83 protein-coding genes and 2 tRNA genes are annotated in these 93,312 nt (G+C 44.2%); 59 read left to right on the top strand and 26 right to left on the bottom strand.

Going from position 1 to position 93,312, the window contains the following annotated elements; genetic code table 11:
- Nucleotides 1-296 precede the first annotated feature (296 nt).
- Nucleotides 297-629: a DUF1904 domain-containing protein gene (locus tag CAG60_RS03925; protein ID WP_154170301.1), complete on the top strand. Its 333-nt coding sequence runs from the start codon at nucleotides 297-299 to the stop codon at nucleotides 627-629.
- Between the two features lie 9 nt (nucleotides 630-638).
- Nucleotides 639-1,361 carry an oxygen-insensitive NADPH nitroreductase gene (gene nfsA, locus CAG60_RS03920; protein WP_161438343.1) on the top strand — a complete coding sequence of 241 codons (723 nt, stop codon included), beginning with the start codon at nucleotides 639-641 and terminating at the stop codon, nucleotides 1,359-1,361.
- Between the two features lie 90 nt (nucleotides 1,362-1,451).
- Here the strand turns inward: nfsA and CAG60_RS03915 are convergent, their stop codons facing one another.
- The 4 genes from CAG60_RS03915 to CAG60_RS03900 are packed head-to-tail and all read right to left on the bottom strand — an operon-like array spanning nucleotide 1,452 to nucleotide 5,189.
- Nucleotides 1,452-2,852 (bottom strand): AmpG family muropeptide MFS transporter, encoded by a 1,401-nt coding sequence (locus CAG60_RS03915; protein WP_154170303.1) that lies wholly within the window; start codon nucleotides 2,850-2,852, stop codon nucleotides 1,452-1,454.
- A 50-nt stretch (nucleotides 2,853-2,902) separates the two neighbouring features.
- On the bottom strand, nucleotides 2,903-3,454 hold the full coding sequence (locus CAG60_RS03910; RefSeq protein WP_161438342.1) for a peptidylprolyl isomerase: 552 nt from the start codon (nucleotides 3,452-3,454) through the stop codon (nucleotides 2,903-2,905).
- Complete coding sequence (locus tag CAG60_RS03905; RefSeq protein WP_161426620.1) at nucleotides 3,447-4,022, bottom strand: YajG family lipoprotein; 576 nt, start codon at nucleotides 4,020-4,022, stop codon at nucleotides 3,447-3,449. Before CAG60_RS03905 ends, CAG60_RS03910 begins: the two co-directional genes overlap by 8 nt.
- A 33-nt stretch (nucleotides 4,023-4,055) precedes the next feature.
- Nucleotides 4,056-5,189, bottom strand: a complete 1,134-nt coding sequence (locus tag CAG60_RS03900; RefSeq protein WP_161438341.1) for a methyltransferase — start codon at nucleotides 5,187-5,189, stop codon at nucleotides 4,056-4,058.
- 147 nt (nucleotides 5,190-5,336) lie between these two features.
- Between CAG60_RS03900 and bolA the strand changes: the two genes are divergently transcribed.
- The 12 genes from bolA to CAG60_RS03840 all read left to right on the top strand — a co-directional run bounded on the left by bolA (nucleotide 5,337) and on the right by CAG60_RS03840 (nucleotide 17,108).
- Complete coding sequence (bolA, locus tag CAG60_RS03895) at nucleotides 5,337-5,657, top strand: transcriptional regulator BolA (protein ID WP_154170311.1); 321 nt, start codon at nucleotides 5,337-5,339, stop codon at nucleotides 5,655-5,657.
- Between the two features lie 450 nt (nucleotides 5,658-6,107).
- On the top strand, nucleotides 6,108-7,448 hold the full coding sequence (locus tag CAG60_RS03890) for a Na(+)-translocating NADH-quinone reductase subunit A (RefSeq protein WP_154170313.1): 1,341 nt from the start codon (nucleotides 6,108-6,110) through the stop codon (nucleotides 7,446-7,448).
- A 5-nt stretch (nucleotides 7,449-7,453) separates the two neighbouring features.
- Nucleotides 7,454-8,704: an NADH:ubiquinone reductase (Na(+)-transporting) subunit B gene (locus CAG60_RS03885; protein WP_004394623.1), complete on the top strand. Its 1,251-nt coding sequence runs from the start codon at nucleotides 7,454-7,456 to the stop codon at nucleotides 8,702-8,704.
- Nucleotides 8,694-9,467, top strand: coding sequence for a Na(+)-translocating NADH-quinone reductase subunit C (locus CAG60_RS03880; protein WP_161438340.1), 774 nt, complete (start codon nucleotides 8,694-8,696; stop codon nucleotides 9,465-9,467). The genes CAG60_RS03885 and CAG60_RS03880 overlap by 11 nt, the downstream gene beginning before the upstream one ends.
- Nucleotides 9,467-10,099 (top strand): NADH:ubiquinone reductase (Na(+)-transporting) subunit D, encoded by a 633-nt coding sequence (locus tag CAG60_RS03875; protein ID WP_004394626.1) that lies wholly within the window; start codon nucleotides 9,467-9,469, stop codon nucleotides 10,097-10,099. Before CAG60_RS03880 ends, CAG60_RS03875 begins: the two co-directional genes overlap by 1 nt.
- Nucleotides 10,100-10,106: 7 nt before the next feature.
- A complete protein-coding gene (gene nqrE / locus CAG60_RS03870; RefSeq protein ID WP_004394628.1) occupies nucleotides 10,107-10,703 on the top strand; it encodes an NADH:ubiquinone reductase (Na(+)-transporting) subunit E in 597 nt (198 codons plus the stop codon).
- Nucleotides 10,704-10,736: 33 nt separating this feature from the next.
- Nucleotides 10,737-11,963, top strand: a complete 1,227-nt coding sequence (nqrF, locus tag CAG60_RS03865) for an NADH:ubiquinone reductase (Na(+)-transporting) subunit F (protein ID WP_004394630.1) — start codon at nucleotides 10,737-10,739, stop codon at nucleotides 11,961-11,963.
- Nucleotides 11,964-12,222: 259 nt separating this feature from the next.
- Entirely contained in the window at nucleotides 12,223-13,233 is a 1,011-nt protein-coding gene (locus CAG60_RS03860; RefSeq protein ID WP_154170315.1) for an FAD:protein FMN transferase, read from the top strand.
- A gap of 17 nt (nucleotides 13,234-13,250) precedes the next feature.
- Entirely contained in the window at nucleotides 13,251-13,484 is a 234-nt protein-coding gene (nqrM, locus tag CAG60_RS03855; protein WP_040904064.1) for a (Na+)-NQR maturation NqrM, read from the top strand.
- A gap of 271 nt (nucleotides 13,485-13,755) precedes the next feature.
- On the top strand, nucleotides 13,756-14,820 hold the full coding sequence (dinB, locus tag CAG60_RS03850; protein WP_154170317.1) for a DNA polymerase IV: 1,065 nt from the start codon (nucleotides 13,756-13,758) through the stop codon (nucleotides 14,818-14,820).
- Between the two features lie 117 nt (nucleotides 14,821-14,937).
- Complete coding sequence (locus CAG60_RS03845; protein WP_161438339.1) at nucleotides 14,938-15,681, top strand: DUF2884 family protein; 744 nt, start codon at nucleotides 14,938-14,940, stop codon at nucleotides 15,679-15,681.
- 71 nt (nucleotides 15,682-15,752) lie between these two features.
- A complete protein-coding gene (locus CAG60_RS03840; protein WP_161438338.1) occupies nucleotides 15,753-17,108 on the top strand; it encodes a sodium-dependent transporter in 1,356 nt (451 codons plus the stop codon).
- A 62-nt stretch (nucleotides 17,109-17,170) separates the two neighbouring features.
- Here CAG60_RS03840 and CAG60_RS03835 read toward each other — a convergent pair whose 3' ends face one another.
- The 4 genes from CAG60_RS03835 to CAG60_RS03820 all read right to left on the bottom strand — a co-directional run bounded on the left by CAG60_RS03835 (nucleotide 17,171) and on the right by CAG60_RS03820 (nucleotide 21,446).
- Nucleotides 17,171-18,268 (bottom strand): succinylglutamate desuccinylase/aspartoacylase family protein, encoded by a 1,098-nt coding sequence (locus CAG60_RS03835; RefSeq protein WP_004394636.1) that lies wholly within the window; start codon nucleotides 18,266-18,268, stop codon nucleotides 17,171-17,173.
- Nucleotides 18,228-19,133 carry a 30S ribosomal protein S6--L-glutamate ligase gene (gene rimK / locus CAG60_RS03830; RefSeq protein ID WP_004394638.1) on the bottom strand — a complete coding sequence of 302 codons (906 nt, stop codon included), beginning with the start codon at nucleotides 19,131-19,133 and terminating at the stop codon, nucleotides 18,228-18,230. Before rimK ends, CAG60_RS03835 begins: the two co-directional genes overlap by 41 nt.
- On the bottom strand, nucleotides 19,133-19,573 hold the full coding sequence (locus tag CAG60_RS03825; RefSeq protein WP_040904070.1) for an ATP-dependent zinc protease family protein: 441 nt from the start codon (nucleotides 19,571-19,573) through the stop codon (nucleotides 19,133-19,135). The genes rimK and CAG60_RS03825 overlap by 1 nt, the downstream gene beginning before the upstream one ends.
- A gap of 394 nt (nucleotides 19,574-19,967) precedes the next feature.
- The gene (locus tag CAG60_RS03820) at nucleotides 19,968-21,446 is read right to left on the bottom strand and encodes a beta-Ala-His dipeptidase (protein WP_161438337.1); all 1,479 of its coding nucleotides are present in this window, start codon (nucleotides 21,444-21,446) and stop codon (nucleotides 19,968-19,970) included.
- A gap of 1,024 nt (nucleotides 21,447-22,470) precedes the next feature.
- Here CAG60_RS03820 and CAG60_RS03815 point away from each other — a divergent pair.
- The 14 genes from CAG60_RS03815 (at nucleotide 22,471) to pgpA (ending at nucleotide 35,010) form a co-directional block, all read left to right on the top strand.
- Entirely contained in the window at nucleotides 22,471-23,763 is a 1,293-nt protein-coding gene (locus CAG60_RS03815) for an NCS2 family permease (RefSeq protein WP_161438336.1), read from the top strand.
- Between the two features lie 36 nt (nucleotides 23,764-23,799).
- Nucleotides 23,800-24,264, top strand: a complete 465-nt coding sequence (gpt, locus tag CAG60_RS03810) for a xanthine phosphoribosyltransferase (protein WP_004394641.1) — start codon at nucleotides 23,800-23,802, stop codon at nucleotides 24,262-24,264.
- A gap of 112 nt (nucleotides 24,265-24,376) precedes the next feature.
- The gene (frsA, locus tag CAG60_RS03805; RefSeq protein WP_154170323.1) at nucleotides 24,377-25,624 is read left to right on the top strand and encodes an esterase FrsA; all 1,248 of its coding nucleotides are present in this window, start codon (nucleotides 24,377-24,379) and stop codon (nucleotides 25,622-25,624) included.
- A gap of 92 nt (nucleotides 25,625-25,716) precedes the next feature.
- A complete protein-coding gene (gene crl, locus CAG60_RS03800; protein ID WP_161438335.1) occupies nucleotides 25,717-26,106 on the top strand; it encodes a sigma factor-binding protein Crl in 390 nt (129 codons plus the stop codon).
- Between the two features lie 229 nt (nucleotides 26,107-26,335).
- Nucleotides 26,336-27,469, top strand: a complete 1,134-nt coding sequence (proB, locus tag CAG60_RS03795) for a glutamate 5-kinase (protein ID WP_154170327.1) — start codon at nucleotides 26,336-26,338, stop codon at nucleotides 27,467-27,469.
- An 11-nt stretch (nucleotides 27,470-27,480) separates the two neighbouring features.
- Complete coding sequence (locus tag CAG60_RS03790) at nucleotides 27,481-28,731, top strand: glutamate-5-semialdehyde dehydrogenase (protein ID WP_161438334.1); 1,251 nt, start codon at nucleotides 27,481-27,483, stop codon at nucleotides 28,729-28,731.
- Nucleotides 28,732-28,887: 156 nt separating this feature from the next.
- Nucleotides 28,888-29,337, top strand: coding sequence for a transcriptional regulator NrdR (gene nrdR / locus CAG60_RS03785; RefSeq protein ID WP_115152664.1), 450 nt, complete (start codon nucleotides 28,888-28,890; stop codon nucleotides 29,335-29,337).
- 14 nt (nucleotides 29,338-29,351) lie between these two features.
- Entirely contained in the window at nucleotides 29,352-30,458 is a 1,107-nt protein-coding gene (gene ribD, locus CAG60_RS03780) for a bifunctional diaminohydroxyphosphoribosylaminopyrimidine deaminase/5-amino-6-(5-phosphoribosylamino)uracil reductase RibD (RefSeq protein ID WP_161438344.1), read from the top strand.
- A gap of 11 nt (nucleotides 30,459-30,469) precedes the next feature.
- Complete coding sequence (locus CAG60_RS03775) at nucleotides 30,470-31,126, top strand: riboflavin synthase (RefSeq protein WP_161438333.1); 657 nt, start codon at nucleotides 30,470-30,472, stop codon at nucleotides 31,124-31,126.
- 40 nt (nucleotides 31,127-31,166) lie between these two features.
- The gene (gene ribBA / locus CAG60_RS03770) at nucleotides 31,167-32,276 is read left to right on the top strand and encodes a bifunctional 3,4-dihydroxy-2-butanone-4-phosphate synthase/GTP cyclohydrolase II (RefSeq protein WP_004394648.1); all 1,110 of its coding nucleotides are present in this window, start codon (nucleotides 31,167-31,169) and stop codon (nucleotides 32,274-32,276) included.
- Between the two features lie 139 nt (nucleotides 32,277-32,415).
- A complete protein-coding gene (gene ribH / locus CAG60_RS03765) occupies nucleotides 32,416-32,886 on the top strand; it encodes a 6,7-dimethyl-8-ribityllumazine synthase (RefSeq protein WP_004394649.1) in 471 nt (156 codons plus the stop codon).
- Complete coding sequence (gene nusB / locus CAG60_RS03760; RefSeq protein WP_004394650.1) at nucleotides 32,886-33,356, top strand: transcription antitermination factor NusB; 471 nt, start codon at nucleotides 32,886-32,888, stop codon at nucleotides 33,354-33,356. Before ribH ends, nusB begins: the two co-directional genes overlap by 1 nt.
- Before the next feature lie 176 nt (nucleotides 33,357-33,532).
- A complete protein-coding gene (gene thiL, locus CAG60_RS03755) occupies nucleotides 33,533-34,507 on the top strand; it encodes a thiamine-phosphate kinase (RefSeq protein WP_161438332.1) in 975 nt (324 codons plus the stop codon).
- Complete coding sequence (gene pgpA / locus CAG60_RS03750; protein WP_040904079.1) at nucleotides 34,504-35,010, top strand: phosphatidylglycerophosphatase A; 507 nt, start codon at nucleotides 34,504-34,506, stop codon at nucleotides 35,008-35,010. The genes thiL and pgpA overlap by 4 nt, the downstream gene beginning before the upstream one ends.
- Before the next feature lie 66 nt (nucleotides 35,011-35,076).
- Here the strand turns inward: pgpA and CAG60_RS03745 are convergent, their stop codons facing one another.
- The 3 genes from CAG60_RS03745 to map all read right to left on the bottom strand — a co-directional run bounded on the left by CAG60_RS03745 (nucleotide 35,077) and on the right by map (nucleotide 39,086).
- Nucleotides 35,077-35,469 carry a DUF3461 family protein gene (locus tag CAG60_RS03745; protein ID WP_161438331.1) on the bottom strand — a complete coding sequence of 131 codons (393 nt, stop codon included), beginning with the start codon at nucleotides 35,467-35,469 and terminating at the stop codon, nucleotides 35,077-35,079.
- Nucleotides 35,470-35,496: 27 nt separating this feature from the next.
- Complete coding sequence (glnD, locus tag CAG60_RS03740) at nucleotides 35,497-38,142, bottom strand: bifunctional uridylyltransferase/uridylyl-removing protein GlnD (RefSeq protein WP_161438330.1); 2,646 nt, start codon at nucleotides 38,140-38,142, stop codon at nucleotides 35,497-35,499.
- Between the two features lie 101 nt (nucleotides 38,143-38,243).
- Nucleotides 38,244-39,086 (bottom strand): type I methionyl aminopeptidase, encoded by an 843-nt coding sequence (gene map / locus CAG60_RS03735; protein WP_004394655.1) that lies wholly within the window; start codon nucleotides 39,084-39,086, stop codon nucleotides 38,244-38,246.
- Between the two features lie 423 nt (nucleotides 39,087-39,509).
- Between map and rpsB the strand changes: the two genes are divergently transcribed.
- From rpsB to CAG60_RS03635, 20 genes are all read left to right on the top strand, one after another.
- A complete protein-coding gene (gene rpsB, locus CAG60_RS03730) occupies nucleotides 39,510-40,238 on the top strand; it encodes a 30S ribosomal protein S2 (RefSeq protein ID WP_004394656.1) in 729 nt (242 codons plus the stop codon).
- Nucleotides 40,239-40,360: 122 nt separating this feature from the next.
- Nucleotides 40,361-41,203, top strand: a complete 843-nt coding sequence (gene tsf / locus CAG60_RS03725; RefSeq protein WP_004394657.1) for a translation elongation factor Ts — start codon at nucleotides 40,361-40,363, stop codon at nucleotides 41,201-41,203.
- 182 nt (nucleotides 41,204-41,385) lie between these two features.
- A complete protein-coding gene (pyrH, locus tag CAG60_RS03720; RefSeq protein ID WP_004394658.1) occupies nucleotides 41,386-42,117 on the top strand; it encodes a UMP kinase in 732 nt (243 codons plus the stop codon).
- 36 nt (nucleotides 42,118-42,153) lie between these two features.
- Complete coding sequence (gene frr / locus CAG60_RS03715; protein ID WP_004394659.1) at nucleotides 42,154-42,711, top strand: ribosome recycling factor; 558 nt, start codon at nucleotides 42,154-42,156, stop codon at nucleotides 42,709-42,711.
- A 92-nt stretch (nucleotides 42,712-42,803) separates the two neighbouring features.
- Nucleotides 42,804-43,556, top strand: coding sequence for a polyprenyl diphosphate synthase (uppS, locus tag CAG60_RS03710; RefSeq protein WP_040904722.1), 753 nt, complete (start codon nucleotides 42,804-42,806; stop codon nucleotides 43,554-43,556).
- Between the two features lie 16 nt (nucleotides 43,557-43,572).
- Nucleotides 43,573-44,415, top strand: coding sequence for a phosphatidate cytidylyltransferase (locus CAG60_RS03705; RefSeq protein ID WP_154170335.1), 843 nt, complete (start codon nucleotides 43,573-43,575; stop codon nucleotides 44,413-44,415).
- Nucleotides 44,416-44,463: 48 nt separating this feature from the next.
- Nucleotides 44,464-45,672: a 1-deoxy-D-xylulose-5-phosphate reductoisomerase gene (ispC, locus tag CAG60_RS03700; protein WP_161438329.1), complete on the top strand. Its 1,209-nt coding sequence runs from the start codon at nucleotides 44,464-44,466 to the stop codon at nucleotides 45,670-45,672.
- Nucleotides 45,669-47,024: a sigma E protease regulator RseP gene (rseP, locus tag CAG60_RS03695; RefSeq protein ID WP_004394663.1), complete on the top strand. Its 1,356-nt coding sequence runs from the start codon at nucleotides 45,669-45,671 to the stop codon at nucleotides 47,022-47,024. Before ispC ends, rseP begins: the two co-directional genes overlap by 4 nt.
- A 48-nt stretch (nucleotides 47,025-47,072) precedes the next feature.
- Nucleotides 47,073-49,478, top strand: coding sequence for an outer membrane protein assembly factor BamA (bamA, locus tag CAG60_RS03690; protein WP_154170341.1), 2,406 nt, complete (start codon nucleotides 47,073-47,075; stop codon nucleotides 49,476-49,478).
- A 12-nt stretch (nucleotides 49,479-49,490) separates the two neighbouring features.
- A complete protein-coding gene (locus CAG60_RS03685; protein WP_004394665.1) occupies nucleotides 49,491-50,003 on the top strand; it encodes an OmpH family outer membrane protein in 513 nt (170 codons plus the stop codon).
- 12 nt (nucleotides 50,004-50,015) lie between these two features.
- Entirely contained in the window at nucleotides 50,016-51,050 is a 1,035-nt protein-coding gene (gene lpxD / locus CAG60_RS03680) for a UDP-3-O-(3-hydroxymyristoyl)glucosamine N-acyltransferase (protein ID WP_161438328.1), read from the top strand.
- Between the two features lie 315 nt (nucleotides 51,051-51,365).
- Nucleotides 51,366-51,797, top strand: a complete 432-nt coding sequence (gene fabZ, locus CAG60_RS03675; RefSeq protein WP_170905122.1) for a 3-hydroxyacyl-ACP dehydratase FabZ — start codon at nucleotides 51,366-51,368, stop codon at nucleotides 51,795-51,797.
- Nucleotide 51,798: 1 nt separating this feature from the next.
- A complete protein-coding gene (gene lpxA / locus CAG60_RS03670; RefSeq protein WP_154170345.1) occupies nucleotides 51,799-52,587 on the top strand; it encodes an acyl-ACP--UDP-N-acetylglucosamine O-acyltransferase in 789 nt (262 codons plus the stop codon).
- Nucleotides 52,588-52,674: 87 nt separating this feature from the next.
- Entirely contained in the window at nucleotides 52,675-53,817 is a 1,143-nt protein-coding gene (gene lpxB, locus CAG60_RS03665; RefSeq protein WP_161438327.1) for a lipid-A-disaccharide synthase, read from the top strand.
- A 4-nt stretch (nucleotides 53,818-53,821) separates the two neighbouring features.
- Nucleotides 53,822-54,439 (top strand): ribonuclease HII, encoded by a 618-nt coding sequence (gene rnhB, locus CAG60_RS03660; protein WP_154170349.1) that lies wholly within the window; start codon nucleotides 53,822-53,824, stop codon nucleotides 54,437-54,439.
- 98 nt (nucleotides 54,440-54,537) lie between these two features.
- Complete coding sequence (dnaE, locus tag CAG60_RS03655; RefSeq protein WP_161438326.1) at nucleotides 54,538-58,017, top strand: DNA polymerase III subunit alpha; 3,480 nt, start codon at nucleotides 54,538-54,540, stop codon at nucleotides 58,015-58,017.
- A gap of 44 nt (nucleotides 58,018-58,061) precedes the next feature.
- Nucleotides 58,062-59,021, top strand: a complete 960-nt coding sequence (gene accA / locus CAG60_RS03650; protein WP_161438325.1) for an acetyl-CoA carboxylase carboxyl transferase subunit alpha — start codon at nucleotides 58,062-58,064, stop codon at nucleotides 59,019-59,021.
- A gap of 138 nt (nucleotides 59,022-59,159) precedes the next feature.
- Nucleotides 59,160-60,506, top strand: a complete 1,347-nt coding sequence (tilS, locus tag CAG60_RS03645; RefSeq protein WP_161438324.1) for a tRNA lysidine(34) synthetase TilS — start codon at nucleotides 59,160-59,162, stop codon at nucleotides 60,504-60,506.
- Between the two features lie 121 nt (nucleotides 60,507-60,627).
- Nucleotides 60,628-60,966, top strand: coding sequence for a nitrogen regulatory protein P-II (glnB, locus tag CAG60_RS03640; RefSeq protein ID WP_004394677.1), 339 nt, complete (start codon nucleotides 60,628-60,630; stop codon nucleotides 60,964-60,966).
- Between the two features lie 93 nt (nucleotides 60,967-61,059).
- Nucleotides 61,060-61,902 (top strand): endonuclease/exonuclease/phosphatase family protein, encoded by an 843-nt coding sequence (locus CAG60_RS03635; protein WP_161438323.1) that lies wholly within the window; start codon nucleotides 61,060-61,062, stop codon nucleotides 61,900-61,902.
- 89 nt (nucleotides 61,903-61,991) lie between these two features.
- Here CAG60_RS03635 and luxN read toward each other — a convergent pair whose 3' ends face one another.
- Nucleotides 61,992-64,547, bottom strand: coding sequence for a quorum-sensing autoinducer 1 sensor kinase/phosphatase LuxN (luxN, locus tag CAG60_RS03630; RefSeq protein WP_161438322.1), 2,556 nt, complete (start codon nucleotides 64,545-64,547; stop codon nucleotides 61,992-61,994).
- Nucleotides 64,540-65,733, bottom strand: a complete 1,194-nt coding sequence (locus tag CAG60_RS03625; RefSeq protein ID WP_161438321.1) for an acyl-homoserine-lactone synthase — start codon at nucleotides 65,731-65,733, stop codon at nucleotides 64,540-64,542. Before CAG60_RS03625 ends, luxN begins: the two co-directional genes overlap by 8 nt.
- A gap of 321 nt (nucleotides 65,734-66,054) precedes the next feature.
- On the opposite strand from CAG60_RS03625, the gene CAG60_RS03620 reads away from it, so the two are divergent.
- On the top strand, nucleotides 66,055-66,480 hold the full coding sequence (locus CAG60_RS03620; RefSeq protein ID WP_154170361.1) for a phosphate-starvation-inducible protein PsiE: 426 nt from the start codon (nucleotides 66,055-66,057) through the stop codon (nucleotides 66,478-66,480).
- Between the two features lie 156 nt (nucleotides 66,481-66,636).
- On the opposite strand, the gene CAG60_RS03615 is transcribed toward CAG60_RS03620, so the two are convergent.
- Together CAG60_RS03615 and gloB are read right to left on the bottom strand one after the other, a co-directional pair.
- Nucleotides 66,637-68,217 carry a LysM peptidoglycan-binding domain-containing protein gene (locus tag CAG60_RS03615; RefSeq protein WP_161438320.1) on the bottom strand — a complete coding sequence of 527 codons (1,581 nt, stop codon included), beginning with the start codon at nucleotides 68,215-68,217 and terminating at the stop codon, nucleotides 66,637-66,639.
- 72 nt (nucleotides 68,218-68,289) lie between these two features.
- On the bottom strand, nucleotides 68,290-69,048 hold the full coding sequence (gene gloB / locus CAG60_RS03610; RefSeq protein ID WP_154170365.1) for a hydroxyacylglutathione hydrolase: 759 nt from the start codon (nucleotides 69,046-69,048) through the stop codon (nucleotides 68,290-68,292).
- 36 nt (nucleotides 69,049-69,084) lie between these two features.
- Between gloB and CAG60_RS03605 the strand changes: the two genes are divergently transcribed.
- The gene (locus CAG60_RS03605; RefSeq protein ID WP_110166515.1) at nucleotides 69,085-69,819 is read left to right on the top strand and encodes a class I SAM-dependent methyltransferase; all 735 of its coding nucleotides are present in this window, start codon (nucleotides 69,085-69,087) and stop codon (nucleotides 69,817-69,819) included.
- An 81-nt stretch (nucleotides 69,820-69,900) separates the two neighbouring features.
- Here the strand turns inward: CAG60_RS03605 and rnhA are convergent, their stop codons facing one another.
- Nucleotides 69,901-70,362, bottom strand: coding sequence for a ribonuclease HI (gene rnhA / locus CAG60_RS03600; RefSeq protein ID WP_154170369.1), 462 nt, complete (start codon nucleotides 70,360-70,362; stop codon nucleotides 69,901-69,903).
- 56 nt (nucleotides 70,363-70,418) lie between these two features.
- Here rnhA and dnaQ point away from each other — a divergent pair, with 56 nt between their 5' ends.
- Together dnaQ and CAG60_RS03590 are read left to right on the top strand one after the other, a co-directional pair.
- Nucleotides 70,419-71,159, top strand: a complete 741-nt coding sequence (gene dnaQ / locus CAG60_RS03595; RefSeq protein ID WP_004394686.1) for a DNA polymerase III subunit epsilon — start codon at nucleotides 70,419-70,421, stop codon at nucleotides 71,157-71,159.
- An 8-nt stretch (nucleotides 71,160-71,167) separates the two neighbouring features.
- Nucleotides 71,168-72,421 (top strand): TIGR03503 family protein, encoded by a 1,254-nt coding sequence (locus CAG60_RS03590; RefSeq protein ID WP_161438319.1) that lies wholly within the window; start codon nucleotides 71,168-71,170, stop codon nucleotides 72,419-72,421.
- 126 nt (nucleotides 72,422-72,547) lie between these two features.
- Here the strand turns inward: CAG60_RS03590 and fadE are convergent, their stop codons facing one another.
- On the bottom strand, nucleotides 72,548-74,992 hold the full coding sequence (gene fadE, locus CAG60_RS03585; RefSeq protein WP_161438318.1) for an acyl-CoA dehydrogenase FadE: 2,445 nt from the start codon (nucleotides 74,990-74,992) through the stop codon (nucleotides 72,548-72,550).
- A gap of 299 nt (nucleotides 74,993-75,291) precedes the next feature.
- Between fadE and lpcA the strand changes: the two genes are divergently transcribed.
- Together lpcA and CAG60_RS03575 are read left to right on the top strand one after the other, a co-directional pair.
- Nucleotides 75,292-75,867 carry a D-sedoheptulose 7-phosphate isomerase gene (gene lpcA / locus CAG60_RS03580; RefSeq protein ID WP_004394689.1) on the top strand — a complete coding sequence of 192 codons (576 nt, stop codon included), beginning with the start codon at nucleotides 75,292-75,294 and terminating at the stop codon, nucleotides 75,865-75,867.
- 65 nt (nucleotides 75,868-75,932) lie between these two features.
- The gene (locus tag CAG60_RS03575; protein WP_004394690.1) at nucleotides 75,933-76,778 is read left to right on the top strand and encodes a class II glutamine amidotransferase; all 846 of its coding nucleotides are present in this window, start codon (nucleotides 75,933-75,935) and stop codon (nucleotides 76,776-76,778) included.
- 58 nt (nucleotides 76,779-76,836) lie between these two features.
- On the opposite strand, the gene purN is transcribed toward CAG60_RS03575, so the two are convergent.
- Together purN and purM are read right to left on the bottom strand one after the other, a co-directional pair.
- A complete protein-coding gene (gene purN / locus CAG60_RS03570; protein WP_154170371.1) occupies nucleotides 76,837-77,475 on the bottom strand; it encodes a phosphoribosylglycinamide formyltransferase in 639 nt (212 codons plus the stop codon).
- Between the two features lie 3 nt (nucleotides 77,476-77,478).
- The gene (purM, locus tag CAG60_RS03565) at nucleotides 77,479-78,519 is read right to left on the bottom strand and encodes a phosphoribosylformylglycinamidine cyclo-ligase (protein WP_004394692.1); all 1,041 of its coding nucleotides are present in this window, start codon (nucleotides 78,517-78,519) and stop codon (nucleotides 77,479-77,481) included.
- Nucleotides 78,520-78,686: 167 nt separating this feature from the next.
- Between purM and upp the strand changes: the two genes are divergently transcribed.
- Nucleotides 78,687-79,313, top strand: a complete 627-nt coding sequence (gene upp, locus CAG60_RS03560) for a uracil phosphoribosyltransferase (protein ID WP_004394693.1) — start codon at nucleotides 78,687-78,689, stop codon at nucleotides 79,311-79,313.
- A 73-nt stretch (nucleotides 79,314-79,386) separates the two neighbouring features.
- Here upp and rluF read toward each other — a convergent pair whose 3' ends face one another.
- Together rluF and smrA are read right to left on the bottom strand one after the other, a co-directional pair.
- Nucleotides 79,387-80,385, bottom strand: coding sequence for a 23S rRNA pseudouridine(2604) synthase RluF (gene rluF / locus CAG60_RS03555; protein WP_161438317.1), 999 nt, complete (start codon nucleotides 80,383-80,385; stop codon nucleotides 79,387-79,389).
- A gap of 82 nt (nucleotides 80,386-80,467) precedes the next feature.
- Nucleotides 80,468-81,046, bottom strand: a complete 579-nt coding sequence (gene smrA / locus CAG60_RS03550) for a DNA endonuclease SmrA (protein WP_004394695.1) — start codon at nucleotides 81,044-81,046, stop codon at nucleotides 80,468-80,470.
- A gap of 602 nt (nucleotides 81,047-81,648) precedes the next feature.
- Here smrA and CAG60_RS03545 point away from each other — a divergent pair.
- A tRNA-Pro gene (locus tag CAG60_RS03545) sits at nucleotides 81,649-81,725 on the top strand.
- 37 nt (nucleotides 81,726-81,762) lie between these two features.
- Here the strand turns inward: CAG60_RS03545 and CAG60_RS03540 are convergent.
- Nucleotides 81,763-82,638, bottom strand: coding sequence for a TraB/GumN family protein (locus CAG60_RS03540; protein WP_158138796.1), 876 nt, complete (start codon nucleotides 82,636-82,638; stop codon nucleotides 81,763-81,765).
- 443 nt (nucleotides 82,639-83,081) lie between these two features.
- Between CAG60_RS03540 and CAG60_RS03535 the strand changes: the two genes are divergently transcribed.
- Nucleotides 83,082-85,736, top strand: a complete 2,655-nt coding sequence (locus CAG60_RS03535) for a beta-N-acetylhexosaminidase (protein ID WP_161438316.1) — start codon at nucleotides 83,082-83,084, stop codon at nucleotides 85,734-85,736.
- A gap of 56 nt (nucleotides 85,737-85,792) precedes the next feature.
- Here CAG60_RS03535 and CAG60_RS03530 read toward each other — a convergent pair whose 3' ends face one another.
- Entirely contained in the window at nucleotides 85,793-88,309 is a 2,517-nt protein-coding gene (locus CAG60_RS03530) for a heavy metal translocating P-type ATPase (RefSeq protein WP_161438315.1), read from the bottom strand.
- 177 nt (nucleotides 88,310-88,486) lie between these two features.
- Here CAG60_RS03530 and gltX point away from each other — a divergent pair, with 177 nt between their 5' ends.
- Together gltX and CAG60_RS03520 are read left to right on the top strand one after the other, a co-directional pair.
- Nucleotides 88,487-89,911: a glutamate--tRNA ligase gene (gltX, locus tag CAG60_RS03525; RefSeq protein WP_161425079.1), complete on the top strand. Its 1,425-nt coding sequence runs from the start codon at nucleotides 88,487-88,489 to the stop codon at nucleotides 89,909-89,911.
- Nucleotides 89,912-90,290: 379 nt separating this feature from the next.
- Complete coding sequence (locus CAG60_RS03520) at nucleotides 90,291-91,274, top strand: OmpA family protein (protein WP_154170385.1); 984 nt, start codon at nucleotides 90,291-90,293, stop codon at nucleotides 91,272-91,274.
- A gap of 48 nt (nucleotides 91,275-91,322) precedes the next feature.
- Here CAG60_RS03520 and CAG60_RS03515 read toward each other — a convergent pair whose 3' ends face one another.
- From CAG60_RS03515 to CAG60_RS03505, 3 genes are all read right to left on the bottom strand, one after another.
- A complete protein-coding gene (locus tag CAG60_RS03515; RefSeq protein WP_004394700.1) occupies nucleotides 91,323-91,829 on the bottom strand; it encodes a hypothetical protein in 507 nt (168 codons plus the stop codon).
- A gap of 148 nt (nucleotides 91,830-91,977) precedes the next feature.
- A tRNA-Arg gene (locus tag CAG60_RS03510) sits at nucleotides 91,978-92,054 on the bottom strand.
- Nucleotides 92,055-92,152: 98 nt separating this feature from the next.
- Complete coding sequence (locus CAG60_RS03505) at nucleotides 92,153-93,298, bottom strand: flagellar assembly protein FlgT (RefSeq protein WP_004394701.1); 1,146 nt, start codon at nucleotides 93,296-93,298, stop codon at nucleotides 92,153-92,155.
- Nucleotides 93,299-93,312 lie beyond the last annotated feature (14 nt).

Raw genomic sequence — 93,312 nt, 5'->3', positions numbered from 1 at the left:
AGACCTTTTTTGATCTAGGTACAATATTTTTAAGTTCGGCAGCCTCCAAAGCAGCGGATCCCGCTAATCGCCAAAAGATGCGTGTGTTGGGTGTTAATAGCAAATCGTAAGCCTTAACAGCAATGTTAAGGCTTTTTTATTTTCGGTTATTTACTTATTTGATGACAAAGGCGGATACATGAAAGTCGAAAGTAATCCATATCCTTTCTTTTTATTTAACAGTGGTAAATGATTGGTAGTCTATCGAAGTTCAATTTATAAGCTGTTATGATAAATGACAACAAAAGGAGTAAAGTATGCCACATATTCGATTTCGAGCATTAGAACCGCAAACAGTCCAAGCTTTGTCAGCGACATTAATTAACGAGTTACAGCCTCTAATCAATGCTCCTCGCGAGGACTTCACCTTTGAATATATCTACAGTACTTTCTTCTTTGATGGGGCTGTCAGTCAGGCTTATCCTTTCGTTGAAGTGCTCTGGTTTGATAGAGGACAAAATGTTCAAGACCAAGTCGCATCGGTAATTACCGATCAAGTGCGTCAAGTCTTGAGTAGTCAAGTTGACGTTGCAGTGATATTTACCGCATTAAAACCGAATCACTATTATGATAATGCTCAGCATTATTAAGAGACGTTCATGAATCAAGTTATTGATACCATTACCTCACATCGTTCTATCCGTGCTTTTAAAGATCAACCAATCAGTAAAATACAGTTGGATGCCATTATTGCATCGGGTATCGCTGCCTCTTCTTCGAGTTTATTGCAAGCGGTATCCATTATACGCATTACTGAGCAAGAGAAGCGCCTTAAATTGGCTGAACTTGCGGGTAACCAACCTTATGTCGCTAGCGCCGCCGAATTTTTAGTATTTTGTATTGATTATCAACGTCATTACACGCTTGATAATAACGTGCATCCAGAATTTATGGAGCTGACCCTGATCGGGGCTATTGATGCGGGCATTATGGCACAAAATTGTTTGCTAGCAGCAGAATCGTTGCAATTAGGTGGTGTTTACATCGGGGGATTAAGAAATTCGCCTTATGAGGTTGATCAATTATTAGAATTACCCCCTTATTGTGCAGTGCTTTTTGGCTTGTGTTTAGGTCATCCGGATCAACACCCGCAATTAAAGCCAAGATTAAGTCCAGAAGTGATCGTACATGAAAATACTTATCAGCCTTTAGAGGTTGGGCGTGTTAAACAGTACGATCAAATTATGCTTGATTACTATCAAACTCGTTCAAGCAATAGTAAGCAACAAGGTTGGTCTGAGCAAACTTGTAATAAATTAGCTCAGGAATCGAGGCCTTATATGCAGGACTATTTTCATTGCAAGGGGTTGGCTAAAAAGTGATCGCTATAATGTCACTCATTACTGCGCTATTGTAAAACACATCGCTAATTGCTCCCTCTAGAAGCTTATATTCTAAGGGAGCCAATTTTATCACTTGCTTTGTTTCTCTGAGCGATCAAGTGAATCAAGTTCTGATAATTGATGCTTTCTTGCCGTGTTGAGCATGTTGTTAAAATAATGACGTAATGAGTACAGCATGAGTAGACTGGGTACGACCATAACTGCAGTTAATACGAAAAATAGTGACCAATTATCAAGATAATCAGCAACTTGACCGCTAAATGAAGCAAGCGTTGTACGGCCAAAGTTGCCTAGTGATGCTAGTAAAGCATATTGAGTAGCGGAAAAAGCTTGCCCTGTCATTACCGTTAAGAAAGAAACGAAAGCTACAGTAGAAAAAGCGGTAGTAAAGTTATCAACAACAATTGTAGCGAGCAGAAGATGTTCATTCGGGCCGACTTCAGCAATCCAAGAGAACATAAGATTACTTGCCGACATCGCTATTCCGCCGATCATTAATCCTTTAATAATGCCAAATCTTACGTTGAACATGCTACCGACAAACGTAAATAGCATAGTTAATCCCCAACCAATCAACTTAGAGTAGTATCCGATTTGTTCATTGGTGAATCCGATATCTTTATAAAAAGCAATCGACATCCTGCCCAGAAATGCTTCTCCAATTTTGAACAGAAAGACAAACAGTAATAGAGTGATCGCCACTCGAGTTCCATTTTGGCGGAAAAAATCAATGAAGGGTTCAAATAATGTCACGGTGAGCCATGTCGCGGCTTTAGATTGAATGACTTCACCGTGTCGTAACTCAGCTTGTTGTTGTAATCGATCTCGATGAGACGTTGGTTCGCCGACAAATAAGGTGAACAGCATTAACAATAATACGATTGCCGCCATTCCGTAATAGACTTGGTTCCAACCCACACTATCGGCATTAATAAAAGCAAAGTATCCGGGTAGAGAATATCCAGTCCACCATCCAATCACCGCCATTGCTGAAGCTTGAGGCAACTTTGATTGTTCTGATTTAGGAAAGGTGTCAATGCGAAAAGCATCAATGGCAATATCTTGTGTCGCTGATGCGGTAGCGATCGCCAGAGCAAACATTGATGTTAAAATAAGATTGGTCGCCGGATTAACCCCTGCGATCAGCAACGTAAAAATAAAAACCAGAAGTTGGCAAAACAATATCCAGCTTCGTCTTTGTCCTAGTCTTTTATATAAGAATGGGATTTTTACTCGATCGACTAAAGGTGCCCAAAGAAAATTAATGGCATAGACGGAAAACACGCTACCGAAGTATCCGATAGCGGCTAGAGATAAGCCTGCATCTTTAAGCCATCCAGACATGTTTGAACCGATCAATACCCAAGGGAAGCCACTTGAGCAACCAAGTAGAAATACCCATAAAAGACGACGATCAAGATAACTTTTAATGGTTTGTGACCAAGTAAGATATTGAGTTCCGCTCGGCATGAGCCTTATCCTTACAGAGTTCCCCCTAACTTTAAGTTAGGGGGAAGAAATTAATCAACAATGACTGTCACATTGGTAATGACGATTGGGGTTACAGGGACATCATTCAGATGGCCTATCGTTCGAGTTGGTTGCTTGGCCATCATTTGGATAGTTTCAAAGCCACTGATCACTTTACCAAAAACGGCATAGCCTTCTTGACGTTGGGTGGGATTTAAAAATTGATTATCAGCAAGGTTAATAAAAAATTGTCGTGTGGCAGAATTTGGGTTAGCGGTTCTTGCCATGGCAATTGTTGCCGTATCATTGCGTAGCCCATTACGAGCTTCATTGATAATCGGTGGGTGGGTTTTTAATGGTTCTAATTTGGCGTCAAAGCCTCCACCCTGAGCCATGAACCCAGGGATTACTCGATGGAATTGACTACCGATATAACTACCATCTTGCACATAATGTAAAAAATTTTCACTGGTAATTGGTGCTAATTGTGAATCAAGCTCTACGATGAAATCACCGATAGAGGTCTCAAATTTAACCTGTGGTTCTGCCCATACAGTAATGCTGAACATCGTTAGAATTGTGGCGGCTATTTTTTTAACCATTGAAACGATCCTTCATATAGCTTTGCAACTCGCTATCGTTGGCAATTTCTTTCAGTACTAAATTAACAACATCATTGAATACTCTTTCAATATCTTGATTTGATGCACTTAAAGCAGCGCTTCGCTTCGCTGTACCATGATAACTTTTTACTAGCTTACCTTTAGGCGTTTCGGCGGTTAACTCAAGAGTGACACTGGCGTTCATTTCATGCGAGGTAATTGAGTGTTTGACAGTAACTAACGCCTCTTGAATCTCTAACGCCAGATTGTTTTCACTATTCACCGTTAAACGGAAACCTTGCGAAGCAAACTGTTCAGCTAAAGTATTTTCTAAGGTAATACGTAGATTTTGTTTTGCATGCACTGGCTCAATATGATTGCGTCCACTGTCGACTAATGCCACATACTGCGCAGAACGAACATCTTTGCTGACTAAGGTAAAGCTGACATTGTTAACAATATTGCTGCTACTTAATACTGCTTGAGGCATAAAGTTAATTTGCTCTTGCTTTGGTGCGGCACAAGCGGTTAAGAGTGCAATTGAGGCGGCGATAACCAATTTCTTCATGATCAAATCCTTTGCTGTAGTGAACGGTAATACTTATGACTTAATAGCCTGTAAGATAACAAATTTTGCGTTACTAGCGATAGTTTTCACCTGCGTATTACCAAATAGTCGCTTTAACTTGATATCGTAACCGAGGTGACGGTTACCAATCACTAACAACTTACCCTGTTTAGAAAGAACACGCTTAGCATCACAAAACATCTGCCATGCAATATGATCAGTGATGGCTTGTTGCTGATGGAACGGTGGATTGCAAACGATAAACATTGTGCTGTGATCGGGAAAGCCATCTAAACAATTATTTGTCAAACATTCAAAACGATGCTGTGATGATAAATTTTTCTCAAGATTTCGTTTCGCTGACTCCACCGCCATAAAGCTTTCATCAACAGAGATTATTTTGGCTTTTGGGTTCAGTTGCCCGAGTTTGACCGATAAAACGCCGTTGCCGCATCCTAAATCAATAATACTCTCTAAGGTGTCATCTTGAGGTAAATAATCTAAGAGTAAACGCGCGCCTTGATCCAAACGTTCAGCAGAGTAGACATTAGGCAGATTAGTTAATTCAATCGTTTTATCATCAATGCTCCAGCAAATACTTTCTTCTATCGAGGGAAGGGGCTGAACATCGGGCTGAGAAAAGACGAGGCGATGTTTTTTCCACGCCAAAGAAGTCTGTGTTTGGCCTAAATATTGTTCAAAAAGTTGTAATGTAGAGGTATGGATTTCTTTTGCTTTATTGACGGCTATTACAGGACAATGAGCGGGTAAAGAGGCTCTTAATTGGCTCAATTGCCAAATTAAATGACGGTTATTACGAGGGATTTGCATCAATACAAGGTCGATGTTATTCGGGAGCGATGCCATCGTATTATCGAGATGAATAGCGGGACAACCATTGGCTTGTAAATTCGCTATCGTAGCTTGTTGGGCAATAAATGAATCACTCAACATAGTGATTTGATGTTCGAAAGATAAATAGCAGCTTAGTGCACCGAAATGATCATTCAGAACAAGAATATGCCGATTAGGTTGTAGATTGAGCGTCTTAAGATGAGAGATCAAATACTCATCACCCGCATCCCAAGCTTGTAGCGTTTCATTACTGCGAATGGGAAATCGATGAAGCGTTAAAGTTCGGTTATCCAAGGTTAATTCTGTTTTCATCTTGTTCGTTAATTATCGATTAAAGAAAGGCGACAACATTGTCTCAAATGGAGAGGGAACAAGAAACCAAAACCTTTTCCTTCTCATTAAGCAAGAGTAGAATCGCAGCATCATATAAATGAGACATTGTGTCGTTGAGGACTCATCATGCTTCAAGAAACCATCGAAATGAAATTACAGCAGGCTTTTCAACCAGAGCATTTACAAGTGCTGAATGAAAGCTATATGCATAATGTCCCTGCCGGTTCAGAAAGCCACTTTAAAGTCATTATTGTTAGCGATACTTTTGTCGAACAGCGCTTAATTACTCGTCATCGACAAGTTAATCAAGTGTTAAAAGATGAGCTTGCTCACTCTATCCATGCATTAGCTATTCATACTTACACGCCACAAGAATGGAACCAATTGCAAGGTGGGGCTCCTGATAGTCCTATGTGTATGGGCGGTTCTAAAAATGAACTTAAATAAGTGAGTGATCGCCGTTATCAGCCTTTGCGTATTGTATTGTTAAGCAGACCATGGTGGTGCATTTTATCTACCAATAATCAAATAATTCTGCTCGTAAGTTAACTGACTAAGGTTAACTGTGCGATAGGTCATATTTATGATTATTTATCATTCCTTGCTAGCTATTTCTTGATAAATAAAGCGAATGAAGCGGGGATTGGTCATGGCATCCAGTTCCTAAAAGATGCTAAACTATTGCACCTGACAAATCTCATTACAGACTGGTAATCGGATTTTAAGAAGGATGTTGCGGTTTTGGCATTAACAATAGCCAAAAACGGACACTATCAATGTCGTGTCTAGAGAGCGTTAGATCGTGTTGACTGGCATGTAAGTCAATTAGCCCGTCTCGTTCTCGATTTTACGCAATGAAAGAATCTTTTTCCCAATAAAAAAGTAGTGCAAGTGCGTATGATTACAATAAAAAAGGGTTTGGACCTTCCCATTGCTGGAGCTCCTTCCCAGGTGATTCATGATGGCAAAGCCATCACCAAAGTCGCCTTGCTTGGCGAAGAGTACGTGGGTATGCGTCCAACGATGCATGTTCGCGTGGGTGATGAAGTGAAAAAAGCACAAGTTCTTTTTGAAGATAAGAAGAACCCAGGTGTCGTTTTTACTTCTCCTGTTTGTGGCAAAGTTATTGAAGTTAATCGTGGTGCTAAGCGAGTCCTTCAGTCCGTTGTGATTGAAAAGATGGGCGATGAGCAAATCACCTTCAATAAATTTGACGCGAGCCAGTTAGCGAGTTTAGACCGCGCAGCGGTGACCTCTCAACTTGTCGACTCTGGATTGTGGACAGCCCTACGAACTCGTCCGTTCAGCAAGGTACCAGCCATTAATTCTCACACTAAAGCGATCTTCGTTACGGCCATGGATACCAATCCATTAGCCGCAGAGCCAAGTGTCATCATTAATGAGCAGCCAGAGGCGTTCACTGCAGGTCTAGACGTGCTTTCAGTACTCACTGAAGATAAAGTCTATGTTTGTAAATCGAACGTAAGCTTGCCTCGTTCAGCTCAACAGAATGTGCATGAGCATGTTTTTGATGGCCCACATCCAGCTGGCTTAGTCGGGACGCACATGCATTTCTTGTATCCTGTTAATGCGCAAAATGTGGCATGGAACATCGATTATCAAGACGTAATTGCTATTGGTAAGCTGTTTTTAACCGGTGAACTGTACAATGAACGAGTGATTTCATTGGCGGGTCCAGTGGTGAATAATCCACGTTTGCTACGTACCGTAATGGGCGCAAGTTTGGATGAGCTAACTCATAGTGAATTAATGCAAGGCGATGTACGAGTAATATCAGGCTCCGTATTGTCTGGTACAAAGGCTTCTGGTCCCCATGCTTACCTTGGTCGTTATCATAAGCAAGTCTCTGTATTGCGTGAAGGCCGAGAAAAAGAACTGTTTGGTTGGGCGATGCCGGGTAAAAACCGCTTCTCTGTGACACGAGCATTCTTAGGTCATTTCTTTAAAGGTCAGTTGTTTAATATGACTACCACCACCAATGGTAGTGATAGAGCAATGGTTCCTATTGGCAACTATGAAAAAGTCATGCCGCTCGATATGGAACCAACATTGCTACTGCGCGATTTGTGTGCGGGTGATACCGATAACGCTCAGCGTTTAGGAGCTCTTGAGTTAGACGAAGAAGATCTCGCGCTGTGCACCTTTGTATGTCCAGGCAAGTATGAATATGGCGCCTTGCTGCGCGAGTGCCTCGACAAGATTGAGAAGGAAGGGTAATTTTCATGGGCCTTAAAAAGTTTCTTGAAGACATCGAGCCTCATTTTGAGCCAGGTGGAAAACATGAGAAGTGGTTTGCTTTATATGAAGCTGCTGCAACGTTGTTTTATACACCGGGCCTAGTGACGAAAAAAAGCTCACACGTGCGTGATAGCGTTGATTTAAAACGCATCATGATCATGGTTTGGTTTGCGGTATTCCCTGCTACTTTCTGGGGAATGTACAACGCAGGCGGCCAAGCCATTTCTGCCTTATTGCACATGTCTGCATCTGGTCAGCTGGATTTAGCAGCAGCAATCGCAGGCAACTGGCACTACTGGTTGACCGAAATGCTGGGTGGTACCATTTCTGCTGAGGCAGGCTGGGGCTCCAAAATGTTGCTCGGGGCAACTTACTTCCTACCAATTTATGCAACCGTCTTTATTGTTGGTGGTTTCTGGGAAGTATTGTTCTGTATGGTACGCAAACATGAAGTGAATGAGGGTTTCTTTGTTACTTCAATTCTGTTTGCTTTGATTGTTCCACCCACGTTACCACTTTGGCAAGCGGCATTAGGTATTACCTTTGGTGTTGTGGTTGCGAAAGAAATTTTCGGTGGTACTGGACGTAACTTCCTAAACCCTGCGTTGGCTGGTCGTGCTTTCCTGTTTTTTGCTTATCCAGCACAAATTTCAGGGGATACAGTATGGACGGCTGCTGATGGTTACTCAGGTGCAACTGCACTTAGCCAGTGGGCGCAAGGTGGTTCAGGCAGTCTTGTACATACGGTAACCGGTGAGACGATCACTTGGATGGATGCCTTTATTGGTAATATTCCAGGCTCGATTGGTGAAGTATCTACACTGGCGCTGATATTAGGCGGTATATTTATCGTCTATATGGGTATCGCCTCATGGCGTATTATTGCCGGCGTTATGATTGGTATGGTGGCGTTAGCAACCTTATTTAATGTGATCGGCTCTGATACTAACCCTCTATTTAGTATGCCTTGGCACTGGCATTTAGTGTTGGGCGGATTTGCATTCGGTATGATTTTCATGGCGACTGATCCTGTCTCCGCCGCGTTTACCAATAACGGTAAGTGGGCATATGGTATCTTAATTGGTGCTATGTGTGTCCTCATTCGTGTGGTTAACCCAGCGTATCCTGAAGGGATGATGTTGGCTATCCTGTTTGCAAACTTGTTTGCACCTCTGTTCGACAATTTGGTTGTAGAGAGAAATATCAAACGGAGAGAAGCCCGCTATGGCAAGTAATAACGATAGCATTAAAAAAACGCTGTTGGTTGTTATCGCATTGAGCCTAGTGTGCTCGATTGTGGTTTCTGCTTCAGCGATCATTTTAAAAGACCGCCAAACCAATAATGCTTTGCTTGATATGCAAAGTAATATTGTCTCGGTGGCGGGCTTAGAAGCTCGTAATCCGCAAGAAATTCAAGCACAGTTCCGCTCCAATATCGTGCCTCGTTTGGTCGATTTTAGTACCGGTAATTTTGTTGAGGGAGATGCGGCAAACTTTGACCAGCGAGCAGCGTCGCGTAATCCTAGTGAGTCTATTCGTCTACCAGCCGATCAAGACCCAGCTAAAATCCTACGTCGCTCCAATCTTGGTGTTGTCTATTTAGTTAAAGGCGATGAAGGGTACACCAAAGTTATTTTACCGATGCACGGTAACGGCTTATGGTCGATGATGTACGCTTTTGTTGCTGTAGAAATGGATGGTAATACTGTTGCGGGCATTACTTACTACGAGCAGGGTGAAACTCCTGGGCTTGGTGGTGAAGTAGAAAACCCAAGATGGCGTCAACAATTTGTAGGTAAGCAATTGTTTGATGAAAATCATCGTCCAGCGCTTCGCGTCTACAAAGGTGGTGCGCCTGAAGGGTCTATTCACGGTGTTGATGGACTGTCTGGAGCGACACTGACGGCTAATGGTGTACAACATACGTTTGACTTCTGGTTGGGTGACATGGGCTTTGGTCCATTCCTTGCAAAAGTTCGTGACGGAGGCCTGAACTAATGGCTAACGCAAAAGAAATGAAAAAAAGCTTGTTAGCGCCAGTGTTGGACAATAACCCAATTGCACTACAAGTGCTTGGTGTGTGTTCTGCATTAGCGGTAACAACTAAGCTAGAAACTGCTTTTGTTATGACACTTGCGGTTATCTTTGTAACTGCATTTTCTAACTTGTTTGTTTCTATTATTCGTAATCACATTCCTAATAGTGTGCGGATTATCGTGCAAATGGCGATTATCGCTTCGTTGGTTATCGTGGTTGACCAGTTCTTAAAAGCTTTCTTATACGATATTTCTAAACAACTATCGGTATTCGTTGGCTTGATCATTACTAACTGTATCGTTATGGGACGCGCCGAAGCGTTTGCGATGAAATCAGCGCCCTTACCCTCATTGATTGACGGTATCGGCAATGGGCTAGGTTATGGTTTTGTCCTGATCACAGTTGCTTTTTTCCGCGAACTGCTTGGCTCTGGTCAACTGTTTGGTTTAGAAGTCTTGCCACTGGTAAGTAACGGCGGATGGTATCAGCCCAATGGTATGATGCTGCTCGCGCCATCGGCCTTCTTCTTAATCGGTTTCTTGATTTGGGCTATCCGTACGGTGAAACCAGCACAAGTCGAAGCGAAGGAGTAAAACTGCAATGGAACATTATATTAGTTTGCTTGTTCGTTCGATCTTTATCGAGAACTTAGCGCTATCGTTTTTCTTAGGGATGTGTACTTTCTTGGCGGTATCTAAGAAAGTAAAAACCTCTTTTGGCTTAGGTGTCGCGGTTATTGTTGTTCTAACCATTGCCGTGCCGGTGAACAATTTACTCTATAACTTGGTGTTGAAAGACAGCGCGTTAGTCGACGGAGTAGACCTGAGCTTTTTGAATTTCATCACCTTTATTGGGGTAATTGCTGCCTTAGTTCAGATTTTAGAAATGGTGTTGGACCGATTCTTCCCGCCACTATACAACGCGCTAGGCATTTTCTTACCCTTAATTACGGTGAACTGTGCCATCTTTGGTGGTGTGTCTTTCATGGTGCAACGCGATTACAACTTCACTGAGTCGATTGTTTATGGCTTTGGTTCTGGTGTCGGTTGGATGTTGGCGATTGTTGCGCTTGCGGGCATTCGCGAGAAAATGAAATATTCAGACGTTCCTCCAGGATTACGTGGTTTAGGTATCACGTTTATCACGGTAGGTTTGATGGCGTTAGGCTTTATGTCTTTCTCTGGTGTTCAACTGTAAGTCGGGTAGGCCGCAACAATAAAGGAATAGTCAATGCTAAGTATTATCCTTGGTGTCGTGATGTTTACCATTATCGTTCTAGCGTTGGTATTAGTGATTTTATTCGCTAAGTCCAAGCTGGTACCTTCAGGTGACATTACCATCTCAATTAATGGTGAGCCAGATAAGGCCATCTTAACTCAGCCAGGTGGCAAGTTACTCAGTGCCTTAGCGGGTTCAGGAATTTTTGTTTCTTCAGCTTGTGGTGGCGGTGGTTCTTGTGGACAGTGCCGAGTAAAAATCAAATCGGGCGGTGGTGATATTCTGCCTACCGAGCTTGATCATATCAGTAAAGGTGAAGCCCGAGAAGGCGAGCGTCTTGCTTGTCAGGTCGCAGTGAAAACTGATATGGATATTGAGCTTCCAGAAGAGATTTTTGGGGTGAAACGTTGGGAATGTGAAGTTATCTCTAATGATAACAAAGCAACCTTCATTAAAGAGCTCAAGCTACAGATTCCGGATGGTGAGTCAGTACCATTCAGAGCTGGTGGCTATATTCAGATTGAAGCACCGGCACATCACATTAAATACTCTGATTTTGATGTTCCAGAAGAGTATCGTGGTGACTGGGACAAGTTTAACTTGTTCCGCTACGAGTCGAAGGTTGATGAAGATATCATTCGCGCTTACTCAATGGCTAACTATCCTGAAGAGTTTGGGATTATTATGCTTAACGTGCGTATTGCAACGCCGCCGCCAAATAATCCTGATGTGCCACCAGGTCAAATGTCCTCGTATATTTGGTCACTGAAAGCTGGTGATAAATGTACTATTTCTGGTCCGTTTGGTGAGTTCTTCGCTAAAGATACTGATGCAGAAATGGTGTTTATCGGTGGTGGTGCTGGCATGGCTCCAATGCGTTCGCATATTTTCGACCAGCTTAAGCGTTTGAAATCAAAACGTAAGATGTCTTTCTGGTACGGTGCGCGTTCTAAACGTGAAATGTTCTACGTTGAAGATTTTGATGGTCTGGCAGCAGAAAATCCGAATTTCGTTTGGCATTGTGCATTATCTGATCCGATGCCTGAAGACAACTGGGATGGCTATACTGGCTTTATCCATAATGTATTGTATGAAAATTATCTGCGCGATCACGATGCGCCAGAAGATTGTGAATACTACATGTGTGGGCCACCGATGATGAATGCTGCGGTTATCGGCATGTTGAAAGATCTCGGTGTAGAAGATGAGAATATTCTACTGGATGATTTTGGCGGTTAATCGCTAATTATCGCAAAACCGATGGCTGGCTCAGATGAGTCAGCCATTATTTTTCTGCCGAGAGTATAACGTGAGAAAATAGGTCTGTTGATTGCCATACACTCAAACGACGTTAAGTTGTCGTTAGGCGACAGGTAAGTGAATTTCGATACGTAAAGATAACGGATGAAAATGAACACGAATGTTGCCACTACTATGGCTGAAAGTGGTAAGGGATAAAACACACCTATGAGTTCATGATCTAATGAGGTATTAATAAGTGAAGAAATGGCTTGTTGCATTCGCATCGCTAATTTTTATGGCTGGATGTGAAAAATCAGTTGAATTGGTCCATTTAAATGGGCCAACGATGGGGACGACCTACAATATAAAGTACACTCAACAAGCAGGCATTCCTGACTCATCTCATTTACAAACAGAGATCGATCGTTTGTTAGAGCAAGTCAATGACCAGATGTCAACGTACCGTGAAGATTCTGAACTCAGTCGCTTTAATCAACATCAAAGTAGCGAGCCTTTTCAGGTCTCAGAGCAAACGGCAACGGTTGTGAAAGAGGCAATTCGACTGAATGCGCTCACCTTGGGATCATTAGATGTGACGGTCGGGCCTTTGGTTAATTTATGGGGCTTTGGTCCCGAAGCGCGCCGAGATACAGTACCTAGTGAGCAAGAGTTAGCCGCACGAAAAGCCAAAACAGGCATAGAACATTTATCCATTTCTGGGCATTTTTTAAGTAAAGCTATCCCTGATTTATACGTTGATTTGTCAACCATCGCCAAAGGTTGGGGAGTTGATGTTGTTGCCGACTTTATCGAATCGCAAGGGATTGAGAATTACATGGTTGAAGTTGGCGGAGAAATGCGCCTTAAGGGCCTTAATGCTCAAGGCATTCCTTGGCGAATTGCGATTGAAAAACCGTCTGTACAAGAGCGCTCAGTTCAAGAGATAATTGAACCCGGTAATATGGCTATTGCCACTTCTGGTGATTATCGGAATTATTTTGAACGCGATGGTATGCGTTATTCACACATTATTAATCCACAAACGGGTTATCCAATCGATAATAAAGTGGTTTCAGTCACGGTTCTGGATAAATCGAGCATGACCGCTGATGGTCTTTCAACGGGTCTTATGGTGCTAGGTGAAGAAAAGGCGATGGCGGTGGCTGAGTTAAATCAAATCCCCGTATTTATGATTATTAAAACAGATGATGGCTTTAGAGAGGTGGTTTCCAGTGCATTTCAGCCTTATCTTAATCGGTCAAAATAAAGAGTGAGTCAGTTACGATGAGTACTTTTTTTATAACATTTGCTGTCTTTATGGCAGTGATTGCTGCAATGGCAGTAGGCTATATTTTTCAAAAGAAAGTCGTGAAAGGCAGTTGTGGCGGTCTTGGTGCGGTTGGTATTGAAAAGGTTTGTAATTGCCCTGAACCTTGTGATGCTCGTAAAAAACGAGAAGCACGTGCCGCAGCTCGTGCTGAACGGTTAGCAGCATGGGAAAAAGACCGAATTGCTTAATCTTTTTATGTGCGATGAATATACTCAAACAACTTGGAGTTGCAGGTAGGCGGCAAGTGAGTAAATCGCCATGAGCATAGGCAGACTATATGATTGGGGTGTACGAACGCAACCAACACCGCTGCCGCTTCAAGGAGGAAGGGTAAAGCCATTAACGCTTTTCTCAATCAAGTAATCAACACCTCGCCATCTGGGCGAGGTGTTTTTTTATATGCATTTCATAACGAAATATCTATACTGTTCATACATACAGTTTTGTTCGTGATGCGTGATGGGTGAATCGATTCGTAAAATTATTCATATTGATATGGACTGTTTTTTCGCTGCCGTAGAAATGCGTGATAATCCTACCTATCGAGATCGACCATTAGCGGTCGGAGGGAATGAGAAACAGCGCGGTGTGATCAGTACATGTAATTATGAAGCGCGACGTTTTGGTATTCATTCTGCGATGCCAACGGCTCAGGCGATCAAACTATGCCCCCACTTATTGGTGGTGCCGGGTAGAATGTCGGTCTATAAAACTATCTCGCAACATATCCAACAGATTTTTCAGCGTTATACTGCGATTATAGAGCCCCTGTCATTAGATGAGGCGTTTTTAGATGTCAGTGATGCTCAGACTTATTATGGCAGCGCCACATTAATTGCTGAAGCGATTCGGCGTGATATCTGGAATGAACTCCAGTTGACGGCCTCTGCCGGCGTTGCGCCACTTAAGTTTCTCGCCAAAATTGCCTCTGATATCAATAAACCAAATGGACTGTGCGTAATAACACCTGAACAAGTACAAGGCGTTATTGATGGTTTACCTTTAGGTAAAATCCCAGGTGTTGGTAAGGTGAGTTTAGAGAAACTGCATCAAGCTGGATTTTATGTCTGTGAAGACATAAAAAATAGCGACTATCGACAACTGTTGGTTAGCTTTGGGCGCTTGGGAGCTTCACTGTGGAAAAAAAGTCATGGCATTGATGAGCGGCCGATAGTTGTTGAGCGTGAAAGAAAGTCTGTCGGGGTTGAGCGTACCTTGAGTGAAAATATTCAAACTTACGAACAATGTTGGCAACTCATTGAGCAAACTCTATTTCCTGAGCTTGAGCGACGACTAAACCGTTCTTGCCCGCAACGAGGAATCATCAAGCAAGGCATTAAGGTTAAGTTTGCTGATTTTCAACTCACGACGATTGAGCATGGACAAACTCAGCTAGAGCGCAATGATTTTAAATCGCTATTAGCTGATGTCCTTCAGCGTCAAAAAGGGCGAGGAATACGCTTACTGGGACTCAATGTCACCTTAAAACCGCCAGAACCTTTCGTTCAATTAAGCTTTTTTTAATATCAGCAGCAGTGACATCAAACGTTATCTGAATGTTTCATGCCAGATTATGACAATTCACTAACTGGGTCGACATTTCGTTAGGATAAGATGCACGCGACTAAGTTTGAGGAAAATATGAAAAAATTATTGTTACTGTGTGGGCTTATGGTTAGCCCTTCATTATGGGCAATCACCTGTCCTGTTGAATTGCACAATGAACTGCGTATGACTGCGCAGCAGATCGAAATTCATCGCACTGATCAACACGCGGTGATCACCCAACAAAATGAACTGTTAATTTCGGGGCAGCCAATAAGAGTAACGAATCAACAACAAGCGGTGTTAAGAGATTATCGACAACAGATTGATTCGATTTTGGCTGAGACTCAACAATTAACCAATAAGAACTTACAGCGTAGCCGTATCCTATTAGAAGATGTGGCGACTCGCCTTGAAGCTCCTGGAGCTTTTGATAATGTGCAGCATCGGATCGAAGCCTTGTTTAGTGAGGTAGAGGCTCGCTATCATCATCAAGAACAATGGGTGTTTCCTGCGCAAAAATTTTCAGTCACCGAGAAAGAGTGGCAGCAAGAATTTGAACGAGCTCAGCAAGCAATCAGTCAACAATTTTTATCGGATGCTTTTATGGTGATTGCGCAAAAAATGCAGCGCCAAGGAGGAATGAATCTGACTGAACTCACTCGGCAAATGGATGATCTTAAAATCCATGTCACGCAACGTTTAAATGATTACTCACAACAATTGACCAGTGAAGTGACTGCGCTGTGTAGCTCGCTAACGCAATTGCAGCAACAAGAGCAAGTATTACATCAATCTATCCCTAGATTAAAAAACTTCTCATTACTGAATGAATCATAAGATAACGATTGTCGATGGATTGATTTTCGATTATTGTACTAGCTTACTAGTTTGATGATGTGTGAGTGGTTATGACACAAGGTAGTTCACGGGAAACCTTTGGTTCTCGACTTGGTTTTGTTTTAGCAGCCGCAGGAGCAGCGGTGGGGCTTGGAAATATTTGGGGATTTCCTACTCAAGCGGCCAGCAATGGTGGTGGCGCTTTCCTTTTTGTTTATTTAGTGCTTATTTTTGTCGTCGCTTTTCCTATGTTAGTGGTGGAGATGGCAATTGGTCGATCAGGTCAAGCTAACCCAGTCGATAGTATGCGCTCACTAACCAATCATCCTTTAGGTAAAAAGGTTGGTGCTTTCGTTGGCTGGGTAGGATTAAGTGTACCCAGCGCGGTGTTGGCGTTTTATAGTATCGTTGGTGGTTGGATCATCTGTTTTCTGTTCGCCGCGATTACTGATCTGTTGGGATTGACCAATATTAGCTCGTGGCTTAAAGGTTTTTCCGTCGAACGTAATCTATTAGGCACATTGATTTTTTACTTATTAACCATTTTGATTGTTCGTAGCGGAGTCAAACAAGGTATTGAGAAGTGGTCAACACGCTTGATGCCTGCGTTATTCGTTTTATTTGCCGTGCTGTTTGTTTATATCATGATGCAGCAGGGGGCTATGGATGGTTTAAAACACTACTTAGTACCTGATTTTGAAAAAGTGTGGGATAGAAAACTCATTTTAGCGGCGATGGGACAAGGCTTTTTCTCTTTAACGATCGGCGGTTGTTCGATGTTGATTTACGGCTCTTACTTAAGTAAAAAAGAGAACTTACCGAAGATGGCGATGAGCGTTACTTTGGTTGATACCAGTGTCGCGTTTATTGCTGGTTTAGTGGTGATGCCAGCAATGTTTGTGGCGATGCATAATGGTGTACAAATTTATGCTCAAGATGGTTCGTTACTGAGCTCGGATACTTTAGTGTTTACCGTCTTGCCATTAATGTTCGATAGTCTCGGTTTGCTTGGGCAACTGTTTGCGGTGGTGTTTTTCTTATTATTAACCATTGCCGCATTAACCTCGTCGATCTCGATGTTGGAATGTCCCGTCGCTTTGGTAAGTGAGCGCTTTAATACGCCACGGGGAAGCACCAGTTGGGTATTGGGTGGTTTGATTGCGTTATTTAGCATCGTGATAGTGTATAACTTTGCGAGTCTATTTGGCTTGGTTGCGATGGCGGCAACTCAATATTTACAACCGACAGCGGCATTAATGTTCTGCCTATTTGGCGGCTGGGTATGGAGTCGTCATGCTAAGTTCAAAGAGTTGCAACACGGTTATCCCGAGTTTGCAGGTAGTTGGTTTGCGAAAATCTGGCCGTGGTATGTCAAATTTGTTTGTCCGCTTTTGGTGACAACCGTAATTTGGGCTTCTTTTACCTAGCTGATAATAAACCGCAAGATAGATAAATGCCCTTGTTGATAAACCACAAGGGCATTATTGGATCAGACCGGGGATGGTGGCATGATTTGCCCAGTCGTTAATGGTTCTAAATCACTATCGGTCACTTCTTCAATAAAATCACCGACAACTTGCTCAACCATCTCGTCACTTTGACTGAAATAAGCCAAATGAAAGACCGCATCGCCTTCATTGACTAAGGGGAGTGTTTGTTGACCAATCACAATCCCACCTTTGCTAGCTCTTATTTCAACTTCTACATTACCGAGTGGTGAATTAATGTAGGCTAATACTTGGCCTTTTTCGACTTTATCGCCAAGTGAAACGAGGGTTCGCAAAATGCCGTCGGCTTCTGCTCGCTGCCAACTTGTGGATTTGGCGATGACTGAGGTTGGGCGTTTTTTGCGACTTGGGCGCAGCATACCGATTTCTTGCATGACACGTTTTACGCCGACAATTCCAGCATGGATAGCGATAGGATCAAAGCGTAATGCTTCACCCGCTTCATAGGTCAATACGGTAATACCGGCTTTTTCGGCTTCGCTGCGTAACGAGCCATTACGCAGTGGTGAATCTAAAATAACTGGCGTAGCAAACGCTTCAGCGATACGTAAGGTTTCACGATTACTCAGATCAGCGCGAATTTGTGGTAAATTAGTTCGATGTATGGCACCTGTATGTAAATCAATGATGTAATCACAATTAAGTGCGACTTGAGAGAAGAAGTTATGCGCCATTCGTGAGGCGAGTGAGCCTTTTTCACTGCCAGGAAAACAGCGATTAAGATCTCGCCGATCAGGAAGGTAGCGAGATTTATGAATAAAGCCAAACACATTGACTATCGGGACAGTGATTAATGTCCCTCTTAACTTTTTTGGGTCAAGCGAGTTGATCAGTTGTCGAACGATCTCGACCCCATTAAGTTCATCTCCATGAATCGCGGCATTGACCATAAGGACCGGACCTTTCGAGATGCCATGGATGATTTCTATGGGGATGGATAGAGGAGAGTGGGTGTACAGTTTCGCAGCTTCGAGCTCAATGACTCGTTTACTTGCTGGGGGAATGGATTCCCCCAAAAATTGATAATCCGTATTTCGATTAGCCTTTACCACGTGTTTTTGTCCTTCTACTGGCCGCATTCTTCTCGATAAACTCGATGATCAGGCTGGCAATGTCTTTCCCTGTTGCGGCTTCAATGCCTTCTAAGCCCGGTGATGAATTGACTTCCATAACCAATGGGCCTCGTTCTGAGCGAAGTAAATCGACACCAGCAACATTCAGTCCCATAATCTTAGCAGCATCAATCGCTGTTTTGCGTTCTAGAGGGGTAATTTTTACTAACGATGCGGTTCCCCCACGATGTAAATTGGAGCGAAATTCACCTTCAGCACCTTGACGCTTCATGGCGGCAATCACTTTATCACCGATAACAAAGCATCGAATATCGGCGCCACCCGCTTCTTTAATGTACTCTTGCACCATAATGTTGGCTTTTAGGCCCATAAAAGCTTCAATGACACTTTCAGCCGCTTTTCGGGTTTCGGCTAACACAACACCGATACCTTGGGTACCTTCAAGCAATTTAATCACTACAGGAGCCCCTCCGACCATATCTAACAAGTCTTTGACATCATCAGGCTTGCTGGCAAAGCCAGTGATCGGCATACCAATGCCTTTACGAGAAAGTAGCTGCATTGAACGTAACTTGTCACGTGAGCGGCTGATGGCAACAGATTCATTGGCAGGATAAACCCCCATCATTTCAAACTGACGTAATACTGCGGTGCCGTAGAAGGTGACTGAAGCACCGATCCTTGGGATCACTGCATCAAAACCACCGAGCTCTTCACCTTTAAAATGGATCTCGGGTTGGTCTGAATTGATATTCATATAACAGCGTAAGGCATCAATGACTTTTACCTCATGACCGCGCTGTTTACATGCTTCAATCAAGCGCTTCGTGGAGTACAGAGAAGCGTTACGCGATAGAATACCAATTTTCATTATTTATTTTCCTCGAAAGGGATTAAAAAAGATTGTGTAGGATCGACAATCAGTTTGTGATGCATTGCGGTTCTGCCGAGTAACATACGAAACGCCATATTCTCACGATTGGTTAGCGTTATTTCGATCGGCCAGCGTTGACCACCGAGACAAAGATCGGATTTGATCACATAGCGGGATTCCTCGTGCCCACCGGAATCACGCACGATACGTTCATCAATCACTTCGGCTTCACAGACGGTGACTTTATCAACATTATGTTGTAATGGATGAATCCAAAATCTCACCCATAGCGCGTCATCTTTGGTAAAGCTTTCTACTTTAAAAGCGTGTAAACAAGAGGTTCTTGCGCCAGTATCGATTTTGGCTTTTATTTTTTCAATGCCTAAATCAGGAAGGCTAAGTGTTTCTCTCCATCCAACAATCATTTTTTTTGTCATGGTCATTTTTTTGAATATGGTTGTGTATTTGAGCACAGTTGATGCTGCTCAGGAATGGCCCATAAGGGAAGAAAATTAGCAGCATCTCGATACGACAGTCATCGAGTCATCAGCTTGAATCGAGTTAGGTGAATAACTCGGGAAAATTCAAGGGAGCGAACTCTAGCAGCAGATAAAATCCGCAGCTAATGAATAAAATTATTCGTATCGATAAAAAAAATTGATACACCGCTTACTTTATTTTGTGACTGAATAATTCACTCATCCAATCAATGCGTTTGATTGCATCGTATAACCTGTTACGCCGGCAAGTACCAACGGGTTGAGTGAAAATTAGCCTCATTTGAATGATAGGCTTTGTTCGGTTCTGAACAAAGCCTATCATAATTATCGATTAGACAGACTGTTTTGTTGGAATATGTTCCAATAAAGCGACCATTTGTTGCCAAAATAGCGCTACAGTATCTATTTTCACTTTTTCATCTGGAGAGTGAGGGAACTTAATCGTTGGGCCAAAGGAAAGCATATCCATATGTGGGTATGGTTTTTTGAATAGTCCACACTCTAATCCGGCATGAATGACCATGATATTAGGTTTATGGCCATAAATACCTTCATACATATCACGGAAGATGGCCATGATTTCTGAGTCAGCATCGGGTTTCCAACCAGGATAGGCTCCTGAAAAACGAACGTCGGCACCGGCTAATTCGGCGATAGAGGTTAGCATCCCTTCAACTTGGCTGCGTCCAGAATCAATCAATGAACGGATCAAACATAGCACATTCACTTGCTCTGCTTCGGTTGTGATCACGCCGACATTAAGCGAGGTTTCTACCACTCCTTGAATATCGTCACTCATGCGGATCACGCCGTTCGGACAAGCATTCAGTGCGGCAATGAAGCGTTGCTGATCGGCGCTTGAGAATACCCCTTGAGTGGTTTCTTTTGCTTGATTAAAGGTGGTAATACTGGTTTCCACTTTACCCAGTTCAGCGACTAATAATTGCTGGTAATCATTAAACACTTGTTCTAACTGAGTTTCCATTTCTGCCGGGATAGCGACGGTAATAAAAGCTTCTCTTGGAATCGCATTACGTAAGCTCCCACCTCGAAACTCAATTAAACGCAGATCTAATGCTTGAGCGTAAGTGGCAAGAAAACGACCAAGTAATTTATTGGCGTTACCGCGACCAGTATGAATATCACAACCAGAATGGCCGCCTTTTAAGCCTTTTAAGGTTAATTGTCGGGTGACAAAGCCAGAAGGAATCGTTTCACGAGTGATGGCGAAAGTCAGTGCGCCATCAACCCCACCGGCACAGCCCATGTAGACTTCACCTTCTTGCTCTGAATCGGTATTGAGAAGAATATCGCCTTCTAGCCAACCGGCTTGCAGACCAAATGCACCTGTCATGCCGGCTTCTTCATCGATGGTCAATAAAACTTCAAGCGGACCATGTTTGATCTCATTAGAGGCAAGTACGGCCAAACAGGTTGCCATGCCAATGCCATTATCCGCACCTAATGTGGTTCCTTTTGCTGTTACCCATTCTCCATCAATATAAGGTTGGATTGGGTCGGTCGCAAAGTCATGTTGCGTTTCTTCATTTTTTTGCGGAACCATATCAATGTGTGCTTGGAGTACAACCCCTTTTTTGTGCTCCATTCCTGCAGTGGCTGGTTTTTTGATAAACACATTGCCGATCGGATCGCGACGAACCTCTAAGCCTTGCTGAGTCGCCCAATCAATAATGTATTGAGCCAGTGCTTCTTCATGTTTAGAGGGATGAGGGATAGAACAAATTTTATCAAAAAACTGCCAAACAGGGCTAGGTGATAAACTACTGATTTCAGAATGGAATTCAGACACTGATAACTCCTTTTTGTGATTGTCCCCGATCAATGTGCATATTTATGGATGTTTTGCAGAGTAATAAACTGAGATCGGAGGTGAGACGATAATATGAAATAGCATACCATTATGCGAGATCTGGGAGTAGTGGATTTATTATCCTTCTCGATGGCTACCATTTTTCCTGATCGAGATTTACCACGTTCGTTACGCTAGTCACATTGTTCATCGTTGTTCAGTGAGTCGCGATCAAAGTTATCTTTTGTTTATTCGACTGAACGATGACGACAACGTGAAACATTCTGCTTAGAGAGTGTCAATGATACACGTATTATTCAATCGTTTTGAGGCTTTAAGAACGAGAGGAGCTACCCATGTTGAGTGAGGAGCGAAGACATTATTACTGACATTTGTGTAATTAAATTACCAAAACGTGTCATGATTAGTGTTTTTTTGTGATTTTAATCACCAAAAGTATTGTAATTAATTTTCTTGGTGGTATATTTGTAACCAACTTCCCTAGTGAAGAAAAAATGCTCAAAGGATGAGTCCGATTTATCGCCTCCAAGGAACTGAGAAATCAACTTAATGACGTTTGATTTTAAAGGTGATAGCTATGAATAAAGGTTTATCTTGCGTAATGTTCTGGAAAAACAACTCTGTTTTTACTAGCAACTTTACTTATCCGTCAAGCTTTGGTTATTAAATTAACCACTTGAAAGTTATATGTTTTTGTTCACCCCTATATTAGAATCTATTGTTAATCTACAGTGATTAAAATAATTCACCGCCATCTGTACTCAGATGGCGTTTTTTTATGCTTAACGATCCATAATAATCCTTTGCTCAGCGGATGAGCATTGTCCTCGCGAGTATCAGTTCACGAACGTTGGTCTGGCGCTGTCACGTTTTTAGCATAGATAAAGTCGTTTTTTTCCTACAGATTGATAGTAGTTGTGTATGGAAATTATCAGTTGATAACTTTATAATTCCCGCCAATCGATTACGCAACCGTTTACTTTGTCTGTATTAGGATTCTAACATGTTGGAAAAACTGTTTAAACTCAGTGAAAATGGCACAACCGTGCGCACTGAGATCATTGCCGGGATCACGACGTTTCTGACCATGGCTTATATTATTTTTGTGAATCCGGCAATTTTAGCGGATGCAGGAATGGACCGTGGTGCTGTTTTTGTGGCGACCTGTTTAGCGGCAGCGATTGGCTGTTTTATTATGGGTTTTGTCGCTAACTACCCGATAGCGCAAGCCCCTGGCATGGGGTTAAATGCTTTCTTTACCTATGTTGTTGTACTTGGCATGGGGTATACGTGGCAAGTGGCGTTAGCGGCGGTATTTTGCTCAGGTATTTTATTTCTCCTATTGAGTCTATTTAAGATTCGTGAATGGATCATTAATTCGATTCCAATGTCGTTACGCACGGGTATCTCTGCCGGCATTGGCTTGTTTTTAGCATTTATCGCGCTTAAAAATGCTGGTATTGTGGTCGATAACCCGGCAACTTTGGTGTCAATGGGAGCGATTACCTCGTTGCCTGCTGTGTTGGGGGCGTTAAGCTTTTTCTTCACGATTGCTCTGGTTCATCGCGGTGTTAAAGGGGCGGTGATGATCGCTATTTTAGCGGTGACTATTTTAGGGTTGATTGTTGGCGATGTGACTTGGGGAGGCATCATGTCTACGCCACCAAGTATTGCTCCAACTTTCATGCAGCTTGATTTTTCAGCCGTATTTGAAATCGGCATGATTTCAATTGTGTTTGCTTTCTTGTTTGTTGACCTGTTTGATACCGCTGGAACTCTCGTTGGAGTGGCAAACAAAGCGGGTTTCATTGGTAAAGATGGTAAAATTCCACGTTTAAATCGAGCATTGCTTGCTGACTCGACAGCGACGTCTGTCGGCGCATTATTGGGCACCTCGAATACCACATCTTATGTCGAAAGTGTTTCAGGTGTGGCTGCAGGCGGTCGCACGGGCTTAACCGCGGTAGTTGTTGGCATTTTATTTATACTTGCATTATTCTTCTCGCCATTAGCGGGAATGATCCCTGCCTACGCTACGGCGGGTGCGTTGTTTTATGTCGCGATTCTAATGATGTCCGGCTTGGTAAGTATCGACTGGCGAGATCTTACAGAAGCGGCACCGACGGTAGTGACTTGCTTATTAATGCCTTTAACCTTCTCAATAGCTGAAGGTATCGCACTTGGTTTTATCTCTTACGCCGTGATTAAACTATTGAGTGGCAAAGGTCGACACGTTTCGCTTAGTGTTTGGATTATGGCGATCGTCTTTGTTATTAAGTTTATTCTTGAAGCGTAAATAGGCTCTATTTTCAAATAATTAGGTTCAATCACAATGAGTAAAAAATTCGTAATCACTTGGGACAATATGCAAAATTTTTGCCGTGAATTAGCCCAGCGTCAAATGCCTGCTGAGCAATGGAAAGGTATCCTCGGTGTGAGTCGCGGTGGGTTGGTTCCTGCAGCTATTTTAGCGCGTGAACTTGGCATTCGTTATGTTGATACCGTTTGTATCTCAAGTTACGATCATGACCATCAACGTGATATGACCGTACTGAAAGCACCTGAGCATGATGGTGAAGGTTTTCTTATTGTTGATGATTTGGTTGATAGCGGTGATACGGCACGAAAAATCCGTGAAATGTACCCGAAAGCTAAATTTGTGACCGTTTGTGCTAAACCAGCAGGTAAAGATTTAGTGGATGAATACGTAGTCGATATTGAACAAGATACTTGGATTGAACAACCTTGGGATATGGCTTTAGCTTATGTTGAACCAGTGAATCGTAAGCAAAAATAACGACAATTATTGATTCATCACCAGTTTCCCGCAATTAATCGACATATGGCCCTGCAAAGGGCCTTTTTTTTGATTACTATAAGGTCTAAGCGGTTTAATAATGAGATGCATCATGTCTGAATCAAGTAATATCAACCTATCTGAAACGCTCTTTCAACAGCATAAAGAGGCGAAAGAGACCTCCTCTCTCACCCAATACATGCCGAGCAGTAGTGAGTTTTTTGAACAGAAAATGGAGCAAGACCCTTTTTCTTGGTATCGAAATTTACGCCGTTTACAGTGGGCTTGGTTAGGAATTAATCCGATTGACCAAGAAGAAGTCCTCGCTAACATGGCTTCATCTGAGCATTCTCGTAGTCATGAAAAGTGGTTAGACACGGTGATTGGTTATCATAGCGGTAATTGGACGTATGAGTGGACAAAGCTCGGCGGGCGTTACCATAAGCAAAGTGAAGCCTTAACGGGAGAAGCGGCGGCAGAACGTATGTTTAGTGCTTCCCTTTGCTACAGTATTGCCGGTTATCCTCATTTAAAAAATGATACCTTAGCTATTCAAGCGCGAGTGTTAGCCAATGCTGCTTATAAACATGCCTCTGAACTGACACAGTATACGATTAAGCCATTAGAGTTTGATTATCAAGGTAAGAAAATTCTTGGCCACCTACATTTATCACACACCGATGAGCCACAACCCGTGGTGATCGTTAGTGCCGGTCTTGATAGTTTGCAAACCGATATGTGGCGTCTCTTTCGTGATTATTTGGCTAAACGAAATATTGCGATGTTAACGATTGATATGCCCTCTGTTGGCCACAGTAATCATTGGTCATTAACGCAAGATTCTTCCTGTTTACACCAAGCGGTACTTAATCAATTAGCGCCTTTGCCTTGGGTTGATCATCGTCGAGTTGGTTTAATTGGCTTTCGCTTTGGTGGTAATGCGATGGTCAGATTATCGTTTATTGAATCAGATAAAATTAAAGCGTGTGTCGCTATCGGCGCTCCGGTGCATGATATTTTTGTTTCTCAGCAAAAAATGAAGCTAATGTCGAAAATGTACATGGATGTGTTAGCGTCGCGAATTGGTAAACATGCGGTAGATATTCCGAGTTTATCGGCTCAACTGATGGCGTGGTCATTGAAAGTACAAGGCTTCCTCGCGACTCGACGTACTAAAGTGCCTATTTTGGCGTTGGCAATGGAGGGCGATCCGGTTTCTCCTGCTAGTGATAACCATTTGATTGCGACTTTTAGTCAAGGTGGGCAATCAAAACAGATAAAGAGTGAAAGTCTTACACGAGGATATGAGCAATCCCTCGATTTAGCGATAAAGTGGCTGGAAGAACAACTTTGCGAATGACTTTTGGCTTAAATTAGTTAAGAGTGAATTATCTACGTTTTTAAGCGTATGATTATTAAAAGCAATAATCATTCTTAACAAGGAGAGTCTACATGTCAGAGGCAGCAAAATACCCTACTCATTATCGTTTATTATCGACGTTAAAAGCGATTGGTCCCTATTTACGGGAGGGGCAGTGCCAGGAAGGCATTTATTGGTTTGATTGTTTGGCTTTTTGTATCAATGATAAAAAATCGCCCGAAAAACGTGAATTTTGGGGTTGGTGGATGGAGTTGACGACGACCGAGACGGGCTTTGAGGCTAATTACCGTATCGGCCGCTATAATCTCGCAGGCGAATGGGAAGAGAGTAAACCGACGGCAGCGGCGCTGCCTGAAGTGATTCGTACCCAAGAGGATTTCCATAAAAAGTTAGCTCAAACTTTGCAGCAACGTTTTGAATTAAGTTTATCGCTCCATCAACAGTCGACTGAGTTTGCTTAATTATAGGTTGCCTGCTTTTTTACCATGACCGCGTTATCATTTAATGATTGGGTTGTTGCATTTTATCGTATTAATAAGAGCACTTCCTTTACTGCTCATAGAGTGCTTAGCAGAGTAAGAAATAATTCCCACTAAAAAAAGGTGCTCTTTAGCACCTTTTCTGCTTGTGTAAGAGGCGCTGGATTGCTAAAACATCACCTCTTAAATGTTTTCTTCAACAGACAAAATCATGACAATGAATCAACAGAGCCAAACAGCGTTACAAACCATCGTTGTGAAGCTAGGAACCAGTGTTCTTACCGGTGGAACGTTAGCACTTGATCGTGCACATATGGTTGAGTTAGTCCGTCAATGTGCTGAATTAAAAAAACAAGGCCACAGTGTGGTGATTGTCTCTTCAGGAGCGATTGCTGCGGGTCGAGAGCATCTAGGTTATCCCGCATTGCCCCAAGCCATATCGAGTAAACAGTTATTGGCTGCCGTTGGTCAAAGCCAGTTGATTCAAGCGTGGGAGTCGTTATTTGCGCTTTACGGCATAAAAATTGGTCAAATGCTGTTAACTCGTGCTGATTTGGAAGATCGAGAGCGCTTTTTGAATGCGCGAGATACGATTAATGCGCTGATCGAACACGGCATTATTCCAGTGGTCAATGAAAACGATGCTGTTGCAACCAATGAAATTAAAGTCGGTGATAACGATAATCTCTCGGCCTTAGTCGGTATTTTGTGTGCAGCGGATAAGCTTTTATTATTAACCGATCAAAAAGGTTTGTTCACCGCCGATCCGCGTAAAGACCCCAATGCTGAGTTAATCAAAGAGGTTAAAACCATTGATGATACGTTGCGAAAAATCGCGGGTGGAAGTGGCACAACATTAGGTACCGGAGGCATGGCGACTAAGCTGCAAGCGGCCGATATTGCTCGTCGAGCTGGGATTGAAGTGATTATTGCTGCTGGCCGAGCGCCCAATGTCATTTTTGATGCATTAAGCGACACGCCACAAGGCACACGCTTTTTAGCTCTTGAAGAAGCACTAGAAAATCGTAAACGTTGGATTTTAGCGGGGCCTGCTGCTGCTGGCGATGTGTACATTGATCAAGGCGCGGTTAATGCCTTACTTGGTAAAGGCAGCAGTTTGTTGGCTAAAGGGGTTATTAAAGTCGCGGGCGAGTTTGCGCGCGGCGAGGTCATTTGCGTGAAAGATCAACATCAGCATCTGATTGCCCGTGGTATCAGTACGTATTCCAGTCGCGACTTGAGTAAAATTGCCGGCCAACACAGCACCATGATCATTGATATTCTTGGTTATGATTACGGCGCTGAAGTCATTCACCGTGATAATATGGTTGTAATTCAAGAATAGGGAGAAGAATCGTGGATTTAATCGAAATGGGTAAGGCGGCAAAATCGGCCTCGTTTCAACTTGCTACCGCTTCAACTGCGCAGAAAAACCAAGCACTCGCGATAATTGCGGATGAATTAGAAGCGAATATGGACGCTATTTTAGCGGCGAATGCCAAGGATATTGCTTTAGGGCAAGCGTCAGGTTTAAGTGAAGCGTTGCTCGATAGACTTCTGCTTAATGAATCACGCTTACAGGCCATCGCCCATGATGTGCGTAATGTCATCAGTTTACCTGATCCTGTCGGCAGTGAAATTGACAGTAAAGTCCTTGAAAATGGCATGTCATTAGCTCGTCGTCGTGTTCCCCTTGGTGTGGTGGGCGTTATTTACGAAGCTCGCCCTAATGTTACGATTGATATTGCCGCGTTATGTTTAAAGACCGGTAATGCTGCGATATTACGTGGTGGTAAAGAGACTTTTTTCTCCAATCTTGAGTTAGTTAAAGTGATTCAGTTAGCTTTGAGCAAAGCTGAACTCCCTATGGCTTCCGTTCAATATATCAGTCAACCCGAGCGTGAATACGTTACTCAATTATTAACAATGGATCAGTATGTCGATATGATCATTCCGCGTGGTGGTGCTGGGCTGCATAAAATGTGTAAGGAAAACAGCACCATTCCAGTGATCATTGGCGGTTTTGGTATCAGCCATATTTTTGTTGATGAGAGTGCCGACCTTGATAAGTCGCTTGCGGTGATTGAAAACGCCAAAATGCAACGTCCATCAGCCTGCAACGCATTAGATACCTTACTGGTTCATCAAGCGATCGCTCAACCTTTGTTAGAAAAACTGCAGCATCAATTGCACGATAAACTGACGTTAGTTGTCGATGAACATACCAAAGCACTGCTTCCCGAGGCAAACAATATTCGCCTCGCACAAGCGGGAGATTTTGATACCGAATGGTTAAGTTATACCTTAGGTGTTAAAGTTGTTAGTGGTGTTGAGCAGGCGATCGATCATATGCGTGAGCATAATGCCAGCCATTCCGATGCTATCATGACTAACGATCTGTTCAATGCTGAGCGGTTTGTTAATACCGCGGGTTCTGCTGCGGTTTATGTCAATGCTTCGACTCGTTTTACCGATGGTGCGCAATTTGGTTTAGGGGCAGAAGTCGCTGTATCGACCCAAAAACTGCATGCTCGTGGCCCAATGGGACTTGAAGAGTTGACCAGTTACAAATGGGTTGGTAAAGGAAATTATTTATTACGCAGTTAAAGCCATTTAACTGCTGAATATGATGAGCTGCTGTTTATCGATAGAGGCGCTTAACAAATTTGACTAAATCAATCAGGAAAAGGGGCTTGTTGGCCCCTTTTCCTTTTGTTCATATGCCCATTTCCGGTACACTGATCACCTTGCTAGGGAGGTAATATGCATTGTCCTTTTTGCTCTGAAAACGAAACAAAAGTTATCGATTCTCGTCTAGTGGCTGATGGTCACCAAGTGCGCCGTCGTCGGCAATGTTTGACTTGTAGCGAACGTTTCACCACGTTTGAAACCGCAGAGCTAGTGATGCCAAGAGTCATCAAATCCAACGGTAATCGAGAGCCATTTGATGAAGAAAAAATGATCGGTGGGATGCTACGCGCTTTAGAAAAACGCCCTGTTAGCGCCGATGCGATTGAGTTAGCGATCAGTACCATTAAATCTAAATTACGCGCCACCGGCGAGCGGGAAGTTCCGAGTGAATTGATCGGTAATTTAGTGATGGAACAACTGAAAGAGTTAGATAAGGTGGCATACATTCGCTTTGCTTCGGTTTATCGTAGTTTTGAAGATATTCGCGAATTTGGTGAAGAGATTGCTAAATTAGAAAATTGAACGTGAGTCCGATGATGTCAAACTTTTCTGCTGTCGATTATCAAATGATGGCGCGAGCCATTCAACTTGCTCAGCGCGGACGCTTTACCACGGCGCCGAATCCAAAGGTTGGGTGTGTGATTACTCAACAAGGCCGCATTGTTGGCGAAGGTTTCCATTATCGAGCTGGTCAGCCACATGCCGAGGTGCACGCTTTGCGGATGGCTAAAGAGCACGCTCGTGGTGCGACCGCTTATGTGACACTAGAGCCTTGTTCTCACTACGGACGAACGCCTCCTTGTGCTGAAGGGTTAATTCAAGCCGGAGTAGCAAAGGTGATTTGCGCGATGCAAGATCCTAATCCACAAGTTTCTGGACGCGGCATTGCTATGTTGCGAGAAGCAGGAATTGAGGTGGAAGTTGGTTTATTAGAAGCGGACGCCAAGGCGCTCAATCCGGCGTTTATTAAACGGATGCAAACCGGAATGCCTTATGTTCAGCTAAAATTAGCGGCCAGTCTAGATGGACAAACAGCACTGGCTAATGGTGAAAGTCAATGGATAACCTCAGCTCAAGCACGGCAAGATGTTCAAGTATATCGAGCGCAAGCAGGAGCGGTGTTATCAACTAGTCAAACGGTGGTCGCCGATAACGCCTCATTAGCGGTACGTTGGTCTGAATTACCAGCCGATGTGCAACAGCAATACCCTCATGCTGAACTTCGCCAGCCAACTCGTGTGATACTTGACCGCCAGCATCAATTGCACCAATCACTGGCTCTTTATGCCACCGCTTCACCGGTAATTCGTGTAGCAGAACAAGACGCGGAACTGTGTGTGCCATTGAATGAACATCAACAGTTCGATCTGCGTGATACTTTAGCCAGTTTGGCTGAACAGTATCAGATCAATCATCTTTGGGTAGAAGCTGGGCCAACATTGGCCAAAAGCTTGCTTGAGCAGCAGCTGGTAGATGAACTAATCATCTACCTTGCGCCAAAAATTATGGGCAGTGACGGCCGTGGTTTATTAGGAGCCTTAGGTTTTACTCATATGGATCAAGCATTAGGATTAGTCATTCAAGACTGTCGAATGGTCGGCCCAGATCTTCGCCTAACCGCAACTCTCACCTCAACCCAATAAGATAACTGATTATGTTTACCGGAATTATAGAAGCTGTGGGCTCCTTGGTTGAGATGACTCGCCAAGGTGAAGACGTCACCATTACCGTTGCTACGGGAAAACTCGATATGAGTGATGTTAAACTCGGCGATAGCATTGCTACTAACGGTGTGTGTTTAACCGTTATTGATGTCAGTTCGCAACATTATCGAGCTGATCTCTCATTAGAAACACTCAATAAATCAGCGTTTGCTCACTATCAAGTCGGAGAAAAACTCAACTTAGAAAAAGCCATGCTTCCGACGACGCGTTTTGGTGGGCATATTGTGTCGGGACATGTTGATGGGATTGGTGAAATTATTGAACGCCAGTGGGTGGGGCGTGCGATTGAATTGTGGGTGAGCTTACCGAATGAGTTAACTCGGTATGTTGCTGAAAAAGGCTCGATCACTATTGATGGGATTAGCTTAACCGTCAATGGGTTACGAAAAAATGCCTTTAAGCTGACTATCGTGCCGCATACCTCGTTAGAAACGACCATTGACGGCTTTCAACCTGGCCGCAAGGTGAACCTCGAAGTGGATGTGCTTGCTCGATATTTAGAACGTTTATTGGTCGGTGGTCAGAATGAGCTCGAATCAACTTCTCGAATGACAATGGAATTCTTACAACAAAATGGTTTTGCGTAATCATACGTGACGCAATAAGACAAAATATAGGACAACAGTCATGTCAATTAGTACCCCACAAGACATTATCGAAGATATTCGCTTAGGTAAAATGGTTATCTTGATGGACGATGAAGATCGCGAAAATGAAGGCGATTTAATCATGGCCGCAGAGCATATCACACCAGAAGCGATCAATTTTATGGCGACTCATGGGCGCGGATTGATTTGTTTAACCATGACTAAAAGTCGTTGCCAGCATCTAGGATTAGCTCCGATGGTGCAGGATAATAACGCACAGTATACCACTAACTTTACGGTATCGATTGAAGCAGCAGAAGGCGTAACGACGGGGATTTCAGCGGCTGATCGCGCACGTACGGTGCAAGCTGCCGTGGCAAAAGAGGCCAAAGCGGCTGATTTAGTTCAACCTGGACATATTTTTCCATTAGCAGCGCAAGATGGCGGGGTGCTCACCCGCGCAGGTCATACCGAAGCCGGTTGTGATTTAGCACGTCTCGCAGGGCTTGAGCCTGCGTCAGTGATTGTCGAGATCCTCAATGACGATGGCAGTATGGCTCGTCGCCCCGATCTGGAAGTTTTTGCTAAAAAACACGACATCAAATTAGGTACCATTGCCGATTTAATTGAGTATCGTAATAATACAGAAACCACCATCGAACGGGTCGCGCAATGCCAATTACCAACCGAATTCGGTGAATTTGAGCTGGTGACGTATCGCGATATCATTGACAATCAAATTCATTTTGCTTTGCGCAAAGAGAGTGTTAGTCAGCAAGCACCTTTAGTGCGTGTTCATCTACAAGATACCTTTACTGATCTATTACGTAGCGATCGCAGCGCCGATCGTAGTTGGACTTTGGATAAAGCCATGCAACGTATTGGTCAAGAAGGGGGCGTGTTGGTGATTCTTGGTAATGAAGAGTCCACTGATCTGCTTATCCATCGCGTTAAAATGTTTGAACAGCAAGATAAAGGCGCAGCCCCAACGATGGCGAAAAAGCAAGGGACATCTCGACGGGTCGGGGTTGGCTCACAGATCCTTGCCGATTTAGGCGTCAGTGATATGCGTTTGCTCTCTTCAGCCAATAAGAAATACCACGCCTTGGGTGGATTTGGCTTAAATGTTGTCGAGTATATCAGCGAGTAAGCCAGTTATTCTACGTTCGGCTCGTTAAGTCTGCACGATAGGCCGCCCTTGTGGCGGCAAATTACTATTAGATATCGTTCACAAATTTGTGCTAGAATCCGGCGATTCTCACTTGATGAACAGAGTTAAAGGAAAGCTTATGAAAGTGATCGAAGGTGGTTTCCCAGCCCCCCATGCCAAAGTTGCGATTGTGATTTCTCGTTTCAACAGTTTTATTAACGAAAGTCTGCTGTCTGGTGCCATCGATACTTTAAAGCGTCATGGTCAAGTTAGCGACGAGAATATTACCGTTGTGCGTTGTCCTGGTGCGGTTGAGCTGCCACTGGTGGCTCAGCGCGTTGCCAAAACAGGCAAATTTGATGCGATAGTGTCACTGGGTTCGGTTATTCGTGGTGGTACACCACACTTTGACTATGTTTGCAGTGAAATGAATAAAGGGTTAGCCCAAGTGTCGATGGAATTCAGTATTCCTGTCGCGTTTGGTGTATTAACTGTTGATACTATCGATCAAGCTATTGAACGCGCAGGAACCAAGGCTGGTAATAAAGGTGCAGAAGCAGCACTTAGCGCACTTGAGATGATAAACGTTCTTTCTGAAATCGATTCCTAATGGGGGCCAGTGTGAAACCAGCCGCACGTCGTAATGCACGTCAATTTGCGCTACAAGCTATTTATTCGTGGCAAATTACTAAAGAGAATGTGGCGACTATTGAAGAGCAGTTCTTATCCGGTGGTAAGTATGATGAAGAAGAACATCATGCAGCAGAGCCTGCGCTATCGGCTCCACAAACCGATGTGACCTATTTCCGTGATCTGCTTGTCGGCGTTGTGCTCAATCATACCGAGCTAGATAGCAAACTACGTCCTTTTGTTTCTCGTCCGATGCAAGATTTGGATATGATGGAACTTGCGCTACTTCGTCTAGCGATGTATGAAATGACTCGACGCGAAGATGTTCCTTATAAGGTCGTGATTAACGAGGCCATTGAGCTAGCAAAAGTGTTTGCAGCAGAAGATAGCCATAAGTTTGTGAATGGCGTGCTTGATAAAGCCGCCCCTCATGTACGCAAAAAAGCGTAATCAGTTTTGGCATAAAAGGTCAGCATTCGCTGGCCTTTTTTATAGATGAAATCGACCAATGAGTCCATCTACAACGGTTGAGCGAGTGTTATTGATGGGCTTAGTTTTACTAACCGCATTTACATCGTATGAATGAATCATTCGGTGGATTCGTTGGTCTGGCTAGAGAATCATCCATGTTAGGTGAATTTAACTTTATTGAACACTATTTGGCGGCACGTCAACCACAGCGTAAAGATGTCCATTTAGCTCTGGGGGATGATTGTGCAATCGTCAATGTACCAGAGAATGTTCGGCTGGCTATCAGTACCGATACCTTAGTTGCAGGGACTCATTTTCTGGCTAATGCTAATCCAGCATGGGTAGCACATAAAGCCCTTGCTTCTAATATCAGTGATTTAGCCGCGATGGGGGCAACCCCTGCTTGGGTCTCGATGGCACTTACTTTACCTGAGATTAACCCCAATTGGCTTACTCCATTTTGTGACGCCTTTTTTGATTTAGCGAACTACTACAATGTACAATTGATTGGTGGTGATACCACCAAAGGTCCGTTGAGTATCACTCTCACCGTGCAAGGTTTTGTACCGCAAGATAAAGCCTTGTTACGTTCTGGTGCAAAAGTCGGGGACTGGATTTATGTCACAGGTCAACTCGGCGACAGTAAAGCAGGACTTGAGGTGGTACTCGATGCGAGTAAACGTGCTCTACCTTGTGCATCAGTGTTAGAGTCACGTCATTACGTATCGACCCCACGAGTTCTCGCTGGACAAGCCTTGCTCAATTTAGCCTCATCAGCGATTGATATTTCTGATGGCCTAGTCGCGGATTTAACCCATATTTTAAGTGCTTCTCAAGTAGGAGCGAGCCTTGATTTGCATACCTTGCCGTTATCTGAAGCGTTAGTGCAGTACACGGGGGATCCGCTTATTGCGCAGCAGTATGCATTAACCAGTGGTGAAGAGTACGAGCTCTGCTTTACGGTGCCTGAAGAGAATAAAGGGTCGTTAGCAAGTGCTTTGGCACATACTGCGACGCCTGTCACCTGCATTGGTCAAATTCGTCCTCATGGCGTGTTTGACTTACTCAACCATGGGCAAAAAGTCGACTGGTCGTTGACTGGTTATGATCATTTTAAGGAATCAGCATGAGCCATCCTCTTTCTCGTCTTTCACTACGCAATCCGTGGCATCTACTGGCGACCGGATTTGGCAGTGGTTTATCGCCGATCATACCTGGCACAATGGGAACATTAGCTTCCATTCCTCTGTATCTACTTCTAGTGCAACTGCCCTTATTTGCCTATCTTTTCGTCGTCTTAATGGCGTGCATTCTCGGGGTGAAAATTTGCCAAGTGACGTCAACAGATATGCAAGTTCACGATCATGGTTCGATTGTTTGGGATGAGTTTGCTGGTTTTTGGATCACCATGTCTATTGTTCCGTTACTGCAATTGCCAATCTTTGATTGGCAATGGATTGTAACGGGATTCGTGCTCTTTCGTTTTTTTGATATGGTCAAACCATGGCCAATTGGATGGCTAGATAAACAAGTAGAAGGTGGCGTAGGAATTATGCTCGATGATATCGTCGCTGGTATCATGGCGGCTATCATGCTGTTTTTTGTTGGGCAGTGGGCGGGATGGCTAAACTAAGCACAGTTACGTCGTGTTGATCAGTCACCCATAAGGGAGCAGAGGCTCCATTATGGGTAAGCCAAACTAAAGTTTGTTCAGATCGGCTTCAATTTCAGCAATTTTGTTGGCCACTACTTTCTCTAAGTGACGTAAATCACTCAATATTTTTTGTTTAACGTCCACCTCACCGCCGTTATCTCCGGCGTTCTCATTACGTGTGAGTTGGTTCAACTCATCAATGACTAAAGTAAGAGTACGATTGATTTCGCTGATTTCTCGGTATTGGTGAGTACCGCCATCGACCAAAACCGTTTTGATCTGTCTTGGGTATTTAAATTTGACACTTTTAGCAAAAAACTCACCTTTTTGTTTCTTGAAATAGATTTTTAGCACATCTTTTTGCGCTTCTTGGCGCAATGAGTAACGTTCAATCGTATAGGGTTGATCGATTCCCAAGCTGGTGAGTTGTGGAAACATAAGCATCCTCTGCATTGTTTTGAGTGATTAAGGCGATAAAGCTTCTTGGTGAGAAGAAGAGAGCTGAGCAATAGTATCAATTAATCGTTCACGTAGGGTACTTTGCTCTTGGTCTGTGAGTTTAGCCCCTTGTTGATTAGTTAAAATAAATAAGTCTTCTGCGCGCTCTCCTAAGGTAGTGATTTTCGCCCCATGTAAATCTAAGTTTAATTCGGCAAACGTCGCTCCTATGGTGGCCAGTAATCCCGGCGTATCGAGAGCAACCAGCTCCATTAAGGTGCGTTTTTTGCTTTTTGTTGGTAAAAAGTCTACCTGAGTTCGAACCGTGAAATGTTGCAGATTACGTGGGATGCGGCGTGTTTTGAGTCTCGTTGGACGGCCATCGGTCAATACATGGCTTAAATGCTTAATTAACGCATGATGACGGTTTTCTTCAATTGCTTGGCCGTTGTGATCTAAGACCATAAAGGTATCTAAAACATAGCCGTCTTTACTGGTCATGATTTGCGCGTCATGAACATTCAGGTTTCGACGGTCTAATTCGGCGACCACGGTTGCAAACAATGCGGGCTGATCTTTGGTATACACAAACACTTCGGTACCACCGCGCGTGGCTTTTTTACTGATTAAGACCAAAGGTTCAGTAGGCGATGAGTGCGTTAAAATGTGCATACCATGCCATGCTATTTGTTTGTGAGTATGGCGTAAAAAGTAATCGGCTTTAAATCGTTGCCACAATTGCTCGATTTCACGGCTATGGAAGCCTTCTTTACGTAGCTGTGCCGACGCCATTTGTTGGTTATGACGAATTCGTTCTCGAACATCAACAGGGTGTTCAAGCCCGCGTCTTAATGCTCTTTGCGTTGAGTAAAAGAGTTCCGCCAGTAAGGTTCGTTTCCAACTGTTCCATAGGTCTGGATTAGTGGCGCAAATATCAGCCACCGTTAAACAGACCAAGTATTCCAGATACTCTTCATCGCGGACTTTTTTAGCAAATTCGATGATCACGTCTGGATCATAAATATCGCGCCGTTGAGCGGTGACGGACATTAATAAGTGATTTTGGACTAACCAAGCCACCAGTTTCGCTTCTGGCTTAGAGAGGCCGTGTTCGATACAAAAATCGTAAGCTTCACTCGCACCTATTTCTGAATGATCGCCGCCGCGACCTTTGGCAATATCATGGAAAATGGCCGCGAGGATCAGCAGTTCTTTTTTTTGTATTTTCGGGAAAATCTCACAGCAAATAGGATGACGTTGATGGTTTTTTGGGTCATTAAACAGATGGATATGTTTTAGTAGACGAATGCTGTGCTCATCAACGGTATAGACATGAAACAAGTCAAATTGCATCTGCCCAACTATCTGACTCCATTGCGGTAAATAAGCGGCCAATACGCCCAATTTATGCATTTGTCCAAACGCTTTGTGAAGCGCATTGGGGTGACGGGTCAGCGTGAGAAATTTTTCACGCGCAGCAGGAATCGTATGCAAAAATTTGTTCAATCGTCGCCGTACGGTTCTTAATTGACGCATCGTAGAAGGGGCAACCCCATCAATGCTCGAGTCATTGGCCATGAGCAAAAACATATCGAGAATGGTTTCAGGTCGAGCTTGAAACAGAGCGGGCTTTCGAGCTTCAATTAATGAACCACGACGCTGAAAGTCGTGATTAATGATCTCGGCTTTGATCTCTTCACCACGGTTTAAGATCGCTTGATCAAACAACTTCAAGAGCATTTTATTGAGTTCAGATACGCGGCGTAAGGTGCGATAGAACTCCTTCATCATTTTTTCGACCGCTCGGTTGCCTTCGCCAGTAAATCCAAGATGTTCGGCGACTTGAGCTTGATGAGCAAAACCGAGTCGATTGTCATAACGTTTTAGTTCAAGGTGGAGAGCGAAGCGAACTCGCCACAAAAAATCTTGGCATTCGGCCAGTTCACGAAATTCAGCGTCAGTAAGAAAGCCGAAGCGGCTCATTTCATAGAGTGATGTCGCCCCAAAGTGGCGACGAGCAACCCAGCTTAAGGTATGGATATCTCTTAGACCGCCAGGCGTTGATTTAATGTCGGGCTCAAGGTTATAGGCCGTATCGTGGTATCGAGCATGGCGTTCACGTTGCTCTTTTATTTTAGCTTGGTAGAAGCATTCACTTGGCCAAAAAGATTCGCTATGAATGGCTGATTGTAAACGTTGGAAAATACGGTCACTGCCGCACAACAAGCGTGCCTCTTGCAAATTGGTGGCCACGGTTAAATCCGCTTTACCAATCTCAATACACTCTTCTACAGTACGTACAGCATTGCCGACTTCTAGGCGCAAGTCCCATAATAAGGTAATGAATTGGCTGACTTTACTGCCAATATCATCGGCTAATCGGGTCGTAGAGACGACTAAGATATCAATATCTGATAAGGGATGTAATTCAGCTCTTCCGTATCCGCCAACAGCGGCCAGACAGAGGTCATTGAGTTTATCAAACCCAAAATACTGCCAAAGACGATTCAGGAGCATATCCATATAATCGGCACGGCCAACCACGAGATCACTGACCGGATGGCGAGAGAGAAACGCTTGGCGCTGGTAGGCAGAAAAAAGGTCGAGTTGCTGTTTTAATTGCTCAACCGTGAGCTGTTGATCGGTGTAATTCAGCGGGGATAAATAAGCCATAACAGTGCGGTCCATGCCAGGGAGTGAACTCAGTGTGAATGCTCAATCTAACAGAAATCAAGCGCTGAGCTCAAGCTCCCTTTACCGACTATCGGGCAGGATTAAGCATTGTGGAAAATACGTGGGATGGTCTCTTCTTCACGTAGCGTGAGAATTTCACAGCCATCTGCGGTAACCAAAATAGTGTGCTCCCATTGAGCCGAGTTCTTACTATCGGCGGTATAGACCGTCCAGTTATCTTCATCATCCAAGCGACAACCAAATTTACCCGCATTGATCATCGGCTCAATGGTAAAAATCATCCCTTCACGAAGCAGTGTGCGGTCACTATTTTTGTAGTGCACTACTTGTGGCTCTTCATGAAACTCTGCGCCGATACCATGACCACAGTAGTCACGAACAATCGAGAATTTTGAACGCGGGTTATTTTTATTATTGGTTTTGATGTATTTCTCTATCGCGGTACCAATTTCGCCGAGTTGTACGCCTGGTTTCACTTTTTTTAAGGCCAAATAGAGACACTCTTGAGCGACTAGACATAAACGTTTGTCGGCTGGCTGCACATCACCAATTAAGAACATCTTTGAGGTATCACCGTGATAACCATCTTTAATGACGGTAATATCGATGTTCATAATATCACCTTCTTTTAAGACGGCCGGGCGAAGCAGTTGACCAAATTGCGTATCTTGCTCAGCCGGAATACCATGGCACACGATATGGTTAATCGATGTGCAAATCGATTTTGGGAAGCCATGATAGTTAAGAGGGGCAGGAATAGCGCCTTGCACCTCGGTAATATAATCGTGGCAAAGTTGGTTAAGGTGTTCAGTGGTCACGCCAGCTTTGACGTGAGGTTCAATCATTTCTAAAACTTGCGCAGCCAATCGCCCCGCTACACGCATTTTTTCTATTTCTTGAGCATTTTTAATTTTTACAGACATCGGCTTTCTCTATTCAAATTTTAGGCACTGAGTGCTAATCGCAATATTGTAACAGTGAGAAAAGGAAGCGCAAGAAGCGGTGTAAATAAGAATGATTAAGCGCGGTGGTTAGCTAGGTTAAATGACGCATCTCCTGATGATCGATAGTAAGATGGATTTTCTTGCTCATCATCGCTCCCGCTGGTTCAATCCAAGCGCCTACGCCACAATTTTTGCTAGTCAGATTAGTGCTAAATATGATATAAAACGCGCCGGAACATCGGCCTGATTTCTTCGTAACGGCGAAACTGCCCGAGTCCACACACATTTATCTTTAAATCACACACATTCCGACACATGTTCCGGGGTGCTTCCAGCGTTATAAACGTTGAGGAGTCGGAGACATGGGGGATGTGGAGGCCTAACCCCATAGAGGATTATTTCATGGCAACTGTATCAATGCGCGATATGCTAAAAGCTGGTGTTCACTTCGGTCACCAGACTCGTTACTGGAACCCAAAAATGAAACCATTCATTTTTGGCGCTCGTAACAAAGTTCATATCATCAACCTAGAAAAAACCGTACCAATGTTCAACGAAGCACTGGCTGAGCTAGTGAAAATCGGCGACAAAAAAGGTAAAGTACTTTTCGTAGGTACTAAGCGCGCAGCCTCTGAAGCAGTAAAAGAAGCAGCGATTGCAAGCAATCAATACTACGTAAACAACCGTTGGTTAGGTGGTATGCTAACTAACTGGAAAACCGTTCGTCAATCAATCAAGCGTCTAAAAGAACTTGAAGTTCAAGCGACTGATGGCACTTTCGACAAGCTAACCAAGAAAGAAGCGCTAATGCGTACTCGTGAAATGGACAAGCTTGAGAAATCTCTTGGTGGTATCAAAGACATGGGCGGTTTACCTGACGCTCTATTCGTTATCGACGCTGATCACGAGCACATTGCAGTTAAAGAAGCAAACAACCTAGGCATTCCAGTGTTTGCTGTTGTTGATACTAACTCTAACCCAGATGGTATTGATTACATCATCCCAGGTAACGACGATGCGATCCGTGCCGTTCAACTATACCTGAACGCTGCAGCTGAATCAGTAAACGAAGGTCGTAACAAAGACGTAGCGGCAGTTGCTGAAAAAGACGGCTTTGTAGAAGCGGAATAATAGCGGCTCTTAGTCTTACTTAGCCTTCTGTAGAATACTACATGGGCTAAGTCATAGTTAGTATTGGGGGCCAAATCATTAGGCCCCCAATTTTTAATCCTGAATCAACTGAGGAATAGAGAATGGCTGTTACTGCTGCTCTAGTAAAAGAACTGCGTGAACGTACTGGCGCAGGTATGATGGAATGTAAGAAAGCACTCGTTGAAACCAACGGTGACATCGAACTTGCCATCGAAAATATGCGTAAAAGCGGTGCTGCAAAAGCGGCTAAAAAAGCAGGTAATATCGCTGCTGAAGGCGCGATCATCATCAAAGAAGCAGAAGGTTCTGCCGCTTTGGTTGAAATCAACTGCCAAACCGATTTCGTTGCTAAAGATGGCAACTTCCTAGCATTCGCTAACGAAGTCGCTGAAGCAGCGTTAGCATCAAAACTAAGCCTAGAAGAGCTACAAGCACAGTTTGAAGATGCTCGTGTTACTCTTATTGCTAAAATCGGCGAAAACATCAATATCCGTCGCGTTCAATACGCTGAAGGTAAAGCTTTGGCTGCATACAGCCACGGTTCTCGTATTGGTGTTGTGGTTGCTGGTGATGCCGATGCAGAAACTCTAAAACACATCGCGATGCACGTAGCGGCTTCTCGCCCTGAATACGTTAATCCTGAAGATGTACCGGCTGATGTTGTTGCGAAAGAGCGTGAAGTTCAAGTTGAAATCGCAATGAACGAAGGTAAGCCAAAAGAGATCGCAGAGAAAATGGTTGAAGGCCGCATGAAGAAATTCACTGGCGAAGTTTCTCTAACTGGTCAACCTTTCGTTATGGAGCCAAAGAAAACTGTTGGTGAAATTTTGAAAGAGAAAGGCGCTTCAGTATCGACTTTCGTTCGCCTAGAAGTAGGTGAAGGTATCGAAAAACAAGAAGGCCTGAGCTTCGCTGAAGAAGTGGCTATGGCTCAGAAAGGTTAATTGCCTTTTTGATGACCAAGATAAAGACCGTGGCCATGGCTGCGGTCTTTTTACGAATATCACTCCCTCGACGGTTAAAGAGAGCGGTTTTCGAACTCACGATGGTAATGATCATCAATACATTTACGCAGTAAGTTTATTTATGACTGTTAACTAACGATACTTTTTGAAAGGTAAAGTCCATGACAACAAACCCTAAACCCGCATATCAACGTATTTTATTAAAATTGAGCGGTGAAGCGCTTCAAGGTGAAGAAGGTTTTGGTATCGATCCGACCGTGCTTGATCGTATGGCACAAGAAGTAAAAGAATTGGTCGAATTAGGTGTTCAAGTGGGTGTCGTCATTGGTGGTGGCAACTTATTCCGTGGTGCAGGCTTAGCGGCAGCGGGAATGAACCGTGTTGTGGGTGACCATATGGGCATGTTGGCGACAGTGATGAATGGCCTTGCGATGCGTGACGCCCTACATCGAGCTTACGTGAATGCGCGCGTGATGTCTGCTATCCCACTTAAAGGGGTATGTGACGACTACAATTGGGCTGACGCGATCAGTCAATTACGTCAAGGTCGTGTAGTGATTTTTTCTGCTGGTACGGGTAACCCGTTTTTCACAACCGATTCTGCCGCTTGTTTACGTGGTATCGAAATTGAAGCTGACGTGGTTCTCAAAGCGACAAAAGTAGACGGCGTCTACAGTGCTGACCCTGTAGCCAATCCAGATGCGCAACTGTATGATAAGCTGGGTTACAACGATGTACTGGATAAAGAACTTAAAGTGATGGATTTGGCGGCCTTTACTCTGGCTCGCGATCACAACATGCCAATCCGTGTCTTTAATATGAACAAGCCTGGCGCATTACGCCGTGTGGTTATGGGTGAAGCGGAAGGTACGCTGATCAGCTCCGCTGTATAATCACTCTCGAAATGAAATAAGAATTAAGGTGATATTGTGATTAATGAGATCAAAAAAGACGCTCAAGAGCGTATGGATAAAAGTGTAGAAGCGCTAAAGAACAATCTATCAAAGATTCGTACTGGTCGCGCTCACCCAAGCCTACTATCTGGCCTCTCTGTTGAGTACTACGGTGCGTCAACACCTCTAAGCCAAATTGCCAACGTGATTGCTGAAGATGCACGTACATTAGCGATTACGGTATTTGATAAAGAACTTACGCCAAAAGTTGAAAAAGCGATTCTTATGTCTGATTTAGGGTTAAACCCAATGTCAGCAGGAACCGTGATTCGTGTTCCACTGCCACCATTAACGGAAGAGCGTCGCCGTGATCTTGTTAAAATCGTCCGTGGTGAAGCGGAAGGTGGTCGAGTCGCCGTGCGCAATATTCGTCGTGACGCCAACAACGATCTAAAAGCGTTATTGAAAGATAAAGAAATTTCAGAAGATGAAGAGCGTAAGGCTCAAGATGAAATTCAAAAACTGACCGATGCGGCTGTCAAGAAAATTGATGACATCTTAGCGGTTAAAGAAAAAGAACTCATGGAAGTTTAATTTCTACAAAACCCTAACAGGAAAACGCTGTGCTCACAGCACAGCGTTTTTTTATGCTACTCTTCACCATCTTTTTTCTTTATTACGTTTCTATGCAAAATTCGCAGCTCTCGTTAGATGTTCTCCCTCAGCATATCGCCATTATTATGGATGGCAATGGTCGTTGGGCAAAAGCACAAGGTAAACCTCGGATCTTTGGTCACAAAAACGGGGTTGCTGCGGTGCGTAAAACGGTTTCTACCGCAGCAAAACTGGGGATCAGAGCCGTGACTTTATTTGCCTTTAGCAGTGAAAATTGGCGACGTCCTGAGGAAGAGGTCGGCGTGTTGATGGAGTTATTTCTTCGTGTCTTATCGACCGAGGTCAAAAAACTGCACAAAAATAACCTGCGTTTACGTATTATTGGTGATACCAGTCGATTCAGTGAGCGGTTACAAAGTAAAATCGCCCAAGCTGAAGCGCTGACTCAGCATAATACGGGCATGGTGATTAATATTGCGGCGAATTACGGTGGAAAATGGGATATCACTCAGGCGATGCGCCATATTGCTCTTAAAATCAGTCGTGATGAACTCAGTGTCACGGATATTAACGAGACATTGATCGCTGAACATTTAACGATGGCTGATCTTCCTGAAGTGGATTTACTGATTCGCACCAGTGGTGAATGCCGGATCAGTAACTTCCTTCTTTGGCAGTTGGCTTATGCAGAAATGTATTTTACTCCTGTTTATTGGCCTGAGTTTGGTGAAGAAAGTTTAATTGAAGCTGTGACTTGGTTTGTTAATCGTGAGCGCCGATTTGGTTGTACCGGTGAGCAAGTCAAAGCGTTAATGACACCATAAAATAGGACTTCTCAGTTTGAAGCAAAGAATTATTACTGCGCTTTTACTTGCCCCTTTAGTGATTGCTGGCATTTTTTGGCTCCCGCAATCTGGCTTTATTTTGGCGTTGGGCGTAGTAACGTTATTGGGCTTATGGGAATGGACGCAATTCGTTTCTTCTTCCTCTCGTTATCTTGCCTTATTACCCGGTCTGGTGGTTGGTGCCATAAGTTATTGGTTGCTTGTACCTCAGCTTTCGGTATTAAGTGCCTTGCAACCGATGCATTATGGCATCTTAGTGATCGGCTCACTATGGTGGATTGTCGCTAGTGGTTTGGCCATTACCTATCCTAAATCACGAGCTTGCTGGGAAAATTCCAATGCTGTGCGTCATCTCTTTGGCGTGCTGACATTATTGCCTTTCTTTTGGAGTGTGATTTTTTTACGCTCTGAACATATTGTCTCCGACAGTTATCACGGGGCGAAATTGGTACTTTATGTCTGTTTGATTGTGTGGGCCGCGGACAGTGGGGCTTACTTTTCCGGCAAAAGTTTTGGCAAGCGTAAAATGGCTCCAGCTGTCAGTCCGAATAAAACTATTGAAGGCTTAGTCGGTGGGGTTATTGCTGCCATGTTGGTGGGTTGGTTATGCGCCAGTTGGTTTAATATTCAATTTGCGTCTACCACTATCATGCTATTGACCATTTTGGTTACCGTAGTGATCTCAGTCTTGGGCGATTTGGTGGAAAGTATGTTTAAGCGGGTATCTGGCATCAAAGACAGCAGTAAAATCATTCCTGGTCACGGTGGTATTTTAGACCGAGTGGATAGTCTGACGGCTGCTTTCCCTGTATTTGCTTTATGCTATTTCTTATTTTAATGCTGGTGAAGCACGACTTCATCAGCATAAACCATGACGGTTTTTGTGATGCGTAAATTAACCATTCTCGGAGCCACTGGCTCTATTGGTGCGAGCACCCTTAAAGTGGTGGCCGAGAATCCTGAACACTTTAGTGTGGTTGCTTTGGTGGCGGGTAGTAATGTCAACAAAATGCGCGAGCTTTGCCAAACATGGCGACCTAAGTATGCCGTAATGGCGACGCCACAAGCGGCACAGTTGTTATCCTCCCAATTAGCTGGACTTTCACTGCCAACCGAAGTGTTGTATGGCCAAGAGGCAATGTGTCATGTTGCTGCTAGCGATGATGTTGATACTGTGATGGCGGCGATTGTCGGTGCCGCAGGTCTGTTGCCGACGATGGCCGCGGTTAAAGCCGGGAAGCGAGTTCTCTTAGCCAACAAAGAAGCCTTGGTCATGTCTGGGCAGTTATTTATTGATGCGGTTGAGCACTATGGGGCTGAATTATTGCCCGTTGACAGTGAACATAATGCGATTTTTCAATGTTTACCCGTTGATATTCAAACTCAGCTCGGACGCTGTAATTTACAAGAGCAGGGCGTTTCCCATATTCTGCTGACGGGGTCCGGCGGACCATTTCGTTATGCCGATATTGAGACTTTAGCTCAAGTGACTCCAGAACAAGCGATTGCTCACCCTAATTGGTCGATGGGGCCCAAAATATCGGTTGATTCTGCAACCATGATGAACAAAGGGCTTGAGTATATTGAGGCTAAGTGGCTATTTAACGCGTCTCGTGAACAGCTTAAGGTTTTGATCCACCCTCAATCAGTGATCCATTCAATGGTCCAATATAGGGATGGTTCGGTGATTGCACAGCTCGGCGAGCCAGATATGGCGACGCCGATTGCACAAACGCTGGCCTATCCTCAGCGGGTCAGTGCAGGCGTTGAACCGCTAGACTTTACTCGTTTGAGTGAGTTGACCTTTATGGAGGTTGATTATCAGCGTTACCCTTGTTTGCAATTGGCGATAGACGCGTGTTATCTCGGCCAGCATGCCACTACGTCGCTCAATGCGGCGAATGAAGTGGCCGTTGAGGCCTTTTTACGAGGGCAGATTCGTTTTACTGATATTGCTGTGATTAATGAAAAGGTATTGTCGACCGTGTGCGGGGCAAACAGTCCGTTACATTCCTATCACTTGGAAAGCCTACTCGAGCTAGATACAATGGCGCGCAGTCTGGCTAATCAACACTTGAAAGAGCGTATGTTATGAGTGGCATTTTATGGAACTTCGTTGCCTTTATTGTCGCCTTAGGCATTTTAGTCGCCGTCCATGAGTACGGGCATTTTTGGGTGGCAAGAAAGTGCGGCGTTAAAGTAGAAAAGTTTTCAATTGGCTTTGGACGAGCGATTTGGAAACGTATGGGTAAAGACGGAACTGAGTACAGTATTTCGGTTATTCCACTCGGTGGCTACGTCAAAATGCTCGATAGCCGAGTAGACGATATTCCCCGCGAGCAGTATCCATTCGCTTTTGATAAAAAATCATTATGGCAACGCACAGCGATTGTTGCTGCGGGGCCAGCTTTTAACTTTTTGTTCGCTCTTTTCGCTTACTGGTTGGTTTTTATTATTGGTGTACCTGCGGTCAAACCGGTGATTGGTGACGTCGCGCCATACTCGATTGCTGCAGAGGCCGGAGTAAAGCCTGGTATGGAAATTAAGGCCGTATCAGGCGTGAAGACGCTGGATTGGGAGTCAGTCAATATGGGATTAATTCGCCATATTGGTAACCAGAGCCTAACCTTGACCGTCGCTTCTCCAGATGACATTGGCATCGAGCAAATCAAGACTTTTGACCTAGCGTCATGGAACTTTAACCCAGAAACAGAGTCTGCTATGGGAGCGCTGGGATTTAAACCTTTTGTACCTGAAGTATCGACGGTATTAGCGACGATTTCTGCTGGTAGTGCTGGAGCTAAAGCGGGACTGCAAGTAGGCGATCGCTTAACGCACATTAACGGTCAAACGGTTTCATCTTGGCAACAGGCGGTTACAGAGATTCAGGCACATCCTAATCAAGCGTTAGAGATAGGGATTGAACGTGATCAGCAACGGTTAACGATTACTTTGGTTCCTGATGCACGAAGCGTATCCGGACAAACGATAGGGTTTGCTGGTATTGCTCCGCAAATGGCTGAATGGCCGCCGGGGTATCGCTTTGAGTTACAGTTTGGCGTGATCGACTCGATCGGTAAAGCGTTTGCAAAGACAGGCCAAGTGATCGACTTAACCATCAGTATGCTGAAAAAGCTGATTGTCGGTGATGTGGGACTGAATAATCTTAGTGGGCCGATCTCTATTGCTAAAGGTGCAGGGACAACGGCTGATTATGGCTTAGTTTATTTTCTCGGTTTCTTGGCCTTGATCAGTATAAACTTGGGGATTATTAATTTGGTTCCTCTGCCAATGCTTGATGGTGGGCACTTACTGTTCTTCGCGATTGAAGCGGTGATTCGACGCCCTGTTCCGGAAAAAATACAAGAAATTGGCTATCGACTCGGAGGAGTGATCATTTTCTCCTTAATGGCGGTAGCGATATTTAACGATTTTACTCGCCTGTGATTGATTCGCATTAGGCAATGGTTGTAGTAAGGACTAACTAAAACAAATATGGCGATGAAAAAAATCCTGTTCGCGACACTGCTCGCAACAAGCGTATCCGTTAGTGGTGCCGAAAATTTTGTAGTGCAGGACATTCAGATTCAAGGACTGCAGCGAGTGGCTCTCGGGGCTGCGTTATTGAGAATGCCTGTGCGAATTGGCGATACCGTTGATTCTCAAGATGTTGCACAAATTATCCAAGCGTTGTATGCCTCGGGTAACTTTGAAAACGTGAAAGTTCTGCGCGATGGTTCCGCGTTGATCGTACAAGTTCAAGAGCGTCCAACCATTGCGAGTGTCTCTTTCTCTGGCAACAAAGCGATTAAACAAGAGCAACTGCAACAAAATCTTGAAGCTTCTGGTATTCGAGTTGGTGAGGCTTTGGATCGTACTAAACTGAGCAATATCGAAAAAGGCTTAGAAGATTTTTATTACAGCGTCGGTAAATATAACGCCAGCGTAAAAGCAGTGGTTACGCCCTTACCGCGCAATCGAGCTGATTTGAAGTTTATTTTTACCGAGGGTGTTTCGGCAAAAATTCAACAGATTAACTTTATCGGTAATGAAGTATTCAGTAATGAAGATCTTTTATCTCGCTTCAACCTGAATGTCGATCTATCGTGGTGGAACTTCCTCTCTGATGATAAGTATCAAAAGCAGGTACTAGCAGCAGATATTGAAGCACTACGCACTTTTTACTTGGACCGAGGCTATTTGAAGTTCCAAGTTGAATCGACCCACGTTTCTATCTCTCCAGATAAAAAAGGTGTCTACATCACCTTGAATCTGAATGAAGGTTTACCGTATACGGTAAAAGAGGTTCAATTTCGCGGTGAGTTGATTGGCAAAGAAGATGAGTTTAAGGCTCAGATTCCCTTTGAGTTAGGCGAGACTTATCAGGGCTCGGCGGTTACGCAATTGGAAGAAAGTGTCAAACGCGTCCTAGGTGAAGCCGGTTATGCCTATCCTCAAGTCCGGACCATTCCGGAGTTTGATGATGAAACCCAACAAGTTTCTCTCATTGTGCATGTTGAAGCCGGTAAACGTATTTATGTCCGTGATATTCGTTTTATCGGTAACAACGCCACTCGTGATGAAGTTTTACGCCGAGAAATGCGTCAAATGGAAGGCAGTTGGTTGAATTCGCGTGCGATTGATACTGGAAAAACGCGTTTAAACCGCTTGGGCTTTTTTGAAACGGTTGATGTACAAACGGTTCGTGTTCCTGGTTCAGACGATCAAGTTGATTTGGTCTATACCGTCAAAGAGGCTAACTCGGGAAGTATTAACTTTGGTGTTGGTTATGGTACCGAATCGGGGGTGAGTTTTACTGTCGGATTAACCCAAGATAACTTCTTAGGAACCGGTAACCGTGTCGGTGTCACAGCAACCACTAACGACTATCAACAAAATATTACACTTGAATACCGTGATCCTTATTGGAACATTGATGGTGTAAGTCTTGGCGGCCGCGTTTTCTACAACAAGTTTGAAGCTTCAGAAGCAGGGATTGTCGATTATACCAACCAAAGTTATGGCACCAGTTTGACTTGGGGATTCCCGTTTGATGAACTCAATCGTTTTGAATTCGGTGTTGGCTATACCCATAACAAAATTGGTAATTTATCGCCTTATTTACAAGTTGAGCAGTTCCTGTGCAACTTAGGTGATTGTGATCCGAAAGAGTTGATCACCGATGATTTTGATGTCAACGTTGCTTGGACTCGAAATAACCTTAACCGAGGTTTTTTCCCAACCGCCGGTAACCATCAGCGTGCGTTTGCTAAAATGACCACTCCGGGGTCCGATGCACAGTTTTTCAAGCTCCAATACGATGTGCGTCAGTACTTCCCATTAACCAGAAAACATGAGTTTACTCTGCTACTGCGTGGTCGTTTGGGTTATGGTAACGGTTATGGTCAAACGGACGGTAAAGATAACCTTTATCCGTTTTATGAAAACTTTTATGCCGGTGGTTTTACCACCTTACGTGGGTTTGGCTCTAACTCGGCGGGTCCTAAAGCGGTATATCGAGACTACTCTAGCTCAAGCAATGGTCAAGATACGGCGACCAAAGATTCAGTCGGTGGTAACGCAATTGCCCTGGCCAGCTTAGAATTAATTGTGCCGACGCCTTTCGCATCCGATGAAGCACGTAGTCAAGTCCGCACCAGTGTTTTTGTTGATGTCGCTAGTGTATGGGATACTGAGTTTGATTATCGCTCTAATGCCTCTTTTGGTAATCAGTACTACTACGATTACTCCGACCCAAGCAAATATCGCGCATCTTATGGTGTCGCACTGCAATGGATGTCACCGATGGGGCCCTTAGTCTTTTCGTTGGCGAAACCTATTAAAAAATACGATGGTGATAATGAAGAGTTCTTCACTTTTACTATCGGACGAACCTTCTAAATAGAGGAAAGTATGTTAAAAAATACCGTTAAAGCGGCCAGTGTTAGCCTGATCATTCTTAGTTCTGCTTTTTTTGCCAATGCTGCTGAGGCTGCGCAAAAAGTAGGCTTTATTAACACCGCACAAGTATTTCAAGCGTTACCACAACGTGAAGTGGTTTTGCAGAAAATGCAGGACGAGTTTAAAGACAAAGCTGCAGAGCTACAAAGTCTTCAAGCTCAAGCTAAGACGAAAATTGAAAAATTAAGACGTGATGCTGAGCTGATGAGCCAAGATGACGTTGAAAAATTGCGTATGGAAATTGGGCAGTTGGATAATATGTACCAGATGAAAGCCCAAGCTCTGGAGCGGGCTTCTGCACGTCGTGAAGCAGAAGAAAAACAAAAATTGTTTAAAATTATTCAAGACGCTGTACAAAAAGTCGCGGAAAAAGAAGGTTATGACTTGATTGTTGATGTTAGCGCTATGCAATACGGTAAACCACAGTACAATATTTCTGAGCAAGTAATTAAAGCAATTAAATAATATTCGATGACTATGATGACACTAACTTTAGCCGATTTGGCAACCATAACCGGCGGCACCCTATACGGTGATGCTAACGTGAAAGTAAGCGCGGTCGCGCCAATGGATAGGGCCAAGGAAGGGGATGTCACCTTTCTTTCTAATACTAAATACGCTAAACACCTTAAGTTGTGCCAAGCGTCAGTAGTGATGGTGAAAGAATCGGAACGAGAGTTGTGTCCATCGAATGTCTTAGTGGTCGCTGACCCTTACATTGCCTTTGCTAAAGTAGCTCAGGCATTAGATAAAACACCTAAACCAGCGTTGGTCGGGATCGCACCGAGTGCGGTTGTTGCGACAGATGTCCAATTGGGTAAAGATGTGGCGATTGGCGCAAATGCGGTGATTGAGTCGGGAGTGGTTCTCGGTGATAACGTGGTGGTCGGCGCTGGATGCTTTATTGGCCATAATACACAATTAGGTCATAACACTAAGCTGTGGGCGAATGTCACCGTGTACCATGGCGTACAGATTGGTGATGATTGTTTGATCCAATCTGGTACCGTGATCGGCTCTGACGGTTTTGGCTATGCCAATGAACGTGGTGAATGGGTAAAAATCCCTCAGGTGGGCACGGTGCGGATTGGCAATCGCGTTGAAATTGGTGCCTCGACAACCATTGATCGTGGCGCGTTAGATGATACCGTGATTGAAGATAATGTGATCATGGATAATCAATTGCAGATTGCGCATAACGTACACATCGGATATGGCACCGCGATTGCTGGTGGTACAGTGATTGCTGGCAGTACTCATATTGGTAAATACTGCATTATTGGCGGAGCGACAGTCATTAATGGTCACATTACTATTGCTGATGGGGTTACCATTACCGGCATGGGCATGGTGATGCGCAGTATTGAAGAGAAAGGTATCTATTCATCCGGTATTCCACTGCAGCCGAATAAAGAGTGGCGTAAAACCGCCGCACGGGTGCATCGAATTGAAGAGATGAACAAACGATTAAAAGCCTTAGAAAAGCAATTTGAGCAAATCAGTCACTCATAATGGCTTGATTTGCTAAAAAGGCTCGCCGTACGCGAGTCTTTTTTATCTCTATCTCTGGTTTGTTGATGGTTAGTATCGCGTGTCGGCGACGCTAGTTTGGTGTTTTCTGACGAGAACCTTAGTCAGATTGATTAACCTGCTGCCTGCCACTCTCAGCGGTTTGAGTATATAATATCAGCCAACTTATTTGCTCTGCTCTGGGCCTGTTTTCGTGATGATTTAAGCGGCGACAGTTTTCCCTGTCTTTGAGAGCAGGGTATCGCATTTAATCTATTTATTGATAGGAATATGACTTTGACTACTGAAAAGAAAATGATGAATATCACTGAAATTCAGAGCCTGCTTCCGCACCGTTATCCTTTTTTATTGATCGATCGTGTGACTGATTATGAAGAAGGTAAATACCTTGTTGGGCTAAAGAATGTTTCGGTGAATGAACCTCAGTTTACTGGTCATTTCCCTCAGTTGCCGGTTTTCCCTGGCGTGCTTATTTTAGAAGCCATGGCTCAAGCGACTGGGTTGTTGGCATTTAAAACTTTCGGTGCACCAAAAGAAAACGAGCTGTACTATTTTGCAAGCATTGATAATGCAAAGTTTCGTAAACCAGTTGGCCCTGGCGATCAATTAATGATTGAAGTGGAATTTATCAAAGAGCGCCGAGGCATTGCTCTTTTTAACGGAGTGGCAAAAGTCGATGGTGACGTAGTTTGCTCCGCGGTTCTAAAATGTGCACGCAGAGAGTTTTAATATGATTCATCCAACGGCACAAATCCACCCAACCGCGGTGGTTGAAGACGGCGCAGTGATTGGCGCAAATGTTAAGATTGGTCCATTTTGTTATGTTGATGGCAAAGTGGAGATTGGTGACGGCACTGAGCTGTTATCGCACGTTGTTGTCAAAGGGCCAACTAAGCTTGGTAAAGACAACCGCATCTTCCAATTCGCCTCAATTGGTGAAGCCTGTCAGGATCTAAAATACGCGGGTGAAGATACTCAACTGATTGTTGGTGATCGCAATACCATTCGTGAAAGTGTCACTATGCATCGTGGTACCGTGCAAGATAAAGGCATCACTATTGTTGGTAGTGATAACTTATTTATGATTAATGCACACGTTGCTCATGATTGTGTGATTGGTGATCGCTGTATTTTTGCCAATAACGCAACCTTAGCTGGGCATGTCAAAGTGGGCAATCAAGCCATCATTGGTGGTATGTCAGCCATTCATCAATTCTGCCACATTGGCGATCATTGTATGCTGGGCGGTGGATCGATCGTTGTACAAGATGTGCCTCCTTTTGTCATGGCGCAAGGTAACCACTGTGCCCCTTTTGGCATTAATGTTGAAGGCTTAAAGCGTCGTGGTTTTGAAAAAGCGGAAATACATGCGATTCGCCGCGCTTATAAGGCGTTGTATCGTAATGGACTCACTTTGGAAGAAGCCAAAGTGGAAATCGCTAAAGAAGCGGCAAGTTTCCCTGCGGTCCAACGTTTTCTTGATTTCTTAGCTAACTCGGCTCGCGGTATCATCCGTTAGTTTTAGACTTGGCGTTAGACAAAAGATCGCCATTTATCGGCGATCTTTTGCATTTTATGGCGATTACCTATCAAGAGGCATTGAGAAATGGAACAACAACCTTTACGTATTGGTATTGTTGCGGGTGAATTGTCGGGGGATACCCTCGGTGAAGGCTTTATTAAAGCGATCAAAACCCGTTATCCTAATGCTGAATTTGTCGGGATTGGCGGCCCGAAAATGATTGATCAAGGCTGCCATTCTCTGTTTGATATGGAAGAATTAGCCGTCATGGGCTTGGTGGAAGTGCTAGGACGTTTGCCTCGTTTGCTCAAAGTTAAAGCCGAGTTGGTACAGCATTTTACGCAAAATCCACCGGATGTCTTTATCGGGATTGATGCGCCGGATTTTAATTTACGCTTGGAGCGAGATTTAAAGCAAGCGGGAATTAAAACGGTGCATTATGTCAGCCCTTCAGTATGGGCTTGGCGTCAGAAGCGAATTTTTAAAATTGCCGCGGCAACGGATCTCGTGCTCGCTTTTTTACCGTTTGAAAAAGCGTTTTATGATCGGTTTAACGTACCGTGTGAGTTTATTGGCCATACCTTGGCCGATGCTTTACCACTTCAGCCCGATAAGCAAGCCGCTCAGCGTTTATTAGGGTTAGATGAGAAAAAGCGCTGGCTTGCGGTGTTGCCCGGTAGCCGTAGTGGCGAAATGAAGCTACTGGCTCAGCCGTTTATTGAAACGTGCCAACGACTGCATCAAACCTACCCAGAGTTAGGATTTGTCGTCGCGCTGGTTAACTCACAGCGGCGCGAGCAGTTTGAAGCGGTTTGGCAGCAAGTAGCCCCAGAGCTGGATTTTACCTTAATCGATGATACCGCTCGTCATGTGATTACGGCATCGGATGTGGTGATGCTGGCTTCTGGCACCGTCGCATTGGAGTGCATGTTACTCAAACGGCCGATGGTGGTCGGTTATAAAGTCAATGCGATTACCGCTTTTTTAGCGAGACGATTAGTTAAAATACCTTATGTTTCGCTGCCGAATATTTTAGCAGGGCAAGAGCTGGTGAAAGAGTTTATACAACAAGAGTGCAGTGTTGATAACCTGTATCACGAGTTAACTCGATTATTGCAAAGCGATAACCAAGCATTATTAGATAAATTCACAGAGATGCATCATTGGATCCGCAAAGATGCGGATCAACAAGCCGCGCAAGCGGTACTGACATTAATAGGAAAATAACCGCGTGACCATAAAAGCCAATAACGATCTGCCCCCTTTTATTCTTCCGACTGGCTATCACTGGATTGCCGGGGTCGATGAAGTTGGACGTGGGCCGCTGGTTGGGGATGTGGTCACTGCTGCGGTGATTTTAGACCCAGCGCAACCGATTAACGGTTTGAATGACTCTAAAAAATTGTCAGAAAAGAAACGCCTTGCGTTACTACCAGAAATTCAAGCGAAAGCGTTAGCATGGTCAGTAGGTCGCTGCTCACCAAGTGAAATTGATCAACTGAATATTTTTCAAGCGACGATGCTCGCCATGCAGCGTGCCGTAGCGGGCTTAGCCATTCAACCTGATTTAGTCTTGGTCGACGGTAATAAAGTGCCTAAGTTGCCGATGGCCGCTGAAGCCGTGGTGAAGGGCGATTTACGAGTCGCGCAGATCAGCGCGGCCTCGATCATTGCTAAGGTCGTGCGCGATCAAGAGATGGCCGAACTCGATCTGCTTTACCCGCAGTTTGGTTTTGCGCAGCATAAGGGCTACCCGACCAAAGCGCATTTTGCCGCCATCGAGCAGCATGGCGTGATCGATCAGCATCGGCGCAGTTTTTCTCCCGTCAAGCGTGCATTGGGTTTATAGCGTCAGGTTTCCCCTGATGGTTTTATGCGCTTGCGGTTTAACGTAGAATAGCGCTATTGCACGATCTAGCCCCTTCGAAACACCTAGGATTCAATTGAATGTCAGACCCAAAGTTTATCCACTTACGTGTGCATAGTGATTACTCCATGGTGGACGGTTTGTCCAAAGTCCCCCCTCTGGTTAAGCAAGTGGCGGCGATGGGGATGCCAGCCATGGCCCTGACCGATTTTACAAACTTATGTGGATTGGTGAAATTTTATGGCACCGCGCATAGTTGCGGGATTAAGCCGATTATTGGTGCTGATTTTACGCTGCGTTCCGATGAGTTTGCTGATGAACTGACCAAAATCACTATTTTAGCCAAAAATAATATTGGTTATAAAAATCTCACCTTATTGATTTCAGAAGCGTATTTGCGCGGTCATGTTCAGCATCAACCAGTGATTGATAAACAGTGGTTGGTGAAACACGCCGAAGGTTTGATCATACTTTCTGGTGGTAAAAATGGTGAAATCGGCCGAGCGTTATTAAAAGGCAACCAAGCGTTAGCGGAAAAGTGCGTAGAGTTTTATCAAACGTATTTCGCCGATCATTTCTATTTAGAGCTGGTGCGCACAGGGCGAGCGGATGAAGAGAGCTATTTACATTTTGCTCTCGACTTAGCAGAACAAACGCAATTACCGGTTGTGGCGACCAATGAAGTGGTTTTCTTAAACGCAGAGCAGTTTGATGCCCATGAAATTCGCGTTGCTATTCATGATGGTTATACTTTAGAGGATCCAAGACGACCTAAAAATTACAGCCCTCAGCAATATTTACGCACCGAGCAAGAGATGTGTGAGCTGTTTGCGGATATTCCGCAAGCGCTAGAAAATAGTGTTGAAATTGCTAAACGTTGTAATGTGACCGTGCGTTTAGGTGAGTATTTCCTACCTAATTTTCCGACGGGCGGGTTAGCAATTGAAGAATTTTTGGTCGTGAAATCCAAACAAGGATTGGAAGAGCGTCTAGAATTTTTGTTCCCCGATCCACAAGTTCGTGCCGAGCGTCGCCCTGAATACGATGAACGTTTGGATATTGAGCTACAAGTGATTAACCAGATGGGATTCCCGGGTTACTTTTTGATCGTTATGGAGTTTATCCAATGGTCAAAAGATAATGATATTCCAGTGGGTCCTGGTCGTGGGTCTGGTGCCGGTTCTTTGGTGGCTTATGCGCTGAAAATTACTGATCTTGATCCCCTTGAATATGACCTACTGTTTGAGCGCTTTCTTAACCCAGAGCGGGTCTCGATGCCTGACTTTGATGTCGACTTTTGTATGGATAAGCGAGATCAGGTGATTGATCACGTGGCTGAATTATACGGTCGTGATGCGGTATCCCAGATCATTACTTTTGGTACCATGGCGGCAAAAGCGGTGATTCGTGACGTCGGGCGGGTATTGGGGCATCCTTTCGGATTTGTTGATCGTATTTCTAAGTTGATCCCACCCGATCCCGGCATGACGCTCGAAAAAGCCTTTAAAGCGGAGCCTGCGCTGCAAGAGTTGTATGACGCCGATGAAGAAGTCAAAGAGCTGATCGATAAGTGTCGTATTCTTGAAGGATGTACTCGAAATGCCGGTAAACATGCCGGCGGCGTGGTGATTTCGCCGACCACGATCACCGATTTTGCGCCGCTGTATTGCGATGCTGAAGGTCATCATCCGGTTACTCAATTTGATAAAAACGATGTTGAATACGCTGGATTAGTGAAATTCGACTTCTTAGGTCTGCGCACGTTAACCATCATTGATTGGGCATTGGGTTTAATTAATCCGCGCCGCACCGCTCTTGGGGAGGAGCCGTTGCGAATTGGAGCGATTCCGCTGCAAGATGAAGCTTCATTCCGATTACTACAAAAATCTGAAACGACCGCCGTATTTCAGCTGGAATCGCGCGGAATGAAAGAGCTTATCAAGCGTCTAAAACCGGACTGTTTTGAAGATATTATCGCCTTGGTAGCGCTATTTCGTCCTGGGCCTTTGCAGTCAGGCATGGTGGATAACTTTATTGACCGTAAACACGGCCGTGAAGTGATCTCTTATCCAGATGAAAAATGGCAACATGAGTCATTAAAAGAAATTTTAGAACCGACTTACGGCATCATCCTCTATCAAGAGCAAGTCATGCAGATTGCTCAGGTGCTAGCAGGTTATACCTTAGGTGGCGCGGATATGCTGCGTCGTGCGATGGGTAAGAAAAAACCGGAAGAGATGGCTAAACAGCGTGCCATATTTAAAGAAGGGGCTGAAAACAACAGTGTTGATGGCGAGTTGGCGATGAAAATCTTTGACTTGGTAGAGAAATTTGCCGGTTATGGATTTAACAAGTCCCACTCTGCGGCCTATGCTTTAGTGTCTTATCAAACCTTATGGTTAAAAACCCATTATCCTGCTGAATTTATGGCGGCGGTGATGACCGCAGATATGGATAACACCGAGAAAGTGGTTGGTTTGGTGGATGAGTGTCAACGTATGGGCTTAACCGTATTGCCGCCTGACATTAACTCTGGTTTATACCGTTTTAATGTTGATGAGAACGGGGCGATTGTGTACGGTATCGGGGCGATCAAAGGCGTTGGTGAAGGGCCTATCGAAGCGATTTTAGACTCGCGCAGTAAAAACGGCTATTTTAAAGACTTGTTTGATTTTTGTGCGCGAATCGACCTTAAAAAAGTCAATAAACGGGTGATTGAGAAATTGATCCTTGCGGGAGCATTGGATAGGTTAGGCCCCCATCGTGCGGCGATGATGGCCTCATTAGACGATGCAGTAAAAGCGGCCAGTCAACATCATCAAGCTGAGGCCTTTGGCCAAGCGGATATGTTTGGTGTTTTGACTGATGCTCCGGAAGAGGTTGAGCAAAAGTATACTCAAGTTCCTCCTTGGCCGGAAAAGGTCTGGCTTGAAGGGGAGCGAGAAACATTAGGGTTGTACTTAACGGGTCACCCGATTAACCAGTATTTAAAAGAATTACCTAAATACACCAGTTGTCGCTTAAATGAAGCCACGCCGACACGGCGTGATCAATCGTTAACATTAGCGGGTTTGGTGATTGCCGCTCGAGTGATGACCACCAAGCGCGGAAGCCGGATTGGCTTAATGACTTTAGATGATCGCTCCGGACGTATTGAGGTCATGCTTTATTCTGATGCCTTAAATAGGTATGCAGAATTGTTAGAAAAAGATAGAATTCTGGTGATTTCCGGACAGGTCAGCTTTGATGACTTCAACGGTGGCCTTAAAATGTCTGCGCGCGAAGTCATGGACTTGGGTAGCGCGCGTGAAAAATATGCCCGTGGTTTATCGGTATCGATTGCACAATCGCAAATCGATGAGCAATTTTTTGAGCGCTTTAGTCAAATCTTAGAGCCTCACCGAGCAGGCACTGTTCCTGTCAATGTATACTATCAACGCTCAGATGCGAGGGCGCGTTTAACGTTGGGTACGGAATGGCGGGTAACGCCGAGTGATACATTGCTAGATGAATTACAACAGTTACTTGGTAAAGACCAAGTAGAACTCGAATTTAACTAAATTCAGCTGCGCAATTGACGAGCTGAGTAAAAAAGGATCGGTAGATGAGCCTAAATTTTTTAGATTTTGAAAAACCTATTGTCGAGCTTGAAACGAAAATTCAGGCGCTACGCGATGTCTCTCGTCATGGTGCAAGTTCTTCGGTTGATCTTGAAAAAGAGATCGAACAATTAGAGAAGAAAAGTTTAGAACTAAAAAAGAAAATTTTTGGTGATTTAGGCGCATGGCAAGTTGCTCAATTGGCACGCCATCCTCAGCGTCCTTATACCCTTGATTATGTCAATCATATCTTTACTGAATTCGATGAGTTGGCGGGTGACAGAGCCTTTGCCGATGACAAAGCTATTGTCGGGGGTATTGCCCGTTTGGATGATCAACCTGTGATGATCATTGGCCATCAAAAAGGTCGTGAAACACGCGAAAAAGTCAGACGTAACTTTGGTATGCCAAAGCCAGAAGGTTATCGTAAAGCGCTGCGTTTAATGGAAATGGCAGAGCGTTTCAATATGCCTATCATCACCTTTATTGATACGGCGGGTGCTTACCCAGGCGTTGGGGCTGAGGAGCGTGGCCAGTCAGAAGCGATTGCGACTAACTTGAAAGTGATGTCGGGTTTAAAAGTACCGATCATTTGTAACGTTGTTGGCGAAGGTGGCTCTGGTGGTGCGTTAGCCATCGGCGTTGGTGATTATGTGAATATGCTACAGTATTCAACCTATTCGGTTATTTCTCCTGAAGGGTGCGCTTCAATTTTATGGCGCGATTCTGATAAAGCGCCGCAAGCGGCTGATGCGATGGGATTAACCGCCCCTCGCTTAAAAGAATTAGCTTTGATTGATGAAGTGGTTGAAGAGCCTCTTGGCGGAGCACATCGTAATCCTCTGCAAATGGCCAATAACCTGAAAGCCACTTTGCTTCGCCAGCTCGCCGATCTACAAGGTTTAGAGCATGATGCTTTGTTAGCTCGTCGTTATCAGCGTTTGATGAGCTATGGTTACTGCTAAGCAATCAGGCTGATTGCTGTGGCAAAACGTTTAGTTATCTGCCATTGAATTGAAAGGGCTGGAGAGAATCCAGCCCTTTTGCTTTGATGTCTCTAGCGATACACTGAGGATTATTTATCTCGACCTAAGAAGATCAGTATGGATTTGTACCGGCATTTTTCTCATCAACTGCAAGCCCACGATACAAAAGACTTGGTTTTGGCACTCAGTGGTGGTGTCGACTCACGAGTGCTGCTGCATTTACTGGCCCAATATCGGGACCAGAATGCGGTTAACGTGCGTGCGGTGCATGTCCATCATGGATTGAGTCGTAATGCCGATCATTGGGTTGAGCAATGCCGAACTTGGTGTAATCAAAGCCATATCTCCTTTGATGTTGAATATGTCGCACTTGAGCGCGATAGCGGCGAAAGTATTGAAAAATTAGCACGCGATGCACGCTATCGGGTATTAGCGCAATACGTCAATCAGCAAGACACCTTGCTATTGGGTCATCATGCTGATGATCAACTAGAGACTTTTCTCTTGGCTTTGAAGCGAGGGAGTGGCCCTAAGGGATTATCGGCTATGGCTGCCTGTGCTTCCTTTAGTCAGGGGCAATTACTTCGGCCACTGTTAGCCGTCACTCGACAACAGATTGAGCAGTTTGCCCAATGTCATCAATTATCGTCAGTCAATGATGAAAGCAATGCCGATTTACGCTATGACCGTAACTTTTTACGGCATCAAGTTGCGCCAATCCTTACTCAGCGTTGGCCCTCTTTTCGTCAGGCGGTGCAACGCAGTGCCGAATTATGTGCTGAACAAGAAACGTTAATTGAAGAGTTGCTGGCGGAAAAACTGGCGAAGATGATTAACTCGGATGGTGCGTTATCGATTCAAGGACTAAAAGAGTGTAGCGATGCCATGCGGCGACAACTGATCCGTGCCTGGCTAGCCAAGCAGCAGCGTGTGCTACCCAGTCGTCAGCATACCGAGATGATCTGGAATCAAGTGGCGCTGGCAGAGGCGGGCGCTAACCCGATTTTACATCTCAAAGCGTATGATATTCGTCGTTTTAATGATCTTCTTTTTTGTGTTACTTCCGTTGCCGATATCAGTGAGTGGCGGCAAAAGATCCGCTTAGATACCCCACTCGTACTACCCGATCAGCTTGGTAAGTTAACCTTGTCGTTAGATCGACAAGGTAATATCCGTTTGCCGGAGGAGCCTGAGGCTTTGCAAGTGATCTTTGATCCGACAGGACTAAGCGCTTGTCCAGTGGGGCGGGCAGGCTCTCGGAAACTGAAAAAGCTGTTTCAAGAATACGCGATTCCTAGTTGGCAACGGCGTCGTATGCCTATTTTACTCGAGCACGATAGGGTCGTCGCTATCGCCGATTTATTTGTGGATCGTGATTTTTCAGGGCAAGAGTGCCGGCTTTTGTGGGATAAGTCGCCGATCACGGCTTTGGATGGAAATGAGCGCAAGCAGGGTAATGCTTAGGCTTTGTATTGATTGTTCCCCATCGCTAACCGATAATACGCAGCATAAGTTAAAGGTATTCAAGATTGCGTTTGGATTACCCGAATAAAACTCTGATAACGAAACCGTGTAAGGGATGAACATGAAGAAAATTGAAGCGATTATCAAACCATTCAAATTGGATGATGTCCGTGAAGCGCTGGCTGAAGTGGGGATCACAGGGATGACGGTCTCTGAAGTGAAAGGATTTGGTCGCCAGAAGGGGCATACTGAGCTCTATCGCGGTGCGGAATATATGGTGGATTTTTTACCAAAAGTGAAATTAGAAATTGTCGTCAGTGAAGAAATGGCCGATCAATGTGTTGATACCATCATTGAAACGGCGCAAACCGGCAAAATCGGTGATGGTAAAATCTTCGTCAGTGATATTCAACGAGTGGTGCGTATCCGTACTGGTGAAGAAGATGAAGATGCGATCTAATCATTGTTTGATGAGATCGTAAAGACGGTTTTCGCTTCTTAGGTGTCAGATGATAAGAAGTGAAAGCGTTAGTTTTCTATGCTGGTGAGTCTAATGAAAAAACGCTATCTTTTACTTTTACCAGTTATTATAACGCTTACGGTCACGATTATTTTTCATCTTATATTTTCGATCTCGAAACAGCCACAACTGCTCACCTTAGGTCAAGATACACTAGGGAGAGATTTAGTCTGCTATCAGAACCCTGACGCAGAGCCGATTGATAATGACGGTCAATTAACGGTATTGGTGTGGAATATCTACAAACAAAACCGTGACAATTGGGCAAGTGAATTGACCCGATACAGTGAGCATGCTCAGTTACTTTTATTGCAAGAAGCGAATATGACTGCTGAGCTACGCCAGTGGATCAGTCAACAAGCTTGGGATGGAGCTTATGTGGATGCGTTTCGCGTCTTTGGCGCTTCTTCTGGGGTGCTCAACCTTAGTTATCGTATGCCTCGCTTAGCCTGTGCTTATACTCAACTAGAGCCTTGGTTACGTTTACCTAAATCGGGTATTTTTGCTCATTATGCGCTGAGTGATGGCCAAACCTTAGCCGTGGTTAATTTGCATGCGGTTAATTTTACCTATGGACAAAAAGCCTATCGTGAGCAACTTGAATCCCTGCTTAGTGCGTTAAGAAAACACAATGGGCCGATGATTGTTGCCGGCGATTTTAATAGTTGGAATCAACAGCGAGCTCGGTTTTTAAAGTCAGCACTGTTGTCACTACAAATGAAAGAAGTCGAATTTACTCCCGATCAACGGTTGAGATTTATGACGGGGTTACCTCTGGATCATATATTCTATAAAGGATTAACCTTAGAGCAAGCTCAAGCGCCGGAATCCGATGCTTCTGATCATAATCCAATGTTGGTGTCTTTTCGTTTATAGGCCTTGATTAATAGATATTGTAAGCCGTAATACAGCTTGCTTGTACCTCGCAGTGTCAGCCTGTTGATTGTAGCTTGGTTATGTTTGGATTATTGATACTCAGTATTCGATAGCACATTTTTACTAAACCAATGGCGAATCAGATCTTGTAATGCCGGTAAGGAAGTCGGTTTTTCTAGGCGGCCATCCATCAATAGACTGATCATTTTGAGCTCATGGTTCCCTGATTCTCCCGATAGTGCAATGATCGGAATGGCGGGGAAATGTGCTTTGATGATTTTACTCGCTTCAAACCCATTCATGACTGGCATCTGGATATCCATCAAAATCAAATCGATAGAATGAGTTTTAACGATATTTACCGCACTCTCGCCGTTATTTGCTTGTAAGCTACTAATGCCAAGTTGATCTAAATACAGTTTAACCAACGTGCGCTGTATTTCTTTATCATCAACAATGAGTACGGTGGGCGTTGAATTATGGCTTGATAATGAATTAACAACCAGTGAGGGAAAGTGGTTATCTTCCGTAGCGGTTTGATTCGATTGCCAATCGTCGAAATAAGGCGTTCGAAGCGAGTCTGCTTGTGGGGCATTGGGCACAATAGGAAAGGATAGGTGGAATTCGGTAAATTCCCCCAGCCTAGACTTGCATTCAATTCGGCCGCCAAAGGAGCGCATAACACGTTGACAATAACCGAGCCCTAAACCGCTGCCTCCACTTTTTTGATAAGAGAAGAAATCATCGAAGATCTTATCAGCAATAGTCTCATCAATCCCTGGACCGGTATCTTTGAATATCAATATGTTTTCATAAGTACCCGTTTGGGTTGTGATCTTAATTTGGCTGTTGGGATAAGAGTCGAAATAATAGATGGCATTACGAATGAGATTGAAAATGACAAAATTAAATAAGGTTTCATTGAGCTTAACAACAAAGTCATCTTGTTGTGGTAAATGAATTCGCTCAACGACTTTTTCGTTCTCAAAACCGTACTGACTGACAGCCTGATCGACCGCTTTATGAATCGAGGTCATCGTAACGGGTTCGTGTTCTGGTGAACTATCGCTTACTTCACGTAAGATAATATCAATTAATTGACGCCCACGTTGAATAGCAGCTTGGCCGCTCTCAATATCTTGCTTTATTTGCTGGGCCGGTGCTTGATGTTCAACGTGTTTTTTTAACATCTCAAAACACAACTGAACTTGAGACAGTGGGTTACGCATTTCGTGAGCAATCGAATTGGCCAGTGCTCGGCTTTGATGGATGCGGCGATCTGCCTCAATAATACTTTGTATTCGGGTTAGCAAGGTTTGAAGAGCCGAGATTTCTTCATGAGAAAACATCTGATTGTTGATTTTGTGTGGCGATATCAATAAATGCGTCACCGACTTTCCGTGACCGAATAGTGGCATCACTAATGCGGTATTGTTGGCGCTCATCTTGTCATAAAGTGCTTTGACTGAGCTTTTTTCAGTGACTTTATTATCCAGCTTTTCAAACAGTTCATCAAAAACCAGAGCTGTTTGTTTAGAGGAAAGGTAACGTGCGTAAACCGCTTCGCTGTGATTACTGCTCACGAGGCGCAGTTTATCACTCGGTATTTGTAATAATTCACCTAAACGTCGCATCGCATCATCAATGGATAACTTGAAGTCTTCCTCCAAAGCGAGAATTTGTTCAACGGGAGTTTGTCGATTACCGTAAATGAGTAACGCGGCGTAACGACTCACGTTTTTATAGAGTGGGGCCCAAGTCACACCGATCAGCGCACAAAATGGGATAACAAACAGCCACTGACTGTTGTCGGTAAGAGGCATGAAGACCATGCCTAAAGGGATAGTTAACACGCCACACACCAACAGGGTATTGAGGCATAGATAAGCAAGATATTCCACACTGTAGAAGCGTGATGTCAATAGGGCATAACCCACAAATAACATTTCACTGATCGAGAGTGCTGGTGGTAGCCAGGTTAATGAAAAGTCACCCATGAAGTAAGTAACACCAAGGTGAATGGTTGCAGTAGAGATCATGAATACCAAAATACCTGCAATCATATAATTGGTTCTGGCTAATGTGACTCTACTGCTATTGGCTCGCATCAGGACTAGGTTAGTCAATGTCAGAACAACAAATATCACTAAGACAATAAAGAAATGCGAGGTATGAGGACCAAATTCGATGATGAATTGGCTTGGGCCTGAAATTTCTACATGTTCAACTGTCAGTTCTGGTCTCAGATTAATAAAGAGAGAATAGACCGACAGTGTGACAAAAATGATTTTTTGCCATAGATGGATTTTACCATTGCGCGGCTCGGCGGCGAGCTGGCAAGAAAAGTAATAAGCAAAGGCGAAGGCAAAGAGTGAGGCAAGATTGGCTGATTTTGCAACTAATACTGCCACTGAAGCGCCAAGTTCGGGGAGTAAATCGGTGTGAAAGTAAGCATTACTACTTATCCACGCGATAATACATATTGAGTATGCAATATAAGGAACATGATATGTTCCCCAAATTAACGCGTTTTTTAGCTTAAGACGATAGCAATAGTAGGTGAGCCAAGCCAATACCATCGCTACGGTAGCAAGAAGCGTAATCGCTTTAGCGTAGAGAATGGCGCCTAAATTGATATCAAGCATACTCTTCCTTTTTGATTACAGCGTGCAGTCTAGTTTGACGAACTGCCTGTTTATAATCGCGATAATTAGTCTCTTTGAATACTTTATTGATGACTTCGAAATTCCAGAATCCCCGGTAAGTCTTTTTGCCGTTATTATTTAAATCACAACACCCAGAGTGAAAATATGCTTTTGAATCAATTGCTTGATAAAAGTTAAGCATGAAAGGTTGTTCAATAATAGTAAAACCAATTTTGTATCCAAACTGATGCATTACACTCATCAGTTCTTTTTGCGCAAGATAGAGAAAATAGAGTTTTTGCTGAGTATTACCACTGACGGTAAAGCGTAGTACTTCACAGACCCTATTTTTAGCGGATAATCGTAACCTAAATTGCCGATCGAATTCTGGCAGAGAGTCGCATTTTGACAGTGCTGGTTGGAAAATCGATAAGGTCGAGAAAACATCATAACCCTGTGCGGGTAAGCAGAACTGCCACTGTGGATTACTAAACTGCGGTGCATAACTGAGCCAAGTCTGATTCGATGCCCAATCTTGTACTAACATTGAAGCGACTAGGGTGGGCACCTTGCCATTATTGGGGTATTTGAGCAACACAAAGTGTTTTCCCATTTGTGATAATGACAAGAGAGGCAGCATCTCGTACCACTTTTCACCTTGGATAAATAGCTCAAGATTGCTTAAAGTGATGGCCTCTTTGATGAGCATTTTTTGCGGGTGACTGGGCGTAGTGACTAGAAGATCGGAATTTTCTATGTTATCGATCAATAAGCCATAGTAAGCCTGATCTTCCAGTGGTAGCTCAATCTCATCGGCGGCAGTATCAATGACGGAGTTCGCTTTGATGGTGGCTATCTCACATTCACACCAAAAGTCCAGCCAATGTGAATAACACTCGCCGACGATTTGCTCAAGTAGTGCTATCTCCTCGGACAGGGTATTCGGATAGCGTTGAATGAGTTCGCGATAGTCGATCAGCTCAAATAATACCGAGAAACTTGTATTGTGATGTTCAGGGAAAAGATCGACTAATTGTTGTTTACGGCAGTCTGTCACTGAGAGGAAAAGGTCAGTACGCTGTTGCGATGGATAGGTGTTGATCACCAACGCGATGAGCATTTGCTGTTTTTGGTCGACCGGAAGAGTGCTCGTCAACAGTGAGCGTAAAGATGATATTAGTTGCATCGAGAGAACCTAGCCTAGGTTTATTTAATTATTTTTATTGAGGAAAGCTTAGTAAGATTTAGTTAGTTAACGATAACATATTGAAAACTAGTGGCATATCCGATGGCAAGTCTACTACTTGCGTTGTTCGTTCACAACTTAGTTTTGAACTGCTCAAAAAATGAGGTGTGGTTAAATGAAAATATTGAAGAACGACTGAGAACGTGACCTAGGGTTGAGCGGGAAAGGATGCTTAAGTTCTTCTCTAATCCCTTAATCAATCTGCGCTTAGGCATGATAAACTCAACACCTATCTATTTTGATTTGCTTGGATAAGCCACTATGCCGTCAAATTTACCTAAATCGTTTAGCCGTCCATTTTTAAAAATGTTTCATCTACTGGAAGCGGTACTACTTATTGCTATTACTTTGGCAACGGTATATGCAATTGGACACGAGTTCATACATGTTTTTGTTGAAAAACAAGTATTACTGACCGATATTCTGTTGATGTTTATTTATCTCGAAGTGTTGGCGATGGTGCAGCAATTTGTGGTTAATGGCAAAATTCCTGTGCGTTATCCTATCTACATCGCGATGATGGCCATCGCCCGCTATATTACCCTCGGTATGAAAGATTTGGATGCAGTCCCCGTTGTTTGGCTCTCTTTCGCGGCATTTATTTTAGCGGCAGCGACGCTGCTCATTCGTGCAGGACATCACTATTGGCCGTACGTTGATAGGCATACTCAAGATAAAGACGAGTAGTTAATTTAGCACAGCTGATGAGAAAGTTATCGATACTCGAAGTAGGCTGGTTGACACCAAGGTTTCCACTTTAGGATCAATCATCACAAGGTAAGTCTTTGTCTTTTTAATCAACGAAAAAAGAGTGATACGTTACGTATCACTCTCTGAACCGATTCACACGCTTACTTGCGTTACATCCACGTACAGTTTTAAGCGTTGTCCCGGTTGTAGATATCGTTGATTAGCAAGCTCATTCCACTTGACGATATCTTGGGTGTTGACTTTAAAACGCGAAGCGATATCGCTTAAGGTATCGCCACTGCGTACTTGATAAAACACGGTGCGAATAATTGCGCCTTCACTACTTTGTTTCCAAATGACCAGTTGTTGACCGACTCGTAGCGTATCTTGCGGGCTCATCGCATTCCAACGCGCCAAAGCTTGGTAAGAGACATTGTGCGCGCGAGCAATGGTCCATAGGCTTTCCCCACTGCGTACGGTGTGGTTAAGTTGGTATTGACCTCGTGCTAACGACTGTGTTCTTGCTAGGCGATTATTAGCACTTAATGCATAAGCCTCTTCATCGGTGACAGAGGTTGGGATCATTAAATGTTGTCCGACACGAATGGTATGGCTAGTGAGGTTATTAGCGGTTTGAATGATTTGCGTGGTGGTATTATGCCGCTGAGCAATCACACTCAAGCTATCGCCGGCTTGTACTTGATAGCGAACCAACTTCATCCCTTGACCACGGTTTGATTCAACTTGTTCACTAAACTCATCGACTCTATCGACGGGTATTAACAGTTGATGTGGGCCTTCTGGGGCGGTCGCCCATTGATTATAGGCAGGGTTGTAACTTTGTAACTCTTTAACGCTGATCCCCGCATAATTGGCCGCGATAGCTAAATCTAACTGCTCTTGAGGATCAACCAAGGCTAATACGGGTTGATTACTAATACTAGGAATGGAAATCCCATACTGTTCTTGATTGGCGACAATATCTGCCAGTGCGAGAAGTTTAGGCACATAACTGCTGGTTTCTTTGGGCAGATCTAAAGAGAAGAAGTCGGTCTCTTTACCGAGTCGAGTATTTTTTCTTATTGCACTCGAGACCCGGCCGCCACCACTATTATAGGCCGCAATGGCCAAATACCAGTCGCCGTCAAAACGCTGATTCAAACGGGTTAAATATTCGAGCGCAGCATCAGTGGCGGCAACTACATCTCGACGGCCGTCATACCAAAAATTTTGCTCCAAACCAAACATGTTGCCCGTCGCTGGTACGAACTGCCATAGCCCTGCGGCTTGGCCATGAGAGTAAGCAAAGGCATCAAAGGAGCTTTCTACGATTGGCAGTAAAGCGAGCTCTAACGGCAGTTCGCGTTGTTCAATCTTTTCAGTAATTAAGTACAGAAACGGTTCGGCACGTTTGGCAACAGTGGCGAGATGATTGGGATGATTGAGATACCAGTTACGGTAATAATCGACCATAGGATCGTCAGCAATCGGCATGCTTAGCTGCATCGCGATACGTTGCCAGACATCCTCTTGCTCTTGTGGTGAGCGGACGTCAATTTTAGGCGCCACGACGTGAGGTTTAGCGGTTTTTTTGGGTGACTTTTGTACTTGAACCTGCTGATCGGTTGGCTTTACCTTGCGTTGATTGGTTTCTGAACTGGTCTCGATCTCTGGCTGGGTAAGCTGGCAACCTGCTAATAGCAGTGCAATTACCCAGCTGAATTGTACTCGCATATCACACAGCCTTGTCATAAATTGGCTGCTGATAATACTTGTCGTATTAAGCGGATGACAAGTAGCAAATCGTTAAAATTCATTCTTCCACTCACGTAAAGCGCTAAAAATAGCGAGTGGATCATGTTGTTCAGTACGATTGGCTACTGACTTAATCACGCTCGGAACCCCGGTACGCAAGAAGGGATTGACCCATTTTTCACGTTGTAAGGTGGTGGGGAGTGTAGCTTGACCTTGTGCACGCATGCGAATCACGGTGTCGCGATAAATTTGTAACTGTTCGTTATCAGGTTCAACGGCCATCGCAAAAGCGACGTTACTGGCGGTGTATTCATGAGCGCAATAGATTTCGGTTTCCTCAGGTAATGCTAATAATTTATTGAGTGAGGAAAACATTTGTTCCATCGTGCCTTCAAATACCCGCCCACAGCCTGCAGAAAACAGCACATCGCCACAAAAAAGCTTACTGTCACCGACATAACCAATATGGCCTAAAGTGTGTCCAGGAAGTCCTAAGACCATAAAACGTTCGTCAAATAATTCAATTTGATCACCATCTTCAACGGGATGAGTGAGGGTGGGAATGGGTTCTTGAGCTGGCCCCACAACATCCACATGAGGATATTGGCGGACTAATTCGGCGACGCCACCGATATGATCATGATGATGATGGGTGATCAGAATGGCTTCTAAGGTTAATTCCTGCTGTCGTAGGTAAGCTAAAACAGGTTGAGCATCCCCCGGATCGACCACCGCACAACGGCGATCGCTATTTTCAATCAGCCAGATGTAATTATCGTTAAATGCGGGTATGCTTTTGATGTGTAACATGAGTTATCTCCAGTCACGTGGTAAAGCGATTTAGCAATGAAACCAGCACGCAGTCAAAAAAAAATTGAGAGTCCTCACTCTTGGTCCCAACTAAAAAATGGCCAGTGGGTGTGTGAGTCTATTCAAACCCGGCTTGACGAGTGGTGTCCAAAGCTTTTCGGTTATCACATGCTAAAATTGGGCGGTTTGAGCTGTGAGCTGTCCAGCAGTAATTGTACTATTCAACACCAAGTTCATCTGGATATCCATAATCCGCTCCATACGGTCATCGCTGATGCTTATGATTTACCCTTTTTAGAAAAGAGCATTGATGTTGCGATTATTGCCCATCAATTAGATTACTGTAACGACCCGCACCGTATCTTGCGTGAAGTCGACCGAGTATTGATTGATGACGGTTATGTGATTATTACTGGTTTTAATCCGATCAGTTTAACTGGCCTTGCCAGTATGATGCCTTGGCGTAAACATAACCTTCCTTGGAGTGGGCGTATGTTTACTTCGAGCCGCATTAAAGATTGGCTCAGTGTGCTGAACTATCAAGTTTTAGAATGTGATCAATACGCGCTTTTTCCGATGCAGAAATATCGTCCGCTTTGGGCCTGGTTAGAAAATGCGATGGGTGGCTGGGCAAGTCCGTTAGGAAGCTTATATTTTATTGTTGCTCGCAAGCGAACTTATCCACTTAAACCCATTAAACCACACTGGCGTTTGAAGCGACGTTTTTCGCCAGTTGGTTTTAACTATCGGGTCAAGTCAGAAGATCAATAGTTGATGCTATTTCCAAGCGCTGGTTGAACCAGACGATAGCGAGCCTATGTGCCATTCTAAGTTGACTTAATAGTCATGAATTTAGGGTTGATAACCGACATCGTCTTCCGTTGGGTTTTCCGCCGCGCTACGTGCCAATTGATCACACATTTCATTTTCACGGTGACCGGCATGCCCTTTTACCCAGCGCCAATCGACCTGATGTCGCGCGGTTTCTTTTTCTAAGGCTTGCCATAAGTCGGCATTTTTCACTGGTTTTTTATCCGCCGTTTTCCAGCCTCGTTGTTTCCAGTTATGAATCCATTGAGTGATGCCTTGACGAACATATTGGCTGTCGGTGGTTAGGATGACATCGCAGGGCTCTTTTAAGCTTTGTAGAGCGATGACCGCCGCGAGCATTTCCATTCGATTATTGGTGGTGAGGCGATAGCCCTTCGATAAGGTCTTTTCAGTTTTTTTATAGCGTAACACTACGCCATAGCCACCCGGGCCAGGATTGCCTAAACACGACCCATCAGTGAAAATTTCCACTTGTTTGTTCATGATTTGATACTATTGGATTATTCACACAATTGGCATAGTCTGACATAGATATCCTTATGAATACTAGCAGCAATTCGCAACACAATCGTATTGTGGTACTTGATACCGAAACGACAGGTATGAACTTTGAAGGCGGACCTCATTATGAAGGCCATCGGATCATTGAGATCGGCGCGGTTGAAATTATCGATCGGAAATTAACCGGACGGCATTTCCATGTTTATTTAAAACCAGATCGTGAGATTCAACCGCAAGCAATTGAAGTTCATGGTATTACCGATGCCTTCTTAGTCGATAAGCCGCAATATAAAGAAGTCCATCAGGAGTTTTTAGACTTTATCAAAGGGGCGGAGTTAGTGGCTCATAACGCGTCATTTGACGTCGGCTTTATGGATTATGAGTTCGCCAAAGTCAACCCTGCGATTGGCAAAACTGAGCAGTATTGCAAAATTACCGATACCTTGGCGATGGCGAAGAAAATCTTCCCCGGTAAGCGCAATAACCTCGATATTCTTTGTGATCGCTATGGGATAGATAATTCACATCGAACCTTGCACGGCGCTTTGCTCGATGCGGAAATCCTCGCTGATGTTTATTTATTAATGACTGGTGGGCAGACTTCATTACAGTTTTCTGCTAGTTCACAAAGTGGCGAGCCGGCTGGGAGTTTTGTGCAGCGCGTACAAGGTGAGAGGAAAAACCTTAAGGTTTTACGTGCATCGGCCGATGAAATAGAAGCTCACCAACAACGTTTGGATGTGGTTGAAAAAAGTGGAATTTGCCTCTGGCGTCAGTAGGAGAGAGTATGTTACGGCTAGGAATAGTGATACTGAGTTTGTTATGCAGTATAGGAAGTTTTGCCAGCAATGAATCATCGCTTACCTTGCTTGATAACCGTTTTCGGGTGGATCCTACGATTTCACAAATCACCTTTGTCATTTATCGAGAGCAAAACTCCCGTCCTGTGGTATTAGTTCGCCCAGACGGTTTTAAGTATTATGCTTCTCGTCACCCTGATTACGTTCGATGGTATCAAGAGTCATCAATGGATATCGTTTCGATTGATAAACCGATGCCGGGGCCGTGGCAAGCTATAGGCCAGATTTTGCCCAATAACCACGTGCGTTTGATTTCGCATTTGCAATTGGAAACTGATCAATTACCGCATCGCTTATATCAAGATGAAACGATTAAATTTACCGCGCGTTTAACCTCGGACGGCGAGCCGCTGTTATTAAGAGATTTCCTTGATCGGGTTAAGCTTACCGTGACCTTTACTCGTTATGTCGACGATGAACAACAGTTACCTCAAGAAATGCGTCCAATTCCCGAAGTAATTGGGCAATTTACCGATGATGGTCGAGGATTAGATGAAAAGCCGGGTGATGGTGTTTTTACCGTCGCTTTACCGATAACTCCTGAACCGGGTAAGTACCGTGTGCGCATCACTTCGGGCAATGGTGTCTTTTTACGTGCTCAAGAACAGGTAATTTTGGTTTATCCCGCTCCAGTTGTGGCCACCTTTATCCAGTCACGAACTCAAGGTGTTGCTCATCAAATTAGTTTTAATGGTGAACGAGGCATGATAGAGCCTGGTTCTATGGTTGCGCATATCGAGCATCGAGAATTAGGACAACCGCCATTTCTTGCCCAAGGGCAAGCCGACCCCTCTGGTTTAGGCGTTGTTCTAATGGTTCCTAATGAGAAGCAATTTGGTAATTTTGCGTGGAATGGGCAAGTTTATGCGACGGATTTAGCAACCCAAAGACCACTCATCTTCCCCATTCGAGAGCAAACCTATGGGGTGGTCAGTGAAATTGATTTAGCGACGACTCGGCGTATGCAAGAAGCTGAGTTAGAAAATCTTCGTCGTTTAGAGCAAGAAAAGCTCATTCAACATATGCGAGAGCAATCTCGCCGCCGTACGATGATGTACATTATTTTGGGTAATCTTTTCGTTATTATTGTTGCGCTTGCTGGGTGGTTTATTCGTCGTAAGCTGAAAGCGAAAGCGGTAGCCATACAAGAGATGAATCTAAATATTCCGAAAAAACCGTAAACCACAATCGTGAAGAAAAGAAAATAACCGCAACAAAAAAGGAGGCAAGCCTCCTTTTTTGTTTATTGAGCAAACGCTAAACGCTCGTTTTTTCTGATTGAGTGGTCCCCTTTTTCTCGTTTGAAGTTACGCGACTTCTTCGAGTTTGGGGTGAGACTTTTTTGCTGCAAGTTCCTGCGGGTCAAAATCATCAACGTTAATCGTGTATAGGCGATGGGCCTCAGCTTCAATCAATAGATCCGCTTCCCACTGAGTAAGCAACTGCTTCTCTAATCCGATTTTCGCTAGCTGATCCAACTGAGTAAAAGGGCGACGCTGATTGAGCGCGTCACACATCTTAGTAAAGATTGGCTCAGCTTGGAGAATAATACTCAACGCTTGTTCTATCTTACCTGCTGGGTTGTGTTCGGTTGGCAGTAAGTATTGATTACGTCCTAAGCGTGAACGTGCAGCACTAGGGGTTTGTAAGATCTGAGCAACCTGACTATCCAAATGGTCATTGGGCGCTTTGCGAACTCGTCCAATAGGCATAATCAGAACGCGAAGCAACTTACCAATAACAGGATTAGGGAAGTTAGCTAAGAACTCATCAATCGCTAATTCAGTTTGCTTCAAACTATCTTGAAGTCCCCAATGAACGAATGGTAAATCTTCACTTGGTCGTCCATCATTTTCAAAGCGTTTTAGAGTCGCAGAGCTTAAGTACAATTGACTTAATATGTCTCCAAGGCGGGCGGATAAGCGCTCTCTACGTTTGAGTGAACCACCCAATACCGCCATCGAAATGTCGGCCAGTAATGCTAAGTTGGCACTGTAACGATTAAGTTTTTGGTAATAACGCTTGGTGGGGCCTTTGCTTGGCGCTGCCGATCCATAGCCATCGGTAATCCCAAACCAAATACTGCGCACCAGGTTACTTAAAGTAAAGGAAACATGGCCAGCGAGAGCTTGGTCAAACTGCTCTACAGCGTCTGAACGGTCTGAGTAAGCGGCTTCCATCTCTTTTAGTACATAAGGATGGCAGCGAATGGCTCCCTGACCAAAGATGATCATGGAACGAGTTAAAATATTCGCCCCTTCAACGGTAATGGCAATCGGTGAACCTTGGTAACTACGCGCTAAAAAGTTGGCAGGGCCTAAGCAGATCCCTTTTCCGCCGACGATGTCCATCGCATCAATAATTGAACGTTGACCACGATGAGTACAGTGGTACTTCACTATCGCTGAAATAACGGAAGGTTTTTCGCCTAAATCGATGCCTGCTACGGTTAAATTACTCGCTGCATCCATCACATAAGCGTTGCCCCCTAAACGCGCGAGCGGTTCTTCTATGCCTTCCATTTGACCAATCGGTTGCTTGAACTGACGGCGAATACGCGCATAAGCTCCGGTTGCTAGGGCGGCGGTTTTTAGGCCTCCCGTTGAGTTGGAGGGAAGAGTAATACCACGACCAACCGATAAACACTCAACGAGCATACGCCAGCCTTGCCCAGCCATTTTTGGCCCACCAATGATGAAATCAAGGGGAACAAAAAGATCGGTCGCTCGGGTTGGACCATTTTGGAAAGGCACATTGAGCGGGAAATGACGATTACCAATCTCAACCCCTTTTAAGTGAGTGGGTATCAAAGCACAGGTGATGCCCAGCTCAGGCGTATCTCCTAGTAGACCATCAGGATCTCGCAGTTTAAAAGCTAAGCCAAGTACGGTAGCGACGGGGGCTAAAGTGATATAACGCTTGTTCCAGGTGAGACGCATACCAAGCACTTCTTTCCCTTCCCATTCGCCTTTGCAGACCACGCCAAAATCAGGAATAGATCCAGCATCCGATCCCGCTTCTGGGCTGGTGAGTGCAAAACAGGGGATCTCTTTACCTTCCGCGAGGCGAGGTAAATAGTAGTCTTTCTGCTCTTGAGTACCATAATGTTGCAACAGCTCACCTGGGCCTAAAGAGTTCGGAACACCAACGGTGGAGGAAAGCACTCCAGAAACGCCGGTTAATTTTTGCAATACCAGAGATTGTGCATAAGCTGAAAATTCTAAACCGCCGTATTTTTTCTTAATGATCATCGCAAAAAATTTATGATCTTTCAGATATTGCCAGACTTCAGGGGGTAAGTCGGCCAACTCGTGAGTGACTTGATAGTCATTCACCATCGCGCAGACTTCGTTAACTGGGCCATCAAGGAAAGCCTGTTCTTCGGCACTCAGTGTTGGAGCTTTGATATTTTTCAGTTGTTGCCAGTCTGGTTTACCTTTAAACAGCTCGGCTTCCCACCACACGGTACCCGCTTCGAGTGCTTCTTTTTCCGTTTGTGACATGGCAGGTAATACTTTTTTAAAAACCCGTAGAGCTTTCCCGCTGATTAAGCTTTGGCGAACGGATGGAACGGCAAAAATAGCGACTGCCGCTAGATAGATAACCCAGCCAAAGAAACCAATCGGGCCAAACAGGGTTAAGCCAAACATGGTTAGGGTTAAAGCGACTAATCCAGTAAATAGCGACGTACGATGGTATAAGCAAGCGCTTAATACCAGCAATATGCCGAGTGCAGAGAGCAAGATATCCATAATTATTTCCTTTTACAGACTCAATGAGACCTGATGGGTGAAGTGGTCTAACCAGTAGGATTGTAATCAATATATTAATGAAATGTAAAACATCAAGCCGGTCAAAAAGTGATCTCAGTGAAAAGAAAACTGCAAATTGTGCGTCAAGCGTCAATTTTGCATAGAAAATATCATCGGATTCGGTCAATTTGTTGAGAACAGACTCTCGACAGAGAATCTCGTTTGGGTAAACTCAATGACATACCTGAGTTTCCCTAATTGAAACTTACCTGTCAGCAGAATAACCAAGAGACCAGATTATGTATCATGATTTAATTCGCAGTGAACTTAATGAAGCCGCCGAAGTATTGAATGCCTTTTTAAGCGATGATCACAATATTGCGCAAATTGAAGCTGCAGCAAAAATGATTGCTGATTCTTTTAAACAGGGTGGGAAAGTACTGTCTTGTGGTAATGGCGGCTCGCATTGTGATGCGATGCATTTTGCTGAAGAGTTAACGGGTCGTTATCGTGACAATCGTCCGGGTTATCCTGGAATTGCGATTTCAGATCCCAGCCATCTTTCTTGTGTAAGTAATGATTTTGGTTATGACTACGTTTTTTCGCGCTACGTAGAAGCGGTGGGAAGCAAAGGCGACGTGCTGTTTGGTCTTTCTACTTCAGGTAATTCAGGCAACATTTTAAAAGCGATTGAAGCGGCGAAGGCAAAAGGGATGAAGACGATTGCCCTAACCGGAAAAGATGGTGGAAAAATGGCTGGCCTTGCTGATGTAGAAATTCGCGTTCCACATTTTGGTTATGCTGATCGCATCCAAGAGGTGCACATTAAAATCATTCACATTGTTATCCAACTGATTGAAAAAGAGATGGCATAAATCGAACGATGGGTTTGCTGAGAGTGAATCTAATCGCCGAGGGTTTATTAGGAGTGATATAAACCATGTGTGAATTACTCGGTATGAGTGCCAATGTTCCGACCGATATCTGCTTTAGCTTTACGGGTTTAATGCAACGCGGCGGTAAAACGGGTCCCCATCGTGATGGATGGGGGATAACCTTTTATGAAGGTCGTGGTTTTCGGACGTTTAAAGATCCAGCGCCCAGTTGTCAGTCACAAATCGCTCAGTTGGTGCAGAACTATCCGATAAAAAGTTGTGCAGTGATTAGCCATATTCGTCAAGCGAATCGTGGGGCGGTTAACTTAGAAAATACCCACCCGTTCACGCGTGAATTATGGGGGCGATATTGGACTTTTGCGCATAATGGTCAACTGGTTGATTATCAGCGTTTGGCGCAAGGGCGTCATCGCCCGGTTGGTCAAACTGATAGTGAAGCGGCATTTTGTTGGTTACTGGATAAGTTAGAGCAGCGTTACCCGCAGATCCCCGACAATATGCTGTCGGTTTTCCAGTATGTGAGTCAATTATGCGATCAACTGCGTGATAAAGGCGTATTTAATATGCTTTTGTCTGATGGCGATTATCTGATGAGTTATTGTACTAACCATCTGTACTGGATCACTCGTCGTGCACCCTTTGGTCATGCAGCATTGATTGATGAAGATGTTGAAGTGAATTTTCAAGAAGAGACGACGCCTAATGATGTAGTCTCGGTGATTGCTACTCAACCTTTGACAGGAAATGAAATATGGCAACGTATGAAGCCAGGCGAGTTTAATTTGTTCCACTTAGGTGAGCGAGTGGCGACGAATGTTGACCAATTGACAGCGGTCGCCTTTGCCCAAGCCAAGCCGGGTAATCAGGCCCCGACTGAACCGTTAGGCTAAAGAGTTTCATTAATACCAAGGGGAGTTGATACTCCCCTTGGTTATGTCGTGGCGTGAGCTACTGATCCGCGTAGCCGTGAATCCCTAAAATATGACCATCCAAAAGGGCTTTGCCATTCGTCATGGTTAAGCGTCCTTCGACAAACCACTGTACGACTAAGGGATAGATCCGATACTCCTGAGATTGTACTCGAGCAGTCAGGCTTTCTACCGTATCGTTATCAAAAATAGGCACTTTGGCTTGTAAAATCACCGGGCCGCCATCCAATTGCTCAGTAACAAAGTGGACGCTAGTACCGTGTTCTTCATCGCCAGCATGAATGGCTCTTTGATAAGTGTTTAACCCTGGGTACTTAGGCAGTAATGAGGGATGGATATTGATCATCCGACCAAAATAATGACGAACAAAATCACTACTTAAGATACGCATATAGCCAGCGAGTACCACTAAATCTGGCGCATATTCATCCATCCACTTCATTAAATCAGCGTCAAATGCATCACGAGTTTCATAGGCCTTCGGATCAATAAAATGTGCTGCGGCTCCCGCTTTTTTTGCTCGCTCTAAAGCGTATGCTGTTGCTTTGTTTGAAAAAACAGCCGTTACTTTGCCATTATGGATACTTGTCTCACAAGCATCGATGATCGCTTGTAAATTAGAACCATTTCCTGAAACTAAAACAACAATACTTTTCATGAATTATTTGATCTCTACTTGCTCTTCATTGGTTTGTGCTTGAGCAATCTGACCGATAACCCATGCCGTTTCACCTTCTTGCTGTAGCAGCTCAACCGCCGCTTGTGCTTGGGCTTGAGGTAGGGCAATCACTAAGCCGACGCCACAGTTGAACGTACGATACATTTCACGCGTTGCTACATTGCCTTTCTCTTGTAGCCAAGTGAAAATCGCTGGCCATTGCCAACTGCTACCATCAATCACCGCTTTAGTTCCTTGCGGTAATACTCGTGGGATGTTTTCCCAGAAACCGCCGCCAGTAATATGAGAAATGGCGTGAATATCATGTTCAGCAATCAGCTTTAAGCCAGATTTTATATAAATTCGGGTTGGTTCAAGTAAATGTTCACCGATGGTTTTACCAGCCAATTGTTCATTCTTATCAGCGCCCGAGACTTCAAGAATTTTACGGATCAGTGAGTAGCCATTAGAGTGAGGACCACTGGAACCGACAGCGATGAGTGCATCACCCACAGCCACTTTGGAACCATCGATAATCGCTTCTTTCTCAACCACACCGACACAGAACCCAGCGACGTCATAGTCTTCGCCTTCGTACATTCCCGGCATCTCTGCTGTTTCTCCGCCGATTAACGCGCATCCCGCTTGGACACAGCCATCGGCAATCCCAGAGACGACATCCGCTGCTGTATCGACGTCCAGTTTTCCGGTCGCATAGTAATCAAGGAAAAACAGCGGTTCTGCACCTTGTACGATCAAATCATTGACGCACATCGCCACTAAATCGATGCCGATGGTGTCGTGTTTTTTCATATCCAAAGCTAAGCGTAGTTTTGTCCCTACGCCATCGGTCCCAGAAACCAAAACCGGATGCTTGTATTTACTTGGAAGTTCACACAGGGCACCAAAGCCGCCAAGGCCACCCATAACTTCAGGACGACGAGTACGCTTTACTGCGCCTTTAATTCGTTCAACCAGTGCGTTGCCTGCATCAATATCTACACCGGCATCTTTGTAGCTAAGAGAAGTGTTGTTACCGCTCACGGGGGAAGTCCTCGATCTAATTGGATATGAAAACGCCGCTATTCTACAGGGCTTAAATCAAAAAGGAAAACGTTTGCGTCAGTTTTTTTATCCAGATTTAAACGCTTAAAATAGGTAGAAATGCGTGTATAATCGAAAAGTTTATTTAAATTATGCCGGAGATGAAAATGAAAGTTGTTGAAGTGAAACACCCTCTAGTCAAACATAAACTGGGTTTAATGCGAGAAGGTGATATCAGCACTAAACGTTTTCGTGAGCTAGCGACTGAGGTTGCCAGTTTATTAACTTATGAAGCGACTTCAGATTTTGAGACAGAAAAAGTGACGATTGAAGGCTGGGATGGTCCTGTTGCTGTTGATCAAATTAAAGGTAAGAAGGTCACGGTTGTCCCGATTCTACGTGCGGGCCTTGGTATGATGGATGGGGTACTAGAGCATATTCCTAGCGCAAGAATCAGTGTTGTCGGCATCTACCGTGATGAAGAAACACTTGAGCCAGTGCCTTACTTTAATAAATTGGCATCGAACATTGAAGAGCGTATTGCGCTGGTGGTTGACCCTATGTTGGCGACTGGTGGCTCGATGATTGCAACGATTGATCTTCTAAAAGAGAAAGGATGTAATCAAATAAAAGTGCTAGTCTTGGTCGCAGCGCCAGAAGGCATTGAAGCACTGAAAAAAGTGCATCCAGATGTTGAACTTTACACCGCCGCCATTGATGAGAAACTCAATGACAAAGGCTATATCGTGCCTGGTTTGGGAGATGCTGGCGATAAGATTTTTGGTACTAAATAACGGCGTTTTTTAATTCGCTAAATGATACAAACATGATGAGGAGCCTTGGCTCCTCATCATGTTTCAAGGTCTGCTATTTTTTCAAGCTCAGCGTGCCGGCTTTTCGGGTTGGATTACGGCGTGCAGAGCGAGCGGTATTGTCGTTACGTTTAACGTCGCTGTGCTGCTGGCGCTGTTCTCGCCCTTTTTTTGAATTTGGCGCATGACGAAACTCATTGGCTTGACGCCCCTGATAAGTTTTATGGGGAGCTTCGGCGGTGGTTTTGGATTGCGCCAGTCGACTATCAAACAATTTTGCATCGGTGGCTTTGCGGATCTGTTTACCTGAACTATCGGTTTTTGATGCCTCTTCAGTACTGACTGAGCTTTCGCACATCGCGAGGATCTCATTGACTTCGGCATCGGTTAAATAACGCCATTGACCATTCGGTATGCCATCTAGTGTGATGTTCATAATACGTACACGACGTAGTTTAAACACTTCATAACCCAGTGCTTCACACATGCGACGAATTTGTCTATTTAATCCTTGGGTAAGGATAATTCTAAATGAGTACTGGGTCTCTTGAACCACTTTACACGGTAGGGTGACGGTATCAAGAATATTGACCCCCGCAGACATTTGACGAATAAATTCTGCACTAATCGGTTTATTGACCCGTACCACGTATTCCTTTTCGTGGTTATTACCGGCACGTAAAATTTTATTAACGATATCACCGTCATTAGTCAAAAAAATCAACCCATCAGAGGGTTTATCGAGGCGACCGATGGGGAATATACGTTTATTGTGTCCAATAAAATCGACAATATTACCAGGGACATCTCGTTCGGTGGTACAGGTGATGCCAGTCGGTTTATTTAACGCAATATAAATTGGTTTTTCTTTATAGCCGACCGGTTTGCCATCAATGCATACTTGGTCGTGTTCAGTGACTTTGCTGCCCATTGGTGGCAGTTGCCCATTAATGGTTACACGACCTTGCTCAATCAGTTTGTCGGCCTCACGGCGCGAACAAAAGCCCGTTTCACTAATGTATTTATTTAAGCGTTTTTCGGTTAACGATGACATGAAAACTCCTGACGTTTCTCAACGGAATGGTGAAAAAATGAAATGAAGTAGATGAACGGAGCATTTTACCAGTTATTGCACTTTAACCAAGCCGTTTTTGATGGCGTTCTCGATTCTCACTTTTCTGATTTTTACTTTTCTTTAACAGCAGATAAACCGCACCACTTCCACCGTGAAAGCGTTGTGCACTATGCGCGCATTGTACTTCATCAATTTGAGTTAACCAGCTGGCGACAAAGCTTTTCATTAACGCTTGTGGGGTAGAGCGCTCCCCTCGACCATGGACGATGAGCACGGTTCGCAAGTCCATTTTTATGCATTGAGCGATAAAGTGAATCACTTCGTCGCGAGCTTGTTTGAGGGTTTTTCGATGTAAGTCTAGTCGTGCTTGTAAGGGGTATTTACCTAAGCGGAGTTTCTTATACACCCCATCCTGAATACCTGCTTTTTTATATTCAATGATGTCATCAGGTTTGAGCATGGCGGCGCAATCGATGGAAAGATAATCCGGTTCTTGCGTCGATAACGTGATGGCTGCTTGGCGTTTGGCGAGTTGTGCTTCGGTGATAGTATGCGGTTTGTTAAGTTGTGCGACATCGTGAGCCAGTGGTTTCACATCATCCATCATTTGCTGAAATAGTTCTAAATCATCGTTAGGCATCATCACACCTTAAATTCGCAATTGGCTTGGTAAGTTGATTATACCGATGCAGAGAAAGCGTTGATCAGTTTGTTATTAAAAAAAACCGAAGTAGACAAATTATCTACTTCGGTGCATAGCGTGAGACTATTTAACAATCGAAGCTAAGCGATCTAGTGAGGAGATTTGTCCTTGATCACTTTGTAAACCACTAAACTGGCTAAAAGTAGCCTGAGGCTGACCGTCTGTAGATTAAGCGGATAGCATTACCCAGTCGTTACTTAGGTCTGACGTCTCTGTTTCTCACAAAGTGTTTAAAGACCCTGACACCTTAAAACCCTGCCCAAGGTTTGACGCTGATCTAGATCAAATGTAGTTAATTAGTTGCATTTATGTTTAAGTTTGCGTGCATTGAGTCACGTTTTGTTCGCTTTGTTTAAGTTTTGTTCGAACGTCATCCGGAAAATTGAAAAGCGTCGAAAAGGACTTGCTTCACAAAAAAGAATCGGTAACATACCCAACATAGAACGGTGAATGGCGCAGCTTGGTCGCGCATCTCTGAGTTTAGGAATAGCGGGCCAGAGAAGTTTCTTCTTTCGCTAATCTAAAGTAAAAAATCAATTCGGTGAATAGCGCAGCTTGGTAGCGCATCTGGTTTGGGACCAGAGGGTCGGGGGTTCGAATCCCTCTTCACCGACCATATTTAAGGCCTCAGCCATTGTGCTGGGGCTTTTTCGTTATTGCTTAGCTGGAAAACAAGTTGCTTGTTGGCTTTGATTACGTTGAATGAGATCAAAACCTTGGTCTTGCAATAACGTTAATACATTATCTTTCCCCACCAAATGAAGTGTCCCCACGACAACGAGATAATGGCCAGATGATGAAGGAAGAAAGTCTGGCGAAATTAGCTTATCTACCCATTGATGATTGCGCTTGATAATCAATGAATCTTCCATCTCAGCTGACATCTTCGTCTGTTTTAAAAGCTGTTCTAGCTTTACGCTATCGCCACTTTGCCAGCTTTCGAGCAGACATTCAGTCATGCTGTGTTGGTTTTCCCATTCATCGAGTAGCGCTATCAATAGCTCTTGTCCGTCATTAGGTAAATTCGTTAACACATCGATTTGATATTGTGCGGTCTCTAAAGGAAGTAGCGTTATACCGATTTGCTTGGCTTGACGAATAAAATGTAGGTCAACCCCTTGTTCTGCAGAATAACCCAGCTGATGGAGATGTAAAAACTGCAGTTGTAGCGCGCTACTCCATGGTGGAAGATTGGCCAATCTATCTGTGTTTTGTTTGAGTCGTTGCGCCATATTATCCAACTGACGATATTGTTGTGTGGTCAGTATTTGTTGACTGGTTACGGAAGGGATTGGATAGGTAATAGCCTTCAAATCACTTAGGTCGACTTCAATAATTAAACCATTGCTGGTTGCGAGGCGTTCATACAAAGTGCTCGGCAAGGGGTACATGGATGATTTACCCACATGGATAGACCCAACGATATCAAAAGACAAATTTCCTTTTGTTGCTTGCCAGTAGAGTGGCTCAGCATGAAGGCCTAAGGCGAAAAAAATGGCTAAATAAGAGAGTAATCGAGAATTCAACAAAATAGCGTTCACCTTAAACTTGAGTTAAAGAGATACTCTAGCGTAAATAACATAATCAGAATGACTATAAACTTAAGATCTTAATCACAAATTTACTTTTATTTTTAAGTTGACGATCAGCGATTGCTGCTACGAAAAGTGATCATTATCTCAATAAGTAGGTGGGATTATGACATTGATGTGATTGAGATCGCAGTAATCTCGTCAAAATAGAAGTGTCGATTTTGACGTTAACTTTAACCTAATGATAAATAATGATTTTTTATTTTCATAAAACCTAAAATTTGAACGTGATCACTGCTTAGTATGATTAATTTTACGCCGCAAAATAACTCACGTTATGGTTGGAAGATGAATCATGGCAATCATCGGATAATGCCGTCATCAAGGGAGGAAAAAGAGTTTACTCCTTCCTGTATTTCCAACCGAAAGAAGGTAATTCTATGTTGAACAAGAGTGTAATCGCCATTTCAGTCACCGCAGTATTAGCGGGATGTTCAATGATGGGCACGTCTAATCAAGCGCTAGTCAATTCACTGGCGGGCAATTTGGGTATTCAATATCACGTCGTCACAAACCACGGCGCTAATGACGGCTTGGCTTGTGAAGCTCTCGGTGCAGAATGGGCTTCATGTAATAAGGTTAATATGACGCTTCTTAATCAAGGTGAGGCGATAAAGTCGAAAGACTGGGCTATCTACTTTCACAGTATTCGCTTGATTTTGGATGTGGAGAATGACCAGTTTAAAATTTCTCGCGTGACGGGTGATTTACATAAACTAGAGCCAACAGAGAAATTTGCCGGTTTTGCGGCGGGTGAAGAGGTTGTTTTACCACTCATCGGTGAATATTGGACGCTGTTTGACACTGATTTTATGCCAGGTGCTTTTGTGGTCGCTCCTAATGCAGAGCCTAGGCTTATTGCATCGCTGAATACCGAAGATATTGCTTCGTTTGTGAGCGGTATTGACGGTAATAATTTAAAACGGACTCCAGAAGACAATAACGTTTTTGCCAACGCGATATCGCGTTTTGAGCAGAATGCCGACCTAGCAAAACAAGAGGTTTCCACTACGTTACTCCCAACCCCAATGCTCGTTGAAGCGGGTCAAGGCGTGGTGGATATTGCGGCAGGTATCGCGTTGCCTAAAGAAGCATTCAATGTCACTCAATACAGCGCAATTCAACATCGCGCAGCCGTGATCGGGATAAATGTTCGTGGTGATCTTCCTGTCAGCGTTACGGTTGTTCCTGCAGGTTTCACTGGTGAATTAGCAAAATCAGGGGCTTATGAGTTGACCATCAAAGGCGACGGTATTGTGATTAAAGCGTTTGACCAGGCGGGTGCTTTTTACGCAGTACAATCTATCTTTGGTCTTATCGACAGCCAACAGCCTGATGCTTTACCACAGCTGTTTATTCAAGATGCTCCTCGTTTTGAGTATCGCGGCGTAATGGTTGATGTCGCGCGTAATTTTCATTCCAAGCAAGCCATTTTAGCTACGCTAGACCAAATGGCGGCGTACAAGATGAATAAACTTCATCTTCATTTAACCGATGATGAAGGGTGGCGTCTAGAAATCCCCGGTTTGCCAGAATTGACCGAGGTAGGCGCTAAGCGTTGTTTTGATCTGGAAGAGAAGCATTGCTTGTTGCCTCAGCTAGGCTCTGGACCGACATCGGATAACTTTGGCTCTGGTTATTTCAGTAAAGCCGATTATATCGATATTGTTAAGTACGCCAAAGCGCGCCATATTGAAGTCATTCCTGAAATTGATATGCCAGCGCACGCTCGCGCAGCGGTGGTTTCAATGGAAGCACGTTACGAGCGATTAATGGCACAAGGTAAGCAAATACAAGCGAATGAATACCGTTTGATGGATCCGCAAGATACTTCAAATGTGACCACGGTTCAGTTCTATGATAAACAAAGCTTCATCAATCCTTGTCTTGAATCATCAACGCGCTTTGTCGATAAAGTGATTTCTGAAGTGGCCGCCATGCACATCGAAGCAGGTGCACCGCTAACCACATGGCACTTTGGTGGCGACGAAGCGAAAAACATCAAGCTTGGCGCAGGCTTTCAAGACGTAAACGCTCAAGATAAAGTTGACTGGAAAGGCACGATAGATCTCGCTAAGCAAGACAAGCCATTCGCACAGTCGCCACAATGTCAGATACTGATTGCAGACGGTACCGTAAGCGACTTTGGTCACCTGCCAAGTTTCTTTGCAGAGCAAGTCTCTAAAATTGTCGCTGAGAAAGGCATCCCAAGCTTCCAAGCGTGGCAAGATGGTCTGAAGTACAGTGAAGGTCCAGAAGCTTTCGCCACCACGAATAAACGTGTTAACTTCTGGGACACTCTATATTGGGGCGGCAGCGCATCGGTTTACGAATGGGCCAAACAAGGCTATGACGTTATTGTTTCTAACCCAGATTACGTTTATATGGATATGCCGTATGAAGCCGATCCAAAAGAGCGCGGCTACTATTGGGCAACACGTGCTACCGATACGCGTAAAATGTTCAGTTTCGCACCTGAGAATATGCCACAAAATGCGGAAACTTCACTCGATCGCGACGGGAATGGTTTTATGGGCAAAGGTGAAGTACAAGGCAAACCCTTCTATGGTCTATCGGCACAGCTTTGGTCTGAGACGGTGCGCAATGATGAGCAATATGAGTACATGGTATTCCCTCGCGTATTAGCCGCGGCTGAACGTGCGTGGCACCGAGCTGAGTGGGAAAATGACTACAAAGTAGGGGTTGAGTATTCACAAGACAGCCAACTTGTTAACCAAGCAGCGCTTAACCAAGATTACAACCGCTTTGCCAACGTGCTGGGTCAGCGTGAATTGGCGAAGCTTGAAAAAGCGGGTATCGATTACCGTCTACCAGTACCGGGAGCACGTATCGATAATGGCTATTTAGCCATGAATGTTCAATTTCCAGGTGTGAGCCTGCAATATTCATTGGATGGACAGCAATGGTCTGATTTTGATGCTAGCAATCCTCCTCAAGTGAGTGGCGAAGTCGCGCTTCGTTCGACGTCGGCAAGCGGAATGCGATTCAGTCGGGTTACTGTCATAAACGAATGATATACGCTCAAGCCTCTCTATCGAGAGGCTTTTTTTATCTTCTGAGTGTTTAGCCATCAATCATGGTAGCGTACTTTGCTAAAACGAAGGCGGTTAGCATTGGTTACGACAGTAATTGAAGATAAAGCCATTGCGGCACCAGCCACGACCGGACTGAGTAAAAAACCAAATGCCGGATAGAGTATTCCAGCCGCAATTGGGATACCGAGCGTATTATAAATGAAAGCACCAAATAGATTTTGTTGCATATTCCTTAAGGTCGCTTTAGACAGGTCGATGGCATTGACGACGGCTAACGGTGAAGAGTTCAGTAATGTCATTTGTGCGCTTTCTATCGCCACATCACTGCCGCTGCCCATTGCGATACCAATATTTGCCTGTGCCAGAGCAGGTGCATCATTGATGCCATCTCCAACCATCGCTACGTGCCGGCCTTGATGCTGTAACTGCTCAATATGCTGCGCCTTTTGTTCAGGTAGGACTTGGGCAATGACTTGATCGATACCTAGTTGCTTGGCGATTGACTCGGCAACACTGTACTGATCGCCAGTCAGCATTACCGTATGAATCCCCATTTGTTGTAGTGCTTTAACGGCTTTGGCTGCGCTGGCTTTGATAGGGTCAGCAATGGCTATCATCCCAATCAACTGCTGGTGTCGAGCGATAGCGACGGGAGTCCATGCCTGATCCGCAAAATATTGAATGGTACTTTGCGCAACACTGAGATCGATAGCGAGCTCTTGCATGTAGCTTAATGAGCCTAAATGTACCGTATCACCTTGATAAGACGCTTGAACGCCTTTACCACGCTGATTCTCAAACTGTGCAATATTTGCGGCCGTTCCACTGTACTGCTGTGCGTATTCGCAAATGGCTTTAGCCAGTGGGTGCTCTGAATACTGCTCTAAGCCAAAGGCTAAACTGAGCAATGCCGATTCGTCATCTTCAAAGCTAACGACGTGTTGAACGCTAGGTTTGCCTTGCGTTAACGTGCCCGTTTTATCAAAAACCACAGTATCGATGTTACTGGCTAATTGTAAAACGTTGGCATCACGAATCAGTATGCCCATTTCTGCTGCTTTACCGATACCAACCGTAACGGAAAGTGGTGTTGCCAAACCGAGGGCACAGGGGCAAGCGATGATCAACACGGTGGTTGCGACCACGAGCATATAACTGGCTTTAGGATCTGGACCAAACCAAAACCAGATTGCCGCTGCAATACAAGCTATCACCACCACGATAGGGACAAATACGGCCGAAATTTGGTCGGCCAGTTTGGCAATGGCAGGTTTGCTGCTTTGTGCTTGACGTACCATTTGAATAATACGAGCCAACATGGTTTGTGAACCGATCCCTGTGGCTTCAATTAATAAACTGCCATCTTGATTGATGGTACCTGCGGAAACGGTATTGCCCGGTATTTTATGGGCGGGAATCGGCTCACCAGTCAGCATCGCTTCATCAATATAAGAATCGCCGTCGATCACTACACCATCAACTGGAACTTTTGCTCCGGGTTTAATACGCAGCATCATACCCTGCTGTATGTGAGCAATAGCCATGATTTGTTCACCTTGATCCGTCACCAAGATGGCTTGTTGTGGCTGTAGATTGATTAAGGCTTGCAGCGATTGGGTGGTTCTTGATTTGGCTTTCGTTTCAATATAATGACCCAGAGAGATAAGACCAATGATCATCGCTGAAGCTTCAAAATAGACATGCCGCGCTGCGGCGGGAAACCATTCAGGAAAGACAACCACTAACACCGAATAAAACCATGCTGCTCCCGTTCCTAAAGCAACCAAGCTATCCATCGTGGCTCGACGGTGGAGTAGTGCTTGCCAAGCATTGACAAAAAACACACGTCCTGCAGTGGCGAGCATTGCTAAGCATGCCACGCCAATCAGTCCCCAACCTAGTTGATCATAGCGATTATCGATCATCATGCTACCGCCAGCCATCCCCCACAGCATCATCGGGCCACCAAGTACAAGGCCTATCATCGCGTTGCGTTGGTGTAATCGTTGCATCATCGTCAATTGTTGTTGCTGTTTAGTTTGCTGTTCAAGAGGATCATCGACCGATTGAGCTTGATAACCTGCTTGTTTTACTGCGATTAATAACTGCTCAGTGAGTGGTTGCTGACTGAGTACTAATGCACTTTGCTCGGCTAAATTGACTTGTACTTTATTAACACCGGGAAGTGCAGTGAGGGCCTTCTCTACCGAAGCCACACAACTGGCACAAGTCATTCCTTCAATCAATAAATAGGTGCTAATTGTCGCTGATGTCGGTTCGAGGGGGATAGGTTCTTTTGCGCTGTCACCAACGGTTGTTGGCGTCGTAATCGAGGCTTCCTCTTTTGTTAGCGACTGACTTAATGTCGCTTGATAACCTAAAGACTCGATACAGCGCAGCAGATTATCAAGCGAGGTGTCTACATCGAGTTCAATGAATGTGGGCGACAACGAATGGATGTGCAGGGTAAACTCACTGTGTAATTGGCGCTCTAGCTTGCGCGCGCAGCCCATACAGTTTAACCCTGATAAAGATAAAGCGTAATGATGCATTGTTATCTCTCCTGACTGATTGGAAGTAGGATAAACCTTGACCTTAAGGTAAGGTCAAGCGAATGATCATGACTTTTTTGAAGTTTCTTGGGTCTGTGCAGTGGGAGTGATAGAATGGCGCGCAAAATTTCGCTCATGCCAAGCTTTGGCTGAAGTTTATGAAAAAGGTAATCAATAATGACGGTTAAAACTCGTTTTGCTCCAAGCCCAACAGGCTATCTACACGTAGGGGGCGCTCGTACCGCTCTATATTCTTGGCTCTATGCGAAGAGTCAAGGTGGTGAATTTGTTCTACGTATTGAAGATACCGATCTCGAGCGTTCTACTCAAGCGGCAGTCGATGCGATTCTTGAGGGGATGACGTGGCTGGGCCTCGAGTGGGATGAGGGGCCTTACTATCAAACGAAGCGTTTTGACCGTTACAACCAAGTGGTTGAACAGCTATTGGCTGAGAATAAAGCGTATAAGTGTTACGCCTCCAAAGAGCTGCTTGATGAGATTCGTGCCGAGCAAGAATCGAACAAAGAGATGCCTCGTTATGATGCCAATCATCCTAAAATCAAAGCGGTGAATGAAGCTGCAAAAGAGGGCGATCCATGCGTGATTCGTTTCCGAAATCCCAAAGAAGGCAGCGTGATTTTTGATGATAAAATCCGTGGCCGAATTGAAATTCGTAACGATCAACTGGATGATTTAATTATTCGTCGTACCGATGGTTCACCGACGTATAATTTCTGTGTCGTGGTAGATGACGTCGATATGGGGATTACCCATGTGATTCGCGGTGAAGACCATATCAACAACACGCCTCGTCAGATTAATATTTATCAGGCGATGGGAGCGACGATTCCAACATTTGCTCACTGTGCGATGATTTTGGGCGATGATGGAGCCAAATTATCCAAACGCCATGGTGCGGTGTCGGTGATGCAATATCGTGATGAAGGTTATTTGCCAGAAGCGCTGATCAACTATTTAGTGCGTTTAGGATGGGGACATGGCGACCAAGAGATTTTTTCTCGTCAAGAGATGATCGATCTGTTTAGTCTTAATGCCATTTCTAAATCGGCTTCGGCTTTTAATACCGACAAGTTGTTATGGTTGAATAATCACTACATTAAAACCTCAGATCCTGAATACGTCGCTAAACATTTAGAGTGGCATTTTACTCAGCAAGGTATTGATAAGCAGCAAGGTCCAGTCCTATCTGAAGTGGTTAAATTAGTTGGAGAGCGCTGCCATACCTTGGTTGAGCTGGCAGAACAATCGCGTTATTTCTACCAAGATTTCACTGAGTTTGATGCCGATGCCGCGAAAAAACATTTACGCGGTGTTGCCAAAGAGCCACTGGCATTGGCATTAACCAAGATTAACGCATTACCAGAGTGGAGTGTTGACGCGTTGCATCAAGTGATTGCTCAAGTGTGTGAAGAGCTGGCTATTGGTATGGGTAAAATTGGTATGCCACTACGAGTCGCGGTCACCGGTGGTGGGCAATCACCTTCTGTTGATGTGGTTATGCATTTAATTGGTAAAGCGCGTGTAGTACAACGTATTCAAATGGCATTAGATTTTATTGCAGAGCGTGAAGCAAACGCATAACACGATTGAGAATAATCCATAGTGTTGAAACCGCAGCCGATTGAAGCTGCGGTTTTTTTATGGAGCAAGTTTGTTATCAGCGCATTAACGATTATTAACCCCTTTTAATTTGGTTAATCTCTATTTTTTGTGTGTGTTATTGCTTATTTTTAATTCACATGACATTGGTTTAACATTCTTCAGGTATTATGAATCTGGCGGTTGATAAATGACCTTGGTTAATAGATATTAAACCGTGGGTTACTCAACGGCACCTCTCGATGAGTAATAGATACAGCAGTGGTCCGTTTGGTAACGGAGGCCTTAGCGTTTTGTTGTTGGTTAGCTACAATCCGGTTTGGTCATGCTAATGATAATAATTAGTCAAAAGGAAAGGATTATGAAAAAGTTAGTGGCGATGATATCAGCGTCTTTAATGGCGGCGTCTTCTTCTGCAATGGCAGACGTATATTTAGGCGGCAAATTAGGACAAACATGGTTGAATGATTCCTGTCGAGCTGGTGAGGTTTGTGAAGACAGAGATACCAGCATGGGGGCTTTTCTTGGTTACAACCTGAATGAATGGTTAGCCGTGGAAGCGGGTTATGACATGCTTGGCAAATTTACTGGTATCGGATTGGCCGATGATAGAGTGAAAGCGATTACTTTGGCGCCTAAGTTTACTCTTTCTTTATCACCAAGTGTCGGTGCTTACGCTAAGCTCGGTGGTGCTTATGTCGATTATGGTGATGAAAGTGACTACTCGTTTCTTGCTGCTGCTGGTCTAGAATTTAATGTCAGCCCAAATGTTTCCTTACGCACGGAATATCAAGTTTTAACGGATATCAATAACGATCAAACCAGAGCAGAAGCTAACACCGTGTCACTTGGTGTGAGTTACCGTTTTGGTGCCGCAGCCCAACCGACTCAAGTGGTTGAAAGTCGCCCCGTCACGGTGATTGAAGAAGTGATTGTTGTTGAAGAAATCGTAGAAACTGGACCTGTGTTCGTCAATAAAACCTATGACTTCCAACGACTTGATAGCAGCAGTTTTGCTTTTGATAGTGTTAGTTTAAATCAAGAAAGTAAACAGCAATTGACTAAGCTGGTTCGTTTTTTAAATCAATACCCGCAAGCTAAGGTAGTAATTACTGGGCACACTGACGCTACTGGTCCTGCAGCATACAACCAAACGTTATCAGAAAAACGAGCGAAAGCCGTTGCGGATGCGTTAGTTGAGCAGGGTATCCAGCCATCTCGCTTGACTTGGCGAGGAGAAGGGGAGACGAATCCTATCGCTTCTAATAGTACAGCGGAAGGACGTGAGCTTAACCGTCGGGTTGACATCACTATTCCAGAGTTTGATTATCAAGTTAAACAATAATCATGTAGTTGATTAATACAGCAAGAAAGCTCACTTCGGTGAGCTTTCTTATTTTAAGTCGATACTGTTTAAGCGGCCCATAAAGATCAAAATATCAAGGCAATCTTTATAAGCATCCAATAAGGCTTTTTTGGTCTTCGTATAAGCGGCAAGTTTACCGTGTTTACTGATTGAACAAACGACACTTCTAAAGGTACATTCACCTTGCTCATTGTAATCACGCCAGGCGGCGATATAGCAAGCGTCACGATAGTTTGGATTTTCTTTAGTGGGTCTTGGCTTATAAATAATTTTCGGTTCCAGGCTATGTGGCAATCGAGTCATGAGGTACGGATCTTTGAGAATTCGTCGCCAGTGTTTGCCCCACATTTCACGCCCTAGCTCATTACGCAGTTTAATGGCTTTTTTTAAGCCTTTTTCTTCCCCTAAACGGATATAACCGACTGATCGGTGTAACACGGTATCATCGGGAGTGTGGATGTGAACTTTATAAGCCGTTTTCGCTTTTGAGATAAAGCGATGGCCAGTATTCGTTTGGAGATTACTTTTTGTCATGCCGATTACGCTATAGAGTTCTTTGTTAATAATAAGAGTAGGCCAAAAATAATAGAGACAGTCAATTTAGTCTAGAGGAATAAAAAAAAGCTTCATCAACGTCAGGTCAACATTGTGCGAAAAAATGGCAGGGGACAACGAACAATCTTGGCGCTCCCGACTGGAGTCGAACCAGTGGCCTGTCCCTTAGGAGGGGACCGCTCTATCCTACTGAGCTACGGGAGCTTTGATTAATTTGGCGCATTAATTGTATCTCATCAATACGCCAAATTGTGCATTTTTTTGATGGTATTCGCTGATTGAATGACCAGTTAGTCACGAAATTATTCTAAAAATGACACTTGTTTATGCATAACATCACCAATCTGAATGCTTGACGCCAGTTCAGGCTGATCAACCGTCAACTCTGCATTTTTTTCATAGACACGCGAGACGGTTAAGGTGATATCACTTTGCGACACCTTATTACGAGGCAAACCGTTCTGATCGATAAACGATCCTGTATGCCAAAGTTGTAATTTATCCCCTTCTTTCACGCCATGAATACGACCTAGATCGATACTGACGGTTTGCCCAAATTTGGCGACGACTTCTGGTAAGGTGATTTTACAAGAGATTTCAGATTCGAGATCTAGCATAATGTTCCGGCTCACCCGTAACAACATTTGACCATAGGTAGATGCCCAAAAACGGGCGCTACGAGTATCGACTTGGCTAGTTTTTGCAAACGGCCAGCTCGCAACTTCTCGATAATTTCTTCTCAAGATTTCACTGCCCGTTTTGCCATCAAAGACTTGCATTTCGAGAGCAAACTGACGATTAATAACATCATCTCGCAAAACCTTCTGTTCAATCGTTGCTGTTAAATCATTAATCACCCCACCGATAATATAGTGAGCCCCGGTATCTTGTGCGATCATTTGTATGCGAGTCGGGTTGCGATGATTGATATCGTAATCAGTGGTTCCAACAGAGACAAAGCTATGAGATTGCTGAGCGATTTGTCTATCGAGGACATCAGCAAAATCATCACCGATGGTGTAAATTTGTCCCATCACCGCTTGTTGTGGCGAAGCAAGATCAATATTGCCGACTAAAAAGGTCTTTTTGTATTGTTCTTTGTGGCAAGCCCTTGCCGATGGATAAATGTCGATACGAGCCGTAACCTTCATGACATTGCCGCGAACCTTACGATTTTCAACGGAGATATAACGAACTTCATGGTTATTAAACAAATATTCCTTTCTATCGGTTTCGAGTAAAGGCATTAAATGACTAATACTACCAATGTCTGCCCCGGCAAAATTCACCGCCTTATACAGCGCATCTTCCAGAGCATGCAATCTAGCGACCTCTTCAGAGGAAACGATCGTTGCGGTGCCAGTCACTTCGTACCAAGCGGCATGACTTTTGGTGGCAAAAAAAGCCATGAAAAGCATTGAGATTAAAAAAGAAACATTTTTTTTCATTATTAGTTACCAGT

This window comes from Vibrio sp. V33_P6A3T137 (assembly GCF_009904835.1).
In the GTDB taxonomy this organism is placed as follows: Bacteria; Pseudomonadota; Gammaproteobacteria; order Enterobacterales; family Vibrionaceae; genus Vibrio; species Vibrio metschnikovii.
This window is presented reverse-complemented; position numbering and strand designations above follow the sequence as displayed.

Bases quoted from the DNA above. Each gene is read 5' to 3' on its own strand.
- CAG60_RS03925 (WP_154170301.1), top strand. From the start codon at position 297: ATGCCACATATTCGATTTCGAGCATTAGAACCGCAAACAGTCCAAGCT.
- nfsA (WP_161438343.1), top strand. From the start codon at position 639: ATGAATCAAGTTATTGATACCATTACCTCACATCGTTCTATCCGTGCT.
- CAG60_RS03915 (WP_154170303.1), bottom strand. From the start codon at position 2,852: ATGCCGAGCGGAACTCAATATCTTACTTGGTCACAAACCATTAAAAGT.
- CAG60_RS03910 (WP_161438342.1), bottom strand. From the start codon at position 3,454: ATGGTTAAAAAAATAGCCGCCACAATTCTAACGATGTTCAGCATTACT.
- CAG60_RS03905 (WP_161426620.1), bottom strand. From the start codon at position 4,022: ATGAAGAAATTGGTTATCGCCGCCTCAATTGCACTCTTAACCGCTTGT.
- CAG60_RS03900 (WP_161438341.1), bottom strand. From the start codon at position 5,189: ATGAAAACAGAATTAACCTTGGATAACCGAACTTTAACGCTTCATCGA.
- bolA (WP_154170311.1), top strand. From the start codon at position 5,337: ATGCTTCAAGAAACCATCGAAATGAAATTACAGCAGGCTTTTCAACCA.
- CAG60_RS03890 (WP_154170313.1), top strand. From the start codon at position 6,108: ATGATTACAATAAAAAAGGGTTTGGACCTTCCCATTGCTGGAGCTCCT.
- CAG60_RS03885 (WP_004394623.1), top strand. From the start codon at position 7,454: ATGGGCCTTAAAAAGTTTCTTGAAGACATCGAGCCTCATTTTGAGCCA.
- CAG60_RS03880 (WP_161438340.1), top strand. From the start codon at position 8,694: ATGGCAAGTAATAACGATAGCATTAAAAAAACGCTGTTGGTTGTTATC.
- CAG60_RS03875 (WP_004394626.1), top strand. From the start codon at position 9,467: ATGGCTAACGCAAAAGAAATGAAAAAAAGCTTGTTAGCGCCAGTGTTG.
- nqrE (WP_004394628.1), top strand. From the start codon at position 10,107: ATGGAACATTATATTAGTTTGCTTGTTCGTTCGATCTTTATCGAGAAC.
- nqrF (WP_004394630.1), top strand. From the start codon at position 10,737: ATGCTAAGTATTATCCTTGGTGTCGTGATGTTTACCATTATCGTTCTA.
- nqrM (WP_040904064.1), top strand. From the start codon at position 13,251: ATGAGTACTTTTTTTATAACATTTGCTGTCTTTATGGCAGTGATTGCT.
- dinB (WP_154170317.1), top strand. From the start codon at position 13,756: ATGGGTGAATCGATTCGTAAAATTATTCATATTGATATGGACTGTTTT.
- CAG60_RS03845 (WP_161438339.1), top strand. From the start codon at position 14,938: ATGAAAAAATTATTGTTACTGTGTGGGCTTATGGTTAGCCCTTCATTA.
- CAG60_RS03840 (WP_161438338.1), top strand. From the start codon at position 15,753: ATGACACAAGGTAGTTCACGGGAAACCTTTGGTTCTCGACTTGGTTTT.
- CAG60_RS03835 (WP_004394636.1), bottom strand. From the start codon at position 18,268: ATGCGGCCAGTAGAAGGACAAAAACACGTGGTAAAGGCTAATCGAAAT.
- rimK (WP_004394638.1), bottom strand. From the start codon at position 19,133: ATGAAAATTGGTATTCTATCGCGTAACGCTTCTCTGTACTCCACGAAG.
- CAG60_RS03825 (WP_040904070.1), bottom strand. From the start codon at position 19,573: ATGACAAAAAAAATGATTGTTGGATGGAGAGAAACACTTAGCCTTCCT.
- CAG60_RS03815 (WP_161438336.1), top strand. From the start codon at position 22,471: ATGTTGGAAAAACTGTTTAAACTCAGTGAAAATGGCACAACCGTGCGC.
- gpt (WP_004394641.1), top strand. From the start codon at position 23,800: ATGAGTAAAAAATTCGTAATCACTTGGGACAATATGCAAAATTTTTGC.
- frsA (WP_154170323.1), top strand. From the start codon at position 24,377: ATGTCTGAATCAAGTAATATCAACCTATCTGAAACGCTCTTTCAACAG.
- crl (WP_161438335.1), top strand. From the start codon at position 25,717: ATGTCAGAGGCAGCAAAATACCCTACTCATTATCGTTTATTATCGACG.
- proB (WP_154170327.1), top strand. From the start codon at position 26,336: ATGACAATGAATCAACAGAGCCAAACAGCGTTACAAACCATCGTTGTG.
- nrdR (WP_115152664.1), top strand. From the start codon at position 28,888: ATGCATTGTCCTTTTTGCTCTGAAAACGAAACAAAAGTTATCGATTCT.
- ribD (WP_161438344.1), top strand. From the start codon at position 29,352: ATGTCAAACTTTTCTGCTGTCGATTATCAAATGATGGCGCGAGCCATT.
- CAG60_RS03775 (WP_161438333.1), top strand. From the start codon at position 30,470: ATGTTTACCGGAATTATAGAAGCTGTGGGCTCCTTGGTTGAGATGACT.
- ribBA (WP_004394648.1), top strand. From the start codon at position 31,167: ATGTCAATTAGTACCCCACAAGACATTATCGAAGATATTCGCTTAGGT.
- ribH (WP_004394649.1), top strand. From the start codon at position 32,416: ATGAAAGTGATCGAAGGTGGTTTCCCAGCCCCCCATGCCAAAGTTGCG.
- nusB (WP_004394650.1), top strand. From the start codon at position 32,886: ATGGGGGCCAGTGTGAAACCAGCCGCACGTCGTAATGCACGTCAATTT.
- thiL (WP_161438332.1), top strand. From the start codon at position 33,533: ATGTTAGGTGAATTTAACTTTATTGAACACTATTTGGCGGCACGTCAA.
- pgpA (WP_040904079.1), top strand. From the start codon at position 34,504: ATGAGCCATCCTCTTTCTCGTCTTTCACTACGCAATCCGTGGCATCTA.
- CAG60_RS03745 (WP_161438331.1), bottom strand. From the start codon at position 35,469: ATGTTTCCACAACTCACCAGCTTGGGAATCGATCAACCCTATACGATT.
- glnD (WP_161438330.1), bottom strand. From the start codon at position 38,142: ATGGCTTATTTATCCCCGCTGAATTACACCGATCAACAGCTCACGGTT.
- map (WP_004394655.1), bottom strand. From the start codon at position 39,086: ATGTCTGTAAAAATTAAAAATGCTCAAGAAATAGAAAAAATGCGTGTA.
- rpsB (WP_004394656.1), top strand. From the start codon at position 39,510: ATGGCAACTGTATCAATGCGCGATATGCTAAAAGCTGGTGTTCACTTC.
- tsf (WP_004394657.1), top strand. From the start codon at position 40,361: ATGGCTGTTACTGCTGCTCTAGTAAAAGAACTGCGTGAACGTACTGGC.
- pyrH (WP_004394658.1), top strand. From the start codon at position 41,386: ATGACAACAAACCCTAAACCCGCATATCAACGTATTTTATTAAAATTG.
- uppS (WP_040904722.1), top strand. From the start codon at position 42,804: ATGCAAAATTCGCAGCTCTCGTTAGATGTTCTCCCTCAGCATATCGCC.
- ispC (WP_161438329.1), top strand. From the start codon at position 44,464: ATGCGTAAATTAACCATTCTCGGAGCCACTGGCTCTATTGGTGCGAGC.
- rseP (WP_004394663.1), top strand. From the start codon at position 45,669: ATGAGTGGCATTTTATGGAACTTCGTTGCCTTTATTGTCGCCTTAGGC.
- bamA (WP_154170341.1), top strand. From the start codon at position 47,073: ATGGCGATGAAAAAAATCCTGTTCGCGACACTGCTCGCAACAAGCGTA.
- CAG60_RS03685 (WP_004394665.1), top strand. From the start codon at position 49,491: ATGTTAAAAAATACCGTTAAAGCGGCCAGTGTTAGCCTGATCATTCTT.
- lpxD (WP_161438328.1), top strand. From the start codon at position 50,016: ATGATGACACTAACTTTAGCCGATTTGGCAACCATAACCGGCGGCACC.
- fabZ (WP_170905122.1), top strand. From the start codon at position 51,366: ATGAATATCACTGAAATTCAGAGCCTGCTTCCGCACCGTTATCCTTTT.
- lpxA (WP_154170345.1), top strand. From the start codon at position 51,799: ATGATTCATCCAACGGCACAAATCCACCCAACCGCGGTGGTTGAAGAC.
- lpxB (WP_161438327.1), top strand. From the start codon at position 52,675: ATGGAACAACAACCTTTACGTATTGGTATTGTTGCGGGTGAATTGTCG.
- dnaE (WP_161438326.1), top strand. From the start codon at position 54,538: ATGTCAGACCCAAAGTTTATCCACTTACGTGTGCATAGTGATTACTCC.
- accA (WP_161438325.1), top strand. From the start codon at position 58,062: ATGAGCCTAAATTTTTTAGATTTTGAAAAACCTATTGTCGAGCTTGAA.
- tilS (WP_161438324.1), top strand. From the start codon at position 59,160: ATGGATTTGTACCGGCATTTTTCTCATCAACTGCAAGCCCACGATACA.
- glnB (WP_004394677.1), top strand. From the start codon at position 60,628: ATGAAGAAAATTGAAGCGATTATCAAACCATTCAAATTGGATGATGTC.
- CAG60_RS03635 (WP_161438323.1), top strand. From the start codon at position 61,060: ATGAAAAAACGCTATCTTTTACTTTTACCAGTTATTATAACGCTTACG.
- luxN (WP_161438322.1), bottom strand. From the start codon at position 64,547: ATGCTTGATATCAATTTAGGCGCCATTCTCTACGCTAAAGCGATTACG.
- CAG60_RS03625 (WP_161438321.1), bottom strand. From the start codon at position 65,733: ATGCAACTAATATCATCTTTACGCTCACTGTTGACGAGCACTCTTCCG.
- CAG60_RS03620 (WP_154170361.1), top strand. From the start codon at position 66,055: ATGCCGTCAAATTTACCTAAATCGTTTAGCCGTCCATTTTTAAAAATG.
- CAG60_RS03615 (WP_161438320.1), bottom strand. From the start codon at position 68,217: ATGCGAGTACAATTCAGCTGGGTAATTGCACTGCTATTAGCAGGTTGC.
- gloB (WP_154170365.1), bottom strand. From the start codon at position 69,048: ATGTTACACATCAAAAGCATACCCGCATTTAACGATAATTACATCTGG.
- CAG60_RS03605 (WP_110166515.1), top strand. From the start codon at position 69,085: ATGAAACCAGCACGCAGTCAAAAAAAAATTGAGAGTCCTCACTCTTGG.
- rnhA (WP_154170369.1), bottom strand. From the start codon at position 70,362: ATGAACAAACAAGTGGAAATTTTCACTGATGGGTCGTGTTTAGGCAAT.
- dnaQ (WP_004394686.1), top strand. From the start codon at position 70,419: ATGAATACTAGCAGCAATTCGCAACACAATCGTATTGTGGTACTTGAT.
- CAG60_RS03590 (WP_161438319.1), top strand. From the start codon at position 71,168: ATGTTACGGCTAGGAATAGTGATACTGAGTTTGTTATGCAGTATAGGA.
- fadE (WP_161438318.1), bottom strand. From the start codon at position 74,992: ATGGATATCTTGCTCTCTGCACTCGGCATATTGCTGGTATTAAGCGCT.
- lpcA (WP_004394689.1), top strand. From the start codon at position 75,292: ATGTATCATGATTTAATTCGCAGTGAACTTAATGAAGCCGCCGAAGTA.
- CAG60_RS03575 (WP_004394690.1), top strand. From the start codon at position 75,933: ATGTGTGAATTACTCGGTATGAGTGCCAATGTTCCGACCGATATCTGC.
- purN (WP_154170371.1), bottom strand. From the start codon at position 77,475: ATGAAAAGTATTGTTGTTTTAGTTTCAGGAAATGGTTCTAATTTACAA.
- upp (WP_004394693.1), top strand. From the start codon at position 78,687: ATGAAAGTTGTTGAAGTGAAACACCCTCTAGTCAAACATAAACTGGGT.
- rluF (WP_161438317.1), bottom strand. From the start codon at position 80,385: ATGTCATCGTTAACCGAAAAACGCTTAAATAAATACATTAGTGAAACG.
- smrA (WP_004394695.1), bottom strand. From the start codon at position 81,046: ATGCCTAACGATGATTTAGAACTATTTCAGCAAATGATGGATGATGTG.
- CAG60_RS03535 (WP_161438316.1), top strand. From the start codon at position 83,082: ATGTTGAACAAGAGTGTAATCGCCATTTCAGTCACCGCAGTATTAGCG.
- CAG60_RS03530 (WP_161438315.1), bottom strand. From the start codon at position 88,309: ATGCATCATTACGCTTTATCTTTATCAGGGTTAAACTGTATGGGCTGC.
- gltX (WP_161425079.1), top strand. From the start codon at position 88,487: ATGACGGTTAAAACTCGTTTTGCTCCAAGCCCAACAGGCTATCTACAC.
- CAG60_RS03520 (WP_154170385.1), top strand. From the start codon at position 90,291: ATGAAAAAGTTAGTGGCGATGATATCAGCGTCTTTAATGGCGGCGTCT.
- CAG60_RS03515 (WP_004394700.1), bottom strand. From the start codon at position 91,829: ATGACAAAAAGTAATCTCCAAACGAATACTGGCCATCGCTTTATCTCA.
- CAG60_RS03505 (WP_004394701.1), bottom strand. From the start codon at position 93,298: ATGAAAAAAAATGTTTCTTTTTTAATCTCAATGCTTTTCATGGCTTTT.